110 protein-coding genes (1 of these 110 cut by a window edge) are annotated in these 112753 nt (G+C 64.6%); 59 read left to right on the forward strand and 51 right to left on the reverse strand.

Annotated elements, in window-relative coordinates; genetic code table 11:
* The first annotated feature begins 140 nt into the window (after window positions 1-140).
* The 9 genes from IE101_RS11875 (at window position 141) to IE101_RS11915 (ending at window position 9086) form a co-directional block, all read left to right on the forward strand.
* Window positions 141-1556 (forward strand): ABC transporter substrate-binding protein, encoded by a 1416-nt coding sequence (locus tag IE101_RS11875; protein ID WP_189634063.1) that lies wholly within the window; start codon window positions 141-143, stop codon window positions 1554-1556.
* A gap of 76 nt (window positions 1557-1632) precedes the next feature.
* Window positions 1633-2508 carry a carbohydrate ABC transporter permease gene (locus tag IE101_RS11880; protein ID WP_189634064.1) on the forward strand — a complete coding sequence of 292 codons (876 nt, stop codon included), beginning with the start codon at window positions 1633-1635 and terminating at the stop codon, window positions 2506-2508.
* Entirely contained in the window at window positions 2505-3353 is an 849-nt protein-coding gene (locus IE101_RS11885; protein WP_229804138.1) for a carbohydrate ABC transporter permease, read from the forward strand. The genes IE101_RS11880 and IE101_RS11885 overlap by 4 nt, the downstream gene beginning before the upstream one ends.
* A 3-nt stretch (window positions 3354-3356) precedes the next feature.
* Complete coding sequence (locus tag IE101_RS11890; RefSeq protein WP_189634065.1) at window positions 3357-3539, forward strand: DUF2160 family membrane protein; 183 nt, start codon at window positions 3357-3359, stop codon at window positions 3537-3539.
* A gap of 3 nt (window positions 3540-3542) precedes the next feature.
* A complete protein-coding gene (locus IE101_RS11895; RefSeq protein ID WP_189634066.1) occupies window positions 3543-4583 on the forward strand; it encodes an ABC transporter ATP-binding protein in 1041 nt (346 codons plus the stop codon).
* Between the two features lie 3 nt (window positions 4584-4586).
* Entirely contained in the window at window positions 4587-5354 is a 768-nt protein-coding gene (locus IE101_RS11900) for an SDR family NAD(P)-dependent oxidoreductase (protein ID WP_189634067.1), read from the forward strand.
* A 6-nt stretch (window positions 5355-5360) separates the two neighbouring features.
* Entirely contained in the window at window positions 5361-6455 is a 1095-nt protein-coding gene (locus tag IE101_RS11905; RefSeq protein WP_189634068.1) for a zinc-binding dehydrogenase, read from the forward strand.
* Window positions 6452-7489, forward strand: coding sequence for an NAD(P)-dependent alcohol dehydrogenase (locus IE101_RS11910; RefSeq protein ID WP_189634069.1), 1038 nt, complete (start codon window positions 6452-6454; stop codon window positions 7487-7489). The genes IE101_RS11905 and IE101_RS11910 overlap by 4 nt, the downstream gene beginning before the upstream one ends.
* Window positions 7490-7493: 4 nt before the next feature.
* On the forward strand, window positions 7494-9086 hold the full coding sequence (locus IE101_RS11915; protein WP_189634070.1) for a GMC family oxidoreductase: 1593 nt from the start codon (window positions 7494-7496) through the stop codon (window positions 9084-9086).
* A gap of 7 nt (window positions 9087-9093) precedes the next feature.
* Here IE101_RS11915 and IE101_RS20135 read toward each other — a convergent pair whose 3' ends face one another.
* Window positions 9094-10110 carry a methyl-accepting chemotaxis protein gene (locus IE101_RS20135; RefSeq protein WP_465253866.1) on the reverse strand — a complete coding sequence of 339 codons (1017 nt, stop codon included), beginning with the start codon at window positions 10108-10110 and terminating at the stop codon, window positions 9094-9096.
* On the opposite strand from IE101_RS20135, the gene IE101_RS20140 reads away from it, so the two are divergent.
* Window positions 9991-10365, forward strand: coding sequence for a hypothetical protein (locus IE101_RS20140; protein ID WP_465253867.1), 375 nt, complete (start codon window positions 9991-9993; stop codon window positions 10363-10365). The two genes, IE101_RS20135 and IE101_RS20140, sit on opposite strands and share 120 nt — an antisense overlap.
* 887 nt (window positions 10366-11252) lie before the next feature.
* Here IE101_RS20140 and IE101_RS11925 read toward each other — a convergent pair.
* Complete coding sequence (locus IE101_RS11925; RefSeq protein ID WP_189634071.1) at window positions 11253-12209, reverse strand: dihydrodipicolinate synthase family protein; 957 nt, start codon at window positions 12207-12209, stop codon at window positions 11253-11255.
* A gap of 123 nt (window positions 12210-12332) precedes the next feature.
* On the reverse strand, window positions 12333-13052 hold the full coding sequence (locus tag IE101_RS11930) for a GntR family transcriptional regulator (RefSeq protein WP_189634072.1): 720 nt from the start codon (window positions 13050-13052) through the stop codon (window positions 12333-12335).
* Between the two features lie 220 nt (window positions 13053-13272).
* Between IE101_RS11930 and IE101_RS11935 the strand changes: the two genes are divergently transcribed.
* From IE101_RS11935 to IE101_RS11950, 4 genes are all read left to right on the forward strand, one after another.
* Window positions 13273-14070 carry an ABC transporter substrate-binding protein gene (locus IE101_RS11935; RefSeq protein ID WP_189634073.1) on the forward strand — a complete coding sequence of 266 codons (798 nt, stop codon included), beginning with the start codon at window positions 13273-13275 and terminating at the stop codon, window positions 14068-14070.
* Between the two features lie 64 nt (window positions 14071-14134).
* On the forward strand, window positions 14135-14800 hold the full coding sequence (locus IE101_RS11940) for an amino acid ABC transporter permease (protein ID WP_189634074.1): 666 nt from the start codon (window positions 14135-14137) through the stop codon (window positions 14798-14800).
* Between the two features lie 12 nt (window positions 14801-14812).
* Complete coding sequence (locus IE101_RS11945) at window positions 14813-15466, forward strand: amino acid ABC transporter permease (RefSeq protein WP_189634075.1); 654 nt, start codon at window positions 14813-14815, stop codon at window positions 15464-15466.
* Window positions 15459-16184, forward strand: coding sequence for an amino acid ABC transporter ATP-binding protein (locus tag IE101_RS11950; protein ID WP_189634076.1), 726 nt, complete (start codon window positions 15459-15461; stop codon window positions 16182-16184). The genes IE101_RS11945 and IE101_RS11950 overlap by 8 nt, the downstream gene beginning before the upstream one ends.
* 57 nt (window positions 16185-16241) lie before the next feature.
* Here the strand turns inward: IE101_RS11950 and IE101_RS11955 are convergent, their stop codons facing one another.
* Both IE101_RS11955 and IE101_RS11960 read right to left on the reverse strand, forming a co-directional pair.
* The gene (locus tag IE101_RS11955; protein ID WP_189634077.1) at window positions 16242-17279 is read right to left on the reverse strand and encodes an Ldh family oxidoreductase; all 1038 of its coding nucleotides are present in this window, start codon (window positions 17277-17279) and stop codon (window positions 16242-16244) included.
* 24 nt (window positions 17280-17303) lie between these two features.
* On the reverse strand, window positions 17304-17960 hold the full coding sequence (locus IE101_RS11960) for a helix-turn-helix domain-containing protein (RefSeq protein WP_189634078.1): 657 nt from the start codon (window positions 17958-17960) through the stop codon (window positions 17304-17306).
* A 176-nt stretch (window positions 17961-18136) separates the two neighbouring features.
* Between IE101_RS11960 and lhpI the strand changes: the two genes are divergently transcribed.
* The 3 genes from lhpI (at window position 18137) to IE101_RS11975 (ending at window position 21464) form a co-directional block, all read left to right on the forward strand.
* Window positions 18137-19813, forward strand: a complete 1677-nt coding sequence (gene lhpI, locus IE101_RS11965; RefSeq protein ID WP_189634079.1) for a cis-3-hydroxy-L-proline dehydratase — start codon at window positions 18137-18139, stop codon at window positions 19811-19813.
* A gap of 104 nt (window positions 19814-19917) precedes the next feature.
* Window positions 19918-20229, forward strand: a complete 312-nt coding sequence (locus tag IE101_RS11970; RefSeq protein ID WP_189634080.1) for a hypothetical protein — start codon at window positions 19918-19920, stop codon at window positions 20227-20229.
* A complete protein-coding gene (locus IE101_RS11975; protein ID WP_189634081.1) occupies window positions 20226-21464 on the forward strand; it encodes a methyl-accepting chemotaxis protein in 1239 nt (412 codons plus the stop codon). The genes IE101_RS11970 and IE101_RS11975 overlap by 4 nt, the downstream gene beginning before the upstream one ends.
* Window positions 21465-21542: 78 nt before the next feature.
* Here IE101_RS11975 and IE101_RS11980 read toward each other — a convergent pair whose 3' ends face one another.
* From IE101_RS11980 to IE101_RS11990, 3 genes are read right to left on the reverse strand one after another with little or no spacing between them, the layout of a single operon-like run.
* The gene (locus IE101_RS11980) at window positions 21543-21842 is read right to left on the reverse strand and encodes a hypothetical protein (RefSeq protein WP_189634082.1); all 300 of its coding nucleotides are present in this window, start codon (window positions 21840-21842) and stop codon (window positions 21543-21545) included.
* Window positions 21839-24349: a cbb3-type cytochrome c oxidase subunit I gene (locus IE101_RS11985; protein WP_189634083.1), complete on the reverse strand. Its 2511-nt coding sequence runs from the start codon at window positions 24347-24349 to the stop codon at window positions 21839-21841. Before IE101_RS11985 ends, IE101_RS11980 begins: the two co-directional genes overlap by 4 nt.
* Window positions 24346-24891: a cytochrome c oxidase subunit II gene (locus IE101_RS11990; protein WP_229804140.1), complete on the reverse strand. Its 546-nt coding sequence runs from the start codon at window positions 24889-24891 to the stop codon at window positions 24346-24348. The genes IE101_RS11985 and IE101_RS11990 overlap by 4 nt, the downstream gene beginning before the upstream one ends.
* 126 nt (window positions 24892-25017) lie before the next feature.
* Here IE101_RS11990 and IE101_RS11995 point away from each other — a divergent pair, with 126 nt between their 5' ends.
* A complete protein-coding gene (locus IE101_RS11995; RefSeq protein WP_189634085.1) occupies window positions 25018-25539 on the forward strand; it encodes a DUF2231 domain-containing protein in 522 nt (173 codons plus the stop codon).
* Here the strand turns inward: IE101_RS11995 and IE101_RS12000 are convergent.
* From IE101_RS12000 to IE101_RS12015, 4 genes are read right to left on the reverse strand one after another with little or no spacing between them, the layout of a single operon-like run.
* Window positions 25494-26006, reverse strand: a complete 513-nt coding sequence (locus tag IE101_RS12000; protein WP_189634086.1) for a CopD family protein — start codon at window positions 26004-26006, stop codon at window positions 25494-25496. The genes IE101_RS11995 and IE101_RS12000 overlap by 46 nt on opposite strands.
* Window positions 26003-26722, reverse strand: a complete 720-nt coding sequence (locus IE101_RS12005; RefSeq protein ID WP_189634087.1) for a cytochrome c oxidase assembly protein — start codon at window positions 26720-26722, stop codon at window positions 26003-26005. Before IE101_RS12005 ends, IE101_RS12000 begins: the two co-directional genes overlap by 4 nt.
* Window positions 26723-26732: 10 nt before the next feature.
* Complete coding sequence (locus IE101_RS12010; protein WP_189634088.1) at window positions 26733-28640, reverse strand: outer membrane protein assembly factor BamB family protein; 1908 nt, start codon at window positions 28638-28640, stop codon at window positions 26733-26735.
* A complete protein-coding gene (locus tag IE101_RS12015) occupies window positions 28640-28978 on the reverse strand; it encodes a hypothetical protein (RefSeq protein WP_189634089.1) in 339 nt (112 codons plus the stop codon). Before IE101_RS12015 ends, IE101_RS12010 begins: the two co-directional genes overlap by 1 nt.
* 273 nt (window positions 28979-29251) lie before the next feature.
* Between IE101_RS12015 and IE101_RS12020 the strand changes: the two genes are divergently transcribed.
* Entirely contained in the window at window positions 29252-29458 is a 207-nt protein-coding gene (locus tag IE101_RS12020; RefSeq protein WP_189634090.1) for a cold-shock protein, read from the forward strand.
* Window positions 29459-29539: 81 nt separating this feature from the next.
* Window positions 29540-29803, forward strand: a complete 264-nt coding sequence (locus IE101_RS12025) for a DUF982 domain-containing protein (RefSeq protein WP_189634091.1) — start codon at window positions 29540-29542, stop codon at window positions 29801-29803.
* 20 nt (window positions 29804-29823) lie between these two features.
* Here the strand turns inward: IE101_RS12025 and IE101_RS12030 are convergent, their stop codons facing one another.
* The 3 genes from IE101_RS12030 to IE101_RS12040 all read right to left on the reverse strand — a co-directional run bounded on the left by IE101_RS12030 (window position 29824) and on the right by IE101_RS12040 (window position 33891).
* Entirely contained in the window at window positions 29824-31041 is a 1218-nt protein-coding gene (locus tag IE101_RS12030; RefSeq protein WP_189634092.1) for an FAD-binding domain-containing protein, read from the reverse strand.
* 97 nt (window positions 31042-31138) lie between these two features.
* Complete coding sequence (locus IE101_RS12035; protein WP_189634093.1) at window positions 31139-32611, reverse strand: NAD-dependent succinate-semialdehyde dehydrogenase; 1473 nt, start codon at window positions 32609-32611, stop codon at window positions 31139-31141.
* On the reverse strand, window positions 32608-33891 hold the full coding sequence (locus tag IE101_RS12040; protein ID WP_189634094.1) for a 4-aminobutyrate--2-oxoglutarate transaminase: 1284 nt from the start codon (window positions 33889-33891) through the stop codon (window positions 32608-32610). The genes IE101_RS12035 and IE101_RS12040 overlap by 4 nt, the downstream gene beginning before the upstream one ends.
* 129 nt (window positions 33892-34020) lie before the next feature.
* Between IE101_RS12040 and IE101_RS12045 the strand changes: the two genes are divergently transcribed.
* Window positions 34021-34599: a cupin domain-containing protein gene (locus tag IE101_RS12045; RefSeq protein ID WP_189634095.1), complete on the forward strand. Its 579-nt coding sequence runs from the start codon at window positions 34021-34023 to the stop codon at window positions 34597-34599.
* 7 nt (window positions 34600-34606) lie between these two features.
* Here IE101_RS12045 and IE101_RS12050 read toward each other — a convergent pair whose 3' ends face one another.
* Both IE101_RS12050 and IE101_RS12055 read right to left on the reverse strand, forming a co-directional pair.
* The gene (locus IE101_RS12050; protein WP_189634096.1) at window positions 34607-36160 is read right to left on the reverse strand and encodes a cryptochrome/photolyase family protein; all 1554 of its coding nucleotides are present in this window, start codon (window positions 36158-36160) and stop codon (window positions 34607-34609) included.
* Window positions 36157-36321, reverse strand: coding sequence for a DUF2256 domain-containing protein (locus IE101_RS12055; RefSeq protein ID WP_189634097.1), 165 nt, complete (start codon window positions 36319-36321; stop codon window positions 36157-36159). Before IE101_RS12055 ends, IE101_RS12050 begins: the two co-directional genes overlap by 4 nt.
* A gap of 190 nt (window positions 36322-36511) precedes the next feature.
* Here IE101_RS12055 and IE101_RS12060 point away from each other — a divergent pair, with 190 nt between their 5' ends.
* Entirely contained in the window at window positions 36512-38290 is a 1779-nt protein-coding gene (locus IE101_RS12060; protein WP_189634098.1) for an ATP-binding protein, read from the forward strand.
* A gap of 25 nt (window positions 38291-38315) precedes the next feature.
* Here IE101_RS12060 and IE101_RS12065 read toward each other — a convergent pair whose 3' ends face one another.
* From IE101_RS12065 to IE101_RS12080, 4 genes are read right to left on the reverse strand one after another with little or no spacing between them, the layout of a single operon-like run.
* Window positions 38316-39656: an NAD(P)/FAD-dependent oxidoreductase gene (locus IE101_RS12065; RefSeq protein ID WP_189634099.1), complete on the reverse strand. Its 1341-nt coding sequence runs from the start codon at window positions 39654-39656 to the stop codon at window positions 38316-38318.
* Complete coding sequence (locus tag IE101_RS12070) at window positions 39653-41146, reverse strand: aldehyde dehydrogenase (RefSeq protein WP_189634100.1); 1494 nt, start codon at window positions 41144-41146, stop codon at window positions 39653-39655. Before IE101_RS12070 ends, IE101_RS12065 begins: the two co-directional genes overlap by 4 nt.
* 4 nt (window positions 41147-41150) lie before the next feature.
* Entirely contained in the window at window positions 41151-42053 is a 903-nt protein-coding gene (locus IE101_RS12075; protein ID WP_189634101.1) for a dihydrodipicolinate synthase family protein, read from the reverse strand.
* The gene (locus IE101_RS12080; protein ID WP_373296116.1) at window positions 42050-42724 is read right to left on the reverse strand and encodes a GntR family transcriptional regulator; all 675 of its coding nucleotides are present in this window, start codon (window positions 42722-42724) and stop codon (window positions 42050-42052) included. The genes IE101_RS12075 and IE101_RS12080 overlap by 4 nt, the downstream gene beginning before the upstream one ends.
* Before the next feature lie 275 nt (window positions 42725-42999).
* On the opposite strand from IE101_RS12080, the gene IE101_RS12085 reads away from it, so the two are divergent.
* A complete protein-coding gene (locus IE101_RS12085) occupies window positions 43000-44976 on the forward strand; it encodes an FAD-dependent oxidoreductase (RefSeq protein ID WP_189634103.1) in 1977 nt (658 codons plus the stop codon).
* A gap of 12 nt (window positions 44977-44988) precedes the next feature.
* Here IE101_RS12085 and IE101_RS12090 read toward each other — a convergent pair whose 3' ends face one another.
* From IE101_RS12090 to IE101_RS12145, 12 genes are all read right to left on the reverse strand, one after another.
* Window positions 44989-45648, reverse strand: a complete 660-nt coding sequence (locus IE101_RS12090) for a TetR/AcrR family transcriptional regulator (RefSeq protein WP_189634104.1) — start codon at window positions 45646-45648, stop codon at window positions 44989-44991.
* Window positions 45649-45747: 99 nt separating this feature from the next.
* Window positions 45748-47124: a phosphohexomutase domain-containing protein gene (locus IE101_RS12095; RefSeq protein ID WP_189634105.1), complete on the reverse strand. Its 1377-nt coding sequence runs from the start codon at window positions 47122-47124 to the stop codon at window positions 45748-45750.
* Between the two features lie 67 nt (window positions 47125-47191).
* Window positions 47192-48340 (reverse strand): HPP family protein, encoded by a 1149-nt coding sequence (locus tag IE101_RS12100; protein WP_189634106.1) that lies wholly within the window; start codon window positions 48338-48340, stop codon window positions 47192-47194.
* Window positions 48341-48405: 65 nt separating this feature from the next.
* Complete coding sequence (gene nadC, locus IE101_RS12105) at window positions 48406-49242, reverse strand: carboxylating nicotinate-nucleotide diphosphorylase (protein WP_189634107.1); 837 nt, start codon at window positions 49240-49242, stop codon at window positions 48406-48408.
* On the reverse strand, window positions 49224-50792 hold the full coding sequence (locus IE101_RS12110) for an L-aspartate oxidase (protein WP_189634108.1): 1569 nt from the start codon (window positions 50790-50792) through the stop codon (window positions 49224-49226). Before IE101_RS12110 ends, nadC begins: the two co-directional genes overlap by 19 nt.
* Window positions 50789-51844: a quinolinate synthase NadA gene (nadA, locus tag IE101_RS12115; RefSeq protein ID WP_189634109.1), complete on the reverse strand. Its 1056-nt coding sequence runs from the start codon at window positions 51842-51844 to the stop codon at window positions 50789-50791. The genes IE101_RS12110 and nadA overlap by 4 nt, the downstream gene beginning before the upstream one ends.
* A 245-nt stretch (window positions 51845-52089) precedes the next feature.
* A complete protein-coding gene (locus IE101_RS12120; protein ID WP_308429873.1) occupies window positions 52090-52755 on the reverse strand; it encodes a cytochrome c3 family protein in 666 nt (221 codons plus the stop codon).
* Window positions 52755-53225, reverse strand: coding sequence for a nitrate reductase cytochrome c-type subunit (locus IE101_RS12125; RefSeq protein ID WP_189634110.1), 471 nt, complete (start codon window positions 53223-53225; stop codon window positions 52755-52757). Before IE101_RS12125 ends, IE101_RS12120 begins: the two co-directional genes overlap by 1 nt.
* 8 nt (window positions 53226-53233) lie before the next feature.
* Complete coding sequence (napA, locus tag IE101_RS12130) at window positions 53234-55732, reverse strand: nitrate reductase catalytic subunit NapA (protein WP_189634111.1); 2499 nt, start codon at window positions 55730-55732, stop codon at window positions 53234-53236.
* A complete protein-coding gene (locus IE101_RS12135) occupies window positions 55729-55992 on the reverse strand; it encodes a chaperone NapD (protein ID WP_189634112.1) in 264 nt (87 codons plus the stop codon). The genes napA and IE101_RS12135 overlap by 4 nt, the downstream gene beginning before the upstream one ends.
* The gene (locus IE101_RS12140) at window positions 55989-56483 is read right to left on the reverse strand and encodes a 4Fe-4S dicluster domain-containing protein (protein WP_189634113.1); all 495 of its coding nucleotides are present in this window, start codon (window positions 56481-56483) and stop codon (window positions 55989-55991) included. Before IE101_RS12140 ends, IE101_RS12135 begins: the two co-directional genes overlap by 4 nt.
* An 11-nt stretch (window positions 56484-56494) precedes the next feature.
* Window positions 56495-56659, reverse strand: coding sequence for a periplasmic nitrate reductase, NapE protein (locus IE101_RS12145; RefSeq protein ID WP_189634114.1), 165 nt, complete (start codon window positions 56657-56659; stop codon window positions 56495-56497).
* 363 nt (window positions 56660-57022) lie between these two features.
* On the opposite strand from IE101_RS12145, the gene IE101_RS12150 reads away from it, so the two are divergent.
* Both IE101_RS12150 and IE101_RS12155 read left to right on the forward strand, forming a co-directional pair.
* Window positions 57023-57910, forward strand: a complete 888-nt coding sequence (locus tag IE101_RS12150; protein ID WP_189634115.1) for a LysR family transcriptional regulator — start codon at window positions 57023-57025, stop codon at window positions 57908-57910.
* Window positions 57873-59009 carry a trimethylamine methyltransferase family protein gene (locus IE101_RS12155; RefSeq protein ID WP_189634116.1) on the forward strand — a complete coding sequence of 379 codons (1137 nt, stop codon included), beginning with the start codon at window positions 57873-57875 and terminating at the stop codon, window positions 59007-59009. Before IE101_RS12150 ends, IE101_RS12155 begins: the two co-directional genes overlap by 38 nt.
* On the opposite strand, the gene IE101_RS12160 is transcribed toward IE101_RS12155, so the two are convergent.
* From IE101_RS12160 to IE101_RS12170, 3 genes are all read right to left on the reverse strand, one after another.
* Window positions 58991-59221 carry a WGR domain-containing protein gene (locus IE101_RS12160; protein WP_189634117.1) on the reverse strand — a complete coding sequence of 77 codons (231 nt, stop codon included), beginning with the start codon at window positions 59219-59221 and terminating at the stop codon, window positions 58991-58993. The two genes, IE101_RS12155 and IE101_RS12160, sit on opposite strands and share 19 nt — an antisense overlap.
* Window positions 59222-59287: 66 nt before the next feature.
* Window positions 59288-60067 carry an inositol monophosphatase family protein gene (locus tag IE101_RS12165; RefSeq protein WP_189634118.1) on the reverse strand — a complete coding sequence of 260 codons (780 nt, stop codon included), beginning with the start codon at window positions 60065-60067 and terminating at the stop codon, window positions 59288-59290.
* Window positions 60057-60791, reverse strand: a complete 735-nt coding sequence (locus IE101_RS12170) for a GntR family transcriptional regulator (protein WP_189634119.1) — start codon at window positions 60789-60791, stop codon at window positions 60057-60059. Before IE101_RS12170 ends, IE101_RS12165 begins: the two co-directional genes overlap by 11 nt.
* Window positions 60792-61001: 210 nt before the next feature.
* On the opposite strand from IE101_RS12170, the gene IE101_RS12175 reads away from it, so the two are divergent.
* The 10 genes from IE101_RS12175 to IE101_RS12220 all read left to right on the forward strand — a co-directional run bounded on the left by IE101_RS12175 (window position 61002) and on the right by IE101_RS12220 (window position 70213).
* A complete protein-coding gene (locus IE101_RS12175; protein ID WP_229804141.1) occupies window positions 61002-61817 on the forward strand; it encodes a substrate-binding periplasmic protein in 816 nt (271 codons plus the stop codon).
* 71 nt (window positions 61818-61888) lie between these two features.
* Window positions 61889-62665, forward strand: coding sequence for an amino acid ABC transporter ATP-binding protein (locus IE101_RS12180; RefSeq protein WP_189634121.1), 777 nt, complete (start codon window positions 61889-61891; stop codon window positions 62663-62665).
* 3 nt (window positions 62666-62668) lie between these two features.
* Entirely contained in the window at window positions 62669-63337 is a 669-nt protein-coding gene (locus tag IE101_RS12185) for an amino acid ABC transporter permease (protein ID WP_189634122.1), read from the forward strand.
* 4 nt (window positions 63338-63341) lie between these two features.
* Window positions 63342-64007 carry an amino acid ABC transporter permease gene (locus IE101_RS12190; RefSeq protein WP_229804143.1) on the forward strand — a complete coding sequence of 222 codons (666 nt, stop codon included), beginning with the start codon at window positions 63342-63344 and terminating at the stop codon, window positions 64005-64007.
* 24 nt (window positions 64008-64031) lie between these two features.
* Window positions 64032-64913 (forward strand): dihydrodipicolinate synthase family protein, encoded by an 882-nt coding sequence (locus IE101_RS12195; protein ID WP_189634124.1) that lies wholly within the window; start codon window positions 64032-64034, stop codon window positions 64911-64913.
* Between the two features lie 54 nt (window positions 64914-64967).
* Window positions 64968-66200, forward strand: coding sequence for an NAD(P)/FAD-dependent oxidoreductase (locus IE101_RS12200; protein WP_189634125.1), 1233 nt, complete (start codon window positions 64968-64970; stop codon window positions 66198-66200).
* Window positions 66201-66207: 7 nt separating this feature from the next.
* A complete protein-coding gene (locus IE101_RS12205) occupies window positions 66208-67680 on the forward strand; it encodes an aldehyde dehydrogenase family protein (protein ID WP_189634126.1) in 1473 nt (490 codons plus the stop codon).
* Complete coding sequence (locus tag IE101_RS12210) at window positions 67677-68708, forward strand: proline racemase family protein (RefSeq protein WP_189634127.1); 1032 nt, start codon at window positions 67677-67679, stop codon at window positions 68706-68708. Before IE101_RS12205 ends, IE101_RS12210 begins: the two co-directional genes overlap by 4 nt.
* The gene (locus IE101_RS12215) at window positions 68708-69457 is read left to right on the forward strand and encodes an SDR family NAD(P)-dependent oxidoreductase (protein ID WP_229804144.1); all 750 of its coding nucleotides are present in this window, start codon (window positions 68708-68710) and stop codon (window positions 69455-69457) included. Before IE101_RS12210 ends, IE101_RS12215 begins: the two co-directional genes overlap by 1 nt.
* A gap of 3 nt (window positions 69458-69460) precedes the next feature.
* Complete coding sequence (locus IE101_RS12220; RefSeq protein ID WP_189634129.1) at window positions 69461-70213, forward strand: SDR family NAD(P)-dependent oxidoreductase; 753 nt, start codon at window positions 69461-69463, stop codon at window positions 70211-70213.
* 33 nt (window positions 70214-70246) lie between these two features.
* On the opposite strand, the gene chrA is transcribed toward IE101_RS12220, so the two are convergent.
* Window positions 70247-71608, reverse strand: a complete 1362-nt coding sequence (chrA, locus tag IE101_RS12225; protein WP_189634130.1) for a chromate efflux transporter — start codon at window positions 71606-71608, stop codon at window positions 70247-70249.
* A 152-nt stretch (window positions 71609-71760) separates the two neighbouring features.
* Here chrA and IE101_RS12230 point away from each other — a divergent pair, with 152 nt between their 5' ends.
* Window positions 71761-72708: a DMT family transporter gene (locus IE101_RS12230; RefSeq protein ID WP_189634131.1), complete on the forward strand. Its 948-nt coding sequence runs from the start codon at window positions 71761-71763 to the stop codon at window positions 72706-72708.
* Here the strand turns inward: IE101_RS12230 and pdxR are convergent.
* Both pdxR and IE101_RS12240 read right to left on the reverse strand, forming a co-directional pair.
* The gene (gene pdxR, locus IE101_RS12235) at window positions 72637-74100 is read right to left on the reverse strand and encodes a MocR-like pyridoxine biosynthesis transcription factor PdxR (RefSeq protein WP_189634132.1); all 1464 of its coding nucleotides are present in this window, start codon (window positions 74098-74100) and stop codon (window positions 72637-72639) included. The genes IE101_RS12230 and pdxR overlap by 72 nt on opposite strands.
* A gap of 37 nt (window positions 74101-74137) precedes the next feature.
* Window positions 74138-75517, reverse strand: a complete 1380-nt coding sequence (locus tag IE101_RS12240) for an aminotransferase family protein (protein ID WP_189634133.1) — start codon at window positions 75515-75517, stop codon at window positions 74138-74140.
* A gap of 160 nt (window positions 75518-75677) precedes the next feature.
* Between IE101_RS12240 and IE101_RS12245 the strand changes: the two genes are divergently transcribed.
* The 5 genes from IE101_RS12245 (at window position 75678) to IE101_RS12265 (ending at window position 82771) form a co-directional block, all read left to right on the forward strand.
* Window positions 75678-76673, forward strand: coding sequence for a LacI family DNA-binding transcriptional regulator (locus IE101_RS12245; protein ID WP_189634134.1), 996 nt, complete (start codon window positions 75678-75680; stop codon window positions 76671-76673).
* A 401-nt stretch (window positions 76674-77074) separates the two neighbouring features.
* Window positions 77075-78097 carry a sterol desaturase family protein gene (locus IE101_RS12250; protein WP_189634135.1) on the forward strand — a complete coding sequence of 341 codons (1023 nt, stop codon included), beginning with the start codon at window positions 77075-77077 and terminating at the stop codon, window positions 78095-78097.
* A 64-nt stretch (window positions 78098-78161) separates the two neighbouring features.
* Entirely contained in the window at window positions 78162-79103 is a 942-nt protein-coding gene (locus IE101_RS12255) for a substrate-binding domain-containing protein (protein WP_189634136.1), read from the forward strand.
* 332 nt (window positions 79104-79435) lie between these two features.
* Window positions 79436-80389: a deoxyribose-phosphate aldolase gene (gene deoC, locus IE101_RS12260; protein ID WP_189634137.1), complete on the forward strand. Its 954-nt coding sequence runs from the start codon at window positions 79436-79438 to the stop codon at window positions 80387-80389.
* 9 nt (window positions 80390-80398) lie between these two features.
* Window positions 80399-82771 carry an aldehyde dehydrogenase family protein gene (locus IE101_RS12265; protein ID WP_189634138.1) on the forward strand — a complete coding sequence of 791 codons (2373 nt, stop codon included), beginning with the start codon at window positions 80399-80401 and terminating at the stop codon, window positions 82769-82771.
* Window positions 82772-82812: 41 nt separating this feature from the next.
* On the opposite strand, the gene IE101_RS12270 is transcribed toward IE101_RS12265, so the two are convergent.
* The 3 genes from IE101_RS12270 to IE101_RS12280 form a co-directional block, all read right to left on the reverse strand.
* On the reverse strand, window positions 82813-84405 hold the full coding sequence (locus IE101_RS12270) for a methyl-accepting chemotaxis protein (RefSeq protein ID WP_189634139.1): 1593 nt from the start codon (window positions 84403-84405) through the stop codon (window positions 82813-82815).
* A gap of 315 nt (window positions 84406-84720) precedes the next feature.
* Window positions 84721-85758 (reverse strand): AraC-like ligand-binding domain-containing protein, encoded by a 1038-nt coding sequence (locus IE101_RS12275; protein WP_189634140.1) that lies wholly within the window; start codon window positions 85756-85758, stop codon window positions 84721-84723.
* A 323-nt stretch (window positions 85759-86081) separates the two neighbouring features.
* A complete protein-coding gene (locus tag IE101_RS12280) occupies window positions 86082-86969 on the reverse strand; it encodes a ketopantoate reductase family protein (protein WP_189634141.1) in 888 nt (295 codons plus the stop codon).
* A gap of 160 nt (window positions 86970-87129) precedes the next feature.
* Here IE101_RS12280 and IE101_RS12285 point away from each other — a divergent pair, with 160 nt between their 5' ends.
* Window positions 87130-88998 (forward strand): sensor histidine kinase, encoded by a 1869-nt coding sequence (locus tag IE101_RS12285; protein ID WP_189634142.1) that lies wholly within the window; start codon window positions 87130-87132, stop codon window positions 88996-88998.
* A complete protein-coding gene (locus tag IE101_RS12290; protein WP_189634143.1) occupies window positions 88965-89672 on the forward strand; it encodes a response regulator transcription factor in 708 nt (235 codons plus the stop codon). Before IE101_RS12285 ends, IE101_RS12290 begins: the two co-directional genes overlap by 34 nt.
* On the opposite strand, the gene IE101_RS12295 is transcribed toward IE101_RS12290, so the two are convergent.
* Entirely contained in the window at window positions 89669-91057 is a 1389-nt protein-coding gene (locus IE101_RS12295; RefSeq protein WP_189634144.1) for a four-carbon acid sugar kinase family protein, read from the reverse strand. The two genes, IE101_RS12290 and IE101_RS12295, sit on opposite strands and share 4 nt — an antisense overlap.
* 145 nt (window positions 91058-91202) lie before the next feature.
* Here IE101_RS12295 and IE101_RS12300 point away from each other — a divergent pair, with 145 nt between their 5' ends.
* Window positions 91203-92030 (forward strand): phosphogluconate dehydrogenase C-terminal domain-containing protein, encoded by an 828-nt coding sequence (locus tag IE101_RS12300; RefSeq protein WP_189634145.1) that lies wholly within the window; start codon window positions 91203-91205, stop codon window positions 92028-92030.
* Window positions 92031-92065: 35 nt separating this feature from the next.
* On the opposite strand, the gene IE101_RS12305 is transcribed toward IE101_RS12300, so the two are convergent.
* The 5 genes from IE101_RS12305 to IE101_RS12325 all read right to left on the reverse strand — a co-directional run bounded on the left by IE101_RS12305 (window position 92066) and on the right by IE101_RS12325 (window position 95544).
* On the reverse strand, window positions 92066-92542 hold the full coding sequence (locus IE101_RS12305) for a hypothetical protein (RefSeq protein ID WP_189634146.1): 477 nt from the start codon (window positions 92540-92542) through the stop codon (window positions 92066-92068).
* Window positions 92543-92826: 284 nt separating this feature from the next.
* Complete coding sequence (locus IE101_RS12310) at window positions 92827-93228, reverse strand: rhodanese-like domain-containing protein (RefSeq protein ID WP_189634147.1); 402 nt, start codon at window positions 93226-93228, stop codon at window positions 92827-92829.
* A 56-nt stretch (window positions 93229-93284) separates the two neighbouring features.
* Complete coding sequence (locus tag IE101_RS12315) at window positions 93285-93890, reverse strand: 2-dehydro-3-deoxy-6-phosphogalactonate aldolase (RefSeq protein WP_189634148.1); 606 nt, start codon at window positions 93888-93890, stop codon at window positions 93285-93287.
* Entirely contained in the window at window positions 93890-94780 is an 891-nt protein-coding gene (locus IE101_RS12320; RefSeq protein ID WP_189634149.1) for a 2-dehydro-3-deoxygalactonokinase, read from the reverse strand. Before IE101_RS12320 ends, IE101_RS12315 begins: the two co-directional genes overlap by 1 nt.
* Window positions 94777-95544 carry an SDR family NAD(P)-dependent oxidoreductase gene (locus IE101_RS12325; RefSeq protein WP_189634150.1) on the reverse strand — a complete coding sequence of 256 codons (768 nt, stop codon included), beginning with the start codon at window positions 95542-95544 and terminating at the stop codon, window positions 94777-94779. The genes IE101_RS12320 and IE101_RS12325 overlap by 4 nt, the downstream gene beginning before the upstream one ends.
* A gap of 93 nt (window positions 95545-95637) precedes the next feature.
* Here IE101_RS12325 and IE101_RS12330 point away from each other — a divergent pair, with 93 nt between their 5' ends.
* Complete coding sequence (locus tag IE101_RS12330; RefSeq protein ID WP_189634151.1) at window positions 95638-96423, forward strand: IclR family transcriptional regulator; 786 nt, start codon at window positions 95638-95640, stop codon at window positions 96421-96423.
* On the opposite strand, the gene IE101_RS12335 is transcribed toward IE101_RS12330, so the two are convergent.
* Window positions 96424-97428 (reverse strand): LacI family DNA-binding transcriptional regulator, encoded by a 1005-nt coding sequence (locus IE101_RS12335; RefSeq protein ID WP_308429875.1) that lies wholly within the window; start codon window positions 97426-97428, stop codon window positions 96424-96426. It lies immediately after the preceding gene.
* A 199-nt stretch (window positions 97429-97627) separates the two neighbouring features.
* Here IE101_RS12335 and IE101_RS12340 point away from each other — a divergent pair, with 199 nt between their 5' ends.
* From IE101_RS12340 to IE101_RS12375, 8 genes are all read left to right on the forward strand, one after another.
* Window positions 97628-98866, forward strand: coding sequence for an ABC transporter substrate-binding protein (locus IE101_RS12340; protein WP_229804146.1), 1239 nt, complete (start codon window positions 97628-97630; stop codon window positions 98864-98866).
* A 77-nt stretch (window positions 98867-98943) separates the two neighbouring features.
* Complete coding sequence (locus IE101_RS12345; RefSeq protein ID WP_189634153.1) at window positions 98944-99837, forward strand: carbohydrate ABC transporter permease; 894 nt, start codon at window positions 98944-98946, stop codon at window positions 99835-99837.
* A complete protein-coding gene (locus IE101_RS12350; RefSeq protein ID WP_189634154.1) occupies window positions 99830-100738 on the forward strand; it encodes a carbohydrate ABC transporter permease in 909 nt (302 codons plus the stop codon). The genes IE101_RS12345 and IE101_RS12350 overlap by 8 nt, the downstream gene beginning before the upstream one ends.
* A gap of 4 nt (window positions 100739-100742) precedes the next feature.
* Window positions 100743-101852 carry an ABC transporter ATP-binding protein gene (locus tag IE101_RS12355; protein ID WP_189634155.1) on the forward strand — a complete coding sequence of 370 codons (1110 nt, stop codon included), beginning with the start codon at window positions 100743-100745 and terminating at the stop codon, window positions 101850-101852.
* A gap of 11 nt (window positions 101853-101863) precedes the next feature.
* Complete coding sequence (locus IE101_RS12360; RefSeq protein WP_189634156.1) at window positions 101864-102610, forward strand: sugar phosphate isomerase/epimerase family protein; 747 nt, start codon at window positions 101864-101866, stop codon at window positions 102608-102610.
* A 12-nt stretch (window positions 102611-102622) separates the two neighbouring features.
* Entirely contained in the window at window positions 102623-103753 is a 1131-nt protein-coding gene (locus tag IE101_RS12365) for a Gfo/Idh/MocA family protein (RefSeq protein ID WP_189634157.1), read from the forward strand.
* 11 nt (window positions 103754-103764) lie between these two features.
* Window positions 103765-104838 carry a sugar phosphate isomerase/epimerase family protein gene (locus IE101_RS12370; protein ID WP_189634158.1) on the forward strand — a complete coding sequence of 358 codons (1074 nt, stop codon included), beginning with the start codon at window positions 103765-103767 and terminating at the stop codon, window positions 104836-104838.
* Window positions 104835-105926, forward strand: coding sequence for a Gfo/Idh/MocA family protein (locus IE101_RS12375; RefSeq protein WP_229804147.1), 1092 nt, complete (start codon window positions 104835-104837; stop codon window positions 105924-105926). Before IE101_RS12370 ends, IE101_RS12375 begins: the two co-directional genes overlap by 4 nt.
* 231 nt (window positions 105927-106157) lie before the next feature.
* Here IE101_RS12375 and IE101_RS12380 read toward each other — a convergent pair whose 3' ends face one another.
* Both IE101_RS12380 and IE101_RS12385 read right to left on the reverse strand, forming a co-directional pair.
* Window positions 106158-107453 carry a sensor histidine kinase gene (locus tag IE101_RS12380; protein WP_189634159.1) on the reverse strand — a complete coding sequence of 432 codons (1296 nt, stop codon included), beginning with the start codon at window positions 107451-107453 and terminating at the stop codon, window positions 106158-106160.
* Window positions 107450-108103, reverse strand: coding sequence for a response regulator transcription factor (locus IE101_RS12385; protein WP_189634238.1), 654 nt, complete (start codon window positions 108101-108103; stop codon window positions 107450-107452). The genes IE101_RS12380 and IE101_RS12385 overlap by 4 nt, the downstream gene beginning before the upstream one ends.
* Window positions 108104-108228: 125 nt before the next feature.
* On the opposite strand from IE101_RS12385, the gene IE101_RS12390 reads away from it, so the two are divergent.
* From IE101_RS12390 to IE101_RS12415, 6 genes are all read left to right on the forward strand, one after another.
* Window positions 108229-108489 carry a PepSY domain-containing protein gene (locus IE101_RS12390; RefSeq protein ID WP_189634160.1) on the forward strand — a complete coding sequence of 87 codons (261 nt, stop codon included), beginning with the start codon at window positions 108229-108231 and terminating at the stop codon, window positions 108487-108489.
* On the forward strand, window positions 108482-109036 hold the full coding sequence (locus tag IE101_RS12395; protein WP_189634161.1) for a cytochrome b/b6 domain-containing protein: 555 nt from the start codon (window positions 108482-108484) through the stop codon (window positions 109034-109036). Before IE101_RS12390 ends, IE101_RS12395 begins: the two co-directional genes overlap by 8 nt.
* A gap of 70 nt (window positions 109037-109106) precedes the next feature.
* Window positions 109107-110753, forward strand: a complete 1647-nt coding sequence (locus IE101_RS12400; RefSeq protein WP_189634162.1) for a phosphoethanolamine transferase — start codon at window positions 109107-109109, stop codon at window positions 110751-110753.
* Window positions 110754-110967: 214 nt separating this feature from the next.
* A complete protein-coding gene (locus tag IE101_RS12405; protein ID WP_189634163.1) occupies window positions 110968-112056 on the forward strand; it encodes a fatty acid desaturase family protein in 1089 nt (362 codons plus the stop codon).
* A gap of 17 nt (window positions 112057-112073) precedes the next feature.
* A complete protein-coding gene (locus IE101_RS12410; RefSeq protein WP_189634164.1) occupies window positions 112074-112388 on the forward strand; it encodes a MocE family 2Fe-2S type ferredoxin in 315 nt (104 codons plus the stop codon).
* 2 nt (window positions 112389-112390) lie between these two features.
* A protein-coding gene (locus tag IE101_RS12415) for a 3-methyl-2-oxobutanoate hydroxymethyltransferase (RefSeq protein WP_189634165.1) crosses the window boundary here: on the forward strand, window positions 112391-112753 show its 5' end (the start). Its footprint extends 450 nt past the window's final position; 363 of the gene's 813 nt are visible here — the first part of the coding sequence; its start codon is at window positions 112391-112393; the stop codon falls past the right edge of the window.

Consider the following 112753-nt stretch of genomic DNA (forward strand, 5'->3'; position numbering starts at 1 on the left):
TGGCCTTCCAGGCTCAATAGTATCAATTGCTTAGCCGTTTAACTGATGAAGTTGGGTTGTATCCAACTGGACATCCCGCGAGTGCGTTGACCGCACCGGGCCGCGCAGGGCCGCGCCGAAGGTCCAAATGGGAGGAAAACATGTTGAAACTGATGCTCGCCACTTCGGCGATCGCCCTTGCTTTGTCTGCGCCTGCCCGGGCCGACTTCTGGTCGGACGCGGGCGCCAAGCTGCAGGGCGTCACGATCCGCGGCGTTTCGGAAAGCACCCCGCCGTCCAACTATGTGCGTGACGTGCTGGCGCCGCAGTTCACCGAAAAGACCGGGATCAAGGTCGAATTCGAAACCACGTCCTGGGACCAGATGTTTGACAAGGCGATCAAGGACATGGAGGCCAATTCGGGCATCTATGACTTCGTCTATATCGAACAGGACATCATCTATTCCTACCTGGCGCGCGACTTCCTGGTCGACATCACCCAGATGCTGAAGGACAAGCCCGATCTGGCAGCGCCCGAATTCAAGGTCGAGGATTTCACCACCTTCATCGACAACTTCCGCGGCGAGAACGGCGATATCTTCGGCGTGCCAATGGAGGCCTTCATCAAGGTCTACCTCTACCGCAAGGACCTGTTCGAAGACCCGGTCCACAAAGAGGCGTTCAAGGCCAAATATGGCTATGATCTGGCCCCGGCCACGACCTTCGCGCAATGGCGTGACAATGCCGAATACTTCGCCGATCTGAGCCAGGATGACGAGCTGTGGGGCACCACGGTGCAGGCGTCCTCGGGGCATCCGGCGGCCTTCTATGAATTCTTCGAATCCATCGCGCCGACCTATGGCGTCTATGACTGGGGCATCGACGCAGCCAAAGGTGCGGCATCGGTCGAAAAAGGCGGCCGGATGAATTCGCCCGAGGCGAAAGAGGCGCTTAAGTTCTGGGTCGGTCTGCTGGACTTTGCCCCGCCGGAAGCCACCGCCTCGACTTGGGACGAGGTTGCCTCGACCTTCGCGGCCGGCCGTGCGGCGCAAGGTTGGGTTTACGGCGAAAACGCCGCCTGGATCGCGACCAATCCGGAAAAATCCACCGTCGTGGGCAAGGTTGGCGTGGCACTGCCCCCCACCAATCCGGGCGTGATGGAAGCGGCCGAAAAGGGCGAAGGCTATATCGGCTATTATGACGGCGGCGCCTTCGGCATCCCGCATTCCTCGAAGAACAAGGAAGCGGCGCTTCTGTGGCTGCAGTTCATCGGCCAGCCCGAAGTGCAGGCCGACTGGGCCGTGGCCGGGTCGCGCGTCGTGCATCAGGCCACCTTCGATGATCCGAAGGTGAAAGAGGTTGATGCCAAGGCGGACGGCTATTTCACCATGATGAAGGACAAGGGCCATCTCTTCAAAGGCGCGCCCGCCTTCCCGTTCCACGCGCAAGTGCGCGAGGCGGTGGCCCCCTTCATCTATGAGGCGATCGTTGGTTCGCTCTCGCCTGAGGATGCTCTCGATCAGGCGGCGGCGGCGGCGGATGCGGAACTGGCCAAGCTGGGCTACGGCGCCAACTGACGCCATCCGCTTCCAATCCGGCGGGGTGGTCCCTGAGCCCCGCCGGACCCTGCCACCACAAGATCGGAGTGGGCGCATGCGCAATACCACCACAGGCTGGCTGCTGATCGCGCCCACCCTGTTCATCCTCTTCGTGACCGGCCTTTTGCCGTTCCTTTATGTCCTGGTCGTGGGGTTCTTTGACTGGAACACCTTCGCCCAGAACCCTGAACCGCAATTCAGCGGCGTCAACAATTTCCGCGCGCTGGTCTTTGATGCGGCATTCCTGAAATCGCTGTGGCTGACCTTCAAGTTCACCGCTTTCGTGCTGGTGAGCCAGCTGGTGATCGGGTTCTTCCTCGCCAAGATGCTGCTGCGCGACATGCCGCTGAAGGGGCTGTTCCGCACCATCCACACGCTGCCCCTGATGATCGCGCCGATTGCGGTCGGCGCCACCTGGCGGCTGATGACGGTGCCGGGGCTAGGGCCGATCCCGCATTGGATGCAGCAATGGTTCGATGTGAAATACATTCTGTCGCGCTTCCCGGATCAGGCCTTTGCCACGGTGGTGGCGATGGACATCTGGCACTGGACGCCGCTGGTCACGCTGACCCTGATGGCGGGGCTGTCGAACCTGCCGGAAGAGCCGCTGGAACAGGCGCGTATCGATGGCGCCAGCGAATGGCGTATCTTCTGGGACATCACCCTGCCCTTCCTGAAGCCTGTCGTGCTGACCACGGTCTTCATCCGCCTGATGGATGCGCTGCGCACGGTGGATGAGGTCTGGATGCTGACGGGCGGCGGGCCGGGGGCCGAGACGCGATTCATCGGCCTGCATATCTGGCGCGTGGTCTTTCCGAAAACCGATTACGGCTATGGTTCGGCCATGTCGCTGATCACGCTCTATCTGACCATTGTCATGTGCTGGCTGCTTTATGTCGCCATGACCGGCATGAAGGAGAAGACCCGGTGAAACGCGGTTTCCTGCAGTCCCGTCTGCTGACGGTGTTGTTCTGGCTCGCGATGTCGGCGCTGACGTTGCTGCCGGTCTGGTGGATGTTCCTGGTTTCAGTGCGGTCGCGGGCGGACCTGTTTGGCAAACCCTCGTTCCTGCTCGATGTTTCTGCGATGACCTGGGACAATTACGCCGCCGTGCTGGCGAACCCCACCTTCCAGAAATACATGACCAATTCGCTGATCGTCGCCACCTCGAACGCGGTGCTGGTCTCGGTTCTGGCCTTGCTCGCGGCCTATGCCATGTCGCGCTTTGCACTGGCGGGGAAGGACAATCTGTTCTTCTGGGTGCTGACGAACCGGATGGCGCCGCCGGCCGTGTTCCTTCTGCCGCTGTTCCTGATGTTCACCGGGATCAAGCTGGGGGATTGGAGCCTCTTTGACACGCGCCTCGGGTTGATCCTGCTTTACTGCGTGTTCAACCTGCCCTTTGCCTTCTGGCTGTTGCAGGGCATCGTCGATGCCATCCCGCGCGAGCTGGACGAGGCCGCCTATGTCGATGGGGCCAGCACCTTCACCGTGCTGACCACGGTCATCTTCCCGCTGGCCCGCCCCGGCCTTGCCGTGACCGGCATCCTGACCTGGGTCTTTGCCTGGAACGAGTATCTCTTCGCCTCCACGCTCACCTCAGTCGAGGCGCGGACGATCACCACCGGACTGGCCGAGTTTGTTACCGTGACCGGCACCAACTGGGGCCAACTGGCCGCCGTGGCCATGCTGACGCTGGCGCCTGCCGCGCTGGTTCTGGCGCTGGTGCAGCGGCACATCGTGGCCGGCCTCACCTTCGGCGCCGTGAAAGGATAGATCATGGCCCAGAAAACCGGTTTCCTGCCCATCAAGACCAACACCTTTGACCGCATCTTCATTTCGGTCGTGCTGTTCGTCGCCATTTCCCTGCTGTGGATGCGGTTCCTTGAACCCTTTGCGCCGCTCTGGGTCTCGACCCTGCTGTCGGTTGTCCTCGGCCAGTGGATCATCAGAAAAGGATAAGACATGAGCCGCGTCACCCTTGAAGGGGTCGGCAAGAGCTATGGCGCCGTCACGGTGCTCAAGCCCTTGGACCTCGATATTGCCGATGGCGAATTTCTGGTGCTGCTGGGGCCTTCGGGCTGCGGCAAATCCACCACCATGCGCATGATTGCCGGGCTTGAGGCGATCACGGCAGGTACCCTGCGCTTTGATGGCCGCGATGTCACGCAGCTGCATCCGCGCGACCGCAATGTGGCGATGGTGTTCCAGAACTACGCGCTCTACCCCCATATGACCGTGGCCGACAACATCGGCTATCCGCTGAAAGTGGCCAAGGTTGCCAAGGCAGAGCGGCAAGCGCAGATCGAGGCGGCGGCCAGGAAGGTGGACCTGACGCCTTACCTTGCGCGCTTCCCGCGCGACCTTTCGGGGGGGCAGCGTCAGCGCGTGGCGCTGGCACGGGCCTTGGTCCGGTCGCCGGGGGTTTTCCTGCTGGATGAGCCGCTGTCGAACCTCGATGCCAAGCTTCGGGTGGCGATGCGGGCCGAGATCAAGCATCTGCAGCGCAGCCTTGGCGTCACCATGATCTATGTGACCCATGACCAGATCGAGGCGATGACCTTGGCCGACCGGGTGGTGCTGCTCAATGACGGAGCCATTCAGCAGGTCGGCACCCCGGATGAAATCTATGACGATCCGGCCAATCTGTTTGTGGCGGGCTTCATCGGGTCGCCACCCATGAACTTCCTGGCGGGCACCGCCACGGGCGGACAGTTTTCCGCCCCCGGCATCACCGGCCTTCCCTGCCCCGGCACGGGTCAGCTCACGCTTGGCTTCCGGGCCGAGGATACCACCGTGACCGAGGCCGGGCGCTTCACCGGCACGGTCTATGAGGTCGAGCCGACAGGCGAGGCCACCTATGTCGTGCTGCAAATGGGGCCTCATCGCGTGAACCTGCGCTGCGACAAGCGGTTCCGCCCCGAACTGGGCACTGAGCTGCGCTTTGATCTGGGCGCGGGTCAGGTGCTGTTCTTTGACACCGCCAGCGGACAAAGGGTGAGATAAGCCATGGGCATCCTTGAACAATTCAGCCTGAAGGGCCAGCGCGCGCTGGTTACGGGCGCCAGTCAGGGCATCGGGCTTGCCTGCGCGCAGGCCTTGGCCGAGGCGGGGGCGCATGTGATCCTGACCTCCCGCGATGCGGCCATGCTGGCACAGGTGGCGGGCGATATGACTGCGGCGGGGCATAGTGCCGAATGGCATGTGCTGGACGTGACCGACAGCGCCGCAACCGATGCGCTGGCCGCGAAGCTGGGGCCGCTGGATGTGGTCGTGGCCAATGCGGGCATCGCCCGGTCGGGCACCGCCGCCGAAACCGCCGATGATGCGCTGGTGCAGGATGTGATGAACACCAATTTCTTCGGCGTTCTTCACACCGCGCGGGCCTTTGGCGGGCAGATGCTGGGGGCGGGCAAAGGCGCGATCGTGGCGATCGGCTCCATCTCGGGCGAGATTTCGAACCGCCCGCAGAACCAGAGCTATTACAACGCCTCAAAGGCCGCGGTGCATCATCTGGTGCGGTCGATGGGCGCCGAATGGGCAGGCCGGGGGGTGCGGGTGAATGCCGTGGCGCCCGGCTATATCGAAACGCAGATGACGAAATATGCCATGGTGGACGATCCCGTCATGGCCGCGAAATGGATGGAGCTGACCCCGATGGCCCGCGCGGGCCAACCCGAGGAGATCGCCTCCATCGTTCTGTTCCTTGCCTCAAGCGCAGCCAGCTACATGACCGGATCGGTCGTGACGGCGGATGGCGGCTATACCTGCTGGTGATCCGAGATGAGCCAAATTCCTGAAACGATGCAGGCCGTTGTCTGCCATGGACCGGGCGATTACCGCCTGGAAACCCGCCCCGTGCCGCGCCCCGGCCCCGGCGAGGTGCTGGTGCAGGTGATTGCCGCGGGCATCTGCGCGGGCGATGTGAAATGCTTTCAGGGCACGCCGATGTTCTGGGGCGATGTCAACCGCAAAGCCTATGCCGAAACGGATGTGATCCCCGGCCATGAATTCGTGGGCCGCGTGGTGGCGCTTGGCGAAGGCGCGGGCGATCTGCACGGGCTGGCGGTGGGCGATGTGGCGGTGTCAGAGCAGATCGTGCCCTGTGGTGAATGCCGGTTCTGCCGCGAGGGCAATTACTGGATGTGCCAGCCCCATGATCTTTACGGCTTTCACCGGGTCACGCAGGGGTCTTGGGCCGAATACATGGTCTACCCCGCCAAATCACGCAACTACCGTCTGCCGGAAGGGATGGACCCCCGCCATGGCGTCTTTGTCGAACCTCTGGGCTGTTCCATCCATGCGGTGAACCGGGGCAACATCGGCTTCAATGATGTGGTGGTGATTTCCGGCTGCGGTGCGCTTGGCCTTGGCATGGTGGCGGCGGCGCGGATGAAGAACCCCGCCAAGCTGATCGCCTTGGACCTCAACCCCCATCGGTTGGAGCTGGCGCGGCGCTGCGGCGCGGATATCGTGATGAACCCCGCCGAGACGGACGTGGTGCAGGCGATCCGCGATCTGACCGGAGGCTATGGGTGCGATGTCTATATCGAGGCCACGGGCGCGGGCAAATCGGTGGAACAGGGGCTTCTGGCCATCCGCAAGCTGGGGACTTTCGTCGAGTTTTCCGTCTTCAAGGACCCGGTCACCGTGGACTGGACCATCATCGGCGACAGCAAGGAGCTGAATATCCACGGCGCGCACCTTTCGCCCAACACCTATCCCCATGCCATCCGCATGATCGCCGAAGGGCGCCTGCCGATGGAGGACATCCTGACCCACAGCCTGCCCCTGTCGCGCTTCCACGAGGGGATCGACATTGCGGCCGACGGGCGCAGCTCGCTCAAGGTCATTCTCGAACCGGGGGGCGTAGCATGAAGGCGCTGGTGCTGGAACGCAAAGGCGTTCTGAATATCCGTGACATCGACCTGCCGACCGAGGTCGGCCCGCAGGATGTGAAGATCGCCGTGGATACCGTCGGCGTCTGCGGCTCCGATGTGCATTACTATACCCATGGCAAGATCGGCCCCTTCGTGGTGAACGCCCCCATGGTGCTGGGGCATGAAGCCGCGGGCGAAGTGATCGCCGTCGGCGCGGCCGTCACGCATCTGGCGGTGGGGGATCGCGTCTGCATGGAGCCGGGCCTGCCCAACCCCAATTCCAAGGCCGCGAAACTGGGCATCTACAACGTCGATCCGGCGGTGCGGTTCTGGGCAACGCCGCCGATCCACGGCTGCCTCGCGCCCGAGGTGGTGCATCCCGCCGCCTATACCTACAAGCTGCCCGATCACGTCAGCTTTGCCGAAGGCGCCATGGTCGAACCCTTCGCCATCGGCATGCAGGCGGCCCTGCGGGCGCGGATCAAGCCGGGCGATGTGGCGGTCGTGACCGGCGCCGGGCCTATTGGCATGATGGTGGCGCTGGCCGCCCTTGCCGGGGGCTGCGCGCGGGTCATCATTTCCGATCTTGCGGCGCCCAAGCTGCAGATCATCGGCCAATATCCGGGCGTGACCACGGTCAACCTGCGCGAAGAATCGCTGGCCGAGGTCGTGGCCCGCGAAACCGCGAACTGGGGCGCGGACGTGGTCTTTGAATGCTCCGGCGCGGCGCCTGCGATCCTTGATCTGCCGCGGATCGTGGCACCCGGCGGGGCCATCGTTCTGGTGGGGATGCCGGTCGATCCGGTGCCCTTCGACATCGTGGGCCTGCAAGCGCGCGAGGCACGGATCGAGACGGTCTTCCGCTATGCCAATGTCTATGACCGGGCGATTGCGCTCATTGCCTCGGGCAAGGTGGATCTGCGGCCGCTGATTTCAGCGACGCTGCTCTTTGACCAGTCCGTCGCCGCCTTCGACCGTGCGGTCGAGGCACGGCCGACCGACGTGAAGATCCAGATCCGTCTGCGGCCCTGACATCATGGCACAGGCGGCGGCGGATTACATCATCGTGGGCGGAGGATCGGCGGGCTGCCTTGTGGCGGCCCGACTGATCGAGGCCGGGGCCACCGTCCTGCTTTTGGAGGAAGGGCCACCGCGTGGACACCCGCTGTTGGACCTGCCTGCGGGCTATATGAAGTTCCTCAATTCGGAACGCTATCTGAAGTACTACCCCACAGTGCCGCAGCCGCAGCTTGACGGCCGCAGCCTGATCATCCCGCAGGGCCGTCTTCTGGGGGGCGGCTCTGCGATCAACGCCATGGTCTATCTGCGCGGCCAGCGCGAGGATTACGACAGCTGGGCCGCGATGACCGGTGATCCGGGCTGGAGCTATGACGCCATGCTGCCGCATTTCACCGCGATGGAGGGTAACACCGATCTGGCGGGGCCATTCCACGGCACGGATGGGCCGCTCAAGGTGTCGCATCTGGGGCATATGAACCCGGTGACGGCAGCCTTCCTTCAAAGCTGCGCCGCACTTGGCATCCCGCTGAACGAAGATTTCAACGGGGCGGTGCAGGCCGGCGCGGGGCGGATGCAGCACACGATCGATGCGGGGTTGCGGCGGCGCAGCTCCGCCGCGCGGGCCTTCCTTGCCCCGCATCGTCGCAACCCCCGGCTGACTATCGTCACCCGCGCGCGGGTGCAGCGCTTGCGGCTGGTCGCGGGTCGGGTGATCGGGGTGGACTATCAGCATCTGGGCCAGACCCGGCGGGCCGAAGTCGGGCAAGAAGTGATCCTTGCCGCAGGCGCGATTGCGACCCCCCATCTGATGCTGCGCTCCGGCCTCGGCCCGGCGGCGGATCTGCAGACGGCAGCCATCGCGGTTCTGGCGGATCTGCCCGAGGTCGGCCTGAACCTGCAGGACCATTGCGAAGTGCCGGTGATCTCTGCCCTGCAACGGGGGATGGGGTACTTCGGGCAGGACCGGGGGCTGAACATGCTGCGCCACGGGCTGCGCTATCTGCTGTCGCGGCGCGGTCCTGTCACCTCGACTGGGGTCGAGGCCTGCGCCTTCCTGCCCCTTGGCGATGACCCACGCCCGCTGATCCAGCTTTATTGCGTGCCGACGGTCTACCTTGACCGCACCGTCAGCGGCATCGACCCGACCTGGGGCCTGACGCTGACACCCTGTCTGGCCCGTCCACAAAGCCGCGGCAGCGTCCGGATCAACCCGGCCGACCCGGATGGCCTGCCGCTGGTGGACCCCGGCTTCCTGCGCGATCCGGCAGATTTCGCCGCGATGCGGGCCGCCATCCGGCGCGCGCGCGACATCCTTGCCGCCCCGCCCCTCCGCGAAATGGTGACCGGCGCGCTCCTGCCCGGCGCGGGCGACTGGTCGGAAGACGCGCTTGACCGACATATCCGCGCCACGGTGAAGACAAATTACCACCCCGTCGGCACCTGCGCGATGGGCCGGGTCACGGACGCGGCGCTGCGTGTCATGGGGGTTGCGGGGCTGCGCATCGTCGATGCCTCGGCGATGCCAGTGATCCCGGCGGCCAATACCAACGCGCCGACCCTGGCCTTGGCCAGTCGCGCGGCCCAGCTGATCCTGCAAGGCCGCGCCTGAAGCAGGGTCAGGCCGCGGCGCTGCGGCGTGCGCCCTTTGCCGTGTTCCCATTGGCATGCTCAACGGTCGCCGGATCAAGGGGCAGCCCCGCCGCCTGCGCGATCGCCGGCCGGGCGGACGCGGGCCTTGGCCCTTCGTCAGGCGTTTGCGCGTCCACCTTGAAGAAGGCCACCACGCCCTGCAGCTCATCCGCGAGACCGGCAAGCTGCACCGCACTGGCCGAAAGCTCCTCGGATGCCGAGGTGGTTTCCTGCGTCACGCGGTCAAGCTGATGGATCGCCGTGGCAATCTGGGCCGAACCCGAGGCGAGTTCTTGCAGACCGGATGAAATCCTGCCCACCAGATCGGACGTCTCGCCGATATCGGGGACAAGGCCATCCAGCATCTGCCCAGCCTGGACTGCGGTATGAACCGTGGTGAACGACAGCTGCGAAATCTCGGCCGCGGCGGTTTGGCTGCGTTCGGCAAGACGGCGCACCTCGCCCGCGACCACGGCAAAGCCGCGGCCATTCTCGCCGGCGCGTGCGGCTTCAACCGCCGCGTTCAGGGCCAGAAGATCAGTCTGGCGCGCAATTTCCTGCACCACCAGGATGCGTTCCGCAATGGTCTGCATGGCGGTGACGGCCTGGGCCACGGCGTCGCCGCTTGCCCGCGCATTGGTGGCCGCGCGCGCGGCAAGCCGCTCGGTCCGGGCCGCATCTTCGGCACTTTGGCGAATGTTCCCCGCCATCTGTTCAATGGCCGAAGATGCCTCTTCCGACGCGGCGGACTGTTCGATCGCCCCCTGAGACAGTTCCTCCGATGTGGCCGCCGTCTGGGTTGCCCCCGAGGCAACCTCGTCAATCGACACGGTCAGGCTTTGCGCGACGCCGCGCAGGTGGGCAACCATATCATTGACCGCTTTCTGCACGACCGAGATTTCGTCACGTCCCCGGACCTCGACCATGCGGCGCAGATCGCCTTGCGCCACCGCTTGCGCCAGATCGACGGTGCGGGTCAGCCGCGAGGTGATCGACCAGATCAGCAGGGCCGCCGAAACCAGCGACACCACCACGGCAACAGTGCTGATCGCCATCAAGATCCATTGCGTCTTGACGAAATGGGCATCCACCTCATCCTGCGCGAGATACATGTCATCGCTGGCAACCTCGCGCAGCTTCAGTGTCGCGGCAACCGCGGCCTGCGACGCCTCAAAACCCTTTTCCAGCATCAGGTCGGCCGCGGCAACGCTGTCCCCTGCCTTTCGCAGGTCCAACGCCTGAAGCAACGTGGCGCTTGAGGCGGTCTGCAACCCCAGCGCCTGTTCAAGCAGCGCCACCTCTTCCACCGGAAGCATGGGGCGCAGGGTCTCAAGATTGTCCTTGATCTTTTGTTGCGGGACTTTCAGGGCTTCCAACACGCGCTTCACCCGCTGGTCATCCTGCCGCGAGCCCTGGATCAGGGCCTCGCGCCCCAGACCTTGCAGCACCTCTTCCTGCAGCAGCACCTCTTCGATCAGCAGCAACCGCTTCACGTCATCATTGATGATGTCGTCCAGCGTCGTGCTGTAGGTTCGCATGTTGATGAAGGCGAATTCCAGCGCCACGCCGCCCAAAAGGAAGATGATGAGAAAGGTGGAGACGAGCTTGACCTTGATGGAGAGTGCCACGATTTGTCCTACGATCGGCGTCACGACTGGCCATGACCGTTGAGACGGAGATGGCGGTGAAAGTCCGGATCGCGCGGCCTCTGCTCAAACGTCGCCAAAACATATGTCCACGATACGGCATTTGTCTTTTGCGGCGGCAGCGCCCTTGAACATTGTCAATTCGCGCTATCTTAGCGGAAAGGCAGGTTGTCCGGGGTGCGCGAAGGTCATCTTCGCCGTCAAAAGTCGCGTGTCTGCGTCCTGATGCAAGTACCTTAACGTCAGCTTGGGTACTGATGTGATATGTTCAGGAGGATGCATGCATGCTGACCATCCGCTGTGCCGGAGCACCCATGGGATGTGGCGCGTCAATCCGAAAGGTGTGACACTCCGATCCATTTCGGCCAATTCACTTGATATATATCAAACTCAGCAGCGGAACGGGTCGGTCAAACGGTCCTGCAAAGACAATGGGGCCCGCAAATGAAATTGGGGGCGGAGCCAAGCCCCACCCCCATCTTGTCGTATCGTGATCCGCGTCAGGCGGCGTGCTGCGGCGCAAGTTTCGAGGCCCAATCCGCATACCAGCCGCTGAACAGCGCCATCTGCTTTTCGATAAAGCCCTTCTGCGCGGCCGACAGCTCATCCCCTTCATTGAAATGCAGCGTGTAGGCCGCATCGCCCTGCGTCACCAGCATGTGCTTGAAGAACAGGACCAGATCCGGGCCGGCATCGACCTCGGACAGGATCTGCATTGCAGTATCCAGCTCGAACGCCAGACGGCGGGCTTCGGCGTCCCCGGCAACCGCAGCTTTGCACAGCTTGGTGAGATGCAGAACCTCACGCGGATAGACATTGCCGATGCCGGTGATGGCGCCGTCGGCGTTGCAGTTGACATAGCCGTGGAAGACCGCGGTATCGACGCCGATCATCAGCTTGATGTCATCCGACCCCGAGGTGATGTGCTCGCCTGCATAGGACAGATCGGCATAGCCGCCGAATTCCTTGAAGCCCACCAGGTTCGGGTGCTCGGAACGGATCTGGAAGAAGAGTTCCGCCTTGGTGGAATAGCCATAATAGGGGCTATTGTAGATCACGGCCGGCAGGTTCGGTGCGGCGGCGAGGATCGCCTTGAAATGCGCCTTCTGCGCGGCGGGAACCGTGCCGCGCGACAAGAGCCGCGGGATCACCATCAGGCCATGCGCGCCCACCTTCTGGGCATGGGCGGCCAGCGCCACGGCAGTGGCGGTGTTCACGGCCCCGGTGCCGACGATGACCTTGATGCCCGCCTTCACCAGACGTTCGACGCCTTCCATGCGCCATTCATTGGTCAGAAGCGGCCAGTCGCCCATCGAACCGCAGTAAACCACGGCCGACATGCCCTGTGCGATCAGGTCTTTGGCCTTGGCGACCAGCAGGTCGAAGTCCGGGGTCCGGTCTGCCTTGCAAGGCGTCATCAGGGCCGGGATGGTTCCGGTGAAAATGCTGCAATCCATTGCGCGTGCCTCCTGCGGGACGGTCGAATCTGTTTGGATGATGTCAGCATACGTCTTGCATATAGTTTGTCGACAAGTTTTTTGCCAGGCTAACCCCTGGCCCCGCCAGTGCGGGCAGCTGACCTAAAGGCGCAGATGCTGCCGCCGGTCGCGGGCGATCATCTCCTGGATCTGCCGAACGATCTGGTCGGCATGTTCGCGGGCCAGCGTGTCGCAAAGCTCGACATCACGGTCCGCGACAGCGGCGATGATCGCCTCATGTTCCAGGATGTAGGGATGGGGCATCTGCGCCGAGAAGCTGGGGTAGTAGTAAAGCCGCAGGATGCGCCGCCCTTCATCCAGCAAACGCACGAACAGCTGGGTGTAATAGGAATTGCGCCCCGCCTCGGCGATGGCGGCGTGGAAATCTCGGTTGTGGGTGATCATCGCGGCAGTGTCACCCGCCTGTACCGCGCGGGCAAAGACCGCCTGACGGGCGCGGATGGCATCTAGATCGGCCGGTTGGTGAAACTCGGCCGCAAGGCGCGTTGTCACCCGATACATCAGCGTCAGCGCATCGAAGAAGGCATAGAGGTTCGGAAAATCGACCGGCGCCACGATGGTGGAGCGGTTGGGCAGCATGGTCACCAGCCCCTCACCCGCCAGCCGCACCAGCGCCTCGCGCACCGGGGTGCGCGACATGGCAAGGCGCTCGGCCAGACTTGCCTCGTCGATCGGCTCGCCGGGCGCCAGCACCAGATCGAGGATTTCATCCCGCAGCGTCTCATAGGCCAGTTTGGCCCCGCCGCCGCGCTTGCGGTCGGCAGGATCGGTGCCGGGGGTCGGGCTTTCTGCGTCGGTCATCTTGATCCTCGTCTGGGTCGGCGCAGGATAGGGCTTCGTTCCGACAGGACAAGCCGGGCGACAAGACCACATTCCTCGTCTAAGCTGCCCGAATTTGGGGCGTTTGGTTAACGTCCATGCGCCTATTGGCAAGTTTTTTCATATAATAAAAATCTTTTGCCAAAGACGCAAACGCGTGACACGATGAGAAAGAAACTCGAATCAACAGTGGAGACTCCCAATGAAAATGCTCCTCGCCGCAACGGCGCTTCTGGCCACCACCGGCCTCGCCCAAGCGGACAAGCTGGACGACATCATCGCTTCGGGCACCCTGCGCTGCGCGGTCGTGCTGGACTTCCCGCCGATGGGTTTCCGGGATGAAAGCAACAACCCGCAGGGCTTCGACGTTGACTATTGCAACGATCTGGCCGCCGCGCTTGGCGTGACCGCCGAAATCGTGGAAACCCCCTTCCCCGAGCGGATCCCGGCGCTGATGTCGGGCCGTGTGGACGTGGGCGTCGCCTCGACCTCGGACACGCTGGAACGCGCCAAGACGGTCGGCTTCAGCGTGCCGTACTTCGCCTTCGAAATGGCCGTGACCGCCAATGAAAAGTCGGGCGTGACCTCGTTCGACACCATGAAGGGCAAGGTCGTGGGCGCCGTCGCCGGCACCTATGAGGCGATCGCGCTGGAAGAGCAGGTCAAAGCCTGGGGTGAGGGCGAATTCCGTCCCTACCAGACCCAGGCCGACGTGTTCCTCGCGCTGAGCCAGGGCCAGCTGGACGCGACCGTCTCGACCTCGACCGTGGCGCAGGCCAATGTCAAATCGGGCAACTACGCCGGTGTGCAGGTCGTCGGCAAAGCCCCGTTCGACACCGATTATGTTGCGCTTTTCACCAACCGTGAAGAATACGGCCTGATCAACTTCCTCAACCTCTTCGTCAACCAGCAGGTCCGCACCGGCCGCTATGAAGAGCTGTATGGCAAGTGGGTCGGTGGCGAAGTGCCCAACCTGACGGTTCCGAACGCCTACCGCTGATTGTCGTGGGGATGTGCGCGAAACGCGCGCATCCCCTTCGCCATCGCACCGACAAGAGGCGATCATGTTCTCCTATACCTTCCAGTGGAAGCAGGCATTCGCCAAGCTTCCTCTCATGCTTGATGGCGCACTCGTCACGATCGAGCTTGCGCTTTTGTCCATGGCGATCGGCATCGTGCTGGCCGTGGTCCTGACCGGGTTCCGCCTGTCGCGCATCCGTCCGCTGGTGGCAATCGTCACCACCTGGGTGGAAATCGCGCGCAATACGCCGGCCCTGTTCCAGATTTACATCGCCCATTTCGGCGTGGCCTCGTTCGGCCTGCATCTCAGCCCCTATGTGTCCCTGCTGATCGGGATCACCTTCAACAATGCGGGCTATCTGGCCGAGAACTTCCGCGGCGCGCTGAAGGCGATTCCGGATACGCAGACCCGTGCGGCACGGTCGCTGGGCATGAACCCGATCCAGGCCTTCGTCCATGTGGTCTTGCCGCAGATGCTGCGGATCGCCTTCCTGCCGATGACCAACCAGATGGTCTGGGCCATCCTGATGACCTCTCTCGGCGTGACGGTCGGCATGAACTTTGACCTTTATGGTGTCACGCAGGATCTGAACGCGCTCACCTTCCGCACCTTCGAGCTGTTCGCACTGGCGGCCGTCATCTTCTACGTCATGACCAAGATCGTCCAGATCGGTGCGCGCCTGATCGCCGCCCGCCTGTTCCGGTACTGAGGGGAGCGAGCGATGTTTGAAACCGCACTGACCACCAAAGACCTGATCTTCCTCGCACAGGGCGCAGGCATGACGCTGGTCGTCACCGCCATTGCCGTCGTGCTGGGCACGATCCTGGGCATCATCTTCGGGATCTTCCGCTTCCAGGTCGGCCCTTGGTGGGCCGCACCCCTGACCTTCCTGCTCGATGTGTTCCGCTCGATCCCGCTGCTGATCCAGCTGGTTCTGGCCAATGCCTTCCTCGGCATGGTTCTGAAGCTCAAGCTGTCGGGCTTCAGCGTCGCCTGCGGCGTGCTGACCCTGTATACCGCCGCCTATTGCGCCGAGATCGTGCGCGGGGCTGTGGGCGCCGTGCCGCCGACCACGCGCCGCGCCGCGCGGTCGCTGGGCATGACATGGACGCAGGACATGGCCTATATCGTCCTGCCGCTGGCCACCCGCGTGGCGCTGCCCTCGTGGATCGGCCTGGCGCTGGGGGTGATGAAGGATTCGGCGCTTGTCTACATCGTGCAGGTGACCGAGCTGCTGAAATCGACGCAGATCCTCATCACGCGCCTGCAAGAGCCGCTGCTGCTGCTGCTGATCTGTGGCGCCTTCTACTTCGTCATCAGCTTCCCTATTGCCCGCTTCGGCGGCTACCTCGAAAAACGGTGGTCCAATGATTGAGATCGAAAACGTCCGTAAATCCTTTGGTCCGCTGGAAGTTCTGAAGGGCATCAACCTGACCGTTCCGAAGGGTGAGGTTCTGACCATCATCGGGGGGTCCGGGTCGGGCAAGTCCACGCTGCTGACCTGCATCAACGGGCTGGAGCCCATCGATTCCGGCCGCATCACCGTGGACGGGACCGAGGTTCACGCCCGCGGCACCGACCTGAACAAACTGCGCCGCAAGCTTGGGATCGTGTTCCAGCAGTGGAACGCCTTCCCGCATCTGACGGTGCTGGAAAACGTCATGCTCGCCCCCCGCAAGGTGCTGGGTCTGGGCAAGGCCGAGGCCGAGGCGATTGCCGTGAAACAGCTGACCCATGTCGGCTTGGGCGAAAAGCTGAACGTCTATCCCACGCGCCTGTCGGGCGGCCAGCAGCAACGCATGGCGATTGCCCGCGCGCTGGCCATGTCGCCCGATTACATGCTGTTCGACGAAGTGACCTCGGCGCTGGACCCGCAGCTGGTGGGTGAGGTGCTCGATACGCTTCGGATGCTCGCCTCTGAAGGCATGACGATGATCTGCGTCACGCATGAAATGAAGTTTGCGCGCGAAGTCTCGGATCGCGTTGCGTTTTTCTCGAAAGGTGTCATGGCCGAAATCGGCGCGCCGCAGCAGATCTTCGAAAACCCGCAGCACCCGGAGACGGCCGCTTTCGTCAAGCTGACACAGGCCTGAGACCTGCGCGGCCCAAAATGTGCGCCCCGTCCGGCTGCTCCGGGCGGGGCTTTTCTCTTAATCTTCGACGGCGGCCAGGCCCAGGCGTTCCAGCCGGTCCAACTGCTCGAATTCCGCCTCTGTCAGAAAGATCCCCTCGGCCTCGGCCCGCGCCCGTGCGGCATAGCGGCGCTGCGAGGGCAGCCGCGCCCCCTGCCCGGCAATGGCGTCAAACAGCTGTTCGCCCTCGGCAATCGGGTCACGCCCGCTTCCGGCAGCGAAATGCGCGGGTTTGAACGCAAGGATCAGCGCTCCATGCCGTGGCAAAAGCCGCGTCCCGCCCATTTCGCGATGGGCCTCGGCGCTCATGAATTCACCCAGCATGGCGCCGGCCATCAGCTCGATCATCGTGGAAATGGCCGAACCCTTGTGGCCGCCAAAAGGCAGCATCGCGCCATCCAGCGCGGCCTGAGGGTCCGTGGTGGGGTTGCCGTCGGCATCCATTGCCCAGCCTTCGGGCAAGGGTTTGCCCGCGCGGCGGTGCAGCTCGATCTCGCCCCGCGCGGCAACACTGGTCGCAAAGTCAAAGACATACGGATGCGCGCCGGTGCGCGGATAGGCAAAGGCCAGCGGGTTTGTCCCCAAGAGCGGCGCCGTGCCGCCAGCAGGCGCCACAGCCGCATGGCTGGGGCACATGGACAGCGCCGCCAGACCCGCCCGAGCCAAGAGCTCAACCTCATACCAAAGCGCGGAAAAATGCAGACAGTCGCGGATCACCAGCGCCGCCAAACCCAGCGTTTCGGCCCGCGCCACGAGTTCGGGCTGGGCAAGCTCGAACGCCGGGCAGGCAAACCCGCCGCCGGCCAGCACCTGCAGCACCGGACCGGACCCCGGCAACAGTTGCGGCACGGCGTCACCAGCAACCTTCCCGGCCTTGAGCACGCGCAGGCAACCTTCCAGCCGGTATATGCCGTGGGATTTGCAGTTGTCCCGTTCACCCGCCACGATGACGCGCGCCATTGACTGCGCCGTTTCCGACCGGATACCCGCCCCCTGAAGGACATTCACGACCCTGCGGTGAAGTTCGGCAATCGAAATGCTGCGCAAAGCGGTCAAGGCAGGCCTCCGGATGGATCAGGTTCAGTTGCGGACAAAATTCAGCACCGTCGAGGTCCAGAAGATTGTCGCATCCCCTTCGCCCGTCGCCCGGATCGCGTGTTTCAGCGTGCTGTCGAAATAGGCGCAATCGCCTACCGACATTTCAACAGGGGCATAGTGTTCAACCACAAGCTCAATCGTGCCCGACAACACGAAGACGCATTCTTCACCCTCATGCGCCCCCAGATCGCGGGCCTGCAACGGCGCATGCCGATCCACCCGCGCAATCAGGGGGATGATCTTCTTTTCGGACAAGGCGCTGCACAGCACCTCATATTCGTAAAACGCCCCGCGAACCTTGCTGCCGGTCCCGGCACGGGTCACAGTCATGCGGGTTTTCGCGGTCTGGCTGCCTTCCTCGGCCGAAAGGATCTGCTCCATTCCCACGCCATAGCCGCGTGCGATACGCACCAGATTTTCATAGCTGGGCGAGACGCGGCCATTTTCGATCTTGTGGATGGTGGACAAGGCAAGACCCGTCCGCTGCGCTGCGCCTTCCAGCGTCAGACCACAGTCGAGCCGCAGCGTCTTCATCCGCTGCCCAAGATCCGCCCGGAGCTTTTCGCGCTCTTCCGGCCAGGTCTCGTCGATATCGCCATCCTGATCCATGAAAGAGCCCTCAGTTTTCACATCGGCCATTGATTTTTCTTTTATTACCAGTTTCACTCTACTATGCATATGGCCTTGTTCCATACAACGGCGGATTTCTGCCCGCTGGCAGCCCGCAAAGATAGAGGCCGCAAGGCTTTTTTTCTGTGAGATGGCCGCAAAGGCACGCGGCAGTTAACGTAACGGCAGATTTCGGAGAAAGATGGATGGACAAGATCGTGGTTCCGGCCGAAGTCGGTGGAAAAATCCTGGTCTGTGACGAAGGGCTGAGCGTCTGGGGCGGGGTTGATGCCCAGACCGGGACCATCATCGACGCCCTTCACCCCCAACATGGCGCATCCCTTTCGGGGCGTGTCGTGATGATGCCGACAAGCCGCGGCTCCTGCACCGGCAGCGGCGTCCTGCTGGGGCTTGCCCTTGCCGGGACGGCCCCGGCGGCCCTGATCTTTCGCGAAGAGGAAAACATCCTCACACTGGGGGCGCTGATTGCCTCGCGCATGTTCGATCGTCAGATCGCCGTCTTGCGCCTGTCGGCCGAAAGCTATGCGGCGCTGAGCCGGCAAGATACGGCCAGCCTGACCGGCGCCGAGTTGATTGCCGGCGATCTGCGCTTGCCCCTGACCGCCATCGACACCGAGGCGCTGGTTCTATCCGAGACGGATCTGGCGATGCTGGGGGGCGGGTCCGGCCCGGCCGCGCAAATCGCGATGGAGACACTTTGCACGATGGCCGCAGTGCAAGGGGCAACCGAGCTGACCGATGTCAGCCGCGTCCATATCGACGGCTGCATCTATGCCAGCCCGGCGTTCCTGACCTTTGCCCGCCGCATGGCCGACCTGGGCGCAAGGGTGAAGGTTCCGACAACGATGAACGCCATTTCGGTCGATCACGCGAACTGGCGGCTTCAGGGTGTAGCAGAAAGCTTCGGCACACCAGCCAGCCAGCTCGCCGATGCCTATGTGGAGATGGGCGCACGACCGAGCTTCACCTGCGCCCCCTATCTGTTCGAGGATCGCCCCTCTCTCGGCGAAGATATCGCCTGGGCCGAATCAAACGCGGTGATCTATGCCAATAGCGTTCTGGGTGCGCGCACCGTCAAACATCCTGATTTCCTTGATCTTTGCATCGCCCTGACGGGGCGCGCCCCGCGTTCGGGTGTCTACCTGGACCATCAGCGCGCCCCCCGCCGCATTGTGACTGTCACGCGACCGGCTGGGGCCGATGATGCCTTCTGGCCGATGTTGGGCTGGTTGGTCGGACAGGCCGCGCCGGATTGCATTCCGCTGATCCGCGGGCTGGAAGACAGCCGCCCGAGCCCCGATGATCTCAAGGCGCTTTGTGCCGCCTTCGGGACGACCTCGGCTTCGCCGATGCTGCATGTGGCAGGCGTCACGCCCGAGGCCGGTCTGCCCCCCACCCCCGATGCGACGACAGTGGCGATTGGCCTGCAGGATTTCGCCCGGCTCTGGTCGTTGTTCAACGCGGGCGGCGGAGAGGTTGATCTGGTGGCCTTGGGCAGCCCGCATTTCTCGGCCCCTGAATGTCGCGCCTTTGCCCGGCTGATGGCGGGTCGCAACGTCCACCCCAAGGTTACAGCCATCATCACCTTGGGCCGCGCCACCCTGTCCGAGATCGAGGCCGACGGAACGGCGGCAAGCCTGCGCAGCAGCGGCGTGCGTCTGGTGCCCGATCTTTGCTGGTGTTCGATTTCCGAGCCGGTCTTCCCGCCGGAAGCGCGCGTGTTGATGACGAACTCTGGCAAATATGCGCATTATGCACCCGGCCTCTGCCAGCGCGAAGTACGCTTCGGCAGTCTTGCCGCCTGTGCCGAAACCGCCTGCAGCGGCGCAGCCCCGGCCACGCCGCCCGGCTGGATCGGGTAACGGCAGGTGGCGCGGCCACCTGCTCGAACCTGACAAAAGATGGGGTATGTGCCGCATCCGGATGGGGCCGTTGACCGCCTGACCCGGCCACGGGATCATCGGCCATGCACAAGATCCTGCCAGGCCTTCTGATCGCCCTCGGGCTCATCGTCGCACTCGGGCTCGAGGCGACGGCATTTATCTTGCAACCACAGGCGGTTAGCACGGGGCCGCTTGTGGTTGTATCGCTTCCCTGGGGGCAAGATCCGGCACTGATTGTTGCGGCGGCAGGGGGGCAGGTAATCGGCCCAGCCCGCGCGCCCCTGGCCGTGTTGGCCATGGGTGCCACTGCCGAGGCGCTAAATCACGCCGGGGCCTTCGCCGTTCTGGACGGGACCGCAGCCAGTTTTCTCTGCGGGACGGAGGAGGAAGAATGAGCGCAGCTGATCAATTCGATCAACACACGGACATCGTAGGCATTGTCCGCCTTGTGGCCCTGGGCACGGTCCCGATCCCGATTCTTTCGGCTTTTCTTGTCGGCGGGCCGATCCTGACCGTGGCCATTTCAGGCCTCTTGTTCGGGGGCATCGCCTTTGCGGCGCGGGGGGTCAAACCTTCGCTGCGCAGCCTGCCGATCGCACTGTCCCTGATTGGCCAGTGCATCGCACTGACCGCCGCTTTCGCGGGTCATCGCTGGCAACTTGACACCCATATGACATTTTTCGCGATGCTCGCGATCATCGCCACCATGGGCAGCATTCCCGCGCTGTTGTTCGCGGTTGTGGTGACGGCCGTGCATCACCTGCTTATGGGGCTTGTCCTGCCCACACTGGTCTATCCGGTGTCGGATCTGTCGGAGGTTGTCCTTCGCACCCTCCTGCACGCAGGCATCGTGATTTTCGAGGCCGCGATCCTGGCCTGGTCGATGCAGCGCAGCGCGCGGGCGGCGGCGGAAATCCGGGCGTCGCGCGAACAGCTTGCACAACATGCGGCCGAGGCGGCCCAAGCCCGCGCCGCCGCCGAGGCAGCACGCGAACGCGCCATTGCCGCCGCGGACCGCACCCGCCAGGAAGGCCAGACCGCGGCCTCGGCAGTGGAACAGATCGCCTCGGTTGCCAGTGCGGCAGCCAGCAGCGCCGCCCATGCGCAAAAGGTGGTCGCCAAGGCGAAGGGCGATGCAGAAAGCTCGGACGCCGTGGTACGCCGCGCCATGGAGGCGATGAAGGCCATCGAGGAATCCGCAGGCCAGATCAGCGCCATCGTCGCTGTGATCGACGATATTTCGCGCCAGACCGATATTCTGGCCCTGAACGCAGCGGTTGAGGCCGCCCGCGCCGGGGAGGCGGGTCGCGGCTTTGCTGTGGTCGCGAATGAAATCCGCGTTCTGGCACAACGTTCAGCCGATGCGACCCAACAAATCCGGACGCTGGTTTCGACTTCGGGCGTGCGGGTGGTTGAAGGCGTCGAGCTTGTCGGGGAAACCCGCGAGGCGCTGAGCCGCATCGTTGATGAAGTTGGCAATCTGAATGAACTGGTGCGCGGGATTGCTTATGGCGCGGTGGAACAGTCCGAAGGACTGGCACAGGTCAACCGGGCCATTGCCAAGATCGACAGCATGGTCGAAGCCGAGGACGGTCCAGAGGCCACGATTTATCAGATCCGCGCCGCCTGAACCGATCAAGGCAAAGGGGCCCCGCCGCGCTGTTTGCACTGCGGCGGGGCTATACGTTTGCGCCGCTGTATGGCGGGGTCAGGCACAGAGCGGCAGCACAAAGACCGGCACGCCGGTCCAGAGCGTGGCCGCGCTGGCGACAAAAGCAAGGGTGCGCGACAGTCTTCGTTGAAACGTCGGCAGTTGGCGCGGGGCGCCCAACAGAATCCATGCCAAAAGGCCGATCTGTAGGGCTGCCGTCACGGCGACGACGGCAGGCAGGCCCACCGACAACGGGGTGCCTCCGGTCGCACAGGTCGCCCCGTGCAGACCATAAATCCCGCTGAACCCGATCATCCACAGCAGAAGCGGCAGGCTGACAGCAAGCGCCCCCATCATGCGAAAGCCCCCGGCGCCCAAGCAGCGGTCAGGGCGAGCAGCCCCGTCACAGCGGTGAAATCAGCCCACAACTGGAGGATGCGCGCCTCTCCGTTGCGGCGCGGCGAAGTATAGCCGCGCCATATCCGCAGGGCGAGGAAACCCAGCATGATCAGGGTAATGACGGCATGCAGCAGGACATGCCCCGCCAAAAGCCAGACCGTGGCGCCGAAGGCATGGCTGGTCGGGTCAGGCCCGTTTCGAAGCATCCACCCTGCGGCCGCTGCCAATGCCAGAACCCCGACGCCGGTCAACGCCAGGCCTGTGCGCGGCGGCTGACTGCGGCTGATTGCCCGTACTGTCCGGCGCGGGCCGAACATCAAGGCGAGCCCCCCGCCCCCTGCCAAGATCGGCCCGACCAGCCCCGGCGTGATCCAGCTGGGTGGGGGCCAGTTCGGCGCGATGGTCCACAGGAAGGCATAGCCAAAGAGAAGCGATCCGAAATGCACCCCGTCGGCCAGCAGCAGAAGCAACGATCCCCACCAGCCGGGTGGATCGGGCACCTCATGGCTGGTGGGCAAGATCTGCCCAAGGCCCGCGTCAACCGGCCCCTCATCAACCTTGCGGCCCGAAGTCCATGCCCAGAAAACCGCCAGCCCGGCCACCCCGACCAGCGCAAGCGCCGACACCAGATGGGCTCCGAACAAGGGCGCAAGGAAGGACAGGCTGGTCACGATGGCCAGCAGGAACGGCAGGATCGAATTCCCCGGCAGCACGGCGACCTGTGCGGGGGCGCCGGTCGCCGTATCGACGATCAGGGTTTCCCGGCGATGGCGGTCCGCCCCGGCAAGGTACCCCTCACCCCGGGCAATGCGATGGGGCAGCGCGGGGTCCATGTCCAGCGGCGCCCGCCCCTCGATCACCGGGATCGCGCCGAAACCGTAGACCGGTGATGGCAGGGGCACAGCCCATTCCAGCGTGCCAGCCGCCCAGGGGTTCCGCCGACTGCGCGGGGCTAGGACCGCGTTCAGCCCCAGATCAAGGATCACCAGCGCAAATCCGATCGCCAAGGCAAAGGCCCCGATTGAGGCGCTGAAGTTGATCGCCTCCCATCCCTGTTCGGCCTCATAGGTGGCGATCCGGCGGCGCTGGCCCAGAAGCCCTGCCCAATGCATCGCAAGGAACGTCAGGTGAAAGGCAGGAACCGTGACCCAAAAGGCGATCCTGCCCAGCCGGAACTGCGGGTGCCGACCTGTCAGCAGCGGCAGGAAATAGTAGACCGCAGCAATCATCGGAAAGACATAGCCCCCGATCAGCACATAATGCAGATGGGCCACGATGAAATGGGTGTCATGGACCTGCCAATCGAAAGGCACGATGGCCAGCATCACGCCCGTCAGCCCCCCGATGACGAAGGTCGCGAAGAACCCGAGGATCCAGAGCATCGGCAGATGCATCACCGGCCGCCCCTGCCACAGCGTGCCGATCCAGGCAAAGACCATGACGGCCGTCGGCACCGCAACAAGGGTCGAGGCCGCCGAAAAGAAGGCAAGCCCCAGCTGCGGAATGCCGGTTGCAAACATGTGATGGACCCAGAGCCCGAAGCTCAGAACAGCAAGCGAGATGGCCGCCGCAACCACCCAGCCGTAACCCAGGATCTGCGTGCGTGCCATCACGGGCAGGATGGTGCCGATCATCCCGGCGGCAGGCAGGAAGATGATGTAGACCTCGGGGTGGCCGAACAGCCAGAAAAGATGCTGCCACAACAGCGGGTCGCCCCCCTCCTCCACCCGGTAGAATGGCCAGCCCAAGGCGCGTTCGACCTCAAGCAGCACCGACCCCAGGATCATCGGCGGAAAGGCTGTGAGGATCATCAGCGCCACGACCAGCATGTACCAGGCAAAGATCGGCATCCGCGCCAGCGACATGCCCGCCGCCCGGTACCGCAGGACCGTGACCACCACCTCGACCGCGGCCGCGATGGCCGAAACCTCGATCGAGGTGATGCCCAAGAGCCAGACATCCGCCCCGATCCCCGGCGAAAAAGCGGTCGAAGACAGCGGCGGATACATGAACCAGCCGCCATCCGGCGCAAGGCCCATGATCATCGCCACGATCACCGCGCTGCCACCGAAGATATAGACCCAGACGCCAAAGGCCCCCAGACGCGGAAAGGCCATGTCACGGGTGCCCAGCATCCCCGGCAACAGAAGGATCGACAGCGCCTCGAAAAACGGGATGGCGAACAGGAACATCATCACTGTGCCATGCATGGTGAAAATCTGGCTATAGGTCTCTGCTGCCATGAAGGCAGACCGGGGCGTGGCCAGCTGAATCCGGATCAGCATGGCCAAAAGACCGCCGATCACGAAAAACGCCGTAGCCACCCCCAGAAACAGAAGTCCGATGTCATTGTTGTTGGTGGTCACAAGCCAGCCGCGCCACCCCGGTGGCGCCGACCACACCGTGATGAGCTTGCGGTGCAGCTGCAGCGCGCGACTGCGACGGGGGCCAAGGCGCGGCGTCACGGGTTCATCCCCTGCAGAAAGGTCTGCCAGTCGGCAGGGGCATGGGCCCGAACGGAAAACACATGCCCGGTATAGCCCCGACCGCTGAACTCGGCACTGGCGCCGGCGTAGTCTCCGGGCTGGTCCGCGCTGAGGCGCAGGCGGTTCACATGGCCGGGGATGGCATCCAGCTTGCCCGCCAAGCGCGGCACCCAGAAGGAATGGATCACATCCACGCTGGTCAGATCGACATCGACGGGCCGCCCCGCGGGGATATGCAGCAAACCATGGGTCACAAGACCCGGCGCATCGGCATAACGGAAGGTCCAGGCCCATTGGCGGGCCTCGGCCTCGACCCGCACGAGATCGGGCGCGGGGACAGGCGCAAGGCGCTGGCCCAGGATCAGACCATAGAGCGTGAGGCTTGCCAGAATGGCCAGCGGAAAGACAACCCCCAGACCCCAGAACCAGAACCGCTCTGTCGCGATCCGCGGCACCCGGCGCAGGGCGACCGCCAGCAGCACCATGACAAAGACGAAGATCGTCCCGCTGCTCCACAACATCACCGACCAAAGCCCGGCAATGTCGCGCGCGGCGGGGCCCGCTGCGTCCAGCGTCGAAAGATGGGTTTTGCAACCTCCCAGCCCGACAGGGGTTATGCCTGCACCCCCGATGGCAAGGAGACGACCATGCCCCCAGGAAACAGCCTGCCTGACGCCACCGATACGGTCGGCCAGGACGCCCCCTTTCGCGACAGCCGGTCGAAGGTGGCGATCTGGGGCCACCCGCTGCATGCGATGACTGTGGCCTTCCCCGTCGCGCTGACCTTCTGCGCCTTCGGGGCAGATGCGCTTTACTGGTGGTCGGGCGCGGCACGATGGGCATGGGCGGGCTTCTGGGCCTCGGGAACGGCCTTCCTGTTCGGGCTCGGCGCGGGGATCACCGGCACCATCGAGCTGTTGATCGTGCCGGGCATCCGGATCCGCGCGATGGCCTGGACCCATTTCATCATTGCCATGACGCTGCTGTCGCTCTTGGGGTTGAACTGGGGTTGGCGGCTGACCGGCCATGTCGCGGCCGTGCTGCCCTGGGGTCTGCTGATGACCGGCGTTTCGGTGCTGCTGGTGGTGGCAACGGGTTGGCATGGCGGCAAGCTCGTCTTCGATTACGGATTGGGGCTGTCGAAGGGCAACGAAAACCCGAGAGGCTGACGCAGCCAGATCGGAAAGGGCAGCCGGTCAAGGTCGGGCTTGCCCAGGACCAGCGCCAGTACCGCCGCAACCACCAGGCACAAGAGCAGCAGCGGCAGGCCCGGCACCCATCGCGCCGCCGATTGCGGGCCCTTGGACGGGGCGGCGATGGCATGGCCGATCCAGACATGCAGGCCAACCAGCGCCGCCACGCAGACCAGCTTGGCAAACATCCAGGGGCTGAACACGGCGCGCAGGAATATAAGGCTCGTTCCAGTGGCGACGGTGAGCACCGCGGCCGGTGTGACACACCAGATAAATCCCCGATGCGTGACCTGCCGCAGGCGCCCCAAGAATGGCCCCCGCATGGCCCGGTCCTGTTCTGCCAACAGCACGGGCAGGGCTGTCAACCCGGCGATCCAGACCGCGAGGAACAGGATGTGCAGCACCTTGAGATGGGGCAAAAGGCCCAACATGACCGCCGTCATGCCAGCACACCCAGCCGCGCCCACCCACGCCGCGCGATCAGCGCCCCCGCAACCAGATAGGGCAGGCAGGCGGGCACCCACATGATCAGCCCCCCCAGCTGCTGGTCGGCCAGCGGCGTCAGACCAAATTGCAGCGGGGCCACGGCATGAATGGCGTAAAGCGGAACAGGGGCGAAAGTAAGCAATGCGCCCAGAAGCGCCATTTGCACATAGGTGGCCACAAGGCCGATCCCGGCGCGTCCGGTCGACTGCGCAGGATCAAGAACCCGCATCCAGAACAGCACCGCGGGGCCGAGAAGCGTGCCCTGCATGACCCAATACAGCCCCATATGCCCCATGGCCGCGTCATAGGCCGCGGGCAGATGCCAGACCCACAGCGCCAGCGCCTGAAGAAGAAACGCGACAGGCAGAGACACCCCACCCGCCAGTCGGGCGCGCATCAGCGCGTGGCCCAGCAGGGGGGCCGCAACCGCCACAAGCGCCAGATGATGCAACACCCTGGCCGAGAAGAGCGCCGCCGACAGCGCACAGAGCGGTGAGACAAAAGCCACCGCCAGAACCCCCACCCCGCCAAGCCCGGTCGGACTGCGCCGCACGGACAGCGCCAGCATGCCGAGCGCCAGCAAGAGCAGCGGGTCCATGTTCCACCTGTTCCACAGCGCAGCGGGGTCGGGTGCAGGCCCGCAGTAAAGACCTTGCAAGAGTGTCGGCTCCATTCCCCGTCCCCTATTCCCGTGGCAGACGATAGGCTACGACCTGATCGGCCACCCTTGGCTTCAGAATGGAATTGCCCCCGGCGACAAAGACGACGTAATCCTGCCCCTCATGCGAAAAAACCGCGGGGATCGACACCGAGGGCGCGGCGACGATGTCGGACCACAGTTCGCGTCCGGTTGCAGCGTCCAGCGCGCGGACGCGGTCATCCATCGACGCACCCAGAAAGACGACGCCGCCCGCCGTGACCACCGGCCCCCCCAGCGTGGGCGATCCCCAGCTGCGCAGCCCGTAAAAGCCCCAGCGCTGCGTCAGGCCGAAGGGCACCTCATACAACCGGTCGCCGCTGGCCAGATCATAGGCCGCGAATGTGCCATAGGGCGGCGCCCAGCAAGGCAGCCCAAGGCTGTTGGTCCATTCATAAAGCTCGATCCCGTAGGGGGCGCCCTCTTGCGCGTGGAAACCTGCCTCATTCCCGCCCTCGATGCTGCCATTGGTTGCCTTGCGGACCTCACCATCATAGGCATGACGGGGGATCAGGCGGATGATCTGCACCACACGGCTGCTGTTGACGAACAGGATGCCGTGACGCGGATCGACCGCCGCACCGCCCCAGTTGTTCGCCCCCGCCGTTCCCGGCCAAAGCAGCGTGCCTTGGGTCGAGGGCGGGGTGAACATCCCGTCATAGCGGAACCGGTCACGGTCGCGCGAACATTGGCCAAAGGACAGCGCATCGGCCAACCACCAGACCTCGGGCAGGGCGTCAACCGGCACGGTGGGCGGCGGATGCGGCACAAAGGGCTGGGTTTGCGCCGCGACCTCTCCTTCCGCATCGGAGGCGGGCACAGGGCGTTCCCGCACCGGAAAGAGCGGTGCGCCCGTGCGGCGATCCAGCACGAAGATCAGCCCCTGCTTGGTCGTCTGCACCAGGGCGGGCACCTGCGCCCCTCCGCGCGGCAGGTCCACAAGCGTCGGCGCTGATGGCGTATCATAATCCCAGATGTCGTGATGGATGTGCTGATAGGACCAGGCGATCTTGCCGGTCGCGATCTCGACCGCCGTGATCGACGTCGCCAGCGGCACGCCCTCCAGCCGGTTTCCGCCCCAATAATTTGGCGAGGGCGAGGACACAGGCACATAGACCAGCCCCAAATCCGGATCTGCCGACATCGAAGACCAGATATTTGCCGTGCCGGTTCGCGGGATCAGATCGGCCGGAATAAAACCGGTGTCCCACAAAAGTTCGCCCGTGCGGGCACTGACTGCCATCAGATTGCCGGGCGGTTCGACCGAATAGGCCCAATCCTTGCCGGACCAGCCTATCAGGATGACATCGCCGACAATGGTTGGCGGTTGCAGCAGGGAAAAGGGGAAAACGTCGTTGGTTTCGTTCCACTGGTTGACGTTCAACACCCCGTTTTCACCGAAATCCGCGCAGGGCTGTCCGGTATCGGCATCAACGGCATGCAATGTGGCATCCATCGTCCCCAGATAGACCCGCTTTTCGCAGGGCCCATCGGCGCCACTTTCCCAATAGGCAACGCCCCGGTTTTTCAAGGCAGGCTGGGTCAGCGCCTTGAGTGTGGATCTGGTATCATAGCTCCAGCGCTCCTGCCCGGTGGCAGGATCAAGCGCGAGAATGCGGTAGAATGGCGTCCCGAGGTAAAGTGTCCCGTTGGCATAGATCGGCGTGGCGGACCAGACCGTCTCGGGCAGGTCGCCCGATCCGTCCGAAACATCGCCCGTCCTCACCTCCCACGCGCGTTGAAGTCTGCCGACCGTTTCGGGGGTGAATGTGGTCACATCCGCGAACTTGGTCGCGGCAAGGGTGCCGTTGAACGTATCCCAGCGCGGTTGTTCGGCCTGCACGGGGCCAGCAAGCCCGACGACTGCACCCAGCAGAACGCGAAGGCCCCACATCAGATCACCCCCCTGCACGCCGGCGTGAAAGCCAAATCCAGAAGCAGCGCCAGCGCAGCCACCGCCATCACGATCACCAGCACGTTCTGCATCAAAAACCATGCAGCCACCGCAGTCAGCGTCGCGGCCAAAAGGGCAAGACCCGTGACAACGCCCCGCAGATGGCGCCAGGATCGCATCATCGCCGCAAGGATCGCACCCAGAAAGGCCGCACCCGCCCCGAGCAGCGCGAGCAGCGCCCCCGCCGTGCCGGTGATGCCGCTTCCCTCAACCTGCCAAAGATAGGCGGCCAGCCCCATCCCCAGCAGCGCTGCCACCATCGCCAATGACTGTAGCATCCCGCCCCCCATTCATGCCCTGGAATGCGGGTTCAACCGGCCAGCAGCGAAACTGTTCCGGCGGGCCGAAGCCGCACCGGATTGCACCTGCAACGCCGTGCCGGAATTTATTTCGGCTTATTTTGGGCACGGGACTCGTATTTCGGCGCAAGAAGGCGTATATGAGGGGTGCATTCTTCTTTCGAACCCTGTTCCTTTCGGCTCAGCTTTCGATTTGCAGCTGTGCTACGCCGCTGCAATTCCGCGGGCGGCTTTCTTTAAAGGAATATCACAATGGCCAATGGCACCGTGAAATGGTTCAACGCCACCAAAGGTTTCGGCTTCATCGCTCCGGAAGGCGGGTCGAAGGACGTGTTCGTCCACATCACCGCTCTGGAACGCGCCGGGATCCGCGGCCTGAATGACGGCCAAGCCGTCAGCTTCGATATCGAGCGTGATCGCAACGGTCGTGAATCCGCGACCAACCTGACCCTCGCCTGAGACCGCAGAAGGGGGGCCGGTGGCCCCTCTTCCCCTTGGCGCGCCCGCAGGGCAGACGCCTTTCATTTACCCAAGAAAATCATGATGGAAATTCACTGGGGTTCGCCCCTGTCCCTTGTCATTTCGCCCGAGGGCGACGTGCAGACGTTTTCAACCCTTGAACAGGCCGCGTGGTGGCTGCGCCGCAAATGGCCCGTGCAGGATGACGCCCGGCTTTGCGCCGTCAAACAGGTCGAGGCGGCGATGGATTGCCTTGTGCCCGTCGGTTCCGCCCGCCGCGCCTTTATTCAGGCCGCCCGTTCTGCCGGCTTCCTGCCCGAAACGCTGATGTCGACAACCCACTAAGCCGCCGCAAAGCTGCGACGTCACATCGGCAAGAGCTGCGCCATCAGTTTCGGGATCTGCTGGCGCACCTTGAAAAAGCCAGCCGTCGCATGGGGCCAGATGACGCTGTCCCAATCGCGGCGGATTTCCGAAAAAACGATGTTGCGCTGCGCAAGCGCGGGTGCAGCCTCATCCAACCAGTCGCGCAACGGCCCCTGCGGCACGAAAGGCGTGACAATCTGGGCGGCGCCCGCCGCGGCGGCCCAGCGTGCCAGCGCAGCGGGATCGTCGGCCCGAAGCCGATCGGGCACCACGCCAAGCCGCGTGGCCGCATCGTCCAGTGCAGCGGCTTCAAACCGATGCACGAGGTCCGAGACCCCCAGCCCAGATCGAAGATCGCTGGCCGCAAGCGTGGCCGTGGCACAGATCGGCACGGCGGACAGGTCGAAATCTTCCAAGCGACAGTCCTCTTCGGTGATCAACAGCGCCGTCGGCACACCGGGCACAAGGCGCGGCAGATCGCGGAGTGGCAAGACCGGCGGCAGGCCCTCGGGCTCCGTCGCCTCAAGCCCTTCGGTCACTTCGGCCAGTTCACCGGGACGGGGGGTGAACCGGCCCGCCGTAAAGGTTGCAATGTTCTGCGCCTCGGCCGGATAGGGTTTGCCCCGTGTGTGCAGCCCCGCAACCCAGCGCCAGCCCAGCGTGTTCGAGGCCGGGTCCCCATCCAGCAGGTGGCGCAGAAAGAAATCGGCCCCCAGCCGCCATGGAAGGCCCAAGGTGAAGATCCAGATCGAGGCGAACCACATCCGCGCATGGTTATGCAGATAGCCGGTTTCGACCAACTCTTCCGCCCAGGCATCGAAACAGGCCAGACCCGTCTGGCCCTGCATCGCCCGATCAACATCCCGCCGCAGGCGCCGGTCGCGGCCAAGCGCAGCCAGATCGGCGGTCAGCCCCTGCCGATAGCGGGTCCAAATCTGGGGACGGCGCTCCAACCAGCCTTTGAAATAGCCGCGCCAGATCACCTCCTGGACGAATTTCTCGGACTCGGCCGGACCATGCGCCGCAAGGGCCGCTGCGACCACCTCGGATTCAAGAACCAGACGGCGCCGGATATAGGGCGACAGCATCGACACTGCCTGATGCGCGCCAGGACCGTGATCGGTATTGCGACCGTTGGCATAGCGCCGCCCCATGCAGGGCACAAAGGCCGCCAGCTGTCTTTCGCCTTCGGCACGAGTTGCGATCCGTTCGGTCATGTCATCCACATTGCTTGATCCCGGGGCAGGAAGGTGTGTCCCGCCGCCGGAAAATCAATGCAGATCGTCTGTTCCCCGACAGGCGGGGAACCGGCGTTCAAACCCCGCCGAGGCAGAGGTATTTGGTTTCGAGGTAGTCGTCGATGCCGTGATGGCTGCCCTCGCGGCCCTGACCCGATTGCTTGATGCCGCCGAAGGGGGCAACCTCGGTCGAAATCAGGCCGGTGTTGATGCCGACCATGCCATATTCCAGCGCCTCGGCCACGCGGTAGACCTGCGCGATGTCGCGGGCGTAGAAGTAAGAGGCGAGGCCAAATTCCGTGTCATTGGCGAGGCGGATGACCTCTTCCACCGTGTCAAAGCGGAACAGCGGCGCGACCGGGCCAAAGGTTTCCTCTCGCGCAAGGCGCATCGCAGGGGTGGCACCTTTCAGCACGGTCGGCGCATAGAACAGCCCGCCCAGACCCTTGCCACCGGTCAGGACGCTGGCGCCCTGCGCGCAGGCATCGGCGACATGCGCCTCGACCTTGGCCAGTGCGTCGCCATCGACCAGCGGGCCCAGCACCACGCCTTCGGCAAATCCATCGCCGGTCTGCAGCTTGGCCACCGCCGCCGCCAGCTTGTCGGCAAAGGCGTCATAGACGCCCGCCTGCACATAGATCCGGTTCGCGCAGACGCAGGTCTGGCCGTTGTTGCGGAACTTGGCGATCAGCGCACCTTCGACAGCGGCATCCAGATCGGCATCATTAAAGACGATGAAGGGGGCGTTGCCGCCCAGCTCCATCGACATCTTCTTGATCTGGTCCGCCCCTTGCCGCATCAGGATGCGCCCCACTTCGGTCGAGCCGGTGAAGGTGATCTTGCGGATCTTGGGGTTATAGCACAGCTCCTTGCCGATGGCGGGGCCATCGGTGCCGGTGATGACCGACAACAGCGCAAGCGGCAGGCCCGCGCGTTCCGCCAGCACCGCCAGCGCCAGCGCCGAAAGCGGGGTCTGTTCGGCGGGCTTGGCCACCATGGCACAACCCACCGCCAGTGCGGGCGCCATCTTGCGGGCCAGCATGGCATTGGGGAAGTTCCAGGGCGTGATCGCCCCCACCACGCCCACCGGCTGCCGGATCACCATCAGACGCTTGTCGCGCTGATGGCCGGGAATGGTTTCGCCATAGACGCGCTTGGCCTCTTCCCCGAACCATTCGACGTAGGACGCGCCATAAAGCACCTCTCCCCGCGCCTCGGCCCAGGGTTTGCCCATTTCAGCTGTGATGATCGTGGCCAGATCATCGGCATGGGCGACCATGAGGTCATGGAGCTTGCGCAGGATACCCGCGCGCTCTTTCCCGGTGCGGGCGGCCCATTCGACCTGCGCGGCATGGGCGGCATCAATCGCCTCGGCCGTCTCAGCAGCGCCCATGTCGGGCAGCGTCGCAATGACAGCGCCGGTCGCGGGGTTCGTCACGTTGAACTGCTTGCCCGAGGCCGCAGCAGCGCGCCATTCCCCGGCAATCAGCCCCGCCGCAGGCAGCAGGCTCTTGTCGGCAAGGCGGTTCAGAAGATCGGCGGCGATCATGCGGAAAGCCCTTTCTTGGCGGCGCGGATTGCCTCCGACAGAATGTCCATCGCCTCATCAAAGACCTCGTCTTCGATGGTGATGGGCGACAGGAAGCGGATGACATTGCCATAGACGCCGCAGGTCAGCAGGATCAGGCCACGTTTCATCGCCTCATCCCGCACGGCCAGCGTCATCGCGGGCAGCGGCGCGCCATCCGCCCCGATGAATTCGGCTGCGATCATGAATCCGGGGCCGCGGATATCGGCAATCTCGGGCACCTCGTTCTGCAGGCCCTTGAGGCGCGCCTTCAGCTTGTCGCCCAGAACATTCGCGCGTTCGCAGAGCTGTTCGTCGCGGATCACATCCAGCACCGCCAGCGCCGCGGCAATGCCCAGCGGGCTGCCACCATAGGTGCCGCCCAGGCCACCGGGGTTCGGGGCATCCATCACCTCGGCCCGGCCCGTGACGGCCGAAAGCGGATAGCCCCCGGCCAGCGATTTGGCCATGGTCGTCAGGTCCGCCGCCACGTCGTAGTGTTCCATCGCAAGCAGCTTGCCGGTGCGGGCGAAACCTGTCTGCACCTCATCCGCGATCAGCAGGATGCCGTGCTTGTCACACAGCGCGCGCAGCCCGCGCATCAGATCGGCCGGGGCGGGGTAGAAGCCGCCTTCGCCCTGCACGGGTTCGATAATGATGGCGGCAACGCGGGCCGGATCGACATCGGCCTTGAACAGACCTTCGATCGCCTCAAGGCTGCGGGCGGCATCAATGCCATGGGCCGCCATCGGATAGGGCACATGCCAGACATCGCCGGGCATCGGGCCAAAGCCCGCCTTGTAGGGCTGCACCTTGCCCGTCAGCGCCATGCCCATGAAGGTGCGCCCGTGGAAGCCGCCGGAAAAGGCAATGACGCCTTGGCGATTGGTATAGGCGCGGGCGATCTTGACCGCGTTTTCAACGGCCTCGGCGCCGGTGGTGGCGAAGATCGTCTTCTTGGCAAAGTCGCCCGGCACGGCGGCGTTCAGACGCTCGGCCAGGTCCACATAAGATTCATAGGGCACGACCTGATGGCAGGTATGGCTGAAGGCGTCGATTTGCGCCTTCACCGCTGCCACAACCCGCGGATGGCCGTGGCCCGTGTTCAGCACCGCAATGCCCGAGGCAAAGTCGATGTAACGCTGCCCTTCGGCATCCCAAAGTTCGGCATTCTTCGCGCGGGTGGCAAAGAGGGGGCTGGACACACCGACGCCCCGCGCGATGGCGGCGGAACGGCGGGCGGCAAGGGCAGAGTTCGACATGATGTGATTCCCGTCAGGTGGTGTTCAATATCTTAAACATTGCGATTTTCGGATCAAGATGTTTATTATCCTGAACACCTTTCCGCGGCAGGGCCTTGGCGCTACAGTTCAGCCTGAAGTGAGGAACGCATGACGGATTTTGACATCGGCAAGCGGCTGAAGGCCGTGCGCGAAGGGCGCGGCCTGTCGCAGCGGCAATTGGCGCAGCGGGCAGGCGTGACCAATGGCCAGATCTCGATGATCGAGCAGAACAAGATCAGCCCTTCGGTGTCGAACCTGAAAAAGATCCTCGACGGCATCCCGATGGGGCTGTCGGATTTCTTTGCCGAGGACAGCGCGGACGAACCCAAGACCTTTTACCGCCATGCCGATCTGGTCGATATCGGCACGCCCGCGATCTATGGACCCGAGGCCACGGCGACGAAGCTTTCGCTTTTGCGGGTGGGCAAGCCCGGCACCCATACCTTGATGATGCTGCACGAAACCTATGAACCCGGCGCCGATACTGGCCAGCGGCTTTACAGCCATGAGGGCGAAGAGGCGGGGATCGTGATCTCGGGGCAGATCGAGATCACCGTGGGCGAAGAGGTTGCCCTGCTTGGCCCCGGTGACGCCTATATCTTCGACAGCCGCCGCCCCCACCGTTTCCGCAACCCGGCCGATGTAGCCTGCATCCTGATCAGCGCCTGCACCCCGCCGACGTTCTGACGCCGCTTCACCAAAGCCCCTCGAACCCCGCCTGTCGCGGCGGCGCTGCGTCAGACAGGTGGCGCGCGGCTTCGGCCTGAATGGCCGCGCGTTCGCCATCGGACATGGCCGTGACATGCCGATAGGGCAGCGCCATGCGTGGGTTGGCCCGCAGGCGCGGCGCGTTCTCGATCAGGAAATTCCAGTAGAGCGTGGTAAAGGGGCAGGCCTTCGCCCCGACACGCTGCTTCGGATCATAGCGGCAGGTTTTGCAGTAGTCCGACATCCGGTCGATATAGGCGCCCGAGGCCGCATAGGGTTTTGACCCGATCCGCCCGCCATCGGCATGCAGCACCATGCCATGCACATTGGGCAATTCGACCCATTCAAAGGCATCAGCGTAAACCGCCAGATACCATTCCTCGACCTGCGCCGGGGCGATGCCCGCCAGCAGCGCATAGTTCCCGGTCACCATCAGGCGCTGAATGTGGTGGGCATAGGCATGGCGGCGCGTGGTGCCGATACATTCGGCCATGCAGCGCATCTCGGTCTGGCCGGTCCAGTAAAACGCGGGCAGATCGCGCCCGGCCTTCAGTGCATTTGTGGCGGGGTAATCCGGCATCTCGGTCCAATAGACGCCGCGGATGAATTCGCGCCAGCCGAGGATCTGGCGCACGAAACCCTCAACCGCGTTCAGCGGTGCTGCCCCAAGGGCCGCGACGGCACGGTCGCAGACCTCGGCCGCTGTCAGCAGACCGCAGTTCAGATAGGGCGAGATCAGGCTGTGAAACAGAAAATCCTCACCCGTCTTCATCGCGTCCTGATAATCGCCGAAGAAGGGCAGACAATCGCTGAGGAAATGCTCCAGGGCTTGCAGCGCACCGGCGCGGGTGACGGCCCAGCCGAAAGGCTCCAGATCGCCGAAGTGATCGGGGAAGCGGGCTGCGACCAGCGCGATCACCTCTTGGGTGAGAGTATCGGGGGCAAAGCGGTCGCGGCGCGGCGGACGCAGCCCCTTGGGCAGCGGCTTGCGGTTCTCGGGGTCAAAGTTCCACTGCCCGCCCACCGGTCCATCATCGGTCATCAGCAGACCGGTGCGGCGACGCATCTCGCGATAGAAGAACTCCATCCGCTTGGTCTTGCCCGCGCGGTGCAGGGCCGCGAAATCGGCGCGGGAACAAAAGAAACGGTCATCGGCGCGGATCTCGACCGACAAGGGCAGATCGGCCTGCCAAAGCTCCATCATCTGCAAGATCCGCCATTCGCCCGGTTCGGTGCAAATCAGCCGGTCAGGGCGATGGCGGGCCAAGGCGCGCGCCACTTCGCCCGTGAAGCTGTGGCTGTTGGCCGGGTCATCGAGGCGGACGTAATCGACCTGCACCCCCTCAGTCCGCAGGTCTTCGGCAAAATGGCGCATGGCCGACAGAAGGAAGGCGATCTTCTGCTTGTGGTGGCGCACATAGCGCGCCTCTTCGGCCACCTCGACCATCAGCACCACATCGCGCGCGGGGTCGAGGTCTTGCAGCGCCGCAACCCCGCGGGTCAGCTGATCGCCCAGAACAAGGCGCAGGGCGCCGGTCATGCCCCCTGCCCCCGACGCGCCTTCGCCTCGGCCCGGCAGCGGTCAGAACAATGGCGGACAGACTCCCAATCACGGGCCCATTTGCGCCGCCAGGTAAAGGGGCGGCCACAGGTCGCACAGGGCTTGGACGGCAGATCGCCTTTTTTCCGCATTTTTGCCATGGTTTGACCTTATCATCGGATCTGTGACATCCGGCGATATGGCGCAAGGCGCGCAGGGATCAAGCAAGGCACGCAAACCTTTGGCGCAGGATCAGATTTTCTGCGTCTTGCAACAGCGGAATGACGGGCCCATGATTGGTGGAGGTTGTTTGTCTTATCAATTGTTCCACCCGAAATCATTGGTCCGGCCATGAGCGACCCCCTCCTGCCCGCCCCCACGATGGAAAGCCATCGAAGCGAAATTCTGGCCCTTCTTCTGGATGGGCAGCCTCTGGATGCCGTGCTGAATCGGATCATCGCCGGGATCGAACAGCTTCTGCCCGAGGCGATCTGTTCCGTCATGCTGGTTGATGCCACCGGCACTGCCCTTGCGGTCGGCGCCGGACCGCAGCTGCCCCCTGCCTATCGCGCCGCCATCCGGCGGGTGCCCATCGCCCCTGCGGCCGGATCTTGCGGCACGGCAGCCAGCACGGGGCAACGTGTTGTGGTCGAAGACATCGCGACCCATCCCTATTGGGCCGATTACCGCGCGACCGCGCAGGCCGCGGGGCTGGGCGCCTGCTGGTCGGAACCCATCTTTGACTCGGCCAAGCGGGTCACGGGCACTTTTGCCATATACCATCGCGCGGCACGTAAACCGGGGCCACATGAGCTCGCGGTGATCGAACACGCCTCAAGCCTGACGGCCATCGCGATCGAGCGTGACCGCACCCAACGCGAACTCGCCCGGCATCGCGACCATCTGGAACAGCTGGTTGCCGAACGCTCTGCCACCATTCTGCAGCTGAATGCCGAGCTGCAAAAACGCGCCGAAGAGGCCGAAGCGGCCAACCGCGCCAAAAGCCAGTTTCTCGCGAACATGAGCCACGAGATCCGCACCCCACTGAATGCGGTGATCGGGCTTTCATGGCTGATCCGCGAAGCCGCGGCCGAGGACCGGGTGCAGGTGCAGCGCGCAGACAAGATCATCGCCGCCGGGGAACATCTGCTTGGCACGCTCGACGCGATACTTGACCTCAGCAAGATCGAGGTCGGCAAATTCACCATCGACAACGGTCCCGTGCGCCCCGAGGCACTGGTTGCCAATGTGATGTCGATCATGGCCGACCGGGCCGAGGCGCGCGGCCTGCGTCTGGTTTCGCAGGTCGAGGCGCTGCCCAAGATCCTGCAGGGCGATGCCCCGCGACTGCAACAGGCCCTGATCAACTTTGTCGGCAATGCGATCAAGTTCACCCCCAGCGGCCAGATCACCCTGCGCATCAAGCGGGTCGAGGAAGATGACGCCGCCGTTCTTGTCAGGTTCGAGGTCGAAGACACGGGCATGGGCATCCCGCCCGAGATCCTGGCGCGGCTCTTTTCCGCCTTCGAACAGGCCGAGGCCACGACGGCGCGCCGTTATGGTGGCAGCGGTCTGGGCCTTGCGATCACGCTGCGCTTTGCCGAGATGATGGGCGGCACGGCCGGCGCAGAAAGCACGCCGGGCAAGGGCAGCACCTTCTGGTTCACCGCCCGTCTGGCCAAGGGCAAACCCCAGCCCGAAGCGGTGGCACAGTCCGGCCCCTCGGCCCGCGATCAGCTGGCCGCCGACTGGACCGGAACGCCGATCCTGCTTTGCGAGGATGAACCAATCAATGCTGAAATCACCACAGCGCTTTTGCGGCGGGCGGGGCTGCTGGTCGATCATGCCGAAACCGGGTTCGAAGCGATCGAAAAGGCCGGAAAGGGCGGTTACGCGCTGATCCTGATGGACATGCAGATGCCCGAAATGGACGGTGTCGAAGCGACCGAGGCCATCCGCGCCCTGCCCGATCATGGCCCTGTGCCGATCATCGCGATGACGGCCAATGTCTTCGCCGAAGACCGCGAACGGTGCCTGCGGGCGGGGATGAACGGCTTCATCTCGAAACCCGTGCCGCCACGGGTGCTTTACGAAACCCTGCTGTCCCATCTGACGCAGTCAAAATGCTGACACCCCCCATTCGGGGGGTGTTTGCTCATTCGGCGGTGGCCTTGTGCTCTTTGTATCTGAGGAAGATGTTTGCCCCGATTGTCGAGAAGTGTTTGGGGGGGAGCTTTTTGGGCGCCGGTTCCTGAAGGAAGTGTTTGGTGAGGTTTGACGTCTGTCCCGAGGCGAGTTCGGCGGCAGCCATCCCCGTCAGGGTGCTGCGTGCGGTGCCAAGGCCGTTGCAGACGCAGGCGGCCCAGAGGCCCTCGTCCAGCGGCTTCATCACCGAGACGCTGTTTTGCGACAGGCAGAGATGCCCCGCCCAGCTGTGTTCCATGGGCAGATCGGCGATCTGGGGGAAACGCTCGGCGAACTTCTGGCGATGGACACGGGCGGCCCGGCGCAGCGTGGCCTCGCGCGGTTCCATCCCCGGCTCGAAGGTGGCGCAGGTGCGGGTGATGATGCGGTTGCCGCCCTGTCCGCTGTCGATGCGGCGCATGGTGGTGCCCATCGGATCGGACGGGGTGATGCCCCAACGCGGGGCGCCACCCAGCCGGGCGCAGGTCGCGGCGTCCATCTCGACCGACATCGAAGCAAACAGAAAGACATGCATCAGCCGGTTCTTGGCAAAGCCGAAGCTTTCCAGATGACCATTGTTCGTCAGGATCACCCGGCCCGCCTGCACGCGCCCGTTGGGCGTGGTCACCGTCCAGCTGCCGCCGCTGCGGGCCAGCGCCGTGACGGGGGTATTTTCATAAACCGCAACGCCCGCGCGCCGCAGACCGGCGGCAAGACCGCGCACATAGCCCGCGGGCTGCAGCATCACCGTGCCCGGCGTATAAAGCCCCGAGACATAATGCCGGCTGCCGGTCAGTTCCTGCATCGCCTTGGCGTCCAGCCGTTCGCTCGCCTCGCCCAGCGAAGCCAGATGTTCGGCATAGCTGCGGTTCAGCGCATCGGTCGCCGCGCTGGCCGCGCCATTCACCTTGCCGGCGGGGTCAAAATAGTTGCGGTCGATGTCATACTCTTCGACCGCGCCGCGGGCGAAGGCGATGGCCTGACGGTTCATCGCGATGACGCTGCGGTCATCGCCCGCCCCGGCATAATCATCCGAGGTCAGATCATGCGGCAGATCGATCATGAAGCCCGAATTGCGCCCCGAGGCCCCTTCGGCGATCCGCGTCGCCTCAAGCACCACGATCCGTGCGCCGGGGTTCAGCTGCTGCAGACGCCGCGCAGCTGACAGCCCGGCAAAGCCGCCACCCACCAGCACGAAATCCGCCCCCAGATCGCCGGTCAGCACCTCCGGGGCAGGTTGCCCCGGAAGCAGCACCGACCAGGCGGCCGGTCCAAGATGGACCGGCGTGCGCCGCGCCGCATAGGTTGTCATGCGACCGCCTCATCAGCATCATCGGCCAGATCAATCCAGATCGTCTTGATCTGGGTGTACTGGTCATGGGCATGGATGCCGTTGTCGCGCCCGCCAAAGCCCGATTGCTTGAACCCGCCGAAGGGGGTCGAGATATCGCCCTCGCCGAAGCTGTTCACCGTCACCGTGCCCGCCCGGATTGCGCGCGCACCCCGGATCGCCTTCTTCACATTTGCGGTATAGATCGAAGCAGCCAGACCATATTCCGTGTCATTGGCCAGCGCGATCGCCTCATCGTAATTGTCCACCGTCAGCACGGTCAGGATCGGCCCGAAGATCTCTTCGCGGACCTGCAGGTCGTCCGGCTTGCAATCAAGGATGGTGGGTTCGACAAAGCCATTCTCGGCCTTGCCGCCCAGCAGCACCTTCGGACCCTTGGTCAGATAGCTCGCCACCTTGTCGTAATGCGCCTTCGACACCAGCGCGCCCACGCGGTTCACCGGATCCAGCGGATCGCCCATCGGCCATTCGCGGGCGTGGGCCAGAATACGCGACAGCAATTCTTCCTTCACGCCCTTCTGCACGATCAGACGCGACGAGGCCGAGCAGTTTTCGCCCATGTTCCAGAAGGCGCCGTTCACGATATGGGCCGCCACGCGGTCGAGGTTTTCGGCATCGTCCAGCACCACCGCCGGGTTCTTGCCGCCCATCTCGAGCGTCACTTCCTTGAGGTTCGATTCCGACGCATAGGTCAGGAACTTGCGCCCCGTCACGGTCGAGCCGGTGAAGGACACCATGTCGATGTCCATATGCCGCCCGATGGGTTCGCCCACCTCGCCGCCGCCGCCCGGCAGCACGTTGAAGACGCCCGCAGGCACGCCCGCCTCCATCGCCAGCTCGGCAATCCGCAGCGCCGTCAACGAGGTTTCCTTGGCCGGTTTCACCACGATGGAGCAGCCCGCCGCCAGCGCCGGGCTGATCTTCCACGCCAGCATCAGCAGCGGGAAGTTCCAGGGCAGCACCAAGCCCACAACACCCACCGGCTCGCGCACGACCAAGGCGATATGCCCGTCCGAGGCCGGGGCCACCTGATCATAAATCTTGTCGATCAGCTCGGCGTGCCAGGTCAGGCAATGGATGGTTTCCGGCACATCGACCGTCTCGCAGTCATAGATCGTCTTGCCGCTGTCGAGGCTCTCCATCACCGCCAGCTCGCGCGCATTGCGCTTGATCAGCTTGGCGAGGCGGATCAGCACCTCCTTGCGTTCTTTCGGATGCAGCCGCGACCAACGCCCATCCTCAAAGGCGTCGCGTGCTTTCTGGACGGCGAAATCCACATCCTCGGGCCCGCAAGAGGCGATATGCGCCAGCACCGCGCCGGTGGCGGGGTTCGTCGTCGCGAAGGTCTTGCCCGAGATCGCCGGGCGGAAGCTGCCGTCGATGAAGGCCTGCGTAGGCAGCGTCAGTCCGGCGGCGATGGCCTTGTATTCTTCGGTGGTCAGAAGGGACATCCGCTTACTCCGCTTCGATCTGGGCAATGGTGGTTTTGAGGACGCGCACAACCTGTTCCAGCTGGCGCTTGTCATCCTTGTTCAGCGCCTTCAGCGGCGCCCGCGGCGGACCGGCGTGGAAGCCGTTCATCTCGCAGCCGTGCTTGATGCACTGGATGAACTTGCCGCCCTGTTCCAGCACCCGCATCAGCGGCATCATCGCCGACATGATCCGGCGGCCCTTGGCAAAGTCGCCCTCGACCACGCAGGCCTTCCACAGTGCCACATGTTCGCGCGGCAGGAAGTTCGACCCACCGCAGACCCAGCTGCGCGCGCCCCAGGCAAAGAATTCCAGCGCCTGATCGTCCATCCCGCAGGACATCTGGATATGCGGGTAATCGCGCGCCAGAAGGTGCACCCGATTGATATCGCCCGAGCTTTCCTTGATCGCCTGGAAATTCCGCGACCGGCCCACGCGGTCGAGGAATTCCTCGCCCATGCTGATGCCCATCCGGCCGGGGTAATTGTAAAGCATGATCGGCAGATCCGCCGCCCGGTCGATCGCCAGCGCGTTCAACGCATTCTCGCGTTCCGTCGGCACCGAATAGGGCGGCGAGCCCACCAGGATCGAGGCTGCGCCGATCTTGGCCGCATGCTCGGCCACGCGGATGGAGTCCTCAAGCCGGATCGCCACCGTCCCCACCATCAGCGGGACGCGGTCGCCGATCACCTCTTTGGCGAGGCTGGCCATCTCGAGGCGCTCTTCCATCGACTGGGCATAGTATTCCCCCGTCGAGCCGCCGTTGATGATGCCATGAACGCCCGAGGCGATCAGAAATTCAATCATCGCCGCAAAGCCGTCGCGATCAATCGCGCCGTCTTCCCGATGCGGGGTGATGACGGGGGTGTAAATGCCGTCGAAGTTCATGTCGCTCCTTTGTGATCGGTCGGGCCCGGCGCGCGGCCGAGCGGTAATTGCATGCTTTCCGGGGTGACAAAGCTCTCGATTTGCGCCCGCGACAGCTCCCAATGGGCTACCGCAAGATCCCCCGCGCCATCGGCATCGCCCGCCTCGATCAGGGCGATGAAGGCGTCGTGCTGGTCGGCCGCAGTCACCTGCTGGGCCGAAACCTCGCGCCGCGGGCTGTAGAAGGTCATCCCGATGCGCGTGTGGTCGATCAGAAGCCGCCGAAGGCTCGGCAGCAGGTATTCATTGTCGGCCATCTCGCCGATCTGCGAATGAAACTGTTCGTTCAGCAGCGCACGCTCTGCCGCATCCCCGCCGGAAATCGCCCGTCGAAACCCAAGCTGGATCTCTTTCAGCTGCGCGATCTGTGCAGGACGCGCATGTTCCGCTGCAAGGCGCGATACCGCCGCGTAAATCATCGGCGCCGCGACAAAGAAATTCCGCAGCGTCTTGTGTGTCATCGGCGCAACCTGCGCGCCCCGGTTCTCATGCAGAAGAAGATACCCTTCCCCCACAAGCTGGCGCAAAACCTCGCGAAGCGGCGGGCGCGATATCCCGTACCGCTCCGACAGCTCGACCTCGTCAAGATAGGCGCCGGGTTCCAACTCCTGCGTCAGAACACGACGACGCAAGTCAACAACACACTCCGCCTTCCGACTCCGCGAATCCCCGTCCAACATCGCCCGTTCCTTTTCCACCGACCCAGTTTGACGGGAATCACTTATCCTAATCTTGTTATAATGCCCAATAATACAATTTGTCTACTCGGATTATTGGCAAAATTCCGAAATAAAAGCAACGGCATGGCCACTGGTGAACATCTACTTGACGCTTGTGAACATTTCAGCCTAGCCTGCCCTCAGATCCACCCCAGGTCCGTTTTCCCTCTCCAGGCCGAGGCACGCCCATGACCCAGCACCGCCATATGCTTTCGCCCCTGCAACTGCGGGGGCATACGCTCCGCAATCGCGTCGTCTTTGGCGCACATACGAACAACATGTCGGACGACGGTCTGCCCGGTCGCCGAAGCGGCGCCTACCTGCTGGAACGCGCGCTTGGCGGGGCGGCGATGATCGTCTGCGAACCGATGCCCGTGCATCGCACCGGGGTGCTGACGCGCGGGAATTACCGCCACGGCACCGATGAGGTGATCCCCTATTTCCGCGCCATCACCGAGCCGGTGAAAGAGGCCGGGGCCGTGATCTTGCAGCAGCTCTATCACATCGGCGCGCATGGCGATTCCGACCTGAGCTTTCAGCCCCACTGGTCGCCCTCGGGCCATGCCAGCTATCATGACAGCGACGGATCGCACCGCATGACGGTGTCCGAGATCGAAGAGCTGATCGAGGCGCATATCGCCGCCGCCGTGCGCTGCCAGAAATCAGGCTTTCAAGGGGTCGAGGTCTGGGCCGCCTATCATTCGCTGCTCGATCAGTTCTGGACGCCCTGGTCGAATACGCGCGACGATGACTGGGGCGGCAGCCTTGAAAACCGCACCCGGATGTCGCGCCGGATCATCGAGGGCATCCGCCGCGCCTGCGGCGAGGATTTCGTGATCGGCCTCGCGGTATCGACCTCGGATGCCTATGATGTGACGCTCTCGCTCGAAAGCCTGTCCGAGGTCGTGGCCCTGCATGACGCCACCGGCCATGTCGATTACGTGACCTGCGGCCATGGCGGCTATCTCGATTTCGAACGCCTGATGCCGACCTTCCTTTTTGGGGAAAAGTTGACCGCACCTGCGACCGAGGTGCTGAAAGGGGTGGTGAAGCACGCCAAGATCACCTCCGAAGTGCATGTCCGCACCCCGGAAAACGCCGAGGCGATCCTCGCTTCGGGTCAGGCGGATCTTGTGTCGATCGTGCGGGGGCAGATCGCCGATCCGCATCTGGTGAACAAGACTGCGGCAGGCCGGGCCGAGGACGTGCGGGGCTGCATTTCCTGCAATCAGATGTGCTGGGGGCGGCGGTCGCGCGACTACTGGATTTCCTGCCTCATCAACCCGTCGGTCGGGCGGGAATGGGAATGGGGCGGCGACCGCTTCACCCCGGCCGAAACCGCCAAGGATGTGCTGGTGGTCGGCGCCGGTCCCGCAGGGCTTGAGGCGGCGCGTGTCGCGGCCGAACGTGGCCACCGCGTCGAAATCGTCGAGGCCGCCGCCCAGATCGGCGGGCAGTTCCGTCTGGCCGGAATGCAGCCACGCCGTGGGCAGGTGATTGATCTGCTGGACTGGTACGAACGCCAGTTCAACCGCCTGGGGGTGCGGCTGCGCCTCAATACCTTCCTTGATGAAGAGGATCTGGCCGCACATCCGGCCGAAACGGTGATCCTCGCCACCGGGTCACTGCCGGATGAAAACGCGCGGCAACGCTGGCTGCCCTCGGCCCCGCAGCTGCCGGGGCTGGAAAATGGCAATGTCTGGTCCCCGGAAGAGGTGCTGCGCCGTGAGGCCCGGCTGGGTGATACGGTGATCGTGCTGGACGAAGGCGGCAACTGGCGCGGGGTGGGCACCGCATGGGCGCTGGCGGAACAGGGCAAAAAGGTGGTTCTGGTCACGCCCGACGCCTTTGTCGGCAAAGAGATTGCGCGCACTTCGGCCGATGGTCCGGCGCGCGGGCGGTTGGCACGGGCGGGCGCACGGATGATGACCGAACATGTGATCACCCGCTGGCATGGCAATGGTGCGACGGTGCGCGACATGCTGACCGGCGCGGAAGAGACGGTGGCAGCCTCGGCGCTGGTCATGGCCACGACGAACATGGCCTTTGATCCCTTCCCCGAAACGCTACCGGGCAAGGTGCTGCACCGAATCGGGGATTGCGTGGCGCCGCGTCAGGCCCCTTATGCCTTCCACGAAGGCCGCAAGGTCGCGCTCAGTCTTTGACGCCCTGCCGGATCAGGCCCTTTGAATGGTCTGATCCGGCGGAACATAGCCGTGGCGGGCATGGAACCGGGCAAGTTCGCGCGGTTCCGGCGCCATGCCGGTGAAGATCTCCACATAGGCGGGCATACGCGCCATCCGGATCGTCAGATCTTCCTGCTGCTGCAACGAGATATAGCCGATCTGTGTCAGATAGACCGCGCGGGCCCGGGTGTCGGCATCTACCGGCCCGTGGCCCCATTTGCGGAAGACTTCGATCAGCTCGCCAATGCGGATGCCGTCCTGCTCATGCAGCACCTTCGTCATGCCAGGGTCCTGCAAGGCCCAGGACCGCACCGCAAATTCAAGTCGCGCATCAAAGCGCGCAGGGTCGAGAAAACAGCTGAAGAGATTGAGCATCGCCTCGGCCTTGGTTTCCGCGAAGGCGCGGCAGGCGTCGATCATCCCGGAGGTCGTCGTGTCGATCCAGCGCTGCACAAGGGCCGCAAGCAGATTCTCCCGATCGGTGAAATGCCAGTAAAAACTGGTGCGTGCGATGCGAAGACGCTTGGCCAGGGGCTGCACCTTGACCGCATCAATCCCGCCCTCGATCAGCAGCGCATAGGCGGCGTCCAGCCAGACATCGCGCGACCCTCGCCAGCCGGTTGCATTTGCTTGATCGTCAGAACTATCCATGCCCCCTGTTTAAGGCCCGAGCCGCAGTGCCGCAACCTCAGATGCCAGCCCGGCCCAGATTGTTGGGCAGCCCGGGGCGCGGGATGGCAAATGTTGTCGTCAGGCCACAAGCCGCAGGCGGAGCGTAGCAAACGCCGCCTGCATCAACGCGGCCGCGGATGCAGGGCTTTCCGCCTCGGTATAGACGCGGAATTCAGGCGCATTGCCCGATGGGCGCAGATGCAGCACCCGACCCGAGGCCAGCTGGAACCGCAAACCATCTGTGCGGTCGGTCGCGGTCCAGGTTTCGCCCAGCGGGGCAAGGAAGGCCTCAACCCGCCCGATCTCTGCCGCAAAATCCGCAAGCAGGGCAGCCGAGGCTTCGGTCGGAATGTTTTCCAACCGGTCGGCAGCGGTGAACCGCGCAGGCTCTTGGGCCACACGGGCCGATACGCCCCCCGCCCGGCGCGACGCAGCCAATGTGGCAACAAGGGGCAGCAGACTGTCACGGGTGGCAAGGGGCGCAAGGGTCCCGGCAGGGCCTTCGGCGGCAAAGCCCAACAGGAAACCGCCATTCGCCTCATAGCCCACCACGCGGGGGGCATCGGCCATGGCCGCAATCACGAAAGGCGACCCGATCCGCGTGCGGATGACCCGTGCAAATACCCCCGCGGCTTCAACGCCGCCGTTCGAGCTGACCGGCGTCACCACGGTTTCGGCACCCAGCACCGCTGCGGTGATCTGCCCCAGCACATCACCAGGAACCACGGCCCCGCGGTCATCCACCAGCAACGGGCGATCCCCATCACCATCGGTTGAAATCACTGCATCAAGGGTGTGTTCCCGGACCCAAGCGGCCAGGGTGGCGCGCACGGCCTCCGGTACGGCTTCGGTATCGACGGGGATGAAGTGGTCAGACCGTCCCAGTTCGACCGCGGTTCCGCCAAGGCGCTGGATCGCGCCCAGCAAGAGGTCGCGGCTCACGGCGCTGTGGCTCCAGACACCGATGCGCTGCCCGGCCAAGGCCAAGGGGCCAAAAGCCGTGACATACCGGTTGACCCAGGCATCGCCGGCAGTCTGGTTCTGCGCGGCAGGCGCCGTGCGTCCAGCCCCCGGACGACCCAGATTTGCAAGGATCGCGGCTTCGTCCTGCTTGGTGATTTCACCCGAGGGAACGTAGAACTTGAGCCCGTTGCGGTCCGCAGGGATGTGGCTGCCCGTCACCATCACCGCCGCTGCCCCGGCCTGCATGGCGGCAAGGGCCAGCGCGGGCGTGGGCACGGCCCCGCAATCGACGACCGGCACGCCTTCGGCCTGCGCAGCCTGCATCACCGCCGCAGCAAGCGCCGGCGACGACGGGCGGAGATCCTGCCCGACCCAAAGGCCGGTTCCGCTGGGACAGGCTGCCAGAAAGGCGCGCAGGTAATCTGCAACAAGCGCAGGGGTCAGATCGGTGACAAGGCCGCGCAACCCGCTGGTGCCAAATTTGGGTGTCATGATGCAAAGATCCTTTGAATATGGCCCCTAGATTGCAGCGATGATCGACGAGATCAATGGCGTTTGATCATGCAGCCCGCAGGCTGATACGCGCCAATGCGGCGATCAGGTCGCTGCGCGTGACGATGCCCACAATACGGGCATCTGCCAGCACGGGAACGGCATCGACATTGCCATCGGCCATCATCGGCAAAAGCGCGGCAATCGGCGTGTCCGCCTGCGCGCAGGGCAGGTTGGTGTCCATGATGCCCTCGGCGGTCACAGGCGGGTTCGGCCCGGCCCGCAGCAGCGCGCGAAAGGCCCCCGCAAAGCCGGAATGGGTCTGGAAGGCCGCAGCCCTGACGCGGGTGATCAGATGGATCTGAAAGATCACCCCCAGATAGCGGCCCCCATCCGTCACCACAGGCAGCGAGGTAAAGCGATGCTGTCGGAACAGATCCGCCACCGTCAACAGCGGCGCCTCGGGCGGGACGGTGACCAGATTGCGTGACATGATCTCGCCCGCAGTCAGGGCGCCGGTGCGATGCCCCGCCGCCTGCAATTCCGCCGCGGCGATCAGCCGGGCTAGATCCTCGACCCCGAGGTTGAAAGACTGGCGATAACGATCCAGCAGATCCGAAAGCTCGGCCTCGGTCAGGCCCAGACGTTCGGCGGGTTCGGGGTCTGCGGTGCCGTGACTGTTCGGGTCATCGAACTGGCGAAAGGGGTAGTGGCGCCCTGTCAGCCGGGCATAGGGAATGGCCAAGGCCACCAAGGCGGCACTGCCAAGCGCGACAGGCGCCAGCGCAAACCAGAACCCCAGATGCTGCACGGCTTCGGGGTTCATGGCAGCGGTCATGGCAACCGCGCCTGCGGGCGGATGCGCAGCCCGGCACAGCAGCATCACAAGGATCGATCCACCCACCGCCAGCGCAATCCGGGCTGTGGGATCTGGCACCACAAGACACACCGCAACCCCGACCAGCGCGGCGACAGTATTGCCAACGATAACCGACCAGGGCTGGGCAAGCGGGCTGTTTGGCACCGCGAAAAGCAGCACGGACGAAGCCCCGAATGGCGCGATCAGGTAAAGACCCAGCGCCAGATCCACCGTTGGCCCCAGCACCAGAAGCCCCACAAGCGTCAAAGCGACCAGCGCCCCCACGCCCGCCCGAACGGCTTCGGCCAGTGGCGGACGGGCAACAGCCGGTCCCAGTGATCGCAGGAAATGATTCATGGCCCAGCCCCTTTTTTGCGCGGACCTTCGCAGCAATTTCCGCCCATCACAAGGCAACCCCGAAGTCAGAAATCGAGCCCGAGATCCACCACCGGCGCCGAATGCGTGAGCGCGCCAACCGAAATGTAATCCACCCCGGTCGCGGCCACCTCCGCGATGCGCGGCAGTGTCATATTGCCCGAAGCCTCCAGCACCAGCCGACCGTCCGTCATCCGCACGGCTTCGGCCAGTTGCGGCGTGGTCATGTTGTCAAGCAGCACGACATCGGCAAGGCCAAGCGCCAGAACGTCCGCCAGCTGATCGAGCGTGTCGACTTCGATCTCGATCCGCATCAGATGTGACCGCCGCGCCGCGGCCCCCTGCAGCACCGGGCCGATCCCGCCGGCGGCCGCGATATGATTGTCCTTGATCAGGATCGCATCCGACAGGCCAAACCGGTGGTTCGATCCGCCGCCATGGCGCACGGCCTCTTTTTCCACGGCACGCAGGCCGGGGGTCGTCTTGCGGGTGCAGGTGATGCGGGCCTTGGTCCCCGCGGTTTGCGCGACATAGGCGGCCGTCAGCGTGGCAATGCCGCACATCCGACCGGCAAAATTCAGCGCCACCCGTTCCGCCATCAGGATCGACGCGGCCGCGCCCGCGATCTGCAACAGCGGCTCACCCGGGGCGAAGGTGCCACCATCACGGACGAAGGGCGTCAACTGAAGCTGCGGGTCGATCAGGCGAAAGGCCGTCGCCGCCAGACGCAGGCCCGAGGCCACGCCCGCCTGCCGCGCCCGCAGGACGGCGTTGTAGCGAAGGCCATCGGGAATGACCGCCGCGACCGTGGCATCACCCATCGGCCCCAGATCCTCGGTCAGTGCGGCCCGCACCAGCGGTTCGATCAGCAGATCTGGCAACATGGGCGGTCTTCCTTTTCAGTCAGATGAGGGGCGACCTCGGCAAGCGTCAGCATGCGGCGATGGGCCTGCGCTGGGTCCGCCTGGGGAAAGTCGGTGCGGAAATGGCTTCCGCGGCTTTCGCAACGTCGCTGGGCGGCGACCGTAATCAAATGCGCGGCAGCAAGGCTGTTGCGGAACCCCTGTGTCACGGCACTGTGCGAGAGTCTGTGCAAAAGACGCCCGGCCTGTGTCAGGCCATCGGCATCACGCAGAAGACCGACATGATCGGTCATGCAGCGGCGCAACGCGACAAGCCCCGCGGCATCGGGGCAGGACGGGCGCGGTTCCGCGACGAAATCGAGCCTTGGTGCAGGGGCAGGACTGGGCAGATGTGCCAGATCATCGGCCGCGGCGGCGGCCAGCACCAGCGCCTCGGCCAGACTGTTTGAGGCCAGCCGGTTCGCGCCATGCAGACCGGTGCATGCGGCCTCACCCACCACCCAAAGACCCGGCAGGGAACTGCGGCCCCGGGCATCGGTGGCCACCCCGCCCATGTGGTAATGCGCCGCGGCCATGACGGGGATTGGCTGTCGGACCGGATCAATCCCGGCGCGGCGGCAGGCTTCGGACACAGCCGGAAAGCGTGTCAGCAGATGGCCCCCAATGGCCGCGCGGGTATCGAGCGCGGGCGCCAGACCCGCCGTTGTCTGCGCGTGGATGGCGCGCGCCACCACATCGCGCGGCGCAAGTTCGGCATCCGGGTGCAGATCGGCCATGAAGCGATGGCCGTCGCGGTTGATGAGGACAGCCCCTTCGCCGCGCAGCGCCTCGGTCAGCAGCGGCGCAGGGTCGAGCGTGCAGGCAAGGGCCGTCGGATGGAACTGCACGAATTCGGCATCCGCGACGTGCGCCCCCGCCCGCGCGGCCAAGCCGATCCCCTGCCCGCAGATCCGCCGCGGGTTGGTGGTGCAGGCAAAAAGACCGGCGGCTCCGCCCGCTGCCAGAACAACCGCCGGGGTCATGACCGCAACCGGACCACCGCGCAGGCCCGAAAGCTGCACACCACAAACCGCCCCTTCAGAAACGACAAGCTGGTCAGCCACCAGACCTTCGGCAATTTCCAGATGTGGGGCCCGCCGCACCGCTGCAACAAGCGCCGCGATGATCGCCGCCCCGGCCTGATCGCCAAGCACCCGCGCCACCCGTGCCGCGCTATGGGCCGCTTCGCGCGACAGGGCAAACCCACCCCCGGAATCGCGGTCGAATGGCACCCCCAGATCGGCCAGCGCACGGATATGGGCGCCCGCGCGCTCTGCCACCAGCGCGGCGATACCGGCATCCGACAGACCGGCACCGGCCCGCAGCGTATCTGCTACATGCAGGGCGGCGCTGTCACCCGCCCCCAGGGCGGCAGCGACCCCTCCCTGCGCCCAAGCCGAGCTTGCCCCCTGCCCGAGAGGCTCTGGCGAGACAAGCAAGACAGGGCGCGGTGCCAGCCGCAGGGCCACCGTCAAGCCTGCAAGCCCCGCGCCCAGAACCACGATCCGGCTGGTGCGGAGAGACCGGGTCATGCCGCAGCCGCGCGGGTGGAAATCTCGATCATCCGTTCGATCGCCTTGCGCGCCGGGGTGATGATGGCGGGGTCCACCTCGACCGGGGTGGTCATGCTGTGCAGCGACCACAGCACCTTTTCCAGCGTGATCATCTTCATATAGGGGCACATGTTGCAGGGTCCGACGAACTCGACCCCCGGATGCGCGTCCGCGATGTTGGACGCCATCGAACATTCCGTCACCAGCAGCGCCTTCTGCGGCTTTTCCCGCGCCACGAAATCGATGATCCCGGCGGTGGAACCTGCATAGTCGGCCTCGGCAATCACATCGGGCGGACATTCGGGATGGGCGATGATGGTGGTGTCAGGCTGGAAGGCGCGGAATTCGCGCAGATCCCCGGCGGTGAAGCGTTCATGGACGATGCAGGCCCCATCCCACCAGACGATGCGCTTTTCCGGCACCTGACGCGCCACGTTCTGCGCAAGGTATTTGTCCGGGGTCATGATGATCGTGTCGCCCGGCATCGCGCGCACGATCTGCGCGGCATTGGCCGAAGTGCAGCAGACATCCGACACCGCCTTTACCGCAGCGGTGGTGTTGACATAGCTGACCACCGGCGCACCGGGATATCGGGCGCGCATCTCGGCCACGCCGGCGGGGGTGATCGCCTCGGCCAGCGAACAGCCGGCCTCGACATCCGGGATCAGCACGGTCTTGGAGGGGTTCAGGATCTTCGAGGTTTCGGCCATGAAATGCACCCCCCCCTGCACGATCACATCGGCCTTCACCCGGGTGGCTGCAATGGCAAGCTGCAGGCTGTCACCCACCACATCCGCGATGCCATGGTAGATATCGGGCGTCATGTAATTATGCGCCAGCACCACCGCCCCGCGTTCCGCCTTGAGCCGGTTGATCGCCAAAACATAGGGCGCGTGGCGCGCCCAGTCCGCAAAGGGCATGACGCGCGACATTCGGGCGTGGATGTCGCGCGTCGCCTCGGCCGCCGCGATCGACGGGCGCAGGTCAAAGGCCGCATGAAGCGTGGCGCGGATCTGGGTCAGGGCTGACATCGGCATATCCCGGTCTGGTAAGCTGGGCGCCGGTTATCCCAGCAGCATCCGAGTCGCAAGTGATTGATTTTCAAAGGATTTTATTTGCACACACACAAGTTTCGCAACCTGACGGCGGAAGTTCTGCCTAAGGTGCGGATTTGTCAGCAGTTTTCCAGAACCGACACTGCGGGCGGAAAACCGCCATGAAAAAGGCCGGCCTCCCTGTTGGAAGGCCGGCCCGCAAAGGGGCATGAAATGACGCCTCAGGGCGTCGCCTCGACATAGCGGGCAATCGCCTCGCGGTCGCCATCAACGCCAGCCTGCGGCAACAACGAGGGGCGCGGCGAAAGCTCGGCTTTCGACAGATCGGGCAGATGGTGCGCGATGCCCTTGTGACAGTTGATGCAGGTCTTTTGCCCGGTGAAGAGGAATCGTTCATGCGCCTCTGCCGCGCGGGTGCTTTGCCGGGTGATATCCATCGACTCTGCCGAATGGCAGTTGCGGCATTCGAGCGAGTCATTGGCCTCAAGCCGCGCCCATTCGTGTTGCGCAAGCTCGATCCGCTTGTCGAGGAATTTTTCCCGCGTGTTGATTGTTCCGAAGATCTTGCCCCAGACCTCTTTGCTCGCCTGCATCTTGCGGGCGATCTTGTCGGTCCAGTCATGCGGCACATGGCAATCCGGGCAGGTCGCGCGCACACCGGATCGGTTGGTGTAGTGGATGGTGGGCTTCAGCTCTTCATAGACGTTATTCCGCATTTCATGGCAACTGATGCAGAACTTTTCGGTATTCGTCACCTCAAGCGCGGTGTTGAAACCGCCCCAGAAGATGATGCCCATGATGAAGCCGCCGATGGTCAGAAAGCCAAGGCTGTAATGCGTGGCAGGCTGACGGATGACATGAAGAAACCGGCGCAGGATGCGGATCATCATTCACCTCCGCCCTGCTGGCCGCGCACGAAATCAAGCACGGAATCGACGTCGACAAAGTTATTCACCACCAGTGGCTTCACGTCATGCTGCACCACATGGCATTGCGTGCAGAAATAGCGGCGCGGGCTGACCGTGGCGAGGGTCTGCCCCTCGCGGTTCATGAAATGCGTGACCGAGATCATCGGCGCCTGGCTCATCTCCACCGCGGTGCGGCTGTGGCAGGTCAGGCATTTGTTGGCATCCAGATCGATCTGGTAGTTGTCGATCTTGTGGGGGATCAGCGGCGGCTGATCGGGATAGTTCCGCACCTGCCGCATGTCGGAGTTGATGACATCCGGGATCGGCTCGGCCTCGGCCTCCTGATCGATGGGGGCGGTGGGGCGCAGGGTCGAAAGCTCGCCCTCGGCCAGGACCGCGCCCCCGGCAAGGATCAGACCAACGGCAAGAAGAAGGCTTTTCAGGGTCATGGCGGGCCTCATACGGGTTCGATCCGGACGGCGCATTTCTTGAAATCCGTCTGTTTCGAGATGGGATCGGTCGCGTCGAGCGTGACCTTGTTGATCAGGCGGCGGGCATCGAACCACGGCACGAAGACAAGCCCGCGCGGCGGTTTGTTGCGGCCCCGGGTTTCCACACGCACGCGGATTTCGCCGCGGCGCGAGACGACCTTGACCTCGGACCCGCGGCGCAGGTTCATCTCGGTCGCGTCATCGGGGTGCATGAAGCAAAGCGCCTCGGGGACGGCCTGGTGCAATTCCGGCACCCGCTGCGTCATCGACCCCGAATGCCAGTGTTCCAGCACCCGCCCGGTGGAAAGCCAGAAGGGATAGTCGGTATCCGGGCTTTCGGCCGGCGGCTCATAGGGCAGCGCGAAGATATTGGCGCGGCCATCCTTGTTTCCGTAGAAGTGGAAAGGCTTGCCGTTCTTCACATAGGGGTCGTGTTCGGCGTTGAAGCGCCAGCGCGTTTCCTGACCGTTCACCACCGGCCAGCGCAGGCCGCGCACCTCGTGATAGGTTTCAAAGGGCGCAAGGTCGTGTCCGTGGCCGCGACCGAAGCTCGCATATTCCTCGAACAGGCCCTTTTGCAGGTAGAAGCCGAAATGCGCGGCCTCGGCGTTGTGATAAGCGGGGTCGACCTCGGTTGCGGGGAAGCGATCGACCTGCCCGTTGGCGTAAAGCACCTCAAACAGGGTCTTGCCCTTGTAGGCGGGGTTGGCATCCAGTAGCTCGGCGGGCCAGACCTCATCCGTGGTGAAGCGTTTCGAGAACTCGACCAGCTGCCACAGGTCGGACCGCGCCTCGCCCGGCGCTTCGACCAACTGGTGCCAGAATTGCGTGCGCCGTTCGGCATTGCCGAAGGCGCCTTCCTTTTCCACCCACATGGCCGAGGGCAGGATCAGGTCGGCCGCCTGGCAGGTGACGGTCGGGTAGGCATCGGACACGACGATGAAGTTGTCGGGGTTGCGATAGCCCGGGAACGTCTCCTCCATCATGTTCGGCGCGGCCTGCATGTTATTGGTGACCTGCACCCAATAGCAGTTGATCTTGCCGTCTTTCAGATCGCGGTTCTGCTTGACCGCATGCGACCCGAGCCAATCGGGAATGCTGCCTGCCGGCAGTTTCCACAGTTCTTCGGCATGGGCGCGGTGTTCAGGATTGGCGATCTGCATATCCGCCGGCAGACGGTGCGAGAAGGTGCCCACCTCGCGCGCGGTGCCGCAGGCCGAGGGTTGCCCCGTCAGTGAGAAGGGCGAATTGCCGGGCGTCGCGATTTTGCCGGTCAGCAGGTGGATGTTGTAGATCAGGTTGTTGGCCCAGACGCCGCGGGTGTGCTGGTTGAACCCCATGGTCCACAGCGACATGACCTTGACCTTCGGGTCGGCATAAAGCGCGGCCAGCGTCTCAAGCTGTTCGGCGGGAACGCCCGTCAGCTCCACGGTTTTTTCCAGCGTGTATTCCGACACGAAGGCCTTGAATTCCTCAAAGCCCATCGGCTCGGATGCGTTCGGGTCCTTGGTATTGGCGGCCGCCTGTTCCAGCGGATGTTCCGGGCGCAGGCCATAGCCGATGTCGGTCACGCCGCGCTTGAAGTTCACATGCTCGGCAACGAAGGCCTCATTCACCGCGCCACTCTGGATGATGTGGTTCGCGATATAGTTCAGGATCGCCAGATCCGACTGCGGCTTGAAGATGACCGGCACATCGGCCAGATCAAAGCTGCGGTGGGTATAGGTGGACAGCACCGCGACCTTGACATGCGGATGGCTGAAGCGGCGGTCCGAAATGCGTGTCCAGAGGATCGGGTGCATCTCGGCCATGTTAGAACCCCAAAGCACGAAGGCATCGGCGTTCTCGAAATCGTCATAGCAGCCCATCGGCTCGTCGATGCCGAAGGTGCGCATGAACCCCGCCACGGCGCTGGCCATGCAGTGGCGCGCGTTGGGGTCGATGTTGTTCGACAGGAAGCCCGCCTTCATCAGCTTGGAGGCGGCATAGCCTTCCCAGACCGTCCATTGCCCGGACCCGAACATGCCGATGGCCTTGGGGCCTTTTTCGGCCAGGGTCTTCTTCCATTTTTCGGCCATCAGGTCGAAGGCTTCGTCCCAGCTGACCGGTTCGAATTCGCCGTCCTTGGCATATTTGCCGTCGCGCTTGCGCAGCAGGGGCGTGGTCAGACGGTCCTCGCCATACATGATCTTGGACAGGAAATAGCCCTTCACGCAGTTCAGACCGCGGTTCACCTCGGCCAGACTGTCGCCATGGGTGGCGACGACGCGCCCGGCCTTGGTGGCCACCATGATGGAACAGCCGGTGCCGCAAAAGCGGCAGGCGGCCTTGGACCAGGTCAATTCGGACAGGTCGGCCTGGGTGACAAGGTTCTGCGCCGCGGCCGGGATCGGCAGGCCGACGGCGGCGGCCGCGGCAATGACGGCCTGCGCCTTGATCACGTCGCGCCGGGAAAGTTCGGTCATTGGGCGGCTCCTTCTTCGTCGGGGTGGATCGTGTGGTGGTAGACAAGGGCGGCGCTCGCCACCCCGTCCATAAGTTGCAGCCGGGTCACCGTTTCGGCGATGGCGGCCTCCTGTTCGGTCTCCATCAGCAGGATGACCTTGCCCGAGGCGTCTTGCGCGGCGATCTCGACCGGCAGCGCGTCCAGCCCCGCCAGCACCGCGGCCAGCTGCGCCGGGTCGCTCCGCAGCACGAGGCTCGCGATATGAAGTTCCTGGGTCATGTTCCCCTCTGGGTCAGGCGGTCATCGCGCAGCTGAAGGGCCGCGCCGGGGCAGACGGCGAGACAAGCGCCACAGCCGGTGCAAGCGGCGGCATCGATGCGGATGGCGCCGACGGGGCGCACCCGCAGATCGATCCGCAGCGCCGCGCTGTCGCAGGCATCGGTACAAAGCTGGCAGGCAATCCCCGCCGCAAGCAGACAGCTTGGCCCCACTTCAACCCGCACAGGCCAGGGCTCTGGCTGGTCACGGTCAAAGGCACCGGCGGTGCAGGCGGTGGCGCAGGCGCCACAAAAGCTGCAGGCGGCGCCATTCAGGCGGATGCGCGGACGACCGTCCTTGATCTCGATGATGCCCTCGGGACAGGCAGGGGCGCAGTCTCCGCAGGCGGTGCAGTGCTGCGCAAGTCGAAGCTCGCTGGTCCAAGGGGGACGAAATTCCGGCGCGGGCTTCGCGACCCGGCCGGTCAGAAACTGGCGTCTGCTGGCTGTCATCCTGGCCCCCGTCAGCCCGTGGGCGGGCCGAAGAACATCTGGGAAATCCAGATGGCAAGGCCGAGCGTACCGACACTGGCAAAGGCCAGCGCAGGGGCCAGAAAAACTGCCAGCACCAGAAAGGCGTTCCGCTCCTCGGCCTTGGTGGTGGGCACGGGGGAATGTTTGGGGGTCATGCCGTCCCTCCTTGATGGCCGGTGGCCACCGCTCTGGCTTGTCCGAAAGATTGGTGCTGCATCGTCCTGTTCGCGTTCTGCTTCGGGTCGGCAGGCGGGATTCGCCCGCAGCCGCCACCCTTGCACCATGGCGGGGCGGAATGCGCGCATCCTTGATCTATATCAATATTGGAATCTGAAATTCCTGTTTTACCGGCTCTGCGAATTGACTTTCGTCATGCTGATCAGGTTTTTTCCGGTATTTTGATCAGAAGCCGGACCGCAGACATGACAAATTTCGATCAGTCGATCAGGATTATGGGGGTCGACACACATGCACATTTCCGCAAGCCTGCAGCGCAGCCACAACGCTGACTCGTGCCCATGACCCATACCCACGCCCGCCGGCTCGAAATTGATGCCCTTCGCGCCCTGATCGCCGTGCAGGACCATGGCGGCGTGACGCGCGCAGCCACGGCGCTTGGCCTCACGCAATCGGCGGTGAGCCACAAGATCAAGCGCCTGGAGATCAGCCTTGATGCGGAACTCCTCAGCCGCAGGCCGAATGCGCCGCTATTCACCCCGGCCGGGATGGATCTTCTGGGATATGCCCGGCGGATCCTCGGGATCCATGATGAGGCCGTGCTGAGCCTGTCAAAATCACCGCTTTCGGGCAAGATCGCTCTTGGCATGACCGAAGATACCGCCTGCACCGATCTTGCGCGCATCCTCGGCCGGTTCCGCCGTCTGCACCCCGAGGTCTCGGTGCGCGTGCAGGTGGACATGAGCATCCGCCTGCAGGCGGAAATGGCAGCCGGGGCGCTGGATCTGGCCGTTCTGCAAATCTTTCGCCATGACCTGCGCCCGACAGACACCTTGCTGTTTGAAGATCGCCTGCACTGGGTCAAGGCGCCCGACCTTCCGCTGACACCCGGCCGGCCGATCCCGTTTCTGTCGTTTTCGGAAGACTGCTTTTACCGCCGTTGGGCGCTTGAGATGGGGCAGGACGGGGGCGAGATTTTCGAAACCGTTCTTGACTGCTTCAGCACCGCAGGAATCGTGACCGGGGTCGTGTCGGGCCTGGGCGTGGCGCTTCTGTCCGGGCGGCACCTGCGGCCCGACATGCAGGTCATCGACCATCTGTTTCCGCCGCCCCCGGATGTGGCCTATGCCATCCGTCCCGCCCGCAAAGGACGCAACCCGGCGGTTGACGCCCTGATCAAGGAAATCCGCGATGACATCAGCACCATCGGCCGCCTACGCGTTGCTTGAAGAAAAGGCCCTGCAGGCCATCGAGCAGGCCGCGGACCGCATCCTCGCCGAGGTCGGGATCGAGATTCAGGACGACCCGGAAACGCTAGCCGCGCTGGCCGATCAGGGGGGCGTGATCACGGAAAACCGTGTGCGCATCCGCGGGGGCCTTTTGCGCGAACGGATTGCCCGCGCGCCACGCCAATTCATCTGGCGCGGCAACCACCCCGACCGGGACGTGACGGTGGGCGGCGACCGCCCGGTCTTTGCACCCAGTTACGGCACCCCCAATGCCGAAACGCTTCCGGGGCAGCGCGGCCTTGGCACGCTTGAAGACTATCAGGCACTTGTCGATGCCTGCGAGCAGTCCACCCTGCTCGATTCCACAGGTTTCTTGCTGACCATCGCCCATGACCGCCCCGAGGAAACACGGCATCTCGACATGGCGCGCCTGCATTTGACACGGTCGACCAAGCCGATGATGGGCACGATCATTTCGGATGCGGCGTTGCGGGCGGTCGTAGCCGAAAGCGGCGCGCGTCCCGAACCGGGAGCCTGCCGGTTGTTGCACATGATCAACGCAACCCCGCCGCTGGTCTATCAGGCCAATCCCCTGCGCTGTCTGCGGGCTGCAGCCGAACTTGGACAGGGCAGCCTTGTCTCCTCTTACATGATGATGGGGGCGACCGCGCCGACGACGCTGGCAGGCTGTCTGGCCCAAGGTCTGGCCGAGGTGATGCTGGGCCTTGCGCTGACGCAGATCTGGCGCCCCGGCGTGCCGGTGGTCGGCGGCCTTTTTGCGATTCCCTTTTCGATGCAATATATGGGCCCGATCTTTGGTGGCCCGGAATCGCAACTGGTGCAGATGGCAGGGGTTCAGCTTGTCCACCGTCTCGGCGTGCCCGCACGGGGCGACGGGATGGTGACATCCTCGAAGAACAATGATGCTCAGGCGGGGTATGACGGTGCGAATACGCTTGGCGCGGCGCGGCGTTCCGGGGCGGATCTCATCCTCCACACCACCGGATGGCTTGAGGCGGGGCGCACCCAGAACCTGTGGAAATTCCGCAGCGATGAAGCGATCATCCTTGGCCGCAGCCCTCAGGCGGCTGGAACATAACCCCGACGCGCCTTGGTACGGATTAGGCGTTCGGCGTGATGCTCGGCCTCATCCCGGCTGGGGTACGAGGCCACATGCCTTTGGCCGCGCGCACCAATGCGGCCCCAGCAACGCTCCACCGTCACGGCACCGAAAAGGTCGCCCATGACCTCAATCCGGTAGAAACGCGCCATGTTTTGGGTGGGGTCAATGCGGTGCAGCAAACAGATCATCCGCGGGCTTCCCCCTTTTCCTTGGGCGCAAGAATCGCGCGAACGGGCGGGGATGGCAAGCCCGGTTCAGCCCGAGATGACCCTGCGCCTCGCCTGATCAAACACATCGCGCGTGGCTGCCATCAACACGGTGCCATCGCCATGCAGCGTAATGGGTCGGCCCTGCCAATCCCCGATGACGCCCCCCGCCCCTTCGATCACCGGGCGCAGCGCCATCAGGTCATGGGGTTTGAAGCCGCAATCCACATGCAGATCAATCCGCCCCGTCGCAAGCTGCGCGTAGATGAGACAGGCCGCGCCATAGATGCGCCAGGCGGTCGCGGTCTCAAGCCGGGCAAGCACCGGGCGGTCGGGCTTGGGAAAGAAATCCGGGTTGCAGACCGCCGCAATCGCTGCAGACAGATCCCGGCAATCCGACGTTCGGACGGGTTTGCCATTCTCGGTCGTGCGCTGCCCCCGGACTCCCAGCAGGCGCCGATCCGAGGCTGGCAGGTCGATGATCCCGATCACAGGCTCGCCCCGGTGACACAGCGCAATCAGCGTGCCCCAGACCGGAACCCCCGCGATGAAAGGCGCCGTGCCATCGATCGGATCAATCACCCAGACCCAATCCGCCGCCAGCCGTTCGCCGCCAGCCTCTTCGCCCAGAATACCATGATCGGGGAACTGCCCCATAATCGCAGCGCGCAGCGCCGCTTCGATCTGCAGATCCAGCGCGGTCACGAAACTGCGGTCCGCCTTCAGCGCCGCAGCACCGCGCGGATCGACAAAACCCTGTGCCGTCGTTCGTGCCAGATCTGCCAAGGCCAGCGCGAAACCGGCGAGCGCGCCCAGATCAGGCAACACCACGTTCCACCTGCAGATCAAAGCTCTGTAGCGGGGCGTCCTTGAGGTAGTTTTTCTTCATGAATTCGATGAAGTTGTCGCGGAATTGCCGGGTGTGGGCATGGGCGAGAGCATCGGCCCGCGCAACATCACGGTCGCGGATCGCCTCAAGCATCTGGGCATGTTCATCGGTCAGCAGATAGCCGCCCTGCCCGCGCTCCAGATAGTCGAAATGCAGATGCAGCATCCGCCGCCCCTGATCGAGCAGCCGTTCGTAAAAGGCCGCGAGATAGGGGTTCCGCCCGGCATGGGCGATGGCCATGTGAAACTGGCGGTTTGCCTCGGACATTTGCAGGTGGCGCTTGGTCTTGACCGCGGCCTCAAAATCCTTCTGCCGCCGGGCAATGATGCGAAGGTCTTCATCCGTCCGCAGCTCGGCCGCAAGCCGCGTGTTCATGCGCTGTGCGATATCCAGCGCCTCGACATATTTCGGGAAGCTTTGGATATCGATCGGCGCCACGATGGTGGACCGGTTGGACAGCGTCACCACCAGATCATCGCCCGCAAGGCGGATCAGCGCCTCGCGCACGGGGGAACGCGACATGCCAAAGCGTTCCGCCAGCGAGGTTTCATCCAGCAGCGCGCCCGGTTCCAGCACCAGCGACAGGATTTCATCGCGCAGGGTTTCATAGGCCAGCTTGACCCCTGTGCCCTTGGCCCGTTTCGGTTCGGCGTCGTCGGACATGGCCCCATGCTCCTGCATTTCTCTGATTCCAATCGTTAGCCGCTCGACCCTGCCGTGTCGACACGGAATATTTTTTGTTTGACGTGTCGTCATTGTGTCGGCATCTTCCCTCTCGTCGACACTGTGACGACATCGAATCAAGGCCCGGTCAACAGGGCGCGAAAATTCCGGGGCGCGCCCCACCAACACTCAGGGAGACACACCATGTTCATGTCCAAGATCATTCGCCCGCTTGCCGCCGCAGCCGTAGTTGCTGGCGCCATCGCTGGCACCGCACAGGCCGAAGGAACGGGCTATTGGCAGGGCGTCCAGGCCGCCGGCGTCCTGCGCTGCGGCGCCGCCGTCGCCCCGCCCTATGTGATGCGCGACCCGGCCACCGGCGAATACTCGGGCTTCTTCGCCGAGCTCTGCCGCGAACTTGCCACCACGCTGGAAGTGAAGCCGGAATTCGTCGACACCACCTGGGACAATATCGTCGCCGGTCTGCAAGCGGGCAAATGGGACGTGTCGCTGGCGCTGAACCGCACCCCGGCGCGCGCCATGGCGATCAACTTCTCGGTCCCGGCGATGGAATACCAGATCTCGCTGGCCTATAACAAAGAGAACCCGAAAGTCCCGGCCAATGCCGTTTCGGTGGCCGATGTCGATGTCGAAGGCGTGACCATGGTCGTCATGTCGGGCACCGCCCAGGACAAGGCCATTTCGGCCGCGGTGAAGAACGCCACCATCCTGCGTCTGCCGACCGCCGATGAAACCCGCCTTGCGCTGATTTCCAAGCGGGCCGACATCCTGGTTGACGCCAATGACACCAACCAGCTCTTCCTGCAGTCGAACCCCGACTGGGCCGTCGCGCTGGAGCCGACCCCCGCGCTGGCCAAACAGGGCGTGGCCTTCGGTCTGCCCGCCGGGCTGAGCGCGCAGGACGTCGAAGTCGTCAATATCTTCCTCGAAGAGCGCGTGGCCACCGGCCATGTGGAGGACCTGATCCGTCAATCGGTCGATCAGGTTCTGGCCGCCGGTCAGTGACCGGTCGCTGACTTTCGCGGGGGGCCGCAAGGCCCCCCCACCCGACACGCTTGACCCCGGGGGAAGACGGCATGACAGCCATTCCGCAAGATGCGGCGCTGGTCCGCATCACCGATCTGCACAAAGGTTACGGCGCGCATATCAAGGTGCTGCGCGGCCTGAACATCGAGATGAAACCCGGCGAGCGGGTGGTCGTGATCGGCCCTTCGGGCGGCGGCAAGTCCACGCTCTTGCGCGTGGTGATGGGTCTGGAAGAGATCCAGCAAGGAAGTGTGACCTTCGCGGGCAAACCCTACATTTCCGCGGAAGGCAGCAAGACCCGCATCGATACCGAACAGCGCAAGAAGATCGGCATGGTCTTTCAGCATTACACGCTGTTCCCGCATCTGACGGTGCTGCAGAACCTGACGCTGGCGCCGCGCAAGGTGCATGGTGTGTCCCGCAGCGCCGCGGAAGACCGCGGCCGCGCGATCCTTGCCCGCTTCGGGCTGGACGCCAAGGCCGATGCCTACCCGTCGCAGCTTTCCGGCGGGCAGAAACAGCGCGTGGCGATTGCCCGGGCGCTGATGCTCGATCCGCAGCTGATGCTGTTTGATGAGGTGACTTCGGCGCTTGACCCCGAACTGGTGGCCGAGGTCGAGGCGGTGATCCTGCAGCTTGCAAGCCAGGGGATGCCCATGATGATGGTCACCCATGACATGTGGTTTGCCCGCAATGTCGCCAGCCGCGTGATCTTCTGCGCGGGCGGCGTGGTGGTCGAGGACGGCCCCCCGGAACAGGTTCTGGGCAACCCCAAGGAAGAACGCACCCGCGAATTCATCGACCGCGTCTTCCATATCAAGGGGTAAGCCATGGACTATACCCTCGATCTGGGCGCGGTGACCCGCAACCTCGGCCCGCTGTTCGACGGGCTGGCGGTGACACTGCAGCTGACGGTTGCAGCGAACATCATCGGCATCACCGCGGGTTTCGGCCTTGCGCTGCTGGTGCTGTCGCGTTTCGCCCTGCTGCGCCTGCCCGCCATGCTGTTCGTGGAGTTTTTCCGCTGCACCCCGGCCATCGTGCAGATCGTCTGGTTCTTCTACTGCGTGCCGATGCTGTTCAACGTGTTCCTTGATCCGATCACGATGGGCGTTCTGGCACTGGGTCTGAACCTGACCGCCTTCAACGCCGAGGCCTATCGCGCCAGCATCCAGGCCGTGCCGCGTGAACATCTGGATGCCGGGATCGCCCTTGGCCTGACGCCTGCACAGCGCGTTCTGAACATCGTGCTGCCGCAAGCGATGCGGGCCTCGGTGCCGGTGCTGCTCACGAACGGGATCGGCACCTTCCAACAGTCGGCGCTGGTCGCGATCGTGGGTGTGGCGGACCTGATGTATCAGGGCAAGACGCTGGCGACCCAGACCTATCGCCCCATCGAGACCTTCACGATCATCGCGCTCTTCTACCTCGCGGTGTCCTTCCCCGTCAGCCAGCTGGTCGGCTGGTTGGAACGTCGGCGCGGCCTGGCTGCAAGGTGACATGATGGAACTTGATTTCTCGATCCTGCTGAAATTTGCCGATGCGCTGGCGCTTGGCCTCTGGACGACGCTGAAACTGACGGTGCTGTGCGTCGCCATGGGAACCGCGCTCGGGTTCCTGATCGGGCTGGCGCGCGCTTCGGAAAACGCACTGATCCGCATCCCCGCCTCGGCCTTTGTCGAATTCTTCCGCGGCACGCCGGTGCTGATCCAGCTGTTCTGGATCTTCTTCTGCCTGCCGCTGGTGCTGGGGGTTGAACTGTCGAACCTCGCCTCGGCGACCATTGCGCTGACGCTTTATATGGGGGCGATCACCTCGGAAACCTTCCGCGCCTCGCTGCGGGCGGTGGGGCGTGAACAGATGGATGCCTGCGTGGCACTTGGCCTGCCGCGCAGCGTGCAGATCCTGCACGTGATCCTGCCGCAGGCCGTGCTGCGCGCCGTGCCGACGCTTCTGTCGAACTGCATCAGCCTTTTCAAGGAAAGCGCGCTGGTCTCGGCCGTGGGCATGGCGGACCTCATGTTCGTCGGCCAGAACATCTCGAACAACACCGCCCGCCCGATCGAGGTGCTGACGGCGGTGGCCTGCATCTACTTCATCATCGCCTTCCCGCTGACGCGTCTGGTGACGCGGATCGAAGGGCGGATGCTACGTAAACTGGCCGCCTGACGGCCGATCTGAAAGGAAAATCCCATGAAACTGCAAGGCGTGATGCCCGCACTTGTCACCCCCTTCGACGCCGAAGGCCAGATCGACTTTGCCGCGTTCAAGACCCATCTGGAAAACCTGCGGGCGGCCGGTGTGACGGGCTGGGTGCCCTGCGGATCGTCGGGCGAATACAACCTGATGAGCGATGCGGAACGTGACAGCGTGCTGCAATTCGTCAAGGATTTCGCAAAGCCCGGCGAAACGCTGATTGCGGGCACCAATGCCCCCCATACCGCCGGGGTCATCGCCAATACGCTGCGCGCCAAGGCCATGGGCTATGACGCCGTGCTGCTGGCAACCCCCTTCTACACCAAGCCCACCCAGGCCGAGCTGATCAAGCATTTCAAGACGGTCATCGCGGCGACCGACATGAATATCGTCCTCTATTCCTACCCGGACAAGGACGGGGTGGAGCTGGGCTGGGAAGTGCTGGATGCCCTGGCGGATGAGCCGCGCATCATCGGCATCAAGGAAAGCTCGGGCTCGCTGCAGCGCGCCATCGGAATCGCCACGCGCTACACCGGGCGCATCCAGCTCGTCTCCGGGTCGGATGACATCGCGCTCGACTTCATGCTCTGGGGCGCCGACAGCTGGATCTGCGGCCCGGCCAATTGCATGGCCAAGGCCGTCTGCGATCTGGACCGCACCTTCCGGTCGGGCGATCTGGCCAAGGCCAAGGCCCAGATGGCCACACTCTATACCGCGATGAACATCCTGGAATCCGGCAAGTTCGTGCAGAAGCTGAAATACGGCTGCGAGCTGCAGGGCACCCCGGTCGGCGAATGCCGCATGCCGCTGGGCCCGCTGACGGATGAGGAAAAGCAGGCTTTCGCGGAAGCCATGAAACCGATCCTGTCCTGGGCCTGATCTGACAGACCGCCGGGCGGCGCGACCGCCCGGCCTTTCCGGCTGAGGGAAAAGATGACCACGGTAGTCGTAGGGGCGGGCATCATCGGCACTGCCATTGCCCATGATCTGAAAAAGCGCGGCCGCGATGTCGTGTTGATTGACAGGGATGCGCCGGGGCGCGGGGCGTCCTATGGCAATATGGCATCCATTGCCGTGACTGAATTCATGCCGGCCTCGCGGCCCTCGGTCTGGAAACAGATCCCCGGCTGGATGCTGGACCCCGAAGGCCCGGTCCGGGTACGCCCCGGCTATATGCCGCGTCTGGTGCCGTGGTTCCTGCGTTTCATCGCGGCCTCGCGCCCATCGAAGCTCCGCGCGCTTGAGGCGCAGGGGGCGGCGCTTTGCAGCCGTGCGCTGGGGGATACGCTGGCCCTGCTGCGGGAAACCGGGCTGTCCGACCAGATCACCGAGGAAGGCTGCCTCTCCCTTTACACCGATCAGGCCGAATTCCGCGCAGACCGTGATCATATTGAAATCCTTGAACGCTTCGGATTCGCCCATCAGATCCTGACCGGGGTCGAGGCGCGGGATCTGGAGCCCGAGCTTTCGCGCGACATCGGCATGGCGGTGCTGTTCCCCGAAAACCGCTCGATGCGCGATCCCTACAAGCTGGTGGTGGCGCTGGCCGACCAGTTCACCGCCCAAGGCGGCCGGATCGAACGGGGCGAGGTTGCGGGCTTTGCCCGGACCGATGCCATGCGCGAGGTCATCCTGAAGGACGGCCGCCGTATCGCCGCGGATGAGGTGGTGATCTGCGCGGGCGCCCATTCCACCACGCTTGCGCGTGAACTGGGGGAACCGATCCCGCTGGAAACCGAACGCGGCTATCACACGCAGATCATGGCCCCCGGCATTTCCATGCGCCATTCGATCATCTGGCCCGCCCGCGCCTTCATGGTGACGCCGACCGCTGGCGGCATCCGCGTCGGCGGCACGGTCGAGATGGCCGGGCTTGACGCCGCGCCCGATTATCGCCGCGCCAAGATTACCGTGCGCCGCGCGCAGACCGCGCTGCCCAATCTGCGCTGCGAAAACTTTACCGAATGGATGGGCCACCGCCCGGCCCTGCCCGATACGGTCCCGATCCTGTCGGCCAGCGCGCGGACGCGGGGCCTGTTCTACGCCACGGGCCACGGCCATCTGGGTCTGACCTATGCCGCCACCACCGCAAGGCTGATGGGCCAGCTGATCACCGGCGCGCAGCCCGAGATCGACCTGCACCCTTATCGCATCAACCGTTTCTGAGGATACCATGCAGACAGAGCTTTTCATCAACGGTGCATGGGTCGCCCCGGCCGAGGGCAATACCCTGCCCGTGATCGATCCGGCCACCGAAGAGGTGTTCCACCAGATCCCCGCCGCGACCGCCCCGGATGCCGATGCCGCCGTTGCTGCCGCACGCGCAGCCTTTGATCAGGGTCCCTGGCCGCGCATGACCGGCAAGGAACGCGCGGTCTATCTGCGCGCCATGGCACAGGGCATCCGCGACCGCCTGCCGGAACTGGCGCGGCTTGAGGTGCGCGACAACGGCAAACCCCTGCCGGAAGCGGAGTGGGATCTGGGCGATGCCGCGGGCTGCTTTGATTACTACGCCGATCTCGCCGAAGAGCTGGATGGCGAGGTCGAGGAGATCGCGCTTGCCGATGGTCGCTTCACCGCCAAGGCGCTGCGCGAACCGCTGGGCGTTGCCGTGGCGATCGTGCCCTGGAACTATCCGCTGCTCATGGCCTCGTGGAAGGTTGCACCGGCACTGGCGGCGGGCTGCACCATGGTGCTGAAACCGGCCGAGACGACCTCGCTCACCGCGCTGGAGCTCGGCCGGATCGCCGAGGCGGCGGGCCTGCCTGCCGGGGTGCTGAACATCCTGTCGGGCAAGGGCTCGGTCGTGGGGCAGCGCCTGATCGAACATCCGCAGGTGGACAAGGTGGCCTTCACCGGCTCTGGCCCCGTGGGGTCGCGCATCATGGCGGCCGGGGCGAAAGACATCAAACGCATCAGCCTCGAGCTGGGCGGAAAATCCCCCTTCGTGGTCTTTGCCGACAGCGACATCGAAAAAGCCGTCGAATGGATCATGTTCGGCATCTTCTGGAACCAAGGGCAGGTCTGTTCGGCAACAAGCCGCGTTCTGGTGGAACGCCCGCTTTATGAACCGCTGCTTGCCCGCCTGATCGAAGAGGCGCAGAAGATCACCATCGGCAATGGTCTGACCCCCGGCACGCTGCTTGGCCCCCTGGTCAATCAGGGCCAGTATGAGGACGTGCTGCGCCACATCGCCCGCGCTGTCGAACAGGGCGCCACGGTGGCCACGGGCGGCAAGCGTCCGGCAGGGCTCGAAAAAGGCTTCTACCTTGAGCCCACGATCCTGACGGATGTCGCACTCGACAGCGACGCCTGGGTCGAGGAGATCTTTGGCCCCGTCGTCTGCATCCGCCCCTTTGACACCGAGGCCGAGGCGATCAGCCTTTCGAACGACTCCCGCTTCGGGTTGGCCGCGGCGGTCATGTCGGCCGATGACGCGCGCTGCGAACGGGTGGCCCGCGCCTTCCGCGCCGGGATCGTCTGGATCAACTGCTCCCAACCCACCTTCACCGAAGCCCCGTGGGGCGGTTACAAACAGTCGGGCATCGGCCGTGAACTTGGCCGTTGGGGTTTGGACAATTACCTCGAAACCAAGCAGATCACGCGGCTGGTCAGCAATGACCCCTGGGGTTGGTACATCAAATGATGTTTGATCAAAGCCTTGATATCCTGATGGTCCACGCCCAGGGCGAGATCGGGAATGTCATCATCGGGGGCGCGCCCGAAATACCCGGCGCGACCATCCTCGAAAAGATGAACCATATCAACGAGGTGGACGATAGCCTGCGCCGCTTCGTCTGCTTTGAGCCGCGCGCCAATGTGGCGATGACGGTGAACCTGCTGCTGCCCCCGTGCCGCCCCGATGCCGATGCGGCCTTCATCGTGCTGCAGGCGGACCGGGCGCATCCCATGTCGGGGTCGAACTGCATCTGCGTGGTGACGGCGCTGCTGGAAACCGGGCGGGTGAAGATGGTCGAACCTGAAACCATCGTGCGGCTGGATACGGCGGCGGGGTTGATCACCGTTCGCGCGGAATGCCGCGACGGGCGCTGCCTTTCGGTCAGCCTCGACAATGTTCCGGCCTTTGTGGCCGAACTGGATGCCGCGGTGGAAACGCCGAAATGGGGCACGATCCGCGCCGATATAGCCTTTGGCGGTGTGTTCTATGCCCAGATCGACGTGGACAGTATCGGCCTGAAGATCATCCCCGACCATGCCCGCGCCTTGGCCGAGGCGGGGATGGAGCTGAAGACCCTGCTGGCCGATCAGGTGACGGTGCAACACCCGGAAATCGCCAGCCTGAACGAAATCGCCTATGTGATGTTCCGCGACTATCAGCCCGATGGCTCGGTCATCACCTGCACGACGCTTGCGCCGGGGCGGGTAGACCGGTCGCCCTGCGGTACCGGATCGTCTGCCAATCTGGCAGTGTTGCAGGCGCGGGGGCAGCTGAAGTTGCAGGAACGCCGCGCCTCGCGCTCGATCATCGGCGGCACGTTCTTGGCCGAGGCGGTGGGCGAAACCACCGTGGGCGGGCGCCCGGCGGTCCTGCCGCGCATCACCGGCAGCGCCTGGATCTATGGGCGTCAACAGCTGCGGATCAGCCCGGACGATCCCTTCCGCGCGGGCTTTGCCCTGTCGGATACCTGGGGTCCGCTGGTGGGCGAGCTGTGATGCTGGCGGGTCAGACCATTCTGGTGACCGGGGCGACCGGCGCCATCGGACAGGCCATCTGCAAGGCGGTGGTCGCCGATGGGGCGCGGGTCGTCATCCATTACGGCCGCAACCGCGCCGCGGCAGAGGCGCTGCTGGATGAAGTCGGCGGGCAAGGCTGGTGCCTGCCCGGCGACCTTGCGACGCCCGAGGGGGCATGGTCGCTCTGGTCGGCGGCGGTGGGTGTGGCGGGGCGGATTCATGGCCTTGTCAACAACGCAGGCATCCGGTCCGAGGTGGCGGTGGACGCCCCGCTTGCCGAATGGCAATCGACATGGGAACGCGAGCTGCGGGTCAACTTCTTGTCCGCAGTCGACCTGACGCGCAGCGCGATCCTGCATTTCCGCCCGCAGGGTGGCGGTCGGATCCTCAATATGGCCAGCCGGGCCGGGCAGCGCGGCTATGCCTCGAACGCCATGGCCTATGGCGCGACCAAGGCTGCGCTGATCAATCTGACGAAATCGGTGGCGCAAAGCCACGGGCATGAGGGGATCACCGCCGTCGCGCTTGCCCCCGGCTGGGTCCGCACCGAAATGGCCGAGGCCTATATCGCCCAGCATGGCGAGGCGGCGGCGCTTGCGGGCATCCCCATCGGCCGCATGGCCACCCCATCCGAAATCGGCGAGCTTGTCGCCTTCGCCTTCCGTCCCAGCCAGGCTTCGCTCAACGGCGCGGTTCTGGACGTGAACGGTGGCAGTTATCTGAGGTAAATCATGCGTTTTCAGGATAAGACCGTCATCGTCACCGGAGCAGCAGGCGGGATCGGGGCGGCCATCTGCGCCCGCTTTGGCCGCGAAGGGGCGCAGGTCATCGTCACCGATGTGAATGCCGAAGGCGCCGAAGCGACCGTTCAGGCCTTGCGATCCGAGGGCCTGCGCGCCCGCGCCTTTGCCAGCGACATTTCCACACGTGAGGGCTGTGTCGCCCTGATCGAAAATGTCACCGCCACGGAAGGCCGGATTGACGTTCTCTGCAACAATGCGGGCATCAACCGGCGCGGGGCGCTGCTTTCGCTTTCACCCGAAGACTGGCGGCTGTCCTTCGCCGTCAATCTGGATGCGATGTTCCATCTCTGCCAGGCGGCCCTGCCGCAAATGATCGCGCAGGGGGGGGCGGCCATTGTCAACACCGCCTCGCAATGGGGGCTTTATCCGGCGCCGAACCACATCGCATATAACGTGACCAAAGCCGCCGTGGCGAGCTTTACCCAGAACCTTGCCCGCGATTACGCGCCCCAGAAAATCCGCGTCAATGCGGTCTGCCCGGGCGAGATCCACACCCCCATGCTGGAAGCCGGGGTGAAGCGGTCGGGCCGCACCATCGCCGATCTGGATGCGCTGGTGCCCTTTGGCCGCATCGGCAAGCCCGAAGAGGTGGCGGCGCTGGTGGCCTTCCTCGCGTCGGATGAGGCGGCCTTCATGTGTGGGTCGCTGGTGGAAATCACCGGGGCACAGGCGGTGGCCTGAGTGAGCGGGGGGGCCCATAGCCCCCCCTCTTCCTTAGGCGAGGCCCGCAAAGTGGAGGACCACGCCCAGTGCCGCCGCACCGGCCAACACCTTGGCCATACCCAGCCCAAGTCGGAATACCGCGATCAACGCGAGCGCCGACAGGCCCGCAGCCACCCAATCGATCGAGCCGGGAACAGGCAGGTCCAGCGCGAAGGGCCCCCATTCGAGCCGCATCACGCTACGCCAGATCACATGAAGCGCAAACCAGATCGAAAGGTTGAGGATCACACCGACCACCGCTGCTGTCACTGCCGACAGGGCCGCTGAAAGGGCGCGGTTTTCGCGCAGCCCTTCCATGAAGGGGGCGCCGAGGAAAATCCAGGCAAAACAAGGCGCAAAGGTGACCCACGTTGTCAGCAGCCCGCCTGCAGTGCCGGCGAGCAACGGCATGGCCCAGCCCGCCTCGCGCAGGGCGCCCATGAAGCCCACGAATTGCAGCACCATGATCAGCGGCCCCGGCGTGGTTTCCGCCATCCCCAGACCATCCAGCATTTCACCCGGCTTGAGCCAGCCATAGGTGCCCACCGCCTCTTGCGCGACCCAGGCCAGCACCGCATAGGCACCCCCAAAGGTCAGCACCGCCAGCTTCGAGAAATAGGTCGCGATGTCGGTAAAAACACTGCCCGGCGCCAGAAGGACAAGCGCCCCGACCGGCAAAAGCCACAGGATCAACGCCACCAGCCCCGCCTGGATCGCGCCACGCCGGGCCGAAGGGGGAAGGGCAACCTCGGCTCCCAAAAGCGTCTCTGCATCCGCCACATGCGCGCCGCCCGAGGGGCCATGACCGCCCCCCTTGAAGCCGGCCAGCCCCGCCTTGCCGCCAAACCAGCCGATCAGCGCCGCCCCGGCGACGATCAGCGGAAATGGCGCGCCAAAGGCAAAGATTGACACGAACGAGGCAGCCGCAATCCCGCGCATCACCCCGCTTTTCAGCGCCCGCCGCCCGACGCGCACCACAGCCTGCAAGACGATCGCCAGAACCGCCGCCTTCAGACCGAAGAACAAGGCCGAAACCACCGCCACATCACCGAAGAGGGCATAGAGCCAGCTCAGCCCCATGATCGCCACGACGCCGGGCAGGATGAACAGCCCCCCCGCGATCAGCGCCCCGCGCACTCCATGCATCAGCCAGCCGATATAGGTCGCCAGTTGCTGCGCCTCGGGGCCCGGTAGAAGCATGCAGAAATTCAGCGCATGCAGGAACCGCCCGTCCCCCAGCCATTTGCGTTCATCCACCAGAATGCGGTGCATGACCGCGATCTGCCCCGCAGGCCCGCCGAAAGACAATGCCGCAATGCGCGCCCAGACACGCGCCGCTTGCGCCAAGGTCGGAAAATCTTCATGTCGCGCCATGACCAAGCCCCCGTTTCACTGCGCGATGAGTTGCCTGCGCGGGGCGGCCTGTCAAGCACCGCGTCGCGCCGATCCCGCCATCGAAATTTGTCATGCCCGGGTTTTGTGAAGGATGGGTTACCAGAGGGGCGAAATTTGCCCGGAAGGCCATGATGACCCGCCCCTTTGCACCCCGCCTGCTCTGGCCCTTGCTGGCCACGGCACTGATCGTCAGCTGGAGTTCGGGCTTCATCGGGATCCGGCTTGCCAGCGAGGAGGCCGGCGTCATGCTGGTGCTGTTCTGGCGCACGCTGATGTCGGGGCTGCTGCTTTTGCCGCTGGCCCTGCTGCGGGGGCCACGGCTGACGGTGCGGGTAGTGGCCGAGCAGATGGTCTTTGGCGTGATGGTGGTGTTTCTCTACCTCGGGGGCTTTGCACTGGCCATCGGGCAGCGCGTGCCCACGGGGCTTGTCGCGCTGATCTCGGATCTGGTGCCCCTGGCGATTGCGGCGCTGTCGCAGCCCTTGCTGGGCGAAAGGCTGCGCGGGCGACAGTGGCTCGGCACGGGGATCGGCGTGGCCGGCGTGCTGATTGTGTCGCAAGACAGCCTGCGTCTGGGTCATGCGCCGCTCTGGGCCTATGGGGTGACGGTGGCGGCAATGCTGGTCTTTGCGCTGGCCACCGTGCTGCAAAAGCGGAGGGGGATGCTGCAGCTGCCGGTTTATCAGACGCTCTGCATCCAAAGCCTGACGGGCGCCGCGCTTTTCGGGCTTGCCGCCCTGGCCGAGGGCGACATCACCCCGCCCGCCACCCCCGGTTTCCTGCTGGGCGTCGGGTGGCTGGTGATCTTTTCGACCTTTTTTTGCTACAGCATCTATTACATCGCGCTGCGCCTTTATCCTGCAGCGCAGGTCAGCAGCGTGATCTACCTCAGCCCGCCGGTCACGATGATCTGGGGTTGGCTGATGTTTGACGAGCCGCTGACCGGGCTCATGTTCCTCGGGCTGGCCGTCACGCTGGTTGGCGTCTGGCTCACCAGCGCGCGCACCCTACCCCGCGCGACCAATCGCGGCCGCAATGCGCCGGATACCTTCGGGGATCAGGTCCGCCTCGATGGATGAATAGGCCAGGCGGAAATGGCGCGCGCCCTGATCGGGGCGGGCAAAGAAGGGCGGTCCGGGTTCGATCAGCACATCATCGGCGCGCAAGCCCTGGGCCAGATCGCGGCTGTCGATCCCTTCGGGCAGTTCGAGCCAGAAACTCGACCCGCCCGAGGCCCCCCCCGGCACCAGCGACAGGCCCTCGGCGGCAAGCGCCCGTTCCATGATCGCGCGGCGCTCGGCATAGGCGCGGCGCATCCGGTTCATCTGCGCGTCGTAGTGGCCCAGCGACAGAAAATAGGACAGCGTGCGCTGCACATGCCCCGGCGGATGGCGCAAGACCATGGCCCGCAGTGCCCGCGCCTCGGCGATAAAGGCGGGGTCTGCCACCATGTAGCCCAGCCGCAACCCCGGAAAGACGGATTTGGAAAACGAGCCGATGTAGACCACCGCCCCCGCCCGGTCGATGGCCTTCAGCGCGGGCGAGGCCGCACCCGAGAAGGACATCTCGAATTCATAATCATCCTCGATGATCGCAAAGCCTTGCTGCATGGCGCGGTCCAGCAGGGCATGGCGGCGATCCAGCGGCATGGTGGAATTCGTCGGACACTGATGGCTGGCCGTGGTGAAAACCGCCCCCAGCCCGGCAGGCAGGGCATCGGGTGGCAGGCCCTGGGCATCGACCGCAACGGGGCAGACCTCGGCCCCGGTCTGGGCAAGGATTTCGCGCAGGCCCGGGTAGCAGGGGTCTTCGATCGCGCAGCGCCCGCCCCGCCCCAGCAGGATTTCGGCCGCCAGCCACAGCCCGTTCTGCGCCCCCAGCGTCAGCAGCACCTCATCTCCCCGCGCGCGGATGCCGCGCCGGGGCAGGATCTGCCGGGTGATATACTCCACCAGCTCAGGGTCATCGGCGCCATATTGATCGCCGGTCAGTGCCGCGAAATCACGCCGCCCCAACGCCTGCACCGCGCATTGCCGCCAGGCCGCGTGATCGACCAGTGCCGGATCGGCCTGCCCATAGACAAAGGGAAAGCGGAAGCGCCGCCAGTCGCCCGCACGGTCGCGCCGCTGTGCCCGCGCATGTCGGCCGTCCAGATGGCGGGTCCAGTCGAACCGGGCGGGGGTGCCCGACGCAGCTTCGGCAAGGGGGGGATGATCCACAGCCTCGGCGATGAAGGTGCCTTCCCGCCCACGGGCGGCCAGAAGGTTCGTCGCCACCAGTTCGGCATAGGCAAGGTTCACGGTCACCCGCGCCACGCCCAGATGCCCGGCCAGCACCCGGCTTGAGGGCAGACGCTCGCCCGGCCGGAACCGGCCTTCCAGCACGCCCGCAATGATCTGCTGGCGCAACTGCACCTGCAAGGGCAACCCCGCCCGGGGGTCGATGACAAAGATCTCGGGCGGGATCGACATTTCATGCTCCAAAGGGTGGCCGGGACGGCCACCCGGATCAGCCGAAGACAGCCGTCAGCGCACCGTCAATCGCGGCGGTGATGGTGTCAATGTCCTGCGGCGTGGCGATCAGCGCGGGGCTGAGGCAGAGCGTGTTGTTCAGCCCCGGTATCGAGCGGTTGGTGACCCCGATGATGACGCCCCGCGCGCCTGCCTCGGCCACCACGCGCTGCGCCAGCGCCTCGGCCACAGGTTCCTTGGTGGTGCGGTCGGCGACCAGTTCGGCCCCCTGGAACAGACCTAGCCCCCGCACGTCGCCGATGACCTTGTGACGTTCAGCCAGTTCGCGCAGGTTCGCGGTCAGCCGTTCGCCCATGGCCGTGGTATTGGCCAGAAGGTTCTCATCCTCGATGATGCGCATGTTTTCCAGCGCCGCCGCCGGGCCACCCGCGCAGCCCCCGAAGGTCGAGATGTCGCGGAAATAGGACAGCGGATCGGTCGGATCATCCTTGAAGAGGTTGAAGACCTCTTCCGTCGTCACGGTGCAGCTGATCGCGGCATAGCCCGAGGCCACGCCCTTGGCCATGGTGACGAAATCGGGCTTCACCCCGAATTGCTGATAGCCGAACCAGGCGCCGGTGCGGCCCATGCCGCAGACGACCTCGTCAATATGCAGCAGGATGTCATATTTCTTGCAGATTTCCTGCACCCGCTCCCAATAGCCCTTGGGCGGCACGATCACGCCGCCACCCGCCGTGACGGGTTCGAGGCAGAGCAAGCCCACAGTATCCGGGCCTTCGCGCAGGATCACCTCTTCGATGGCATCAGCCGCGCGCTCGCCATAGTTTTCGACATCCCACTGTTTGCGATACTCAAGGCAATGGGGAACCTGCACGAAGCCGTCCGGGAAGGGCCCATAAAGCGCCGCCCGCTCCGGCTGACCGGCGGATGCGAGCGCGGCGATGGTGGTGCCGTGATAATCCCGCTCCCGATAGAGGATCTTCGATTTGCGGCCACCGTGATGGCGGGCCGAGATCTGGCGCACCATCTTGAAGACCTTCTCATTCGCCTCGGACCCCGAGTTCGAATAATAGACGCGGGTCAGGCCCGGCATCTTCTCGATCAGCCGTTCGGCAAAGAGCGAACCGGGGATCGAGCCTGCGCTTTGCGCGAAATAGTTCATGCGGATCAACTGATCGCGGACGGCGTTGGCGATGCTTTCACGGCCATAGCCCACGTTCACCGTCCAGACCCCGCCCGAGACGGCATCAAGAAACTTGCGCCCCGCCGCGTCCCAGACATGGATGCCCTTGCCTTCCACGATGATGCGCGGATCGGCCGTTTCCAGCGCCTTGTGCTGCAGCAGATGGTGCCAGACATGCGCCTTGTCGGCGGCAATCACGGCGCTGATGTCATTGGGGGTCAGGTCGAGGGTCATGGCGGGCTCGCATCTGTTGGCGGAATTTGTGGCACCATCTCTCAGCCCTGCGCCGCGACATAGGGCCAGATCAGGCCATTCCATAAGGCCAACACCCTTGCTTGCGGCAACCAGAGATCTGAGGCATTCTGAGCCAATCTCTCAAAATGAAGGGGCAGTCATGCGGCGCGTCACGGTGGCAGAGATCATGCGCGAAACCGGCCTGTCGCGTGCGACGGTGGATCGGGTGCTGAACGGGCGCGGGCATGTCCATCCGCGCACCCGCGCTGCGGTGGAAGACACGCTTGCCCGCCTGGGACGCGGCGAAGCGCCGCCACCTGTGATCGCCGCCGATATCGCCCTCCGCGTCGGTCGGGGGATGATGGCGCAGATGCGAGACGCCTGGCAGGGCGCGGGGCTGACGGGGCGGTTTGAAGACCTGTATCTGGCCGACGAAGACCAGGTGCTGCGGCGTATCGAGGATCTGTGCCGCGATGCAAACCGCCCGTTGATCCTGACGGCCAAGAACTCGGACCGCCTGACCGATCTGCTGCGCGAGGCGCGGGGGCGGGGCAAGCGCATCATCGCTGCGGTTTCGGATCTGGCGCCCGAGGCGCGGGATGCCTTTGTCGGTATCGACAACCGCGCGGCGGGGCAGACAGCGGCCTTTCTGATCGGGCGCATGCTGGGGGATCGGCCCACCACCGTGGGCGTCGTGTTGGGGAATATTGCATTTCGTTGCCACGAAGACCGCGAAATCGGCTTTCGTACCGCGCTGCGGGCACATTTCCCCAAGGTCGTTCTGGCAGGTGAGGCACAGGGCGAGGATAGCGCCGATCTGACCCGCAACGCCGTGCTCCAAATGCTCAAGGACCATCCTGCCCTTGGGGCGATCTACAATGTGGGCGGCGGAAATGTCGGGCTGTTGGATGCACTTGGTGAGGCTGGACGCGCGGGCGACATGCTGGTCATCGGGCATGAGGTAAATGCCGTCACCGCCCCACTGCTGCGCGGTGGCGGACTGGATTTCGCCATCGCGGGCGACCCTGTCACCCTGCTGGCCGCGGCGCTGCGCCATGCCTTCCCGGAAGGCGCCGAGAACCTGAGGGAAATCGGGTTGCTCGACTTTGCCGTTTACACCCGCTTCAACCTGCCAGGTTTTGCCCACACGGCCTGACCCGCGCGAATCATGCGCCAGAGACCCGGGAGAGGCGGTGTTTCAGCATGCCTCAGCCTCCCCGGCCGCCCCAGTAAGCGCGATCTGATCGCTCACCTATCTGATACATTATGAGGCGACAATTTTGCATTATTGATGCAGAATGAAAATTCCACTTGCGCCAATATTGGAACATCTGCCACATCACCCTCAGACGGCGCTGCAGAGGCCACCCCGAACCTCGCGCAGCGGCAATGATCACAGCAAACCCGGCGCGACATCCGGGCAGACCAGCCCGGTCTGCCATGGCCCTGTCGCGCCAGCGGACGGCCTTCCTCCACGGAAGAGACTCCCGCAACAGCCGACCGGGCGGGCAACCGCCCGGTCATCCGAAAGCCCGGTCACCCGAAAGGAGGAGACGGATGGATGATCTGAACTACGGAACGCGCGACAAACGCGGCAACTGGACGCCGAACGAGAAGCTGGTCCATGCGCCGCTGTTCGCCTTCCCGCCCAAACCGCTTGCCCTGCTGAAATGGCTGCCGAGCTATTTCCTGCCGTGGAACATCCTCTGGGCGCTGTCGGCGGTGGCCTGGTGGGCCTGGATCATCCCCGAAGCCGAGGTGATGCGGACGATCGGCTGGGGCTGGGTGCTTTGGCTTTTTGCCGCGAATTCCGTTGCCGTCTTCCTGTTCTACGGCGCCATCGAATTGCATCTCTATATCCGCCGCGCACAGGGCAACCGCTTCAAATACAATGCGAAATTTCCGGCCGAACACAAATCTTCGGCCTTCATGTTCCAAAGCCAGACTCTCGACAGCCTGATCCGCGCCTTTTGCTCGGGCGTGCCGATCTGGACCGCATGGGAGGTGCTGATCCTCTGGGCCTGGGCGAACGGCTACGGCCCCTGGGTCGGGCTTTACGACAATCCCTGGTACCTTCTTGCGGTCTGGCTGGCGCTGCCGGTCATTCATGAGGCGCATTTCTTCCTGATACACCGGCTGATCCACACGCCGTTCCTGTACAAATGGGTCCATTCGGTTCACCACAACTCGGTCAACCCGTCGCCCTGGTCATCCCTGTCGATGCATCCGGTGGAACACCTGCTCTATTTTGCGACTGCCGCCTATCACTTCCTCATCCCGTCCCACCCGCTGCTTGCGATCTACCAGCTGCATTTTGCGGGCTTCGGCGCGGTGGTGGGCCATATCGGATTTGACAGGATCGAAGTGACCGAAGACCGCGCCGTCGAAAGCCACGCCTTCGCCCATTACCTGCATCATAAGTATTTCGAGGTGAACTACGGCGACGGCCTCATCCCGCTCGATAAGTGGTTCGGCACCTGGCACGACGGATCGAAGGATGGCGATGCCCGGATGCAGGCGCGCTACGAAAAACGCAAAGCCAAGGCCAACGCCGCCAAGGCCAACGCCGCCAAGGCCTGACCCTTTCCCCCGCCGGGAGGGGCGGGGAACCAGAACCAAAACGCAAGATCACAGGGAGGAAACCATGAAGAAACTTGCATTTGCCGCCAGCGTGCTGGCCCTGTTCGCCGGGGCTGCCCAAGCCGAAACCATCGGCGTCAGCATCACCAACTTCGATGACAATTTCCAGACGCTGCTGCGCAACGGCATCGCCGCCCATGCAGAAAGCCTTGGGGTCGATGTCCAGATCGAGGATGCACAGAAGGATGTTGCCAAGCAGTTGGACCAGATCAACAATTTCATCGCCAATGGCGTTGACGGCATCATCGTGACCCTGACCGATACCTCGGCCGCAGATGCGCTCACCCAGGCAGCCTCGGCCGCGAATATCCCGCTGGTGTTCCTGAACCTCGAACCCAGCAATGTCGACAGCCTGCCCGACAATCAGGCTTTCGTCGGGTCGAACGAGATTGAGAGTGGCACACTCGGCGCCTTTGAAGCCTGCAAGATGCTGCGCGCAGCGGGCAAGTCTGATGGCGCCAACGGCTATATCCTGATCGGCGATCTGGCCCATTCCGCCGCGATCCAGCGCACGGCGGATGTGGAACAGATCCTCGCCACCGATATGTGCAAATTCATCTCGATCACCGACAAACAGGCCGGTGGCTGGTCGCGCGAAAACGCGCAGAACCTGATGACCAACTGGCTCTCGACCGGGACGGTGCCGGATGTGGTCTTTGCCAATAACGATGAAATGGCCATCGGCGCGGTCCAGTCGCTCAAGGCTTCGGGCGTGGATATGAAGGATGTGGTGGTGGTGGGCGTCGATGCCACCCCCGATGCGCTGACGGCCATGCAGGCCGGTGACATTGATGCCACCGTCTTCCAGAATGCCACTGCACAGGGCCACGGCGCGCTTGATACCGTTCGCGCACTGGCCAAGGGCGAGCCGATCCCGAACAAGGTCTATATCCCGTTCGAACTTGTGACGCCCGCGAATATGGCGGATTACATCGGCAAGAACTGATCCCGCGGGATCGGCAGATCGGACCGGCGCGGGCCAAAACCCGCGCCGGTCCTTGCGTTTTCGCCCCCTGCTTGACGCTGCGTCGGCCCCTGCATCCGGGCAGGGGGCGCGGGCAGGAACTTGACCTTCGCCTCACAGTGGTGATGGTTGAACCCTCAAGGGCGGCACAGTTTCGTGCCGCGATCGTTCAACCTGCCGGGACCGGCATCCTTCGGGATGGGCCGGGGCCGGTCATTCCCAAGGGCGGCCCTTTTGCAGACTGCATCCATCGACACCGCCACGGCGGCACCCGTTTGCCCTGCAGGCACGCGCCCGGATCGGAACCTCTGGACATGACTGACCATTTCCCCCGCATGACAGGCACCGCCTTTACCCCCGACTGGTTCGAGGCTGCCGTCGTCAATACCCCCGCCGCCGAACGCCGCGCCGCATCACTCGGCACGCGGCGCACGGTGAAGAAAGACTGGCAGGCCGCCTGGCTGGCCCGCGCCATCACCTGCATCGACCTGACGACACTGGCGGGCGATGATACGGCGGGGCGTGTGCAGCGGCTTTGTGCCAAGGCCAAGGCGCCCTTGCGCGCCGATCTGGCCGCCGCATTGGGGCTTGAAGGGCTGACCGTCGGTGCGGTCTGCGTCTATCCCACAATGGTCCCCCATGCCGTCAAGGCACTGGAGGGCACGGGGATTCCCGTGGCCTCGGTCGCCACGGGATTTCCCGCCGGGTTGACCCCCCTGCCCCTGCGGCTGGCCGAAATCCGCTATGCCGTCGATCAGGGCGCGCGCGAGATCGACATCGTCATTACCCGCGAACATGCGCTGACCGGAAACTGGGCCGCGCTTTATGACGAAATCCGCCAGATGCGCGAAGCCTGCGGCGATGCCCATATGAAGGCCATCCTTGCGACCGGCGATCTGCGGACGCTGACCAATGTCTACAAGGCCAGCATGGTCGCCATGCAGGCGGGATCGGATTTCATCAAGACCTCGACCGGAAAGGAAGAAGTCAACGCCACCCTGCCCGTATCCCTGACCATGGTTCGCGCGCTGCGTGATTTCCGCGATCTGACGGGCCAATGGGTTGGCTTCAAACCGGCCGGTGGGCTCAAGACCGCGAAAGACGCGATGAACTGGCAGATCCTGATGAAGGAAGAGCTTGGCACCCGCTGGTTGATGCCGGATCTCTTCCGCATCGGCGCCTCCTCCATGCTGGGCGATATCGAGCGCCAGTTGGAACACCATGTCACGGGCCGCTATTCCGCCGCCCACCGCCACGCGCTGGCCTGAGGAAGACCCATGCCCACCCTGACCGAGATCATGCAGACCATGGAATACGGCCCCGCCCCCGAATCCAGCGCAGAGGCCCGCGCCTGGATCAGTGCCCATCCGCAGATCGGCCATTACATCGGCGGCCAGTTTGTGCCCGGCGAGGGCGCGCCGCTTGAGGTGGTGAATCCCGCCACGGATGAGGTGCTCTGCCATGTCGCACGCGGCACCGCGGCCGAGGTCGAGGCCGCCGTTCAGGCCGCCCGCGCAGCGCAGCCCGGATGGGCCGCGCTGCCCGGCCATGCACGGGCGCGCTTTCTCTATGCCCTTGCCCGTCATGTGCAAAAGCGGGAGCGGTTCCTTTCGGTTCTCGAAACGCTGGATAACGGCAAGACCATCCGCGAAACGCGCGATATCGACGTGCCGCTGGTGGCGCGGCATTTCTACCATCATGCCGGCTGGGCCGAGGTTCTGGACAGCGAATTCTCCGGCCTTGCCCCCGTGGGCGTCTGCGGGCAGATCATCCCCTGGAACTTCCCGCTGCTGATGCTGGCCTGGAAGGTCGCACCCGCGCTGGCGGCGGGGAATACGGTGGTGCTGAAGCCCGCCGATCTGACGCCCCTGACCGCCATGGCCTTTGCCGAAATCTGCGCCGAAGTGGGCCTTCCTGCGGGTGTCGTGAACATCGTGAACGGCGATGGCGAAACCGGCGCCCTGATCGCGGGCCATCCGGGCATCGATAAACTGGCCTTCACCGGCTCGACCGAGGTGGGGCGCATCCTGCGGCGGCAGCTTGCAGGCAGCGGCAAGAAACTGAGCCTGGAGCTGGGCGGAAAATCCCCCTTCATCGTCTTTGAAGACGCCGATCTGGATGCCGCCGTCGAAGGTGTCGTCGATGCAATCTGGTTCAATCAGGGCGAGGTTTGCTGTGCCGGGTCGCGGATTTTGGTGCAGGAAGGCGTGGCACCACGCTTTTTCGCCAAGCTGACCGCCCGCATGGGTCAGTTGCGCGTGGGCGATCCGCTGGACAAGACGATGGACATGGGCGCGGTCGTCTCGCACCGGCAGCTCGCGCGCATCACGGCCCTGCTGGATCAGGGTCAGGCCGAGGGTGCCACGCTGCACCGCGCGCCTGCCCCCCTGCCCGCCAAGGGCGCCTTCTGCGCACCGGGCTTCTTCACCGGCACCGCCCCGGCCCATAGCGTCAGCCAGACCGAAATCTTCGGCCCCGTTGCCACCACGCTGACCTTCCGTACCCCGGATGAGGCGATCACACTGGCCAATGACACCCGCTACGGCCTTGCGGCCTCGGTCTGGTCGGAAAACGTGAACCGCGCGATCGAGGTGGCGGCCAAGGTTCGCGCCGGGGTGGTCTGGATCAACGCGACCAATATCTTCGATGCAGGCGCGCCCTTTGGCGGCATGCGCGAAAGCGGCTTTGGCCGTGAAGGCGGCCGGTCGGGCATGCTGGACTATCTGACCCGCCCCAATCCGAAAGGCGCCCCGCGCCCCGCCCCCCTGCCGGTGGGTGATGTCACGCCGCAAACCGGCGCGGCCGATCGCCCCGGCATCGACATCACCGCCAAGATCTATATCGGCGGCAAACAGGCCCGCGCCGATGGCGGCCAAAGCTATACGGTCCGCGGCGCGGATGGACGGGGCATCGGTCAGGCCGCACTGGCCGGGCGCAAGGATGTTCGCAACGCGGTGGAGGCCGCGGCCAAGGCTGCGGGTTGGGGCGGCGTCACCGCGCATAACCGCGCGCAAGTCCTCTATTTCCTTGCCGAAAATCTGGAACAGCGCCGGGCGGAATTCGTGGCGGAACTGGCCCGCTGCGGCAGCCCCGATTCGGAGGCCGAGGTCGAGGCCACCATCCGCCGCACCTTCTGGTATGCGGCGCAGGCCGACAAGTTTGATGGCGCGGTCACGGCCACCAAATCACAGCATGTGACGATGACAGTGAACGAACCCTTCGGCGTCATGGGTCTGGTCGCCCCGGATGAGGCGCCGCTTCTGGGCCTCATGTCGCTGGTGCTGCCCGCGCTGGCCACGGGCAACCGCGTCGTCGCGGTGGCAAGCCAGTCGCATCCGCTGATCGCCACGCGGCTTTATCAGGTGTTCGAAACCTCGGACCTTCCGGCCGGGGTGGTGAACCTGCTGACGGGCGACCGTGACGGGCTGGCCAAGGTGCTGGCCGAACATGATGAGGTTGCGGCGCTGTGGTATTGCGGCAGCGCCGAGGGCGGCGCCATGGTGGAAACCGCCAGCGCCGGAAATCTGAAACCCGTCTGGACCGACGGCGGCCACCTGCGTGACTGGACCGACCCGGCACAGGGCCAAGGGCGCGATTTCCTGCACCGCGCCACCCAGATCAAGACCATCTGGCTGCCCTACGGCGTGTGATCGTGCATGGGGGGCGCGGCAGACCGCGCCCTCGTTTCGCCTCATGCGGTGGTCGCCACCAGACCCGGCGCCATGTTCAACGAAGGCGTGCTGATGCTGCGAAGGGCCTTTTTCAGGGGGGATGTCGGCTCTTCACCCTCTATTTTGAAATAGGCGACGGCCTCACGCAGATAGTGCGCCTGTTCCGACAGCTCTTCCGCGCTTGCTGCCAGTTCCTCGGAGGACGAGGTGTTGATCTGGTTCACCTTGTCCAACTCGCCCATGGCAAGCGCGATCTGTTCGGACCCGACAGCCAGTTCGCGCGAGGCGACGGAAATCTCACCCACCAGTTCAGACGCCCGCCCGATATCGGGCACCAGCGTTCCCAACAGCGCGCCTGCATGCCGTGCCCGCAGCAGCGTTTCGTTGGAAATGCCGCGAATATCCACCGCTGCGACCCCAGCCCGTTCCGCAAGCTTGCGGATTTCGGCGGCAACGACCGCAAAGCCACGCCCCATCTCCCCTGCACGCGCGGCCTCAACCGCGGCGTTCAGCGCCAGAAGATCCGTCTGCCGGGCGATTTCGCCCACGAACTGGACCTGCTGATGAATGGCCTCCATTGCCGAAACGGTCGCTTCGACGGCGGCGCCGGTTTCGGTCGCCTCACTGGCGACGCGGCGCGCGATCTCTTCGGCGACCTTGGCATTCTCGGAGGTCTGTTTGATGTTCGACGCCATCTGCTCGATCGAGGCGGCGGTTTCCTCGGTGGCCGAGGACTGCTGGGTCGTCGCCTCGGCCAGCGAATGCGAGGACTCACGGCTTTGCGAGGCGCTCAGATGCACGTTATGCGCCGATCCAGTCACGGTACCCACCACGTCGCGCAGCCGGTCGACCATCACCTGCATGGCGATCTGAAGGCTTGCGATTTCGTCTTGCCCCCGCGGGTGGATCTTCACGGAAAGATCACCCTGCGATACCGCTTCGGCCACCTCGACCGCCTCGGCCACGCGACGCGAAAGGGAACGGATCACGAGGTGCGACACGACGGAGCTGACCACCAGACATCCCGCAACGATCAACAGAAGTTCCTTCAGGGTATAACGGTATTCTTCATGCGCCGCCCCGACCTCTTGCGCCAGTCGTTCGCGGTTGCGTTCGCGCAGCTTTTCGAGGGAAGCCGCAGTGGCGTTGAAGACATTATCCCCTTCGCCCGTCAAAAGCGCCGCCGCATCGCTCCGCCGCCCCTCGGCTTCAAGCGCAAGGGCGCGATCCTCGATCTGTTTCAACATCCGGTGATCTTCCTCGACCTGGGCGACAAGATCAGCGTCCGATTCCTTCAGCACGTCCTTCAGGCGGCCAAGTTCGGTCCCAAGCTTGCTGCGCAGCACCGTCAGTTGCGCCTGCAGCGCCTTGGCATGTTCCGCTGGATTGTCTTCTGCCAGCACCAGCGCACCCCGCAGCAGGCTCTGGGCCAAAAGTTCCTGGGTCATGATTTCGTCGGACAGGATGACGCCCTGCACCTCGACGGTCTGAATCGAGTCCAGCGTGCCATTGGCATCCTGCAAGGCGCGAATTGACAGGAAAAGGGCGGCCCCCGCGAGAAGGAAGATAAAGAGGATAATCGCGGTCAATTGCAGCCTGATTGTCAGACGCATTTTTGGTTCTCCGATATGGCAGACAGAGGGCCGGCCTGCGGAATGGCACCCGGTCTATCGTCCGTTGCAAGGGAAACGGCGGCGCCTGTCGCCAATGTTATGGGGTTAAATCTTTATCTGGGGTTAGCCTTTCGTATCTAAAGGTTAGCGCCGACACCGAATGCGGTGAATGCTGCAACTGCTGTGCAAGGCAAGGCGGCGGAAATCCCTTGTTTCATATGCTTTGTCTGCGGGGGTCAGGCCAGGGCGGCCGCCCGCGTATCGCGTTGGCTGCGACGGGACGCCGCAGCAGCCAAGATACTGAAATAAAACAGTTTACCTTACGGCAGCCGACAAACCTGCCATCCAGGCGTGAAGCCAGTCATCCACCGCGGGGCCCCGCCCCCCGTGCCAGCCCCCTGCCCCCTGCGGGTCTTGCAGGACAGCGCGGGGGGCAATGCCATAGCGGCTGCGGAAGGCCCGCGTGAAGGCTGCCTCGCTTGCAAATCCGGACAGATGGGCAAGACGGGCGACAGCGCCGCGCCCCCGCCCGACCGACCCGATCCGCAGCGCGGCCCGCGACAGGCGCCGCTGTCGGATATATTCGGCAACCCCGCCAAGCGGTTCGAACAAACGATAGAGCGCAGATCGCGACAGACCGAACCGCTTCATCACCATTTCAGCTGACAGGTCGAAATTCGTGAGGTTCATCTCGATAAAGCGCTGAACCGCCTGCACATTGGGTGCGATCAGGATCTCGGGCACCGCTGATGCCCCCGCAGCGCTGGCCAGCCCCGCCGACAAAAGCCCGGCGGTCGCCTCGCAGACCAACCGACTGTCGGCGGCGTTCATACCCGGGGCAACGGACAACAGGCTGCGCAGATGATCGGACAGCAGCCGCCCCATCGCGCTGCCGCCATCCAGCACCGCACCATGCAGACCATCCAGCGCCCTTGGGGCCAGCCGCAGCATCTGGCGTGGCACCACCAGCGAAACGGTTTCCAGATCCGATGTGACCGAGGTCATCGGGCGGGACAGATCAAAGCAGACGATGTCGCCCGCCCGCCCCTCGGCCGCGTGACCATCCGCATCAAAGGCACAACGGCCGGATTGGTACAACTGAATCAGCAGATGATCGACACCCGCGGCGGCGATGCGGGCTTCGTCGCGGTGGAAGCGCTGCGCCGAGGCGCGCGAGGCCCCAAGCAAGACCGGATCAAGCTGATAACCCACCAGTTCGCCGTGAAAGGCGGCAGGCGTTTCTTCGACGGGGGCGCAGTCGAACAGACTGTCAAGCGCGCGCCGCCATTCCTCGAACCGGGCCCAGGGGTCCGACCCGTCCAATCCGGCACGTCTTGCGGGCAAACCAGGCATCGCACTCTCCCCCCAAGGGTCAGATCTGCGACAATCCTGGCGTCTTTTGCAAGGGGGGTGTGCCCCTGCGCCCGTTCCGGCCCCAGGCGGCCCGGGCGCAGGGGGGAAGGGCGGATACGGCGGATGGGCCCCGCCGTATCACGCCTGCGTCCGCCACCACGCAGACCCGGCCCGACATGAGGGGAATCATGGAGAGGGCCGGGCTGTCGGGCGCTTGGCCCGAGCGGACAGCTCAACCCTAGCCTGCCCCGGACCCTGCGACGAGGCCGGCTTGCCACCGGAATGTCCCAGACTTGGGCCCTGCTGTCCCAGCGGCGGGACGGTCAGGCCGGTTCCACCAGATGCACCATCGCCAGCAGCGCCCCATTCATCGGCACGTCCAGACCATGGCGCAGCGCGCGCCGGACGATGTCGCCGTTCAGATGATCGATCTCGGTCCGGCGACCGCGCAGAATATCTTGCGCGGTCGATGAAATCTGTTCGGGCATTGCTGCGGCGATACGGGCCACCTGATCCCAGATGTCGGCAGGCAGCCCCACGCCTTCGGCCTGCGCGACACGGCTGCATTCATCGACCACCTGCCGCAGCATCCTGACGGCGTCGGGGTCGGCAAAGATGCGGCCATAGGGCAGACGGGTAATCGCCGAAATCGGGTTGAGCGCGCAGTTGATGACCAGCTTGGTCCAGAGCGCAGCTTCGGTCTGGTCCGACACCTCGGTCGGGATGCCCGCGGCCCGGAACACCGCGGCCGTATCGGCCGCCGCGGGGCCATCGCCCAGAACCAGCTCTCCGCGACCATGATGGACGACATGGCCTGCCCCGGCCATCTGCACGGCGACATAGACAACCACCGGCAGCACCGGCCGCCCCAGCTGCGCGGCCAGATGCGCCGCATTGCCCAGACCGTTCTGAAGGCTGAGAACCACCGCGCCGGGGGACAGATGCGGCCGCAGAGCCGCCGCCGCGTGGTCGTTGTCCTGCGCTTTGACGCAGATCAGCACCAGATCAGCCGACGCCGCCACGCCTGCATCCGTGCCTGCGCCGAGGGCGACAGTCTGCTGCCGACCGCCCTTCTCCAGGATAAGGCCGCGCGCAGCGACAGCGGTCACCAGCGCCTCGCGCCCGATCAGATCGACCCGATGCCCGGCCAGCGCCAGCATCGCGCCGTAATAGCAGCCAACGGCCCCCGCCCCCATGATCGCAACCCGCATTCCGGCCCCCTGCCCCGATCAAACCCCGGCATCATAGCGCAAGCGCGACGGACAGCCAGCCAGACAGACCCTTGCCGACCACGGGGGAACCTGTTTCTCTACTGCGGCAGCAAATGGCCCGCACACCCGCGCCGGTCGGCCATCATACAGGAGGCAGCGCGTGAAAGATCCGTGGCGGATCGCCATGATTTGCGTGACGCTGGGCCTTGCCATCGCCCTCTGGCAGGCAGTGATCTATCGGCCACCCGTGGCGGGCAATCTGATGACTGACGCGCAGATTGCCGAGGATGCTTCGGGCGAGATGACCCTGCCGCAGATGCAGAGGGCGCGCTTTCAGCCAACGACCTTGCCGGTGACACTGGGGTATACACCGTCCGCTTTCTGGTTCCGCCTGTCCATCGCCCCCCCGGAAGACGGTAGCCCGGCGCTTTTGTCGGTCGGTCTTCCGCATCTCGACGATGTGCGCCTGTATCGGCAAGACGCGGCCGGACACTGGCAGGAAAGCCGCAGCGGTGATCTGATCCCCTATAATCAGCGCAGCTGGAAATCACCGCGGCTGGCCTTTGTCATGGCCCATATGGAACATGCCGAAACCGTCTATCTCCGCATCAGCACAAGCGGTAGCGTGGGAATCAATGTCGCGGCCCAGCCGCTTGGCCCAGCCTTGGCGGATGATCTGCGCTACACCCTGTTTCATGCGCTGTTTCTGGGCCTCATCGTCACCTCGATCGTGCTGAGCGTCACGTTCCTTTTCTATTCCCATGACCTGATCTTTCTGAATTTCATGGTCAGCCAGTCCTTCATCCTGGCGGGGCTGGTCACGCTGCATGGCTATGCCTCGGTCTTTCTGCCCGACCAGTCGACAAGTTCGGCAACCACACTGGTGGGTATCCTGTCCGGGGTGACGGGGATCATCTTTCACCTGCATCTCATGAAGCGGTTTCAGCCGCTTCGGGTGCTGTTCGTGATCGGTTGCGCCTTTGCCTGTTTTGAATTCATCGCCGTGCCGCTTGCGCTGTTTTCCGATGCGCGGATTGCGCTGGGGCTTCATGCCTCGGTCATGGCGGCCTTCCTGCCCTTCCTCGGGTTGATGGCCTGGACGGCGCGGGTTCCGGCGTCGATGTCGCTCTGGAGCCTTCGGGCCATCTACTCCGCGCTGGTCGTCTCGGCCTCGGTCTGGATCTTGCCGCAACTTGGCATCGTCCAGCCGAACTGGATGACACTGAATGGCGGCGTGCTGCATGGGGTGATCAATTTCGGCCTGATCCTGTCACTGCTGGCCTATCTGACCATGCGCGACCGCCGAGCCGCCGAACAGTCGATGCTGGCCATGGCGCAGTTGCAAACCGAACGCGCCATCCAGAACCAAAGCTTTGCCGCCCAGCAGAACCTGACATGGATGCTGGCGCATGAGGTGGGAACCAGCCTGTCGGTCATCCGCATGACGGTTGCGAAGGAAAGCATGACCCCGCGCAGCAAATCCCGGATTGATCGGGCGATCACCGGGCTCGACAGTGTGATCCGCCATTGTCTTGATGCCGATCGTATCCAATCGGGGCATTGGCAGATCTCGCCGACGCGTATCGACCTTCGACAGATCCTGGATCAGGTCATCCGCCAGCAGGATCTGCCGCGCCTTGCGCTGGACCGCAGCTCGGTCACGCAGGCACCCATTGATGGCGATCCGGATCTGGTCCGCCTGATCCTGACACATGTGATCGAGAATGCGGTCAAATACTCGCCCGCCGAAAGTTTGATCACTGTCGCAATCGTGAAAAGTACCGGACCCGAGGGCTTTGACATTTCCGTCATCAACCGCCATCTTCCGGGCGCCGCGCCGGATGCCCATCGCGTGTTTACCAAGTTCTATCGAGACGACCGGGTGCTGGCGACAAGCGGTTCGGGACTTGGGCTTTTCATCGTGCGAGAGATCGTCGAAGCCCTCCGGGGAACGGTCGCGTTCCATGTGGCGGATGGCAATGTAACGGTAAGGATATGGCTGCAGAATTCGACCCGCTCGTCATCGTGATCGAGGATCACCCCGACCTGAACGAGCTTCTGGTCGAGGAGCTGGCTGATCATGGCCATCGGACACTGGGCTTCACATCGGTTGAGGCCTACGAAGCCTCGGGCGAGCGTGGCGACCTGTTCCTGCTGGACCTGAACCTTCCGGCCGAAGACGGGCTGAGCTTTGCCGCGCGTCTCCGGGCCAGCCGCCCCGAGGTGGGGATCATGGTGCTGTCTGTGCGTTCCGGAAGCGCGATCCGCGCCGAAAGCTATGAAACCGGGATCGACCTCTATCTGACCAAGCCCTGCGCCCCGCGCGAGATCGTGGCCGCCGTGCGCGCCATGGCCCGCCGCCTTGCCGCGCCGGCCCCAGCCCCGGCCCCACGCGCGCGACCCGGCCTCGCGTTGGACCGCGCGGCACTGAAGCTGTTCGGGCCGGAAGGGGAAACCGCAATCAGCGGGGATGAGGCCGCCTTCCTTTCGGCCATTGCCGCCAGCCCCGAGCGCCGCATGGATTATGGCGAAATCCTCTCGATCATGTGCATCGGCGGCGAGTCCTCGCTTGCAACGCTTGAGGTGCGGATGACGCGGCTGCGCAAGAAGATTGCTGCCGTGCTGCCCGGCGAGGCTTCCATCCGCTCGCTTCGCAAGCGCGGCTATCAGCTGGTGCTGCCTTTGGAAACGCTTGACTGCTAAGGGCGCGGGCCGCCACCGGCGCGGACCCAGCCGAAGTAATCCTCGCTGCCCATCTGGCCGCCCTTCAAGGCAAGTTCCAACCCGTCATGGGGGCCGGTGCCGTGGCCGCGAAACAGCGCCGCGCCCGGAATGGTCGGCGCAAGCGCGGTCAAAGCGTAAAGCCCCAGCTGCGCTGTGCCATGACCCGAGGTATCGCCGCCCGAAATCACGGCGCGCCGCACCCCGGACTGGCGCAAAAGCCGGTCAAGCACCCGCCCCAGCGCCGCCCCGATGCGCGCATTCACCTCGGCCAGGCTGCGGGTCGAGGCGCCAACCGCCTGCCAAAGCGCCTCTACCGCCGGATCATCCGGACCGGAGGCGGTATGGATCAGCGGGCTTTGCCCACGGGTGATCGCGGCCATCCCCGCCGCCACCGCATCCTCTTCCGCCGCGGCAAGGTCGGCCTCCGACCCGCAGGCCGCCCGCGCATCCAGACGAATTCCGGCAAAGCCATGGGCGCAAGACCAGGCAATCTGCCCGGCCGTGATCGGCGACACCGACCCCGACACCGCGATGATCTGTGCCACGGCCCCGGCCGAACCGGGCGCGTCCGTCTCGGGCATCATCCCTGTCGCCTGCCAATGCCGGATCAGGGCGTATTCTGCCCCCTGCGATCCGACCAGAACCGGCATCCGGGCCCGGCCTTCCCAGATCAGCCGCCCCACCGCCGCCTCACTCCCCGCATCCATATCGTCAAACAGAACCATCCGGGCGCCCTGCCGCAAGACACGATCCAGCGCCACATCCCCCCGGTCGGCGCTGGAAAGCGCTTCAAGATCCACGAGGGCCGCCGGCAGATCCGTCTGGCCTGCCAGATGGCGGGCCACATCGGATTCAGTCATGGGCGTCACCGGATGACGGGCCATCACCGGATGCCGGTCAAGCCGAAACACCCCGGCAGGCGTTCCCGCAAAGAGATGCCCGAAGGCCTGATAGCGGCGCATCTGGGGTGCGGCGATCACCACCGCGGCGCAGGCCCCTTTGCCTGCCGCGGCCAGCGCAAGCTCCGTTCCCCGCCCGATCGAGCCGATCTGCGGCGCCGAATCCAGCGTGGAACAGACCTTCCAATGCAGGAAAGGCGCCCCCAGCCCAGCCAGAAAGGCCAGCGGCGCGGGCATTTCGCGCGTCATCCAGTCAGGCGTCTGCGCCCGCGCGGTTGAGGCGATTCCAAGCCCGCGCATCCCGGCAAACCGCGCGGCCTGCGCGGGTGTGGGCGTTTGCAGGAACAGAACCGAGGGCAAGCCCGCGAAGGTCATCGCCTCCATGACTGCCGCCGATCCGGTAAAATCATCGCCATACCACGCGACCAGTAACCCGTCGGGCAGCGCATCCTTGAAAGTGGTCATGGCGGGGATCCTGTTTTGACGCTCAACTGGTATGATGAGTATAACATTCTTGCAGAGACGCAAGAACCGATCTAAGGTGGCGACAACATCACCTCATCACACCAGTTGTCCGGGCGCAGCTGACCACAAGCAGGAGAAGACGGGAATGACGACAATCGCTTTGTTCGGGGCCGGGGGGAAGATGGGCGTTCGCCTGTCGAAGAACCTTGCCAAGACCGACTTCAGCGTCCGCCATGTCGAGGTCAGCGAGGCTGGTCGCGCGCGCCTCAAGGCCGAGGTGGGGGTTGACTGCCTCGCGCCCGAGGCTGCGATTGACGGGGCCGAAGTGGTGATCCTTGCGGTGCCGGATACTGCCATCGGCAAGGTGGCCGAACAGGTGGTGCCGATGCTCGCCCCCGGAACGATGGTGGTTTGCCTTGATGCGGCGGCGCCCTTTGCCGGCCATCTGCCGCAGCGCGCGGATCTGACTTATTTCGTCACCCATCCCTGCCACCCACCGATCTTCAACGATGAAACCACGCCCGAGGGCAAACGCGATTTCTTTGGTGGCGTCGCGGCGAAACAAGGCATCGTCAATGCGCTGATGCAGGGTCCGGAGGCGCATTACGCCCTGGGCGAGGCCGTGGGCAAAGCCATTTACGCCCCGGTCGTGCGGAGCCATCGCGTGACTGTCGAACAGATGGCGATCCTTGAGCCGGGCCTGTCGGAAACCGTCTGCGCCTCGCTGCTCGCGGTGATGCGCGAGGCGATGGATGAAGCCGTCGCGCGGGGTGTGCCGAAGGAAGCCGCGCGCGATTTCCTGCTGGGGCATATGAACATTCTCGGCGCGGTGATCTTCGAGGAAGTGCCGGGCGTGTTCTCTGACGCCTGCAACAAGGCGATCGAATTCGGCAAGCCGGTGCTGATGCGCGATGATTGGAAGCGGGTGTTTGAACCCGAAGAGATCGCGGCCTCGATCCAGCGGATCACCTGACAGACGAATGGGGCGCTTCGCGCGCCCCATTTCGCTTAGGCCATTTCGGCCAGCGCCGCCTGGGCAATCCGCCGCGCGCGCGGTTCCTCTCCCAGCGCAATCAGTTGCAGCCGATCAGCGGCAAAGCGCATCTGCGCCTCATACCCCTCGCTCGCACGGGCCAACCGGCGGAGCGTCTGGCCTGCGATGGTCGCAGGCCCGTTCTCACCCGCCTTGGAAATACGATGCAGGGCAGAGCGGGCACATTCCATGCGGCGGGTCGCCCGGCTCGACTGTGCCTCATATGCCCGGGCCAGCCGCGCCTGATCGGCCCGTGGCAGGGTGCGGACAGGTGCGCTGCGCCGCGCGGCGGGCGCCCGCGGGGCGCTGGCCGGGGTCACATCGCGCCAGCCCTCACCGGGGCGCAGGTCCAGCACCCCCGCACGTTGGGGTTGCTGCATGACCGTCACCACCGTGACAATCACGCTGAGGCAGCACATGACCCCAAGTATGAAAGTAAGGACCTCGTTCATCGCGGCGGCTCTTGGAAGGAATGTAAACGCGAGTATAGCTTACATCCCTAAGTATGAAAGACGCCTGAAGATCCGGATTTGCGTGAATGTGGCGGCACGAATTCGCGCCCAGGTCGCAGAGGCGCAGGGTGGGAAAACTGCAAGATCCTGAAAAACGACACCTTTCACCGCTGGGCTGCGGGGCACACGTTCTGCCTGCACGAAGGGGCGCCAAACTGCCCGCCCGGAAATCATCGTAATTCCGCCACAATCCGGCGCTGACCGGCAGGGGTGATTCGCCGCAATCAGCCCTTTGGCGCGGGCCAGGCGACCGGGCCGCCCTGCGCCACCCAATCGGTGAAGCCGTCTTTCAGATGTGCCGCGACAAAACCCATATCCTGCAGCAGCGCCACCGACAGCGCCGACCGCCAGCCCGAGGCGCAATGAAAGATGAACCGCTTCTCGGCGGCGAAAATCTCTTTGAAATAGGGGCTATCGGGATCGACCCAGAATTCCAGCATCCCGCGCGGGCAATGGAAGCTGCCGGGGATGAAGCCGCTGCGCTCCCGCTCACGCGGGTCGCGCAGGTCAACGATCACCACCTCGGGGTCCTCCATCAGGGCGATGGCCTCGGCGGTTTCCACCTCGGTGATGCGGGCGCGGGCGGCGGCCACAAGGGCCGCGGCGCTGGTATGAAGTTTCGGCATGAATCCCCCCTGAACTGCGACCAGACTGCGCCAGCCCGGCCGCCGGGTCCAGTGGGTCAGGCAAAGGCCGCGCGACAGGCGCTGGCGATGGTCTGGGCGCGGGTCTGCACCTCGGCCACGGCAAGGCCGGGGGTGTAAAGCGCGGTGCCGATGCCAAAACCCGCAGCACCCGCGCGCGTCCAGTCGGCAAAATTGGCGGGGCCCGCCCCGCCCACCGCATAGACCGGCACCGCCGCAGGCAGCACGGCCTTCATCGCCTTCAACCCATCCGTCCCGATCAGCGAGGCCGGGAAGAGTTTCAGCCCCGTCGCCCCCGCATGGATCGCGCTGAAACATTCGGTCGGCGTCATCACCCCCGGCCAGCTTTGCAGACCCTTGGCCCGGGTCGCGCGGATGACCTCGGGGTCGGCATTGGGCGAGACGATCAATCGCCCGCCCGCATCGGCAACTTCGCCCACCTCGCGCGGGGTCAGCACCGTCCCCGCCCCGATCATGGCATGGTCGCCAAAAGCGCGCGCCATCACCTCGATCGAATGAAGCGGATGGGGCGAATTCAGCGGCACTTCGATCTGGGTGATGCCCACGGCGATCAACGCTTCGGCGATGGGCAGGGCCTCGGGCGGGGTAATCCCGCGCAGGATGGCAATGATGGGCAGTGTCATTAGGTCCCCCGAAGTTTGGAAAGGCCCGCGATGGTGCAGGCACCGGCAGGCAGGGTTTCGGCAGGCACGGCCTGCGCGGTCAGCGCGGCGGCATAGGGCGCGCAGGTCGCCTCGGACCCCACAAGCAGCACCGCCTGCCCGAGCCAATAGGGCCGCGCCGCCGCAAGCTCGGCCCCGATCAGCAGACCCGACAGCCGCGCCCGCGCGGTTTCCGGCGCCTGATCCCCCACAAGCCCCGCGGCCCGCAGACCGAACAAGCGCGCCGCCAGCCGTTCCGGGCGCGAAAGCGTCTCGGACACCGCAGCGGCAAAGGCCTCCGCATCCCAACCCGTCGCCGCAATGCTATGGCGCAGCACCGACTGGGCCGAAAGCAGCGCGAACAGCTCACCCGTCATGAAGGTCTGAAAGCTGACCACCTCACCCGCGCTGACCTGCACCCATTTGCTATGGGTGCCCGGCAGGCAGATCACACCATCAAACCCCGGCCGCACCGCAAGCGCGCCCGCGATCTGCACTTCTTCGCCGCGCATGACATCGGCGGCGGGCCGGGTCTGGCACAGGCCCGGCACGATCCGCAGATCGAGCCGCGCGTCCTGCGTCGCAACCCGGCACAGCCCGTCGCGCGCCACGGGGGCACAGGGAACCGCGCGATAGGGCGCCTCGACCCAGCCCTGCCGCGCACCGACCATGCCGCAGGCCAGAACCTCGGTCATCTGGCCCGCGGGCAGCCAATCACCGATCACCTCAAGCAGCGCGGCTTCGAAATCGCCGGGCGCCAGCGCGGACATACCCTTGGGCGATCCGCCCTCGGCCAGCACGCCATCCGGCCCCATTGCATAGGCGCGCAGATGCGTGGTGCCCCAATCAACGGCAATCCAATCCGGTGTCATCCCGTCACCACCACGCCGCCGTCAATCACCAGCGCCTGCCCCGTCATCATCCGCGACGCATCCGAGGCGAGGAACAGCACGCCCCCCACCATATCCTCGGGCTGAAGCGGATCGGGCAGGCATTGCCGGTCGAGATGGGCGCGCAGCCCCTCGGGCGTGACCCAGAGGTCTTTCTGCTTTTGTGTCAGCACCCAGCCGGGGGCAAGCGCATTGACCCGCACCCTCTTCGGCCCGAATTCGCGGGCCAAGCTGCGCGTCATGCCGTTGATGCCGGAATTCGCGGTCGTATACACCGGATACCCCGCATTCCCCATCATATAGCTGATGGAGGAGAAATTGATGATCGACCCGCCCCCGGCCGCGATCATCCCCGGCAGCACGGCCTGTGCCGCGAAGAAGTAGCTTTTCAGGTTGACGGCGATGGACCAGTCCCAGAACGCCTCATCGGTGGTCAGCGTTTCATGCCGCTGGTCATTGGCGGCATTGTTCACCAGCACGGAAACCGGCCCATGCGCGACCTGCGCCTGATCGACGGCGGCCCGCAGGGCGTCCGTATCGGTCACATCGCAGGCAATGAACAGCGGGCGGTTCCCCGTCCTGCGCGACATGTCATCGGCAAAGGCCGCACCGTCGCGGCGCTGCACAAAGGCCACGCGGGCGCCCTGCCGCAGGAAGCCCTCGGTCAGCGCGGCGCCGATCCCCGATCCACCGCCGGTAATGAAGACCGACCGCCCTTGCAGGTCGGGAAAGATCGGATGTGTCATGGCCCCTCCGGCTTGTTCCAATATGTGAAACCCAGTCTTGCATTGTGGAAACTGTGTCGCCTATTCTGCGCGGAGTCAACAGACAGGCCCGGCATGACGGAAGACATCTCAGGCGGGACCGTGGGCAAGGCGCTGGCGGTTCTGGATCAGGTCGCGGCCTTCGGGCGGCCGGTGCGCTTTGCCGAACTGCTGTCGGACAGCGGCTATCCCAAGGCGACGCTCTACCGGCTGCTGCAGACCCTGACCGATCAGGGCATGCTGACCTGCGATCCCGTGACCCAGGCCTATGCACCGGGGCTGCGGCTGGTGCGGCTGGCCCATGCCGCCTGGGCACAGGCAAGCCTTGGCCCCCTCGCCCGGGCCGAGCTTGACGCCCTGTCAGCCCGCACGGGCGAGACGATCCACCTGGCGCAGCTGGATGGCGGGCAGGTTCTTTACATCGACAAGCGCAATGCACGGAACCCGGTCGATCTGTTCAGCGCGGCGGGCAAGGTTGGCCCTGCCTATTGCACCGGGGTGGGCAAGGCCATGCTGGCGCAGCTGACCGGCCCGGCGCTGGAGGCGGCGCTGGACCGGCAGAGCTTTCACCGCCACACGGCAAGCACGCTGACCACCCGCGCAGATCTGTTTCGCGATCTGGAGACGATCAGGCACAGCGGCCTTGCCTTCGACCGTGAAGAGCATGAGCCCGGCATCATTTGCCTTGCCGCGCCCATCCTTGCGCCGGGGGGGCAGCTGCTGGGGGCCGTGTCGATCACCACGACCACCGCGCGCAGCAGCCTTGCGGCCCTGGCCGACCTGGGGCCAGCCCTGCGGGACACCGCCGCCCGCATCGCCGCGGCGGCGGCGCCTTGGCGCTTTCCCTACCGGCCGGGCTGATCAGGCGGGCGCGGCGGTCGAACGGCGCAGTACCAGCTCGACCGGCAGGGTCAGCACCCGTCCCTCGGTCGCGGCGGGATCGGCCAGCCGCTCCAACAGCAGATCCGCCGCCGCGCGCCCCAGCGCCAGCCGATCCTGTCGGATCGTGGTCAGCGGCGGCAGCGCATAGGGGGCCGAGGCGATATCGTCGAACCCCATCACCGACACATCCTGCGGAACCGACAGGCCAAGCGCGCTCAACCCCGAGATCAGGCCGATTGCCAGCTGGTCCGAGGCGCAGATCACCGCCGTCGGCCGTGGGGTCATCGCCATGAGCCGCACCGCCGCGGCATGGCCCGCCTCCAGCGAGAAATCGCCCCCATCCACCCGTTCGGGCGGCAGGCTGAGCCCCTGCGCCGCAAGTGCGGCCTCGACCCCCGCGCGGCGTTCATCCGTCAGGATGTTTCCGGCAGGTCCGGTCAGATAAGCGACGCGCCGATGCCCCAGCCCCACGACATGATCGACAGCAAGGCGCATCCCTTCGCGGTTGTCGCTGCGAACTGATGGCAGCGGCGCGCTGAGCGGCCATTCACAGGCAAAGACCACCTTCCCCACCGTATCGGGGGCGACCAGATCCTTCAGCGTTGCCGCAGGCAGCGACCCGTCCAGCGAAATCAACCCGTCGGCGCGCGATTCGCGCAGATGCGCCACCGGCGACCGCCCCGCCCCGCCGGTGCTATGACTGTCGGCCACCAGAAGATCGACCCCCGCCTCTTGCAGCCGGTCCTGAATGCCCTTGATGATCAGCGAAAAGAACGGGTTGCCCAGATTGGGGACCAGCGCCAGAACCGCCCCCGCGCGCTGTTTTCGTAGCGACCGCGCGAAGGAATTGACGCGATAGCCATGCCGCTCCACCACCCCCATCACGAGGGCGCGGGTCTCTTCGGACACACGATCGGGATGCGAAAGCGCGCGGCTGACCGTGGCGGTCGAAACCCCCGCCAGGCGCGCAATATCCTTGATCACCAATGACAATCCAGCCCCCGAAACCGCAGCACCCACCCCTTGTGTAAACCATTACATTTTTCCTTGACGCAAGGCAAATCCGGTGCAACCCTATAAATGTAATCGATTGCACCACTTTGAGGAGAGTCGGATGTAATCGTTTGCCAACAGGAGGACGGCCCCAGACGCACCCGCGCAGGCCGACAGGAGGAGATTAGGAATGACCCATTCGACCATGCGCCGCCTGCTGGCGGGCGCAGCGATGTTCTGCACCCCGATGATGGCCCATGCCACCGATCTGGAAATCACCCATTGGTGGACCTCGGGCGGCGAGGCTGCGGCGGTGAAGGAACTCGCCCGCGAATTCGAAGCTAAGACCGGCCACACCTGGGTCGATGGCGCCATTGCCGGATCGGGCGACGTGGCGCGCCCGGTGATCGTGTCGCGCATTCTGGGCGGCGATCCGATGGCGGCAACGCAGCTTAACCATGGCCAGCAGGCGCGCGAGCTGATCGAGGCGGGCCTCCTTCTCGACCTGACCGACATCGCCGAGAAAGGCAAATGGCGCGAGATCGTCAAGCCCGCTTCGCTGCTGGATGCCTGCACCGTCGATGGCCGGGTCTATTGCGCGCCGCTCAATATTCATTCGCCGCAATGGATGTGGACCTCACCCGCCGCCTTCGAGGCCGCAGGCGCGACCCCCGCCACCAACTGGGAAGAGCTGAAGGCCGCCGCGCCCAAACTGCGCGAGGCCGGCAAGGTGCCGTTGGCGCTCGGGATGCAGGGCTGGCAGCAATCGTACCTTGTGTCGGGGCTGATCATCGCCAAGGGCGGCAAGGATGCCTTCTACAAGGCCTACCGCGATGCCGATGCCGACCTTCTGTCGGGCGAGATGATCACGCAGGTCTTTGGTGAACTCGCCATCGCACGGGATCTGTCGAAAGGCGGCAATGTGCAGGACTGGAACCTCGCCACCGCCAAGATCATCAATGGCGAAGCCGGTGCCCAGGTGATGGGCGATTGGGCGCAGGGCGAATTCGCCGTGGCAGGCAAGGTCGCGGGCAGCGATTACAACTGCTTCATCGGCATGGGTGGCGATCCGGTGATTTCGACCGGCGGGGACGCCTTCTACTTCCCGGTGAACAAGGATGCGGCCATCACCGAGGCGCAGAAGGAACTGGCCAAGGTCATCCTTTCGCCCGAAGCGCAGGTGGCCTTCAACCTCAAGAAAGGCTCGCTGCCGGTGCGCGGCGATGTCGATCTCGCCGCCGCGAATGACTGCATGAAAAAGGGGCTGGAGACACTTGCCGCGGGGAATGTCATCGACAGCACCGAACAGCTGATCTCGCCCGATGCGACGGGCCAGATCAATGACCTGATGTCAGAGTTCTTCGGTTCGGACATGGCGCCGGCCGATGCTCAGGCGCGCTTTGCCGAGATCCTGACCGGCGACAAGTAAGCGCCCCTCCCGCCCGTCTCCGGTGACCCTGACCGGAGACGGGTTCCCCTCTGACACGACAAAGTGGAGCGCCGACCATGTCCGGCCGAGACCGCCCCGCGCAACTGCTGCGCAACCTGCCCGCCAAACTGGCCGCCCTGCCCATGATCCTGACCGCGCTGGTCGTCTTCATTGGCTGTTCACTCTGGACGGTGGTGCATTCCTTCACCAAATCGCGGCTGCTGCCCAAGCTCGATTTCGTGGGTCTGGATCAGTATGATCGGCTCTGGTCCACGCCGCGCTGGCTGGTGTCGATCGAGAATCTGGCAATCTACGGCATTTGCGCGCTGATCCTGTCGCTGGTGCTGGGCTTTGTGTTGGCGGCGCTGCTGGATCAGAAGATCCGGTTCGAAGACGGGTTCCGCACCATCATCCTTTACCCCTATGCGCTTTCGTTCATCGTGACGGGGCTGGTGTGGCAATGGATCCTGAACCCCGATTTCGGCATCCAGAACATCGTGCGCGGGCTGGGCTTTGAAAGCTTCGTCTTTGATCCGCTGCACAACCCCGATCAGGTGCTGTTCGCGCTGCTGATCGCGGGGCTCTGGCAGGGGACCGGGCTGGTCACGGTCATCCTGCTCGCCGGGCTGCGCGGCATTGACGAGGATATCTGGAAGGCCGCCCGCGTGGACGGAATCCCCGCCTGGAAGACCTATCTGCGCGTGGTCATCCCGATGATGCGCCCGGTCTTTGCCACCTGCCTCGTCCTCGTCTCGGCCGGAATCGTCAAGCTCTATGACCTTGTCGTCGCGCTGACGAATGGCGGCCCCGGCATCGCGTCCGAAACGCCTGCGAAATACGTCTACGACTCGATGTTCAACAAACAGAACCTCGGTCAGGGATTTGCGGCCTCGACCATGATGCTGCTCACCGTTCTCATCATCATCGTGCCTTGGGCCATGTTCGAATTCAGAGGAAAGCGCCGTGATTGACGCCCCCTTCCCCCGCACCCTATCCGGCCCCGCCGGATCGCGGCCCCGCACCCGGATCGCGCCGAAACGGCTGATGATCTATGCCGCGCTGCTCATCGTGTCGGTCTATTACCTTCTGCCGCTCTGGGTCATGGTGATGACCTCGCTCAAGGGAATGCCGGAAATCCGCATGGGCAATATCTTTGCCCCGCCGGTCGAGATCACCTTCGAACCCTGGGTCAAGGCCTGGTCTTCAGCCTGCACGGGGCTGAACTGCGATGGCCTGTCGCGGGGCTTCTGGAATTCAGTGATGATCGTGGTGCCTTCGGTGGTGATCTCGATCGCCGTGGCCTCGGTCAATGGCTATGCGCTGGTGAACTGGAAATTCCGCGGGTCCGAGGTGTTCTTCACCATCCTGCTCTTTGGCGCCTTCATCCCCTATCAGGTGATGATCTATCCCTTGGTGATCATCCTGCGTGAACTGGGGCTGATGGGGTCGGTCTGGGGGCTGGTGCTGGTGCATACGATCTTCGGCATGCCGATCATCACCCTGCTTTTCCGCAACTACTTTGCAAGCCTGCCCGAAGAGCTGTTCAAGGCCGCGCGCGTCGATGGCGCGGGATTCTGGGGCATCTTCCTGCGGGTGCTGGTGCCGATGTCGCTGCCCATCTTCACCGTGGCCGTGATCCTGCAGATCACCGGCATCTGGAACGACTTCCTCTTTGGCGTGATCTATACCAAGCCCGACACCTACCCGATGACGGTGCAGCTCAACAACATCGTCAATTCGGTGCAGGGCGTGAAGGAATACAACGTCAACATGGCCGCGACCCTGCTGACCGGCCTTGTCCCCCTCTCCATCTACCTCATCTCCGGCAAGCTCTTTGTCCGCGGCATCGCCGCAGGCGCCGTGAAAGGCTGATCCCATGCTCGACCAAACGCACACCCCTGCCGCGGCCCTTGCGGGTCTTTCGGTCTCGATCCGCGATCTGACGCTGTCATTCGGGTCGGTCACGGTGCTGAAAGACCTGAACCTTGATATCGGCAACGGCGAATTCCTGGTGCTTCTGGGCGCCTCGGGCTGCGGCAAGTCCACGCTGCTGAACTGCATCGCCGGGCTGATCGAACCCACGGGCGGGCAGATCTTCATCTCGGGGCAGAATGTCACCTGGGCGGAACCCTCGGCCCGCGGCATCGGCATGGTGTTCCAGTCCTATGCGCTTTACCCGCAGATGACGGTCGAGGGGAATCTGTCCTTCGGCCTCCGCAATGCCGGGGTGGCCCGCGATGAAATCGCCCGCCGTGTGGCACGGGCGGCGGAAATCCTGCAACTGCAACCGCTGCTCAAACGCAAGCCTGCGGCCCTTTCGGGCGGGCAGCGCCAGCGCGTCGCCATTGGCCGGGCGCTGGTCAGGGATGTGGATGTCTTTCTGTTCGACGAACCGCTGTCGAACCTCGATGCCAAGCTGCGCGCGGAGCTTCGGGTGGAAATCAAGCGCCTGCACCAGAACCTCAAGAACACGATGATCTATGTCACCCATGACCAGATCGAGGCGATGACCCTGGCCGACCGCATCGCCATCATGAAGGGCGGCATCGTGCAGCAGCTGGCCGCACCACTCGAAATCTACAACCGCCCCGCCAATCTTTACGTCGCGGGCTTCATCGGATCACCCCCGATGAACTTCCTGAAGGGGCGCTTGGAAAACCGGCTCTTCAAGGGCGCGATCACGGTGCCGATGGCGGATTATGATTTCACAACCGCCCCCACCGATGGCGAGGTGGTCTTCGGCATCCGCCCCGAACATGTCGCCCTTGGCGCCGCCGCCGAAACCAGCCCCATCCGCACCGAGATCACCGTCGAGGTGATCGAACCCATGGGCGCCGATACCCTGATCTGGACGGCCATCGGCACCGATCCCTTCCGCATCCGCATCGACGGACAGACCCGCATCGCCCCGGGCGACCGGCTGACCATCGGCTTCGATCCGGCCTGCGCCTCGCTCTTTGACGCCAAAACCGAAAACCGTCTCTGAAAGACCCAGCCATGAAACTGTCGTTCCAACTCTATTCCGCCCGCAACTTCACCCCTTGGGCCGATATCATCGCCCGTCTCGGCGCGCTGGGGTATGAATCCGCCGAAGGCTTTGGCCCGCTTTATGAAGACCCCGCCGCCACCCGCGCCGCGCTGGATGCCGCGGGCCTGACCATGCCGACGCTGCATGTCTCGCTCGACATGGCCGAGGGCGATACCGACGCGCTGGTCGCGCTGGCCCGCACTCTGGGGGCCACCGCCGTCTATGTGCCCTGGATCGCACCCGAGGCCCGCCCGACCGATGCCGCAGGCTGGGCCGCGCTGGCCGACCGGCTGGCCGCCTGTCATGCCCGCATCACTGCCCATGGCCTGACCTTCGGCTGGCACAACCATGATTTCGAATTCTTCCCCCTGCCCGATGGCCAGATCCCGATGGAGATCCTGCTGACCCGCGCGCCCCAGATCGACTGGGAGGCAGATCTCGCCTGGATCGTCCGCGGCAAGGCAGATCCGCTGGACTGGATCACCCGCCACGGCGCCCGCATCACCGCCGCCCATTTCAAGGACATCGCCCCCGCGGGCGAAAAGACCGATGAGGACGGCTGGGCCGATCCCGGCACCGGCACCGTGGACTGGGCCGCCCTGCACCGCGCCCTGAAGACGCAAACCCGCTGTGCGGTTCTGGTGGCCGAACATGACAATCCGTCCAGCTTTGACCGCTTCGCCACCCAGGCCGTCGCCACCTACCGCAGCTTCTGAAAGACCTTACCCATGACCAAGACCCTCAATGTCGGCCTGATCGGCTGCGGCAATATCTCGACCTCCTACCTCGGCCGCGCGCCCAATTTCAAAGGCATCAAATTCACCGCAGTGGCGGATGTGAACCCCGCCGCTACCGAGGCCCGCGCCGCCGAATACGGCGTCACGGCCCTGTCGGTCGAGGCGCTGCTGGCCGATCCAGGCATCGACATGGTGGTGAACCTGACCATCCCCGCCGCGCATTACGCCGTCTCCAAGGCCGCGCTCGAGGCCGGAAAGCATGTCTATTCCGAAAAGCCCTATGTGCTGACGCTGGAGGAAGGCCGCAATCTGGCCGCCACCGCCGCCGCGCGCGGGCTGCGTGTGGGGTCGGCCCCCGATACGATCCTTGGCAGCTCGCATCAGCTGGCCCGCCACATCATCGACAGCGGCGCGGTGGGCAAGATCACCTCCGGCACCTGCTTTGTCATGAGCCACGGGATGGAGGACTGGCACCCCAACCCCGACTTCTTCTTCCTGCCGGGGGGTGGGCCGATCCTTGATCTGGGGCCCTATTACATTGCCAATCTGGTGCAGCTTCTGGGTCCGGTCGCCCGCGTCACCGCGCTGACCGCCACGCCACAATCCAGCCGCACCATCGGCAATGGCCCCCGTCTGGGCGAAGAGGTGCCGGTCCGCACCCCCACCACAATCCACGCACTGCTGCAATTCGCCTCGGGCGCGGTCATCACGCTGGTGGCAAGCTGGGATGTCTGGCAGCATGATCTGGCGAATATGGCGCTTTATGGCAGCGAAGGCACGCTGCATGTGCCTGATCCCAACTTCTTTGACGGCCCCGTCCGTATGACCCACCGGGGCGAGGCCGCCGATCTGCCCGCCTGGGACCACCCGCTTGGGCCCAAAAACCGGCACGAAGTCTGGGGCAGCGTCGCAGATTACCGCACCGCCGGGCTGGCCGACATGGCGTTGGCCATTTCCGAGGGCCGCCCCCACCGCTGCAACGATGCCTTCGCCCTGCATGTGGTCGAGGTGATGACCGGCATCCTGCGTGCGGGCGAAATCGGCGGCTTTGTCGCCATGACCACCACCTGCGACCGCCCCGAGCCGCTCGGCCCCGAGGCCGCCCGCGCCCTGATGGCCTGAAAGGACCGACCATGAGTGACCGAAAGACGGGCATCAAGGGCCCGGCGATCTTCCTCGCGCAATTCGCAGGCGATGCCGCCCCCTTTGACAGCCTGCCCAATATTGCCCGCTGGGCGGCGGACCTGGGCTACAAGGGCATCCAGCTGCCCGCCGATCCGCGCTTCATCGACCTCGACCGCGCGGCAAGTTCGAAAACCTATTGCGATGACCTGCGCGGCATCTGCGCCGAGGCGGGCGTCGAGATCACCGAGCTTTCGACCCATATTCAGGGCCAGCTGGTCGCCGTGCATCCGGCCTATGCGCCGCAGTTCGACAGTTTCGCCCCCCCTGCCCTGCGCGGCCAGCCCAAGGCGCAGGCAGAATGGGCGGCGGGCGAGGTGATCAAGGCGGCCCATGCCTCGCATAATCTGGGGCTGGGGGTGCAGGTGGGCTTTTCCGGGGCATTGGCCTGGCCCTACCTTTACCCTTGGCCGCAGCGCCCCGCCGGTCTGGTGGACGAGGCCTTCGGCGAACTTGCCCGCCGCTGGCGCCCCATTCTGGATGTGCATGAAGACCTTGGCGTCGATTATGCCTATGAACTCCACCCCGGCGAAGACCTGATGGATGGGGCGAGCTTTGAACGTTTCGTCGCGGCCACGGGCGATCACCCCCGCGCCTGCATCAACTATGACCCGTCGCATTTCCTGCTGCAGCAGCTGGATTATCTGGCTTTCATCGACCTTTACGCCGACCGCATCCGCGCCTTCCATGTGAAGGATGCCGAATTCCTGCCCACCGCGCGGCAGGGCGTCTATTCCGGTTTTGCCGGCTGGGCCGACCGCGCGGGGCGCTTCCGGTCGCTGGGGGACGGGCAGGTCGATTTCCGCGGGGTCTTTTCGCGGCTGACCAAGGCGGGCTATGCGGGCTGGGCGGTGCTGGAATGGGAATGTGCGCTCAAATCCCCCGCGCAGGGCGCGGCGGAAGGCGCCCCCTTCATCGCGGCGCATCTGATCGAACCTACCCCCCGCGCCTTTGACGATTTCGCAGGCGCCACCACCGACCGCACAGCCCTGCGCCAGATGCTGGGATTGGAGGAAACCCCATGACGAAAATCCGCCTTGGCATGGTGGGCGGCGGGCAAGGCGCCTTCATTGGCGCCGTGCATCGCATCGCGGCCCGGCTCGATGACCGCTTTGAACTGGTGGCCGGGGCACTGTCCTCCGATCCCGCCCGCGCGGCGACCTCGGCGGCAGAGCTTGGCCTTGCGCGCAGCTATGCCGACTTTGCCGAAATGGCCCGGGCCGAGGCCGCGCGCCCTGACGGCATTCAGGCCGTCTCGATCGTCACCCCAAACCATCTGCACCTGCCCGTCGCCCGCGCCTTCCTTGCGGCGGGTATCCATGTGATCTGCGACAAACCTCTGACCGCCACCCTGCCCCAGGCCGAAGAACTGGTCGAGGCCGCCGCCCGCTCCCGCGCGCTGTTCGTGCTGACCCATACCTATGCGGGCTACCCCATGCTGCGTGCGGCGCGGCGGTTGGTGGCCGAAGGTGCGCTGGGGAAAATCCGTCTTGTGCAGGTCGAATACGTGCAGGACTGGCTCGCCCGGCCGGTCAGCGGCAAACAGGCGGACTGGCGCGTCGATCCCGCGCAATCGGGCGAAGGCGGCGCCATTGGCGATATCGGCAGCCATGCCGCGCATCTGGCACGCTTTGTCTCGGGCCTGCCAATCGAACAGGTCTCGGCCGAGCTGCACAGCTTTGTCGAAGGGCGGCGGGTTGATGACAATGCGCATGTCCTGCTGCGGATGGGCGCGGCGCGCGGCATGCTTTGGGCCAGCCAGGTGGCCCCCGGCTTTGACAATGACATCCGCCTGCGGGTTTTCGGGGATGAAGCCGGGATCGACTGGTGCCAGTCCGATGCAAACCGCCTGCGCTTGACGCGGCTGGGGGAGCCGTCGCAGATCCTGACGCGCGGTGGCCCCGGATTTACCGGCGCGGCCCGTGTGCCCGCCGGTCATCCAGAGGGCTATCTTGAGGCTTTCGCGACCCTTTACGCCGATGCGGCCACGGCCATCCTGTCGGGGACCATGCCCCCGGATCTGCCCGGCCTGTCCGACGGGATGGAGGGGATGCGCTTCATCGCAGCCTGCCTGCGGTCTTCGCGGGCCGACGGGCTTTGGACCCGGCTCTGACACACCGGCACCTTGTGGGAAAAAGTGGGCGAACCGACGCGCAGCCTTTGGGCAGGCGCGTCGGAACCGCCAGCCGAAGACGCACCCAAAGCACTTTTGAAAATACATCCGGAACGTGTTCCGCCCCGGCCAATCGTCCCGGCACTTGTGGGATTGCCAGAGCGCCGGAATGAAGTCAACTGTCACGTTAACGTGAACGTCACTTTCATCATGGGGTAAAATCGTCGGAAATTAGATCTCAACCGGCATTTCGACGGGCCGCCTGCGCCCGGCAAGCCCAAGCCGGACACGGGCAACGCCCCCTTCGATCTGATAGTCCAGCGGCAGCGACAGCTGTTCGGACAGGCTGATGATGATGGCAAATCCAAGCCCCGTCCCGCGCGAGGCCGGGCCTTTTTCAAAACGGTTCGGGTAAAAGGCGGCATCGGCGGCGACCGGATTGCTCACCTCCAGAACGGCATCGGGGCGCAGCACCACCCGCACTGCCCCCGTGCCATGCTCCACCGCATTGCCGATGATATTGCGAAGCAGAATGGCCAGCGCGTCGGGATCGATGCGCAAGACGAAATCCTCATGGTTTCCGTCGTCGAACAGGATGCCGCCCGGTGCGGCCGGACGCAGATCGTCGATCACCAGCCAGAGAATGCGGATCAGATCCGCCTCACCCTCGCTGATCCCGATACCTGCCTCGGCGCGGGACAATTGCAGCAATCGCTCCACATGGCGGGCCATCGTCTCGACCGTGACCACAAGCCGACCGACACCTTCGGCCACGTCGGGCCGCCCCTCCATCAGGCGCAACTGCGCCCGCGCGGTCGCCAGCGGTGTGCGCAGTTCATGCGCGGCATTGGCAATGAAGCGTGCCTCGGCGTCGCGCAGCGCGGCGATGCGCCGGAGATAATCGTTCAGCGCCTGTGCCATGGGCCACAGCTCTTGCGGAAGATCGGCTTCGGGAAAGGCCGTCATATCCCCGGTTTCGCGCGCAGCCACCGCATGGGCAAAGGCATCGGCGGGGGCCATCGCCTGCCCTGTGGTGCGCAAGATAACCCAAAGCAAGCCCCCCAGAAGCGGCAAAAGCATGAACAGGAAGGCGCGCGCGCTTTCCAGCAGTTCCTCATGGCGAAAGGCGCGGCTCTGGCCGATTTCCACCGCAAACAGGGGCGAGCTGCGACGCAGCACCCGCCAATCCCCCGCGTCATGGAAACCCTCCTTGCTCAGGCTGGGCCAGGGCGCGGGCGGAACCGGCTTGCCCGGAACCAGCACGCGCAGCAGCTGCTCCTCGCCGCCGGGTGCAAGCTGCAACCATTGCGGGACAACGCCGACACCATTCTGCTGATCCAGCATCGCCAGCAGCAGCCGCGCATCGGTCTGCATTCCCTCGTCCAGCACCTCGGACATCTCATGGTCCAGCACGGCAAAACCCACCGCCATGGTCGCAAGCCAGCCCGCCGCAAGCGTCGCCAGCACATTGCGCGACAGCCGTCCGCGCAGCGTCCATCCAGGGCCGGGGCGGGAGGGGGCGGTCATGGCACCAGGTACCCTAGCCCGCGCCGCGTCTCGATCACCGGCGCCCCCAGCTTTTGCCGCAGGCGCGAGATATAGACTTCGACGGCATTCCCCTCGATTTCACTGTCAAAGGCATAAAGCGCCTCTTCCAGACCGGCCTTGGACACCACCCTGCCCCGCGCGCCCAACAGCGCATCCAGCACCGACCATTCCCGCGAGGTCAGCCGCACCTCATCCCCCCCGCGGAAGACGCGCGCCCGTGCCCGGTCCACCTGCACGTCGCCCAGATCGACCAGGGGCGAAGCCTCGCCCTGCCCCCGCCGCGCCCGGGCGCGAATGCGCGCGGCCAGCTCATCCAGATCAAAGGGCTTGACCACATAATCATCCGCCCCGGCATCCAGGCCCGCGATCCGGTCGGAAATCTGGTCGCGCGCGGTGGCGATGATCACGGGCGTCCGGTCGCCCGTGCCACGCCGGGCGCGCAACAGCGCCAACCCCGATCCGTCGGGCAGCCCCAGATCCAGCACCACGCAGGCATAATCCGCCACTGCCCAAGCGGCCTCGGCCGCATCCACCGTTGCGGCATGGTCCACGGCATGGCCCGCCCCGCGCAGATAGCGCAGCACGGCCTCGGCCAGATCAGGGGTATCTTCGATCAGCAAAAGTCGCATGACCATGGGATACGCCGCCCTTCGGGACGAGGCGAGCAAAAAAATTGCACCCTCCGCCCCGGCTGTAAGGTTGCAGCAAGCTGGACGGGCCAAAAGGAACCCATCGATACACCGGAGTATATCAGATGCGTTTCATCACCCTTTCCGCCACCGCCCTTGTCCTGCTGGCCGCCCCGGCGCTTGCCGAAGAGAAATGCAATGTCCCGCAGGCCGAATGGCGCAGCGAGGCGGAGCTGACCGCAGACCTGACCGCAAAAGGCTGGACCATCAGCAACATCAAGACCGAAGATGGCTGCTACGAAGTCTATGGCAAGGATGAAAAAGGCACCCGCGTCGAGGTGTTTCTGAACCCCAAGACCTTCGAAATCGTTGGTTCGGATGAGTGATCCACGCGCGCCTGAGGGTATGGTTCCGGTCTGGGACCGCTTCGTGCGCGTCTTTCACTGGGGCCTTGTCACGCTGATCGCGGTCTGCTGGCTGACGGCGGATGAGATCAAGTCCGTACACGAGGCCGCGGGCTATCTGGTCGCCGGGCTGATTGCGGCGCGGCTGGTCTGGGGGCTCATCGGCCCCCGCCACGCCCGCTTTGCCGATTTCGTGCGAAGCCCCCGGGCCGTGCTGGATTATCTGGCGCTGCTACGGGTGGGGCGCGAGCCGCGCTACCTGGGCCACAACCCAGCCGGGGGCGCCATGATCGTGGCGCTGATCGCCACGGTTGCGGGCACCGCGCTGACGGGCTGGTTGCAGACGACGGATATGTTCTGGGGCTCGGAAATGCTGGAAGAGGTCCACGAACTTCTTGCCACGCTGATCCTATGTCTGGCAGGGATTCACATTGCAGGCGTGGTGTTTGAAAGCCTCCGCCACCGTGAAAACCTGGTGACGGCGATGATCGACGGACGCAAACGGGCATCAGAGCGGCCCCACAACTGACCATTTGGTCCCCACCCGCCCCGGCACGATCCGGGACGGGTCAATACCCTTCTCACAATCCCTGGTGATCATGCCTCTTTCTGCCCAACCGTCGCGCAACAGCCTGTGGCGGCGCCCCGAAATCGGGCCCCTCGCCCTCAATGTCGCCGTGGCGACCTACCTGCTTGTCCTGTGCAACACGACATTCTGGCGCAAGCTGGGCAAGATCTTTGCGGGCGATCCCGGCCATGTGATGCTCTTCGGGGCGGCGGTGGCGATGCTCACGCTGTTCACGCTTATGGTCTTCACCGTACCGCGGCTCCACCGCCCGGTGCTGGCGCTGCTGATCCTGGTGTCTTCGGCCGCGGCCTATCACCAGGACCGGCTGGGCATCGTGATCGACCGTGAAATGGTGCAGAATATCATGCGCACCTCCGTGTCGGAATCCAAGCAGCTTCTCAGCCCCTCGCTCGTGATCCATGTGCTGCTGACCGGGGTGCTGCCCGCCCTGCTGATCTTCGTGCCGCGCCTGCGCTATCCGCGGCTACGCCATGTGCTCTGGCGCTGGCCCCTCTCGCTTGCGCTGACCTTCGCGCTGTTCGCCGGGTTCCTTTTCACCGATTTCAAGGCCTTTTCGGCCGCCATCCGCGAACACCGCGACCTGATGGCCGCCTATCAGCCCGGCGCAACCATTGCCGCCGTGACGCGCTATGCCAAGCAAGAGCTGCGCGCCCAGAACATCAAGGCCACCCCGCTGGGCACCGATGCGACCAAGGGGCCGCGCCTCACGCGGGCGGGCAAGCCCGTGCTGACCGTGGTCTTTGCCGGTGAAACCGCGCGCGCGCAGAACTTTGGCCTGAACGGCTATGCACGCGACACCACGCCGGGCCTGCGGACGCGGAATGTGGTGAATTTCCCGGACGCAAGCTCTTGCGGCACCTCGACCGCCGTTTCGCTGCCCTGCATGTTTTCAAACCTTACGATGGACGGCTACAGCCACACCAAATTCGTGGGCACGGAAAACCTGCTCGACGTGCTGACCCATGCCGGGATCAAGGTCGAATGGTGGGATAACAACACCGGCGACCAGACCATCGCCAAACGTCTGGGCTGGACCCGCATCGACAAGAATTTCGACCCCGCCGCCTGCGCCGAAGGCGAATGCACCGATCAGGCGCTGGTCACGCTGATCGATCAGAAGCTGAAAACCATCACCGAAGATACCGTGCTGGTGCTGCATATGATCGGCAGCCACGGGCCTTCCTATTATCAGCGCTACCCGCGCGCCTTCGCCCAGTTCAAGCCCGAATGCACCACCACCGAATTCACGCAATGCACGCCCGAACAGATCACCAATACCTATGACAACACGATCCTCTTCACCGATCATGTGCTGTCGCAGGCCATTGACCTGATGCAGGCGCAGGATCGCGTCGTTCCGGCCCTGCTCTTCATGTCCGACCATGGGGAATCGCTGGGCGAAAACGGGCTTTATCTGCATGCCGCGCCCCGCTTCATGGCGCCCGAAACGCAGACCAAGGTGCCTTTCGTGATGTGGCTGTCCCCCCTTTACCAGCGCAGCATGGGCATCACGGCGGACTGCCTGCAGGGCAAGACCTCACAGCCGGTCAGTCATGACAACCTCTTTCACACGGTGCTGGGGCTGATGGATGTGCAGACCACCGTCCGCAACCCCGACCTGGATCTGACAGCAGGCTGCACGGCCGCCGCTGGCTGATCCATTCCGCCTTGGCTGACCGACTCGCGTTCCCCGTGTCAGCCGGTGGAACCGCCGCCGCCCACCCCAGGGGTTGGCGGCGGTTTCCATTTCGACTGACCGCAACGCAATGATGCGATTTGACGAAGAATTAACATGCCGCAATTGAACGGCGTGGAACGGAAATTCTATTCTCCCCTCATGCCCCCAAGGTGCAAACGGGAGGAATGTGACAATGGGAAAACGCGATTACAGCATGCTGGGCCCCGATGGTGCCCGCGCGGTGGAAATCGGGCTGGCGGCTGCCGAATGGTATCATACCGAAGTGCCGCGCAAGCAGATGAAGGAACTCATGCAGCGCAGCGACAGCCCTGCGATTCGCGACAGCGTGATCCTGTTCGGCTGTATGATCCTCTTTGCGGGCCTCGGCATCTATCTCTGGCCCTCGTGGTGGTCGGCGCCCTTCTGGCTGGCCTATGGCGTCCTTTACGGCTCGGCCATGGATTCGCGCTGGCATGAATGCAGCCACGGCACCGCCTTCAAGACGCCGTGGATGAACAACCTCGTCTATGAAATCGCCTCGTTCTGCATGATGCGGAACTCGGCCACCTGGCGCTGGAGCCACGCCCGCCACCACACCGACACCTATATCGTCGGCCGTGACCCGGAAATCGCCGTGATGCGCCCGCCAGAATTCTTCCGCCTGATCGCGAATTTCTTCGGCGTGTTCGATTCCATCGCCGCGATGCAGCGCATGGTCTACAACACCTTCCTGGGCGTCCACCCCGAGGAAAAGACCTTCGTGCCGCAAAGCGAATGGCCCAAGGTGGTACGCGTGGCCCGCATCTCCTTTGTGATCTACGCCGCGACCATCGCCCTTGCCGTCTGGATGCAGTCGATCCTGCCGCTCATGGTCATCGGCCTGCCCCGCCTTTATGGCGCCTGGCACCACGTCATGACCGGCCTGCTGCAGCATGGCGGTCTGGCCGACAACGTGATCGACCACCGGCTGAATTCGCGCACCGTCTACATGAACCCGATCTCGCGCTTCATCTACTGGAACATGAACTACCACGTCGAACACCACATGTTCCCGATGGTGCCCTATCATGCCCTGCCGAAGCTGCATGAGGCGATCAAGCATGACCTGCCCGCGCCGAACCGTTCCATCGCCGAAGGATTTGCCGAAATGTGGCCCGCGCTGAAACGCCAGCTGAAGTATGAAGACTACTTCCTGAAGCGCGACCTGCCGACCACGGCCAAACCCTATCGTGAAGACTTCCACGCCGCCGCACTGGGTGCCGTAGCCACCCCCGCCGAATAAGCCAGAGGAGAGACGACATGCCCCAGTGGATTGACGCCTGCGCCACCGACGACATCGACGAAGAAGACCTGATCCGCTTCGACCATGCCGGCGCGACCTATGCCATCTACCATTCCCCCGAAGGTGATTTCTTCGCCACCTCCGGCATGTGCACCCATGAGGCGGTGCATCTCTGTGACGGGCTGGTGATGGGCCATCTGATCGAATGCCCCAAGCATAACGGCCAGTTCGACTACCGCACCGGCGAGGCCAAGCGCGCCCCCGTCTGCGTCAACCTGAAAACCTTCCCCGTCAAGGTCGAAGCCGGCCGCGTCCTGATCGAGGTGCCGTGACCATGGCGAAACGTCCCACCATCCACGACCTGCGCACGATGCGCGGCAAGCACCAATATGCCATGCTGCGCGTCGAGACGCTGGAAGAGGCCGAGGCCGCCGAGCGGGCCGGGGTCGAGATGCTCTCGGTCCCGCCCTCGATGATCCTCGATCCGAACTTCCGCGATGCCGCCCCCACGGCCTTCTGTTTCCCCGGCGATAACTTCTTCAATATCGGCGGCCCGGAAAAGATGCTGGAATGGGCGCTGAACATGTACAAGCATGGCGCCGATGCGGTCTATTGCTCGGGCAGCCTCGCGGCCGTGCGGCTTCTTTCGGAACATGCGATCCCGGTCTGCGGCCATGTCGGGCTGATCCCGTCCAAG

Source organism: Gemmobacter lanyuensis (assembly GCF_014652355.1).
GTDB lineage: Bacteria > Pseudomonadota > Alphaproteobacteria > Rhodobacterales > Rhodobacteraceae > Gemmobacter > Gemmobacter lanyuensis.

Excerpts from the sequence above, each read along its gene's own strand:
- IE101_RS11875 (WP_189634063.1), top strand. The coding sequence starts at position 141 with ATGTTGAAACTGATGCTCGCCACTTCGGCGATCGCCCTTGCTTTGTCT.
- IE101_RS11880 (WP_189634064.1), top strand. The coding sequence starts at position 1,633 with ATGCGCAATACCACCACAGGCTGGCTGCTGATCGCGCCCACCCTGTTC.
- IE101_RS11890 (WP_189634065.1), top strand. The coding sequence starts at position 3,357 with ATGGCCCAGAAAACCGGTTTCCTGCCCATCAAGACCAACACCTTTGAC.
- IE101_RS11895 (WP_189634066.1), top strand. The coding sequence starts at position 3,543 with ATGAGCCGCGTCACCCTTGAAGGGGTCGGCAAGAGCTATGGCGCCGTC.
- IE101_RS11900 (WP_189634067.1), top strand. The coding sequence starts at position 4,587 with ATGGGCATCCTTGAACAATTCAGCCTGAAGGGCCAGCGCGCGCTGGTT.
- IE101_RS11905 (WP_189634068.1), top strand. The coding sequence starts at position 5,361 with ATGAGCCAAATTCCTGAAACGATGCAGGCCGTTGTCTGCCATGGACCG.
- IE101_RS11910 (WP_189634069.1), top strand. The coding sequence starts at position 6,452 with ATGAAGGCGCTGGTGCTGGAACGCAAAGGCGTTCTGAATATCCGTGAC.
- IE101_RS11915 (WP_189634070.1), top strand. The coding sequence starts at position 7,494 with ATGGCACAGGCGGCGGCGGATTACATCATCGTGGGCGGAGGATCGGCG.
- IE101_RS11925 (WP_189634071.1), bottom strand. The coding sequence starts at position 12,209 with ATGGATTGCAGCATTTTCACCGGAACCATCCCGGCCCTGATGACGCCT.
- IE101_RS11930 (WP_189634072.1), bottom strand. The coding sequence starts at position 13,052 with ATGACCGACGCAGAAAGCCCGACCCCCGGCACCGATCCTGCCGACCGC.
- IE101_RS11935 (WP_189634073.1), top strand. The coding sequence starts at position 13,273 with ATGAAAATGCTCCTCGCCGCAACGGCGCTTCTGGCCACCACCGGCCTC.
- IE101_RS11940 (WP_189634074.1), top strand. The coding sequence starts at position 14,135 with ATGTTCTCCTATACCTTCCAGTGGAAGCAGGCATTCGCCAAGCTTCCT.
- IE101_RS11945 (WP_189634075.1), top strand. The coding sequence starts at position 14,813 with ATGTTTGAAACCGCACTGACCACCAAAGACCTGATCTTCCTCGCACAG.
- IE101_RS11950 (WP_189634076.1), top strand. The coding sequence starts at position 15,459 with ATGATTGAGATCGAAAACGTCCGTAAATCCTTTGGTCCGCTGGAAGTT.
- IE101_RS11960 (WP_189634078.1), bottom strand. The coding sequence starts at position 17,960 with ATGGCCGATGTGAAAACTGAGGGCTCTTTCATGGATCAGGATGGCGAT.
- lhpI (WP_189634079.1), top strand. The coding sequence starts at position 18,137 with ATGGACAAGATCGTGGTTCCGGCCGAAGTCGGTGGAAAAATCCTGGTC.
- IE101_RS11970 (WP_189634080.1), top strand. The coding sequence starts at position 19,918 with ATGCACAAGATCCTGCCAGGCCTTCTGATCGCCCTCGGGCTCATCGTC.
- IE101_RS11975 (WP_189634081.1), top strand. The coding sequence starts at position 20,226 with ATGAGCGCAGCTGATCAATTCGATCAACACACGGACATCGTAGGCATT.
- IE101_RS11980 (WP_189634082.1), bottom strand. The coding sequence starts at position 21,842 with ATGATGGGGGCGCTTGCTGTCAGCCTGCCGCTTCTGCTGTGGATGATC.
- IE101_RS11990 (WP_229804140.1), bottom strand. The coding sequence starts at position 24,891 with ATGTTGTGGAGCAGCGGGACGATCTTCGTCTTTGTCATGGTGCTGCTG.
- IE101_RS11995 (WP_189634085.1), top strand. The coding sequence starts at position 25,018 with ATGCCCCCAGGAAACAGCCTGCCTGACGCCACCGATACGGTCGGCCAG.
- IE101_RS12000 (WP_189634086.1), bottom strand. The coding sequence starts at position 26,006 with ATGACGGCGGTCATGTTGGGCCTTTTGCCCCATCTCAAGGTGCTGCAC.
- IE101_RS12005 (WP_189634087.1), bottom strand. The coding sequence starts at position 26,722 with ATGGAGCCGACACTCTTGCAAGGTCTTTACTGCGGGCCTGCACCCGAC.
- IE101_RS12010 (WP_189634088.1), bottom strand. The coding sequence starts at position 28,640 with ATGTGGGGCCTTCGCGTTCTGCTGGGTGCAGTCGTCGGGCTTGCTGGC.
- IE101_RS12015 (WP_189634089.1), bottom strand. The coding sequence starts at position 28,978 with ATGCTACAGTCATTGGCGATGGTGGCAGCGCTGCTGGGGATGGGGCTG.
- IE101_RS12020 (WP_189634090.1), top strand. The coding sequence starts at position 29,252 with ATGGCCAATGGCACCGTGAAATGGTTCAACGCCACCAAAGGTTTCGGC.
- IE101_RS12025 (WP_189634091.1), top strand. The coding sequence starts at position 29,540 with ATGATGGAAATTCACTGGGGTTCGCCCCTGTCCCTTGTCATTTCGCCC.
- IE101_RS12030 (WP_189634092.1), bottom strand. The coding sequence starts at position 31,041 with ATGACCGAACGGATCGCAACTCGTGCCGAAGGCGAAAGACAGCTGGCG.
- IE101_RS12035 (WP_189634093.1), bottom strand. The coding sequence starts at position 32,611 with ATGATCGCCGCCGATCTTCTGAACCGCCTTGCCGACAAGAGCCTGCTG.
- IE101_RS12040 (WP_189634094.1), bottom strand. The coding sequence starts at position 33,891 with ATGTCGAACTCTGCCCTTGCCGCCCGCCGTTCCGCCGCCATCGCGCGG.
- IE101_RS12045 (WP_189634095.1), top strand. The coding sequence starts at position 34,021 with ATGACGGATTTTGACATCGGCAAGCGGCTGAAGGCCGTGCGCGAAGGG.
- IE101_RS12050 (WP_189634096.1), bottom strand. The coding sequence starts at position 36,160 with ATGACCGGCGCCCTGCGCCTTGTTCTGGGCGATCAGCTGACCCGCGGG.
- IE101_RS12055 (WP_189634097.1), bottom strand. The coding sequence starts at position 36,321 with ATGGCAAAAATGCGGAAAAAAGGCGATCTGCCGTCCAAGCCCTGTGCG.
- IE101_RS12060 (WP_189634098.1), top strand. The coding sequence starts at position 36,512 with ATGAGCGACCCCCTCCTGCCCGCCCCCACGATGGAAAGCCATCGAAGC.
- IE101_RS12065 (WP_189634099.1), bottom strand. The coding sequence starts at position 39,656 with ATGACAACCTATGCGGCGCGGCGCACGCCGGTCCATCTTGGACCGGCC.
- IE101_RS12070 (WP_189634100.1), bottom strand. The coding sequence starts at position 41,146 with ATGTCCCTTCTGACCACCGAAGAATACAAGGCCATCGCCGCCGGACTG.
- IE101_RS12075 (WP_189634101.1), bottom strand. The coding sequence starts at position 42,053 with ATGAACTTCGACGGCATTTACACCCCCGTCATCACCCCGCATCGGGAA.
- IE101_RS12085 (WP_189634103.1), top strand. The coding sequence starts at position 43,000 with ATGACCCAGCACCGCCATATGCTTTCGCCCCTGCAACTGCGGGGGCAT.
- IE101_RS12090 (WP_189634104.1), bottom strand. The coding sequence starts at position 45,648 with ATGGATAGTTCTGACGATCAAGCAAATGCAACCGGCTGGCGAGGGTCG.
- IE101_RS12095 (WP_189634105.1), bottom strand. The coding sequence starts at position 47,124 with ATGACACCCAAATTTGGCACCAGCGGGTTGCGCGGCCTTGTCACCGAT.
- IE101_RS12100 (WP_189634106.1), bottom strand. The coding sequence starts at position 48,340 with ATGAATCATTTCCTGCGATCACTGGGACCGGCTGTTGCCCGTCCGCCA.
- nadC (WP_189634107.1), bottom strand. The coding sequence starts at position 49,242 with ATGTTGCCAGATCTGCTGATCGAACCGCTGGTGCGGGCCGCACTGACC.
- IE101_RS12110 (WP_189634108.1), bottom strand. The coding sequence starts at position 50,792 with ATGACCCGGTCTCTCCGCACCAGCCGGATCGTGGTTCTGGGCGCGGGG.
- nadA (WP_189634109.1), bottom strand. The coding sequence starts at position 51,844 with ATGTCAGCCCTGACCCAGATCCGCGCCACGCTTCATGCGGCCTTTGAC.
- IE101_RS12120 (WP_308429873.1), bottom strand. The coding sequence starts at position 52,755 with ATGATCCGCATCCTGCGCCGGTTTCTTCATGTCATCCGTCAGCCTGCC.
- IE101_RS12125 (WP_189634110.1), bottom strand. The coding sequence starts at position 53,225 with ATGACCCTGAAAAGCCTTCTTCTTGCCGTTGGTCTGATCCTTGCCGGG.
- napA (WP_189634111.1), bottom strand. The coding sequence starts at position 55,732 with ATGACCGAACTTTCCCGGCGCGACGTGATCAAGGCGCAGGCCGTCATT.
- IE101_RS12135 (WP_189634112.1), bottom strand. The coding sequence starts at position 55,992 with ATGACCCAGGAACTTCATATCGCGAGCCTCGTGCTGCGGAGCGACCCG.
- IE101_RS12140 (WP_189634113.1), bottom strand. The coding sequence starts at position 56,483 with ATGACAGCCAGCAGACGCCAGTTTCTGACCGGCCGGGTCGCGAAGCCC.
- IE101_RS12145 (WP_189634114.1), bottom strand. The coding sequence starts at position 56,659 with ATGACCCCCAAACATTCCCCCGTGCCCACCACCAAGGCCGAGGAGCGG.
- IE101_RS12150 (WP_189634115.1), top strand. The coding sequence starts at position 57,023 with ATGACCCATACCCACGCCCGCCGGCTCGAAATTGATGCCCTTCGCGCC.
- IE101_RS12155 (WP_189634116.1), top strand. The coding sequence starts at position 57,873 with ATGACATCAGCACCATCGGCCGCCTACGCGTTGCTTGAAGAAAAGGCC.
- IE101_RS12160 (WP_189634117.1), bottom strand. The coding sequence starts at position 59,221 with ATGATCTGTTTGCTGCACCGCATTGACCCCACCCAAAACATGGCGCGT.
- IE101_RS12170 (WP_189634119.1), bottom strand. The coding sequence starts at position 60,791 with ATGTCCGACGACGCCGAACCGAAACGGGCCAAGGGCACAGGGGTCAAG.
- IE101_RS12175 (WP_229804141.1), top strand. The coding sequence starts at position 61,002 with ATGTCCAAGATCATTCGCCCGCTTGCCGCCGCAGCCGTAGTTGCTGGC.
- IE101_RS12180 (WP_189634121.1), top strand. The coding sequence starts at position 61,889 with ATGACAGCCATTCCGCAAGATGCGGCGCTGGTCCGCATCACCGATCTG.
- IE101_RS12185 (WP_189634122.1), top strand. The coding sequence starts at position 62,669 with ATGGACTATACCCTCGATCTGGGCGCGGTGACCCGCAACCTCGGCCCG.
- IE101_RS12190 (WP_229804143.1), top strand. The coding sequence starts at position 63,342 with ATGGAACTTGATTTCTCGATCCTGCTGAAATTTGCCGATGCGCTGGCG.
- IE101_RS12195 (WP_189634124.1), top strand. The coding sequence starts at position 64,032 with ATGAAACTGCAAGGCGTGATGCCCGCACTTGTCACCCCCTTCGACGCC.
- IE101_RS12200 (WP_189634125.1), top strand. The coding sequence starts at position 64,968 with ATGACCACGGTAGTCGTAGGGGCGGGCATCATCGGCACTGCCATTGCC.
- IE101_RS12205 (WP_189634126.1), top strand. The coding sequence starts at position 66,208 with ATGCAGACAGAGCTTTTCATCAACGGTGCATGGGTCGCCCCGGCCGAG.
- IE101_RS12210 (WP_189634127.1), top strand. The coding sequence starts at position 67,677 with ATGATGTTTGATCAAAGCCTTGATATCCTGATGGTCCACGCCCAGGGC.
- IE101_RS12215 (WP_229804144.1), top strand. The coding sequence starts at position 68,708 with ATGCTGGCGGGTCAGACCATTCTGGTGACCGGGGCGACCGGCGCCATC.
- IE101_RS12220 (WP_189634129.1), top strand. The coding sequence starts at position 69,461 with ATGCGTTTTCAGGATAAGACCGTCATCGTCACCGGAGCAGCAGGCGGG.
- chrA (WP_189634130.1), bottom strand. The coding sequence starts at position 71,608 with ATGGCGCGACATGAAGATTTTCCGACCTTGGCGCAAGCGGCGCGTGTC.
- IE101_RS12230 (WP_189634131.1), top strand. The coding sequence starts at position 71,761 with ATGACCCGCCCCTTTGCACCCCGCCTGCTCTGGCCCTTGCTGGCCACG.
- pdxR (WP_189634132.1), bottom strand. The coding sequence starts at position 74,100 with ATGTCGATCCCGCCCGAGATCTTTGTCATCGACCCCCGGGCGGGGTTG.
- IE101_RS12240 (WP_189634133.1), bottom strand. The coding sequence starts at position 75,517 with ATGACCCTCGACCTGACCCCCAATGACATCAGCGCCGTGATTGCCGCC.
- IE101_RS12245 (WP_189634134.1), top strand. The coding sequence starts at position 75,678 with ATGCGGCGCGTCACGGTGGCAGAGATCATGCGCGAAACCGGCCTGTCG.
- IE101_RS12250 (WP_189634135.1), top strand. The coding sequence starts at position 77,075 with ATGGATGATCTGAACTACGGAACGCGCGACAAACGCGGCAACTGGACG.
- IE101_RS12255 (WP_189634136.1), top strand. The coding sequence starts at position 78,162 with ATGAAGAAACTTGCATTTGCCGCCAGCGTGCTGGCCCTGTTCGCCGGG.
- deoC (WP_189634137.1), top strand. The coding sequence starts at position 79,436 with ATGACTGACCATTTCCCCCGCATGACAGGCACCGCCTTTACCCCCGAC.
- IE101_RS12265 (WP_189634138.1), top strand. The coding sequence starts at position 80,399 with ATGCCCACCCTGACCGAGATCATGCAGACCATGGAATACGGCCCCGCC.
- IE101_RS12270 (WP_189634139.1), bottom strand. The coding sequence starts at position 84,405 with ATGCGTCTGACAATCAGGCTGCAATTGACCGCGATTATCCTCTTTATC.
- IE101_RS12275 (WP_189634140.1), bottom strand. The coding sequence starts at position 85,758 with ATGCCTGGTTTGCCCGCAAGACGTGCCGGATTGGACGGGTCGGACCCC.
- IE101_RS12280 (WP_189634141.1), bottom strand. The coding sequence starts at position 86,969 with ATGCGGGTTGCGATCATGGGGGCGGGGGCCGTTGGCTGCTATTACGGC.
- IE101_RS12290 (WP_189634143.1), top strand. The coding sequence starts at position 88,965 with ATGGCTGCAGAATTCGACCCGCTCGTCATCGTGATCGAGGATCACCCC.
- IE101_RS12295 (WP_189634144.1), bottom strand. The coding sequence starts at position 91,057 with ATGACCACTTTCAAGGATGCGCTGCCCGACGGGTTACTGGTCGCGTGG.
- IE101_RS12300 (WP_189634145.1), top strand. The coding sequence starts at position 91,203 with ATGACGACAATCGCTTTGTTCGGGGCCGGGGGGAAGATGGGCGTTCGC.
- IE101_RS12305 (WP_189634146.1), bottom strand. The coding sequence starts at position 92,542 with ATGAACGAGGTCCTTACTTTCATACTTGGGGTCATGTGCTGCCTCAGC.
- IE101_RS12310 (WP_189634147.1), bottom strand. The coding sequence starts at position 93,228 with ATGCCGAAACTTCATACCAGCGCCGCGGCCCTTGTGGCCGCCGCCCGC.
- IE101_RS12315 (WP_189634148.1), bottom strand. The coding sequence starts at position 93,890 with ATGACACTGCCCATCATTGCCATCCTGCGCGGGATTACCCCGCCCGAG.
- IE101_RS12320 (WP_189634149.1), bottom strand. The coding sequence starts at position 94,780 with ATGACACCGGATTGGATTGCCGTTGATTGGGGCACCACGCATCTGCGC.
- IE101_RS12325 (WP_189634150.1), bottom strand. The coding sequence starts at position 95,544 with ATGACACATCCGATCTTTCCCGACCTGCAAGGGCGGTCGGTCTTCATT.
- IE101_RS12330 (WP_189634151.1), top strand. The coding sequence starts at position 95,638 with ATGACGGAAGACATCTCAGGCGGGACCGTGGGCAAGGCGCTGGCGGTT.
- IE101_RS12340 (WP_229804146.1), top strand. The coding sequence starts at position 97,628 with ATGACCCATTCGACCATGCGCCGCCTGCTGGCGGGCGCAGCGATGTTC.
- IE101_RS12345 (WP_189634153.1), top strand. The coding sequence starts at position 98,944 with ATGTCCGGCCGAGACCGCCCCGCGCAACTGCTGCGCAACCTGCCCGCC.
- IE101_RS12355 (WP_189634155.1), top strand. The coding sequence starts at position 100,743 with ATGCTCGACCAAACGCACACCCCTGCCGCGGCCCTTGCGGGTCTTTCG.
- IE101_RS12360 (WP_189634156.1), top strand. The coding sequence starts at position 101,864 with ATGAAACTGTCGTTCCAACTCTATTCCGCCCGCAACTTCACCCCTTGG.
- IE101_RS12365 (WP_189634157.1), top strand. The coding sequence starts at position 102,623 with ATGACCAAGACCCTCAATGTCGGCCTGATCGGCTGCGGCAATATCTCG.
- IE101_RS12370 (WP_189634158.1), top strand. The coding sequence starts at position 103,765 with ATGAGTGACCGAAAGACGGGCATCAAGGGCCCGGCGATCTTCCTCGCG.
- IE101_RS12375 (WP_229804147.1), top strand. The coding sequence starts at position 104,835 with ATGACGAAAATCCGCCTTGGCATGGTGGGCGGCGGGCAAGGCGCCTTC.
- IE101_RS12380 (WP_189634159.1), bottom strand. The coding sequence starts at position 107,453 with ATGACCGCCCCCTCCCGCCCCGGCCCTGGATGGACGCTGCGCGGACGG.
- IE101_RS12385 (WP_189634238.1), bottom strand. The coding sequence starts at position 108,103 with ATGCGACTTTTGCTGATCGAAGATACCCCTGATCTGGCCGAGGCCGTG.
- IE101_RS12390 (WP_189634160.1), top strand. The coding sequence starts at position 108,229 with ATGCGTTTCATCACCCTTTCCGCCACCGCCCTTGTCCTGCTGGCCGCC.
- IE101_RS12395 (WP_189634161.1), top strand. The coding sequence starts at position 108,482 with ATGAGTGATCCACGCGCGCCTGAGGGTATGGTTCCGGTCTGGGACCGC.
- IE101_RS12400 (WP_189634162.1), top strand. The coding sequence starts at position 109,107 with ATGCCTCTTTCTGCCCAACCGTCGCGCAACAGCCTGTGGCGGCGCCCC.
- IE101_RS12405 (WP_189634163.1), top strand. The coding sequence starts at position 110,968 with ATGGGAAAACGCGATTACAGCATGCTGGGCCCCGATGGTGCCCGCGCG.
- IE101_RS12410 (WP_189634164.1), top strand. The coding sequence starts at position 112,074 with ATGCCCCAGTGGATTGACGCCTGCGCCACCGACGACATCGACGAAGAA.